Source organism: Caballeronia sp. GAFFF2 (assembly GCF_023631485.1).
GTDB lineage: Bacteria > Pseudomonadota > Gammaproteobacteria > Burkholderiales > Burkholderiaceae > Caballeronia.
Window position 1 is genome coordinate 227,024 of the sequence record NZ_JALQDA010000009.1, and the last position, 115,343, is coordinate 342,366.

At 62.6% G+C, this 115,343-nt stretch carries 105 protein-coding genes (1 of these 105 cut by a window edge); 66 read left to right on the forward strand and 39 right to left on the reverse strand.

Annotated features, from left to right (window positions below):
• Positions 1–143: 143 nt before the first annotated feature.
• Both bamC and NCT04_RS06470 read left to right on the forward strand, forming a co-directional pair.
• Positions 144–1,337 (forward strand): NlpB/DapX family lipoprotein, encoded by a 1,194-nt coding sequence (gene bamC, locus NCT04_RS06465; RefSeq protein ID WP_250464449.1) that lies wholly within the window; start codon positions 144–146, stop codon positions 1,335–1,337.
• Positions 1,338–1,794: 457 nt separating this feature from the next.
• Positions 1,795–2,085 carry a putative quinol monooxygenase gene (locus NCT04_RS06470; protein WP_244827725.1) on the forward strand — a complete coding sequence of 97 codons (291 nt, stop codon included), beginning with the start codon at positions 1,795–1,797 and terminating at the stop codon, positions 2,083–2,085.
• 39 nt (positions 2,086–2,124) lie between these two features.
• Here NCT04_RS06470 and NCT04_RS06475 read toward each other — a convergent pair whose 3' ends face one another.
• From NCT04_RS06475 to NCT04_RS06485, 3 genes are all read right to left on the reverse strand, one after another.
• Entirely contained in the window at positions 2,125–2,385 is a 261-nt protein-coding gene (locus NCT04_RS06475) for a DNA-binding protein (RefSeq protein WP_244828011.1), read from the reverse strand.
• Positions 2,386–2,553: 168 nt separating this feature from the next.
• On the reverse strand, positions 2,554–4,170 hold the full coding sequence (gene aceB / locus NCT04_RS06480) for a malate synthase A (RefSeq protein WP_250464451.1): 1,617 nt from the start codon (positions 4,168–4,170) through the stop codon (positions 2,554–2,556).
• 55 nt (positions 4,171–4,225) lie between these two features.
• Positions 4,226–4,993: a haloacid dehalogenase type II gene (locus NCT04_RS06485; RefSeq protein ID WP_250464453.1), complete on the reverse strand. Its 768-nt coding sequence runs from the start codon at positions 4,991–4,993 to the stop codon at positions 4,226–4,228.
• Positions 4,994–5,131: 138 nt separating this feature from the next.
• Between NCT04_RS06485 and NCT04_RS06490 the strand changes: the two genes are divergently transcribed.
• Positions 5,132–6,034, forward strand: a complete 903-nt coding sequence (locus tag NCT04_RS06490; RefSeq protein ID WP_250464455.1) for a LysR family transcriptional regulator — start codon at positions 5,132–5,134, stop codon at positions 6,032–6,034.
• Positions 6,035–6,101: 67 nt separating this feature from the next.
• A complete protein-coding gene (locus NCT04_RS06495; RefSeq protein WP_244827729.1) occupies positions 6,102–6,536 on the forward strand; it encodes a universal stress protein in 435 nt (144 codons plus the stop codon).
• 85 nt (positions 6,537–6,621) lie between these two features.
• Here the strand turns inward: NCT04_RS06495 and aceA are convergent, their stop codons facing one another.
• From aceA to NCT04_RS06510, 3 genes are all read right to left on the reverse strand, one after another.
• Complete coding sequence (gene aceA / locus NCT04_RS06500; protein WP_244827730.1) at positions 6,622–7,929, reverse strand: isocitrate lyase; 1,308 nt, start codon at positions 7,927–7,929, stop codon at positions 6,622–6,624.
• Between the two features lie 385 nt (positions 7,930–8,314).
• Positions 8,315–9,961, reverse strand: a complete 1,647-nt coding sequence (locus NCT04_RS06505) for a DEAD/DEAH box helicase (RefSeq protein ID WP_250464456.1) — start codon at positions 9,959–9,961, stop codon at positions 8,315–8,317.
• A 467-nt stretch (positions 9,962–10,428) separates the two neighbouring features.
• A complete protein-coding gene (locus NCT04_RS06510) occupies positions 10,429–10,698 on the reverse strand; it encodes an acyl-CoA-binding protein (protein ID WP_244827732.1) in 270 nt (89 codons plus the stop codon).
• A gap of 175 nt (positions 10,699–10,873) precedes the next feature.
• Here NCT04_RS06510 and tsaB point away from each other — a divergent pair, with 175 nt between their 5' ends.
• From tsaB to NCT04_RS06530, 4 genes are read left to right on the forward strand one after another with little or no spacing between them, the layout of a single operon-like run.
• A complete protein-coding gene (gene tsaB, locus NCT04_RS06515) occupies positions 10,874–11,659 on the forward strand; it encodes a tRNA (adenosine(37)-N6)-threonylcarbamoyltransferase complex dimerization subunit type 1 TsaB (RefSeq protein ID WP_250464457.1) in 786 nt (261 codons plus the stop codon).
• A complete protein-coding gene (rimI, locus tag NCT04_RS06520) occupies positions 11,656–12,150 on the forward strand; it encodes a ribosomal protein S18-alanine N-acetyltransferase (RefSeq protein ID WP_244827734.1) in 495 nt (164 codons plus the stop codon). The genes tsaB and rimI overlap by 4 nt, the downstream gene beginning before the upstream one ends.
• The gene (locus NCT04_RS06525) at positions 12,137–13,312 is read left to right on the forward strand and encodes a uracil-DNA glycosylase (RefSeq protein ID WP_250464460.1); all 1,176 of its coding nucleotides are present in this window, start codon (positions 12,137–12,139) and stop codon (positions 13,310–13,312) included. The genes rimI and NCT04_RS06525 overlap by 14 nt, the downstream gene beginning before the upstream one ends.
• Positions 13,312–14,460, forward strand: coding sequence for a DUF1853 family protein (locus NCT04_RS06530; RefSeq protein WP_250464461.1), 1,149 nt, complete (start codon positions 13,312–13,314; stop codon positions 14,458–14,460). The genes NCT04_RS06525 and NCT04_RS06530 overlap by 1 nt, the downstream gene beginning before the upstream one ends.
• A gap of 23 nt (positions 14,461–14,483) precedes the next feature.
• Here NCT04_RS06530 and thiD read toward each other — a convergent pair whose 3' ends face one another.
• From thiD to lplT, 4 genes are read right to left on the reverse strand one after another with little or no spacing between them, the layout of a single operon-like run.
• The gene (gene thiD, locus NCT04_RS06535) at positions 14,484–15,296 is read right to left on the reverse strand and encodes a bifunctional hydroxymethylpyrimidine kinase/phosphomethylpyrimidine kinase (RefSeq protein ID WP_250464463.1); all 813 of its coding nucleotides are present in this window, start codon (positions 15,294–15,296) and stop codon (positions 14,484–14,486) included.
• 16 nt (positions 15,297–15,312) lie between these two features.
• Positions 15,313–15,957 (reverse strand): thiamine phosphate synthase, encoded by a 645-nt coding sequence (gene thiE / locus NCT04_RS06540; protein WP_250464465.1) that lies wholly within the window; start codon positions 15,955–15,957, stop codon positions 15,313–15,315.
• An 11-nt stretch (positions 15,958–15,968) separates the two neighbouring features.
• Entirely contained in the window at positions 15,969–16,784 is an 816-nt protein-coding gene (gene thiM, locus NCT04_RS06545) for a hydroxyethylthiazole kinase (protein ID WP_250464468.1), read from the reverse strand.
• 48 nt (positions 16,785–16,832) lie between these two features.
• Positions 16,833–18,140 (reverse strand): lysophospholipid transporter LplT, encoded by a 1,308-nt coding sequence (lplT, locus tag NCT04_RS06550; RefSeq protein WP_244827740.1) that lies wholly within the window; start codon positions 18,138–18,140, stop codon positions 16,833–16,835.
• Between the two features lie 294 nt (positions 18,141–18,434).
• On the opposite strand from lplT, the gene alr reads away from it, so the two are divergent.
• The 3 genes from alr (at position 18,435) to NCT04_RS06565 (ending at position 21,370) form a co-directional block, all read left to right on the forward strand.
• A complete protein-coding gene (gene alr / locus NCT04_RS06555; protein ID WP_244827741.1) occupies positions 18,435–19,505 on the forward strand; it encodes an alanine racemase in 1,071 nt (356 codons plus the stop codon).
• Positions 19,506–19,547: 42 nt separating this feature from the next.
• Entirely contained in the window at positions 19,548–20,936 is a 1,389-nt protein-coding gene (gene radA / locus NCT04_RS06560; protein ID WP_244827742.1) for a DNA repair protein RadA, read from the forward strand.
• 170 nt (positions 20,937–21,106) lie between these two features.
• Positions 21,107–21,370, forward strand: a complete 264-nt coding sequence (locus NCT04_RS06565; RefSeq protein ID WP_244827743.1) for a DUF2866 domain-containing protein — start codon at positions 21,107–21,109, stop codon at positions 21,368–21,370.
• Between the two features lie 153 nt (positions 21,371–21,523).
• On the opposite strand, the gene NCT04_RS06570 is transcribed toward NCT04_RS06565, so the two are convergent.
• The gene (locus NCT04_RS06570) at positions 21,524–23,464 is read right to left on the reverse strand and encodes an ATP-binding cassette domain-containing protein (protein WP_250464470.1); all 1,941 of its coding nucleotides are present in this window, start codon (positions 23,462–23,464) and stop codon (positions 21,524–21,526) included.
• A 144-nt stretch (positions 23,465–23,608) separates the two neighbouring features.
• Here NCT04_RS06570 and NCT04_RS06575 point away from each other — a divergent pair, with 144 nt between their 5' ends.
• Positions 23,609–24,100: a glutathione peroxidase gene (locus NCT04_RS06575; RefSeq protein WP_250464472.1), complete on the forward strand. Its 492-nt coding sequence runs from the start codon at positions 23,609–23,611 to the stop codon at positions 24,098–24,100.
• Positions 24,101–24,104: 4 nt separating this feature from the next.
• On the opposite strand, the gene cls is transcribed toward NCT04_RS06575, so the two are convergent.
• The 6 genes from cls to dapC form a co-directional block, all read right to left on the reverse strand.
• Positions 24,105–25,619 carry a cardiolipin synthase gene (gene cls / locus NCT04_RS06580; protein ID WP_250464474.1) on the reverse strand — a complete coding sequence of 505 codons (1,515 nt, stop codon included), beginning with the start codon at positions 25,617–25,619 and terminating at the stop codon, positions 24,105–24,107.
• A 150-nt stretch (positions 25,620–25,769) separates the two neighbouring features.
• Positions 25,770–26,657, reverse strand: coding sequence for a 50S ribosomal protein L3 N(5)-glutamine methyltransferase (prmB, locus tag NCT04_RS06585; protein WP_250464476.1), 888 nt, complete (start codon positions 26,655–26,657; stop codon positions 25,770–25,772).
• 31 nt (positions 26,658–26,688) lie between these two features.
• A complete protein-coding gene (gene dapE / locus NCT04_RS06590; protein WP_250464478.1) occupies positions 26,689–27,828 on the reverse strand; it encodes a succinyl-diaminopimelate desuccinylase in 1,140 nt (379 codons plus the stop codon).
• Between the two features lie 95 nt (positions 27,829–27,923).
• Positions 27,924–28,283: an ArsC family reductase gene (locus tag NCT04_RS06595; protein WP_404989191.1), complete on the reverse strand. Its 360-nt coding sequence runs from the start codon at positions 28,281–28,283 to the stop codon at positions 27,924–27,926.
• Between the two features lie 2 nt (positions 28,284–28,285).
• Entirely contained in the window at positions 28,286–29,113 is an 828-nt protein-coding gene (gene dapD / locus NCT04_RS06600) for a 2,3,4,5-tetrahydropyridine-2,6-dicarboxylate N-succinyltransferase (RefSeq protein ID WP_250464480.1), read from the reverse strand.
• A 43-nt stretch (positions 29,114–29,156) separates the two neighbouring features.
• On the reverse strand, positions 29,157–30,407 hold the full coding sequence (dapC, locus tag NCT04_RS06605) for a succinyldiaminopimelate transaminase (protein WP_250464482.1): 1,251 nt from the start codon (positions 30,405–30,407) through the stop codon (positions 29,157–29,159).
• A 280-nt stretch (positions 30,408–30,687) separates the two neighbouring features.
• On the opposite strand from dapC, the gene NCT04_RS06610 reads away from it, so the two are divergent.
• From NCT04_RS06610 to def, 5 genes are all read left to right on the forward strand, one after another.
• Positions 30,688–31,647 carry a DMT family transporter gene (locus NCT04_RS06610; RefSeq protein WP_250464484.1) on the forward strand — a complete coding sequence of 320 codons (960 nt, stop codon included), beginning with the start codon at positions 30,688–30,690 and terminating at the stop codon, positions 31,645–31,647.
• Between the two features lie 135 nt (positions 31,648–31,782).
• Positions 31,783–35,298, forward strand: a complete 3,516-nt coding sequence (gene smc / locus NCT04_RS06615; protein ID WP_250464486.1) for a chromosome segregation protein SMC — start codon at positions 31,783–31,785, stop codon at positions 35,296–35,298.
• Between the two features lie 173 nt (positions 35,299–35,471).
• Positions 35,472–36,716, forward strand: a complete 1,245-nt coding sequence (locus tag NCT04_RS06620) for a cell division protein ZipA C-terminal FtsZ-binding domain-containing protein (RefSeq protein WP_244827753.1) — start codon at positions 35,472–35,474, stop codon at positions 36,714–36,716.
• A 204-nt stretch (positions 36,717–36,920) separates the two neighbouring features.
• Positions 36,921–38,999: an NAD-dependent DNA ligase LigA gene (ligA, locus tag NCT04_RS06625; protein ID WP_250464488.1), complete on the forward strand. Its 2,079-nt coding sequence runs from the start codon at positions 36,921–36,923 to the stop codon at positions 38,997–38,999.
• Positions 38,996–39,529 carry a peptide deformylase gene (def, locus tag NCT04_RS06630; protein ID WP_250464490.1) on the forward strand — a complete coding sequence of 178 codons (534 nt, stop codon included), beginning with the start codon at positions 38,996–38,998 and terminating at the stop codon, positions 39,527–39,529. The genes ligA and def overlap by 4 nt, the downstream gene beginning before the upstream one ends.
• A gap of 74 nt (positions 39,530–39,603) precedes the next feature.
• On the opposite strand, the gene NCT04_RS06635 is transcribed toward def, so the two are convergent.
• From NCT04_RS06635 to map, 4 genes are all read right to left on the reverse strand, one after another.
• Positions 39,604–39,840: a hypothetical protein gene (locus tag NCT04_RS06635; RefSeq protein ID WP_244827756.1), complete on the reverse strand. Its 237-nt coding sequence runs from the start codon at positions 39,838–39,840 to the stop codon at positions 39,604–39,606.
• 274 nt (positions 39,841–40,114) lie between these two features.
• Positions 40,115–42,178, reverse strand: coding sequence for a pseudouridine synthase (locus tag NCT04_RS06640; RefSeq protein ID WP_250464492.1), 2,064 nt, complete (start codon positions 42,176–42,178; stop codon positions 40,115–40,117).
• Between the two features lie 6 nt (positions 42,179–42,184).
• A complete protein-coding gene (locus tag NCT04_RS06645; protein ID WP_244827758.1) occupies positions 42,185–44,773 on the reverse strand; it encodes a [protein-PII] uridylyltransferase in 2,589 nt (862 codons plus the stop codon).
• A 10-nt stretch (positions 44,774–44,783) separates the two neighbouring features.
• Complete coding sequence (gene map, locus NCT04_RS06650; protein ID WP_250464495.1) at positions 44,784–45,647, reverse strand: type I methionyl aminopeptidase; 864 nt, start codon at positions 45,645–45,647, stop codon at positions 44,784–44,786.
• A 386-nt stretch (positions 45,648–46,033) separates the two neighbouring features.
• On the opposite strand from map, the gene rpsB reads away from it, so the two are divergent.
• The 16 genes from rpsB (at position 46,034) to NCT04_RS06730 (ending at position 62,218) form a co-directional block, all read left to right on the forward strand.
• Positions 46,034–46,786, forward strand: a complete 753-nt coding sequence (gene rpsB / locus NCT04_RS06655) for a 30S ribosomal protein S2 (RefSeq protein ID WP_244827760.1) — start codon at positions 46,034–46,036, stop codon at positions 46,784–46,786.
• Positions 46,787–46,946: 160 nt separating this feature from the next.
• A complete protein-coding gene (tsf, locus tag NCT04_RS06660; protein WP_244828013.1) occupies positions 46,947–47,828 on the forward strand; it encodes a translation elongation factor Ts in 882 nt (293 codons plus the stop codon).
• Positions 47,829–48,031: 203 nt separating this feature from the next.
• A complete protein-coding gene (pyrH, locus tag NCT04_RS06665) occupies positions 48,032–48,745 on the forward strand; it encodes a UMP kinase (protein ID WP_244827761.1) in 714 nt (237 codons plus the stop codon).
• Between the two features lie 135 nt (positions 48,746–48,880).
• The gene (gene frr / locus NCT04_RS06670; RefSeq protein WP_244827762.1) at positions 48,881–49,441 is read left to right on the forward strand and encodes a ribosome recycling factor; all 561 of its coding nucleotides are present in this window, start codon (positions 48,881–48,883) and stop codon (positions 49,439–49,441) included.
• A gap of 82 nt (positions 49,442–49,523) precedes the next feature.
• Positions 49,524–50,306, forward strand: coding sequence for a polyprenyl diphosphate synthase (gene uppS, locus NCT04_RS06675; protein WP_244827763.1), 783 nt, complete (start codon positions 49,524–49,526; stop codon positions 50,304–50,306).
• Complete coding sequence (locus NCT04_RS06680; RefSeq protein ID WP_250464497.1) at positions 50,300–51,112, forward strand: phosphatidate cytidylyltransferase; 813 nt, start codon at positions 50,300–50,302, stop codon at positions 51,110–51,112. The genes uppS and NCT04_RS06680 overlap by 7 nt, the downstream gene beginning before the upstream one ends.
• Before the next feature lie 10 nt (positions 51,113–51,122).
• The gene (locus NCT04_RS06685; RefSeq protein WP_250464499.1) at positions 51,123–52,340 is read left to right on the forward strand and encodes a 1-deoxy-D-xylulose-5-phosphate reductoisomerase; all 1,218 of its coding nucleotides are present in this window, start codon (positions 51,123–51,125) and stop codon (positions 52,338–52,340) included.
• A 7-nt stretch (positions 52,341–52,347) separates the two neighbouring features.
• A complete protein-coding gene (gene rseP / locus NCT04_RS06690; RefSeq protein WP_250464501.1) occupies positions 52,348–53,721 on the forward strand; it encodes an RIP metalloprotease RseP in 1,374 nt (457 codons plus the stop codon).
• Positions 53,722–53,798: 77 nt separating this feature from the next.
• Positions 53,799–56,111 carry an outer membrane protein assembly factor BamA gene (bamA, locus tag NCT04_RS06695; RefSeq protein WP_244827767.1) on the forward strand — a complete coding sequence of 771 codons (2,313 nt, stop codon included), beginning with the start codon at positions 53,799–53,801 and terminating at the stop codon, positions 56,109–56,111.
• Between the two features lie 84 nt (positions 56,112–56,195).
• Positions 56,196–56,735, forward strand: coding sequence for an OmpH/Skp family outer membrane protein (locus tag NCT04_RS06700; RefSeq protein ID WP_244827768.1), 540 nt, complete (start codon positions 56,196–56,198; stop codon positions 56,733–56,735).
• A gap of 30 nt (positions 56,736–56,765) precedes the next feature.
• Positions 56,766–57,857 (forward strand): UDP-3-O-(3-hydroxymyristoyl)glucosamine N-acyltransferase, encoded by a 1,092-nt coding sequence (lpxD, locus tag NCT04_RS06705; RefSeq protein ID WP_244828014.1) that lies wholly within the window; start codon positions 56,766–56,768, stop codon positions 57,855–57,857.
• Positions 57,858–58,240: 383 nt separating this feature from the next.
• Positions 58,241–58,699 (forward strand): 3-hydroxyacyl-ACP dehydratase FabZ, encoded by a 459-nt coding sequence (fabZ, locus tag NCT04_RS06710; protein WP_244827769.1) that lies wholly within the window; start codon positions 58,241–58,243, stop codon positions 58,697–58,699.
• Between the two features lie 55 nt (positions 58,700–58,754).
• Positions 58,755–59,543 carry an acyl-ACP--UDP-N-acetylglucosamine O-acyltransferase gene (gene lpxA / locus NCT04_RS06715; RefSeq protein WP_244827770.1) on the forward strand — a complete coding sequence of 263 codons (789 nt, stop codon included), beginning with the start codon at positions 58,755–58,757 and terminating at the stop codon, positions 59,541–59,543.
• A gap of 9 nt (positions 59,544–59,552) precedes the next feature.
• Positions 59,553–60,719: a lipid-A-disaccharide synthase gene (gene lpxB, locus NCT04_RS06720; protein ID WP_250464503.1), complete on the forward strand. Its 1,167-nt coding sequence runs from the start codon at positions 59,553–59,555 to the stop codon at positions 60,717–60,719.
• A complete protein-coding gene (gene rnhB / locus NCT04_RS06725) occupies positions 60,719–61,435 on the forward strand; it encodes a ribonuclease HII (protein WP_244827772.1) in 717 nt (238 codons plus the stop codon). Before lpxB ends, rnhB begins: the two co-directional genes overlap by 1 nt.
• Before the next feature lie 3 nt (positions 61,436–61,438).
• A complete protein-coding gene (locus tag NCT04_RS06730) occupies positions 61,439–62,218 on the forward strand; it encodes a TrmH family RNA methyltransferase (RefSeq protein WP_250464505.1) in 780 nt (259 codons plus the stop codon).
• On the opposite strand, the gene ppsR is transcribed toward NCT04_RS06730, so the two are convergent.
• A complete protein-coding gene (ppsR, locus tag NCT04_RS06735) occupies positions 62,219–63,037 on the reverse strand; it encodes a posphoenolpyruvate synthetase regulatory kinase/phosphorylase PpsR (protein WP_244827774.1) in 819 nt (272 codons plus the stop codon).
• A 431-nt stretch (positions 63,038–63,468) separates the two neighbouring features.
• On the opposite strand from ppsR, the gene ppsA reads away from it, so the two are divergent.
• The 3 genes from ppsA to NCT04_RS06750 all read left to right on the forward strand — a co-directional run bounded on the left by ppsA (position 63,469) and on the right by NCT04_RS06750 (position 67,389).
• Positions 63,469–65,886, forward strand: coding sequence for a phosphoenolpyruvate synthase (gene ppsA, locus NCT04_RS06740; RefSeq protein WP_244827775.1), 2,418 nt, complete (start codon positions 63,469–63,471; stop codon positions 65,884–65,886).
• Positions 65,887–65,980: 94 nt separating this feature from the next.
• Positions 65,981–66,412: an NfeD family protein gene (locus NCT04_RS06745; RefSeq protein WP_250464507.1), complete on the forward strand. Its 432-nt coding sequence runs from the start codon at positions 65,981–65,983 to the stop codon at positions 66,410–66,412.
• A gap of 47 nt (positions 66,413–66,459) precedes the next feature.
• Positions 66,460–67,389 carry an SPFH domain-containing protein gene (locus NCT04_RS06750; RefSeq protein WP_244827777.1) on the forward strand — a complete coding sequence of 310 codons (930 nt, stop codon included), beginning with the start codon at positions 66,460–66,462 and terminating at the stop codon, positions 67,387–67,389.
• A 42-nt stretch (positions 67,390–67,431) separates the two neighbouring features.
• On the opposite strand, the gene smpB is transcribed toward NCT04_RS06750, so the two are convergent.
• Positions 67,432–67,881 (reverse strand): SsrA-binding protein SmpB, encoded by a 450-nt coding sequence (smpB, locus tag NCT04_RS06755; protein WP_250464509.1) that lies wholly within the window; start codon positions 67,879–67,881, stop codon positions 67,432–67,434.
• Positions 67,882–67,996: 115 nt separating this feature from the next.
• On the opposite strand from smpB, the gene NCT04_RS06760 reads away from it, so the two are divergent.
• Together NCT04_RS06760 and NCT04_RS06765 are read left to right on the forward strand one after the other, a co-directional pair.
• Entirely contained in the window at positions 67,997–68,434 is a 438-nt protein-coding gene (locus NCT04_RS06760; RefSeq protein ID WP_244827779.1) for a type II toxin-antitoxin system RatA family toxin, read from the forward strand.
• Positions 68,431–68,760, forward strand: a complete 330-nt coding sequence (locus NCT04_RS06765) for an RnfH family protein (protein ID WP_244827780.1) — start codon at positions 68,431–68,433, stop codon at positions 68,758–68,760. The genes NCT04_RS06760 and NCT04_RS06765 overlap by 4 nt, the downstream gene beginning before the upstream one ends.
• Positions 68,761–68,770: 10 nt before the next feature.
• Here NCT04_RS06765 and NCT04_RS06770 read toward each other — a convergent pair whose 3' ends face one another.
• A complete protein-coding gene (locus tag NCT04_RS06770; RefSeq protein WP_250464511.1) occupies positions 68,771–69,745 on the reverse strand; it encodes a DMT family transporter in 975 nt (324 codons plus the stop codon).
• A 210-nt stretch (positions 69,746–69,955) separates the two neighbouring features.
• Here NCT04_RS06770 and guaB point away from each other — a divergent pair, with 210 nt between their 5' ends.
• The 3 genes from guaB to guaA all read left to right on the forward strand — a co-directional run bounded on the left by guaB (position 69,956) and on the right by guaA (position 73,975).
• On the forward strand, positions 69,956–71,416 hold the full coding sequence (guaB, locus tag NCT04_RS06775) for an IMP dehydrogenase (protein ID WP_250464513.1): 1,461 nt from the start codon (positions 69,956–69,958) through the stop codon (positions 71,414–71,416).
• A gap of 27 nt (positions 71,417–71,443) precedes the next feature.
• Complete coding sequence (locus NCT04_RS06780; protein ID WP_250464516.1) at positions 71,444–72,232, forward strand: hypothetical protein; 789 nt, start codon at positions 71,444–71,446, stop codon at positions 72,230–72,232.
• A gap of 159 nt (positions 72,233–72,391) precedes the next feature.
• Positions 72,392–73,975: a glutamine-hydrolyzing GMP synthase gene (guaA, locus tag NCT04_RS06785; protein ID WP_250464518.1), complete on the forward strand. Its 1,584-nt coding sequence runs from the start codon at positions 72,392–72,394 to the stop codon at positions 73,973–73,975.
• 165 nt (positions 73,976–74,140) lie between these two features.
• Here the strand turns inward: guaA and NCT04_RS06790 are convergent, their stop codons facing one another.
• From NCT04_RS06790 to NCT04_RS06805, 4 genes are all read right to left on the reverse strand, one after another.
• A complete protein-coding gene (locus tag NCT04_RS06790) occupies positions 74,141–74,536 on the reverse strand; it encodes a type II toxin-antitoxin system VapC family toxin (protein ID WP_250464520.1) in 396 nt (131 codons plus the stop codon).
• Positions 74,533–74,799, reverse strand: coding sequence for an AbrB/MazE/SpoVT family DNA-binding domain-containing protein (locus tag NCT04_RS06795; protein ID WP_244827786.1), 267 nt, complete (start codon positions 74,797–74,799; stop codon positions 74,533–74,535). The genes NCT04_RS06790 and NCT04_RS06795 overlap by 4 nt, the downstream gene beginning before the upstream one ends.
• A gap of 144 nt (positions 74,800–74,943) precedes the next feature.
• Positions 74,944–75,783, reverse strand: a complete 840-nt coding sequence (gene serB, locus NCT04_RS06800) for a phosphoserine phosphatase SerB (protein ID WP_250464522.1) — start codon at positions 75,781–75,783, stop codon at positions 74,944–74,946.
• Between the two features lie 249 nt (positions 75,784–76,032).
• A complete protein-coding gene (locus NCT04_RS06805; RefSeq protein WP_250464524.1) occupies positions 76,033–76,998 on the reverse strand; it encodes a LysR family transcriptional regulator in 966 nt (321 codons plus the stop codon).
• A 105-nt stretch (positions 76,999–77,103) separates the two neighbouring features.
• Here NCT04_RS06805 and NCT04_RS06810 point away from each other — a divergent pair, with 105 nt between their 5' ends.
• From NCT04_RS06810 to NCT04_RS06860, 11 genes are all read left to right on the forward strand, one after another.
• On the forward strand, positions 77,104–78,120 hold the full coding sequence (locus NCT04_RS06810; protein WP_244827789.1) for a zinc-binding alcohol dehydrogenase family protein: 1,017 nt from the start codon (positions 77,104–77,106) through the stop codon (positions 78,118–78,120).
• Positions 78,121–78,276: 156 nt separating this feature from the next.
• Positions 78,277–78,831 carry a DUF6013 family protein gene (locus NCT04_RS06815; RefSeq protein ID WP_250464526.1) on the forward strand — a complete coding sequence of 185 codons (555 nt, stop codon included), beginning with the start codon at positions 78,277–78,279 and terminating at the stop codon, positions 78,829–78,831.
• Positions 78,832–79,388: 557 nt separating this feature from the next.
• On the forward strand, positions 79,389–80,297 hold the full coding sequence (gene ku, locus NCT04_RS06820; RefSeq protein WP_244827791.1) for a non-homologous end joining protein Ku: 909 nt from the start codon (positions 79,389–79,391) through the stop codon (positions 80,295–80,297).
• A 166-nt stretch (positions 80,298–80,463) separates the two neighbouring features.
• The gene (gene ligD, locus NCT04_RS06825; protein ID WP_250464529.1) at positions 80,464–83,223 is read left to right on the forward strand and encodes a DNA ligase D; all 2,760 of its coding nucleotides are present in this window, start codon (positions 80,464–80,466) and stop codon (positions 83,221–83,223) included.
• 20 nt (positions 83,224–83,243) lie between these two features.
• Positions 83,244–83,552, forward strand: coding sequence for a hypothetical protein (locus NCT04_RS06830; protein WP_370652107.1), 309 nt, complete (start codon positions 83,244–83,246; stop codon positions 83,550–83,552).
• A gap of 207 nt (positions 83,553–83,759) precedes the next feature.
• Positions 83,760–84,389, forward strand: coding sequence for a biliverdin-producing heme oxygenase (locus NCT04_RS06835; RefSeq protein ID WP_250464531.1), 630 nt, complete (start codon positions 83,760–83,762; stop codon positions 84,387–84,389).
• Positions 84,386–86,752, forward strand: coding sequence for an ATP-binding protein (locus NCT04_RS06840; RefSeq protein ID WP_250464533.1), 2,367 nt, complete (start codon positions 84,386–84,388; stop codon positions 86,750–86,752). Before NCT04_RS06835 ends, NCT04_RS06840 begins: the two co-directional genes overlap by 4 nt.
• Positions 86,753–86,774: 22 nt before the next feature.
• Entirely contained in the window at positions 86,775–87,239 is a 465-nt protein-coding gene (locus tag NCT04_RS06845) for a response regulator (protein ID WP_244827795.1), read from the forward strand.
• Positions 87,240–87,325: 86 nt separating this feature from the next.
• A complete protein-coding gene (locus NCT04_RS06850; protein ID WP_244827796.1) occupies positions 87,326–89,263 on the forward strand; it encodes a hybrid sensor histidine kinase/response regulator in 1,938 nt (645 codons plus the stop codon).
• Positions 89,264–89,382: 119 nt separating this feature from the next.
• A complete protein-coding gene (locus NCT04_RS06855) occupies positions 89,383–89,850 on the forward strand; it encodes a VOC family protein (RefSeq protein ID WP_250464535.1) in 468 nt (155 codons plus the stop codon).
• A gap of 22 nt (positions 89,851–89,872) precedes the next feature.
• Positions 89,873–90,346, forward strand: a complete 474-nt coding sequence (locus NCT04_RS06860; RefSeq protein WP_250464537.1) for a VOC family protein — start codon at positions 89,873–89,875, stop codon at positions 90,344–90,346.
• 17 nt (positions 90,347–90,363) lie between these two features.
• Here the strand turns inward: NCT04_RS06860 and NCT04_RS06865 are convergent, their stop codons facing one another.
• A complete protein-coding gene (locus NCT04_RS06865; protein ID WP_250464539.1) occupies positions 90,364–91,179 on the reverse strand; it encodes an ABC transporter permease in 816 nt (271 codons plus the stop codon).
• Positions 91,176–91,883 carry an ABC transporter ATP-binding protein gene (locus tag NCT04_RS06870; RefSeq protein ID WP_250464541.1) on the reverse strand — a complete coding sequence of 236 codons (708 nt, stop codon included), beginning with the start codon at positions 91,881–91,883 and terminating at the stop codon, positions 91,176–91,178. Before NCT04_RS06870 ends, NCT04_RS06865 begins: the two co-directional genes overlap by 4 nt.
• Positions 91,884–92,033: 150 nt before the next feature.
• On the opposite strand from NCT04_RS06870, the gene NCT04_RS06875 reads away from it, so the two are divergent.
• On the forward strand, positions 92,034–94,406 hold the full coding sequence (locus tag NCT04_RS06875; protein WP_250464543.1) for an AsmA family protein: 2,373 nt from the start codon (positions 92,034–92,036) through the stop codon (positions 94,404–94,406).
• A 333-nt stretch (positions 94,407–94,739) separates the two neighbouring features.
• Here the strand turns inward: NCT04_RS06875 and NCT04_RS06880 are convergent, their stop codons facing one another.
• The 5 genes from NCT04_RS06880 to NCT04_RS06900 form a co-directional block, all read right to left on the reverse strand.
• Positions 94,740–94,982: a DUF2795 domain-containing protein gene (locus NCT04_RS06880; RefSeq protein WP_250464545.1), complete on the reverse strand. Its 243-nt coding sequence runs from the start codon at positions 94,980–94,982 to the stop codon at positions 94,740–94,742.
• Positions 94,983–95,012: 30 nt separating this feature from the next.
• Positions 95,013–95,276, reverse strand: a complete 264-nt coding sequence (locus NCT04_RS06885; protein WP_244827803.1) for a hypothetical protein — start codon at positions 95,274–95,276, stop codon at positions 95,013–95,015.
• 227 nt (positions 95,277–95,503) lie between these two features.
• Entirely contained in the window at positions 95,504–97,240 is a 1,737-nt protein-coding gene (locus NCT04_RS06890) for a ClcB-like voltage-gated chloride channel protein (protein ID WP_250464548.1), read from the reverse strand.
• A 156-nt stretch (positions 97,241–97,396) separates the two neighbouring features.
• Positions 97,397–98,200: an aldo/keto reductase gene (locus tag NCT04_RS06895; RefSeq protein WP_250464550.1), complete on the reverse strand. Its 804-nt coding sequence runs from the start codon at positions 98,198–98,200 to the stop codon at positions 97,397–97,399.
• Positions 98,201–98,248: 48 nt separating this feature from the next.
• Positions 98,249–98,974, reverse strand: coding sequence for a glutathione S-transferase (locus tag NCT04_RS06900; RefSeq protein ID WP_250464552.1), 726 nt, complete (start codon positions 98,972–98,974; stop codon positions 98,249–98,251).
• Positions 98,975–99,215: 241 nt separating this feature from the next.
• Here NCT04_RS06900 and NCT04_RS06905 point away from each other — a divergent pair, with 241 nt between their 5' ends.
• Positions 99,216–100,454, forward strand: coding sequence for a cystathionine gamma-synthase family protein (locus tag NCT04_RS06905; RefSeq protein WP_250464554.1), 1,239 nt, complete (start codon positions 99,216–99,218; stop codon positions 100,452–100,454).
• 76 nt (positions 100,455–100,530) lie between these two features.
• Here NCT04_RS06905 and NCT04_RS06910 read toward each other — a convergent pair whose 3' ends face one another.
• Complete coding sequence (locus NCT04_RS06910; RefSeq protein WP_250464556.1) at positions 100,531–101,595, reverse strand: YeiH family protein; 1,065 nt, start codon at positions 101,593–101,595, stop codon at positions 100,531–100,533.
• A gap of 113 nt (positions 101,596–101,708) precedes the next feature.
• On the opposite strand from NCT04_RS06910, the gene NCT04_RS06915 reads away from it, so the two are divergent.
• The 8 genes from NCT04_RS06915 to NCT04_RS06950 all read left to right on the forward strand — a co-directional run bounded on the left by NCT04_RS06915 (position 101,709) and on the right by NCT04_RS06950 (position 109,306).
• Positions 101,709–102,596: a LysR family transcriptional regulator gene (locus tag NCT04_RS06915; RefSeq protein ID WP_250464558.1), complete on the forward strand. Its 888-nt coding sequence runs from the start codon at positions 101,709–101,711 to the stop codon at positions 102,594–102,596.
• A 168-nt stretch (positions 102,597–102,764) separates the two neighbouring features.
• The gene (locus NCT04_RS06920; RefSeq protein WP_250464698.1) at positions 102,765–103,535 is read left to right on the forward strand and encodes a sugar phosphate isomerase/epimerase family protein; all 771 of its coding nucleotides are present in this window, start codon (positions 102,765–102,767) and stop codon (positions 103,533–103,535) included.
• Positions 103,536–103,549: 14 nt separating this feature from the next.
• Complete coding sequence (locus NCT04_RS06925; RefSeq protein ID WP_244827810.1) at positions 103,550–104,536, forward strand: sugar kinase; 987 nt, start codon at positions 103,550–103,552, stop codon at positions 104,534–104,536.
• A gap of 38 nt (positions 104,537–104,574) precedes the next feature.
• Entirely contained in the window at positions 104,575–105,858 is a 1,284-nt protein-coding gene (locus tag NCT04_RS06930) for an MFS transporter (RefSeq protein WP_250464560.1), read from the forward strand.
• A gap of 106 nt (positions 105,859–105,964) precedes the next feature.
• Positions 105,965–106,936: a 2-hydroxyacid dehydrogenase gene (locus NCT04_RS06935; protein ID WP_250464562.1), complete on the forward strand. Its 972-nt coding sequence runs from the start codon at positions 105,965–105,967 to the stop codon at positions 106,934–106,936.
• Positions 106,937–107,054: 118 nt separating this feature from the next.
• Entirely contained in the window at positions 107,055–108,134 is a 1,080-nt protein-coding gene (locus tag NCT04_RS06940) for a LacI family DNA-binding transcriptional regulator (protein WP_250464700.1), read from the forward strand.
• Positions 108,135–108,926, forward strand: a complete 792-nt coding sequence (locus NCT04_RS06945) for a YhfC family intramembrane metalloprotease (protein ID WP_250464564.1) — start codon at positions 108,135–108,137, stop codon at positions 108,924–108,926.
• A gap of 14 nt (positions 108,927–108,940) precedes the next feature.
• A complete protein-coding gene (locus NCT04_RS06950) occupies positions 108,941–109,306 on the forward strand; it encodes a DUF3022 domain-containing protein (RefSeq protein WP_250464566.1) in 366 nt (121 codons plus the stop codon).
• 385 nt (positions 109,307–109,691) lie between these two features.
• Here the strand turns inward: NCT04_RS06950 and NCT04_RS06955 are convergent, their stop codons facing one another.
• The gene (locus NCT04_RS06955; protein ID WP_250464569.1) at positions 109,692–110,120 is read right to left on the reverse strand and encodes a PGDYG domain-containing protein; all 429 of its coding nucleotides are present in this window, start codon (positions 110,118–110,120) and stop codon (positions 109,692–109,694) included.
• Here NCT04_RS06955 and NCT04_RS06960 point away from each other — a divergent pair.
• Positions 110,112–110,285 carry a hypothetical protein gene (locus NCT04_RS06960; protein ID WP_250464571.1) on the forward strand — a complete coding sequence of 58 codons (174 nt, stop codon included), beginning with the start codon at positions 110,112–110,114 and terminating at the stop codon, positions 110,283–110,285. The genes NCT04_RS06955 and NCT04_RS06960 overlap by 9 nt on opposite strands.
• On the opposite strand, the gene NCT04_RS06965 is transcribed toward NCT04_RS06960, so the two are convergent.
• Positions 110,282–110,800 (reverse strand): Spy/CpxP family protein refolding chaperone, encoded by a 519-nt coding sequence (locus tag NCT04_RS06965; RefSeq protein ID WP_250464573.1) that lies wholly within the window; start codon positions 110,798–110,800, stop codon positions 110,282–110,284. The genes NCT04_RS06960 and NCT04_RS06965 overlap by 4 nt on opposite strands.
• A 285-nt stretch (positions 110,801–111,085) precedes the next feature.
• Between NCT04_RS06965 and NCT04_RS06970 the strand changes: the two genes are divergently transcribed.
• Both NCT04_RS06970 and NCT04_RS06975 read left to right on the forward strand, forming a co-directional pair.
• Positions 111,086–111,541 carry an Lrp/AsnC family transcriptional regulator gene (locus NCT04_RS06970; protein ID WP_250464575.1) on the forward strand — a complete coding sequence of 152 codons (456 nt, stop codon included), beginning with the start codon at positions 111,086–111,088 and terminating at the stop codon, positions 111,539–111,541.
• A gap of 156 nt (positions 111,542–111,697) precedes the next feature.
• Entirely contained in the window at positions 111,698–112,816 is a 1,119-nt protein-coding gene (locus NCT04_RS06975) for a saccharopine dehydrogenase family protein (protein WP_250464577.1), read from the forward strand.
• Between the two features lie 106 nt (positions 112,817–112,922).
• Here the strand turns inward: NCT04_RS06975 and NCT04_RS06980 are convergent, their stop codons facing one another.
• Complete coding sequence (locus NCT04_RS06980; protein WP_244827819.1) at positions 112,923–114,236, reverse strand: cation:proton antiporter; 1,314 nt, start codon at positions 114,234–114,236, stop codon at positions 112,923–112,925.
• A gap of 245 nt (positions 114,237–114,481) precedes the next feature.
• Here NCT04_RS06980 and NCT04_RS06985 point away from each other — a divergent pair, with 245 nt between their 5' ends.
• Positions 114,482–115,343, forward strand: the 5' portion of a protein-coding gene (locus NCT04_RS06985; protein ID WP_250464578.1) for an FAD-containing oxidoreductase. The gene runs 521 nt beyond the window's last position; only the first 862 of its 1,383 coding nucleotides appear in the window; it begins with the start codon at positions 114,482–114,484; its stop codon lies off the right edge, out of view.

Sequence of the window (115,343 nt, forward strand, 5' to 3'; positions counted from 1 at the left end):
CATCCAGTTTCCGTGGATCAATATCGCGACGAGCGTCGCGGAAAACGAAACCGGCCTCTTTTTGCCAGAGACACCGCCAGACCGGTAAAATGCTGGGTTGATCCACGGAAGAACCCGTGGCGTTGCGGAAGGACTTTCCAGACATGACAGATTTTCGTGTAACCAGGCGGGTTGCTGCGGTCGTCGCAGTGGCAGGAATCGTGGCGGGTTGCGGCACGTCTTCACCTAACGCGATCAACTACAAGAGCGATCAGCGCTCCAAGCAGGAAACCCTCGCGAATCCGCCGAACCTGCTCGACGAAGCCGTCGATCAGCGTTCGCTGCCGCCACAGGGCGGGCAGACATCCCTTTCCGATCTGCAGCAAGTCCAGAAGGTCGCACCCACCGCGCCCACGGTGGTGCCGCCAATCACGGGCATGCGCATTCAGCGCGATGGCGCCGAGCGCTGGCTCGTCGTCGACGACCGCGCGCCCGATCAGGTCTGGCCGCAGATCCGCCGGTTTTGGCAAGAGCAGGGCTTCTTGCTCGTCGTCGATCAACGCGATAAAGGCGTGATGGAAACCGACTGGAACGAAACGCATCCGCAAATTTCAGATGGCCTGATTCGCGACACGCTCTCCAAGGCCACGGGCAATTCCTATGTCACGGCCGAGCGCAACAAATACCGCACGCGTCTCGAAGCGGCGCCCAACGGCGGCACGTACGTGTTCATCAGCCAGAAGGGCATGCGTGAAGCGTTGACCGGCGTGAACAACGACACGAGCCAGTGGCAGGCGCGTCCGAACGACCCCGCGCTCGAAAACGAATACCTGCGCCGTTTGATGACTTCGCTTACCAACGCGGACACGCGTCAAGCGGGCGGCACGTCTTTGCCGGGCGCGACCGCCGCGGCGGCGAGCGCCAAGGCTGGCGACAAGAAGGCTGCATCGGTTGCCGCGCACAACGCGGCCAACGCAGGCAACAGCCCCATTCGCAACGAAGCCGTACCCGAAGCCACGACATCGGAGCTGACCCTGCCCGAAGCCTACGACCGCGCGTGGCTGCGCGTGGGCATCGCGCTGGATCGGGCGAACTTCACCGTGGACGATCGCGACCGTGGCCGTGGCGTCTACTATGTGCGTTACGTCGATCCGAACGACAAGACATCGGCCGAGCAGGGCTTTTGGAGCCAAGTGTTCCACGGCCGCAAGGAAATGGTCGCGAAGCAATATCAGGTCAACGTGCGCGCGGTCACCGAACAGCAAACACGCGTCGCAATCGTCGACGACAAAGGTCAGCTCGATTCGTCGCCGCAAGCGCGTCAGATCATGGCCTTGTTGGCCGGTCAGATCGGCTGATCATCGCGTTCGCAGCCTTCGGGCTCTCATCGTGTGCAAACCGCCTCGTCATCGAGGCGGTTTTTTTTCGTCAACCTTTCTCGGCGCGACAAGTTAAGCCGATAGCGAAAAAATCGGTCGTGCGAGTGAACGCATATGCGAGCGTTCCGCGCTTATTGCGCAGAGGATTCTTTCTATCGCGCTATGTGCGCAAAAGCTTATAGAAAACGACCGAGTGGACAGTACATTACGTCATCGGCGAACACGGTACAGCGAAGCGCCGGTACAGGACAAACGAATAATGGTTCGCGTTCTCGCGAACCCCGATGGCCCCGTCGCCTATCCTCGTAGGGCGACGGTTTTTACCCGCGTTTCATTCGGAACGCGGGTTTTTTCTTTGTGGATCGAAAACGGCAAAGTGCGCCGCGCGCGGTTATGCTTCGCGTTCCATCCCAACATTGAAACGAGGAGAACACTTATGTCGGAAGTCGCTGTCGTCGCTATTTTTGTCGCGAAGCCAGGCAAGGAAGAGGAACTCAGGAAAGTGCTCGAAGCGAATGTCGAGCCGACTCGCAAGGAACGCGGTGCGTTGCAATACGACTTGCATCGCGATGTGAAGGAACCGCGCCGCTTCATCTTCGTCGAGCGTTGGGAAAGCGAAGAGGCACTCGCCGAGCACGGCAAGTCCGCGCATATCCAGGCGTTTCGCGCCAAGTCGCCGGAACTGGCCGAGCACGGCGAGGTTCACGTCGCAGGCAAGATTCTCTGAACTGCGGCGTGAATGAACGGCGCGGATGCCGTTGGGTCGTTAGTGTGTTTCGTGCGGGACGTCGAGGATCAGAATGATGGTCCAGTCCGCATCGCCGTCGTGATGATATTGACGCTCGGCCACGATAAACGGTTGCTGCTTGCCTGACGGCCCAAGGAAAAGCACATCGCCTTCCATCGGCAGACATTCGACCGGCGGCAGTGCCAGATAGGCGTCCTTGCTGGCGTTGCGCGGCATCAGTTTCTCGATTTTGCGCGATGCCGCCTCGGTCCATTCGATATCGAGCTGGATATTGCTCATGCTGTCGTTCGCACGGTCAGTGCGCTCCACGGTTGAATCGTTAAAAAGACGATGCGCAATGTAGCACACGCCATGCGCGATTCGTTCGCCACGTCTCAATGAACAAACGGCCCGCAGGCCGTTTGTTCGCAATGCACGTTTTGCGATGAACGACTCAACCTTCGCGGGTCAGATCGCCTCGTAAAGCGGCAGGGTCAAAAATTCGGTGAACTGCGCCGAAGTCGACATCTCTTCGAAGATCTTGGCCGCGCGTTCGTAAGGCTTGGTATCGCTGCCCGCGCCGCCGACCAACTGCTTCACCTTCTCGAGTTCGTCGATGGTGATCTCCCGCACCATCGCTGCCGTGACCTTGCGGCCATCGTCGAGCTTGCCCTTCGGCGAACGAATCCACTGCCACACTTGCGAACGCGAAATCTCGGCGGTCGCGGCATCTTCCATCAGATTATGGATCGGCACGCAGCCATTGCCCGCGAGCCACGAACCGAGATAGTGAATGCCCACGTTCACGTTATTGCGCAAACCGGCTTCGGTGATTGGCTCTTCCGGACGGAAATCGAGCAGATCGTGTGAGCTCACCTGTACGTCGTCACGTTGCTTCGCGATCTGATTCGGCTTGTCGCCGAGCACTTTCACAAATTCTTCCATCGCAATGGGCACGAGTCCCGGATGCGCGACCCAGCCGCCGTCGTAACCGTCGGTGGCATCGCGCGCCTTGTCGGAACGTACGCCGCCCATCGCTTTTTCGTTCGCGGCGGGATCGTTCTTGATCGGAATCAGCGCCGCCATGCCGCCGATAGCCGGCGCATTGCGCTTGTGGCACGTCTTCAGCAATTCGAGCGCATATGCGCGCATGAAGGGCACAGTCATCGTGATCTTGGCGCGATCGGCGAGGCAGAAGTTTGGATCGTTCTTGAACTTCTTGATCGCGGAAAAGATGTAATCCCAGCGGCCTGCGTTCAGGCCGGAGCTATGTTCGCGCAGTTCGTACAGAATCTCGTCCATTTCAAAGGCGGCGAGAATGGTTTCGACCAGCACGGTCGCGCGAATCGTCCCGCGCGCAATGCCCACGCTTTCCTGCGCCGCGATGAAGATGTCGTTCCACAGACGCGCTTCGAGATGGCTCTCCATCTTCGGCAGATAGAAGTAGGGGCCGCTGCCGCGCGCGATCAGTTCCTTCGCGTTGTGATACAGGAACAGCGCGAAGTCGAAGATGCCGCCCGAGACGCGCTCGCCATCGACCGTCACGTGTTTCTCATCCAGATGCCAGCCGCGCGGACGCACGATCAACGTGGCGACCTGGTCGTTGAGCTTGTATGACTTGCCGTTCTGTTCGAGCGAGATGGTGCGGCGCACGGCCTCCATCAGATTGAGCTGGCCGGTGATCTGGTTGTCCCAACTCGGCGCGTTCGAATCCTCGAAGTCGGTCATGTACGAATCCGCGCCGGAGTTGAGCGCGTTGATGATCATCTTGCGCTCGACCGGACCGGTGATCTCCACACGACGGCATTGCAGGTCCTTCGGCAACGGCGCCACTTTCCAGTCGCCTGCGCGAATCGATTCGGTCGATGCGAGGAAGTCGGGACGCTCGCCTGCGTCGAGCCGCCGGGTACGGTCGATACGCGCGGCGAGCAGTTCGCGGCGACGCGGCTCGAAACGGCGATGCAGCGATGCAACGAGCGCGAGCGCCTCGGGCGTGAGGACGGTTTCGAAGCCCGGCTTGATCTCGGCCGCGATGCGCATGCCCTCGGGCAACGACAGCGGATGCGATTGCGATGTCTGCGTCATGTTCAAATCTCCTTGGTCGGTCAGACGGTTTTGCTTGTAGCGGTGAAGCGGTAAATCAGTTGCGCGGCGCCCGGCGCGCACCACGTAAGGGAATGTCCTGTGGCTTGCATCCACCTTCGATGAATTCGATCAGTTCGGCCATGCCGCGTCCCGTTGCACGGGGCGCGAGCCCGAGTTCTTCAACCGGCAAGCCGGCGCGATTGATCCAGAACGTCGTGTAGCCGAACCAGGTCGCGCCCGCGATATCCCAGCCGTTCGACGACACGAACACGATCTCGCGCGCCGCCGCGCCGAAAGCGCGCGTGCCGAGTTCGTACGCGGCGGCGGCGGGCTTGTAGGCGCGCACCGCATCGACGGAAAGCACGTGGTCGAAGAGGCCCGTCATGCCCGCGCTTTTGATGGCGATATCGAGCATCGGCGGATTGCCGTTGGACAGGATCGCGAGGGGAATGCTTGCGCGCTCGCGCCATTGTTTGAGCGCGGTCACGGTATCGGGGAACGCGGACAGGCAGGCGTATTCGTCCATCAGACGCTTCTCGGCGGCGCTGGTGAGGGCATCGGCAAGACCGAGGCGGGCGGCGGCGTGGCGCAGGGCATCGATCGTGATGTCCCAGAACGGCGCGTAATGGCTACCCGACGGATCGGCGAGCGTGCGCAACTGCGTGTATTCGATCTGCTTTTGCCGCCAGAGCTGCGAGAGCGGCTCGCCCTTGCCGGGAAACAGTTGCTCGGCCACCGAGACGACCGAGTGAACGTCGAAGAGCGTGCCGTAGGCATCGAAAATCACTGCGCGGGGAGATGGGTGTGTCGTTATGGCCGACATAGCCGTGCGCTCCATGTAGAGGTCGGGTTGGATTGTATTGGTGATCGTAGTGAAGGAAAAAGCATCGCCGGATCACTTGATCTTTTACTTTTTAATACCTAATCTGAGCGCGAGTCCCGCATTTGACGAAAAAAACGCATGGATCGATTCAAGCAGATTGAGACGTTCGCGGCCGTGGCGGCAAAAGGCAGCTTGTCGGCGGCGGCGCAGGCGGAAGGCATCGCGCCCGCGGTGATCGGCAGGCGGCTCGACGCGCTGGAAGAACGGCTCGGCGTCAAGCTGCTCGTGCGCACGACGCGCAAGATCACGCTGACGTTCGAAGGCTCGGCGTTTCTCGAAGACTGCCAGCGCATCATCAACGACATGCAGAACGCGGAATCGAGCGTGTCGGCGGGCGGCGTGAAGGCGAGCGGGCATCTGCGCGTGTCGGCGCCGGCGGGCTTCGGGCGGCGTCACGTCGCGCCGCTCGTGCCGAAATTCACGACGCTGCATCCGGACGTTTCCGTGAGCCTCGATCTCACCGACCGCATGGTCGATCTCGTCAACGAAGGCTTCGATTGCGCCGTGCGTCTCGGCGAGTTGCCGGATTCGTCGCTCGTGTCGCTCAAACTCGGCGAGAACCGGCGCGTGTGCGTGGCGTCGCCCGACTATCTCGCGAAATTCGGTGAACCCGCGGACCTCGCGGCGCTTGCGCATCACAACTGTCTCGCGCTTGGGGCATCGGCGAATCAGCAGCGCGGCTGGGTGTTTCAGCAAGATGGCAAGGTAGTGACGATCAAAGTCTCCGGCACGATGGAGTGCTCGGACGGCGCCGTGCTGCACGAGTGGTGCATGGAAGGGCGCGGGCTCGCGTGGCGGTCGTGGTGGGAGGTGGGCGAGGATATCGGCGCGGGACGCCTCGAGAGCGTGCTCGATGCGTTCGCCGCGCCGCCTATCGGCATCCACGCCGTTTTTCCGCAACGCCGGCACTTGCCGTTGCGTGTGCGTCTTTTTCTCGATCTGCTCAAGCATACGTATAACGCTTCGGGATACTGGGGATGAACCGCCCTTGATCGCGCGTTTGCGGCACTAGAATGAAAGCACGCACCGACGCCCGAAGGAGGACGCCATGTTCAAACACATCCTTGTGCCGACGGACGGTTCCGAACTGTCGCAAAAGGCCATCGACGGCGCGATCGACCTCGCGCAATCCGTTGGCGCACGCATCACGGCTTACGCGTGCCTGCCGCAATACCCTTATTCGCCTTTCGCCGATGTCGCCGTCGAACCACCCGACGACTTCCACACGCGCGCCGAACGCGAAGCCCGCGATCATCTGCGCGCCGTCGAACGCGCGGCGATCGCGGCAGGCGTGGCGTGCGACAGCGTGACGAGCATCGACGCGGCGCCGTATATCGGCATCATCGAGGCGGCGGAGGGCAACGGCTGCGACGTGATCCTGATGGCCTCGCACGGCAGACGCGGGCTTGGCAGTCTCCTGATCGGCAGCGAGACACAGCGCGTGCTTACGCATACCAAGATTCCGGTCATCGTCTATCGGTGACAGGTCACGGTGAAATGAAAAACGGCGGCCATGTCGCCACGGCCGCCGTCGGTTTTACTGCGCTCCCTGATTCAGCCTGCCGCTTTTACGCGACCTTTTTGTCGAAGAACTGCTCGTCTTCCGTCGATCCATGCAGCGCGGTCGTCGATGCGTCGCGTTCGACCGTTTGCGTGACGGCATCGAAATAGCCGGTGCCCACTTCGCGTTGATGCTTGACCGCCGTGAAACCCTTGTCGGCGGCAGCGAATTCGGCTTGCTGCAGTTCGACGAAGGCGCTCATCTGCGAGCGGGCGTAGCCGTGCGCGAGGTTGAACATCGAGTAGTTCAGCGCGTGGAAACCCGCGAGCGTGATGAACTGGAACTTGTAGCCCATTGCGCCGAGTTCGCGCTGGAACTTGGCGATGGTCGCGTCGTCCAGATTCTTCTTCCAGTTGAACGACGGCGAGCAGTTGTACGAGAGCATCTTGCCCGGGAACTGCTTGTGGATGGCTTCGGCGAATTTCTTCGCGTATTCCAGGTCCGGCTTGCCGGTTTCGCACCATACGAGGTCCGCATACGGCGCGTAGGCGAGGCCGCGCGACACTGCCTGATCCAGCCCCGGACGCGTGCGATAGAAGCCCTCCACGGTGCGCTCGCCGGTCAGGAACGGCTTGTCGTTGTCGTCGATGTCGGACGTGACGAGATCGGCGGCTTCGGCATCCGTGCGCGCAATGACGAGCGTCGGCGTGCCGCAGACGTCGGCGGCGAGACGCGCGGCCGTCAGCTTCGCGACGTTCTCACGCGTGGGCACCAGCACCTTGCCTCCCATGTGGCCGCACTTTTTCACCGACGCCAACTGGTCCTCGAAGTGCACGCCCGCTGCGCCGGCTTCGATCATCGCCTTCATCAGTTCGAAGGCGTTGAGCACGCCGCCGAAACCGGCTTCGGCATCCGCGACGATCGGCGCGAAGTAATCGACGTAGCCGGCATCGCCCGGATTCTTGCCTTCGGACCATTGAATCTGATCGGCGCGCGTAAGCGTGTTGTTGATGCGCTTCACGACGAGGGGCACCGAGTTCGCCGGATACAACGACTGATCCGGATACATCTCGCCCGCGACATTGGCATCGCCCGCGACTTGCCAGCCGGACAGGTAGATGGCCTTGAGGCCGGCTTTCACCTGCTGCATCGCCTGATTGCCAGTCAATGCGCCAAGCGCGTTGACGAACGGCTCTTCATGAATCGACGCCCACAGCTTTTCAGCGCCACGCCGCGCGAGCGTGTGCTCGACCGGCACGGAGCCGCGCAGACGCACCACGTCCTCCGCCGAATAGCTGCGCTTGACACCTTTCCAGCGCGAATCCGTTTCCCATTCCTGATGGAGTTGTTGGGCTTGCTGTTGACGTGAGGTCATGGCGTTTCTCCTTGAGATTGAACTGAGTTCCTTGGCGATTTGAGCTTCGTGCGCCGACGTCGGCGGTTTCGTTTGCTCAACTCTTATATAAGAGTCTAGGCAAATTGCCGCGCGCAACACAGTCCTTGCAGAGAGATTTTCGTATAAATATTTTCGTTAAAATACAGGGAGATGGAATAATATTTCCACGATGCGAAATACGGTTTTCCATCTTGCAATGCCCGACGTTGTGCCGCGCAGCACGTCTTTTGCGACGCAAAAGATCATTGCACATCGTGAAATATGGCGAGCGGACGAAAAAAAACCGACGCGCGAGGCATCGGTTTTTTTTGTGCTATCGGGCAAACGGCTTTTATAGCCGCTCTGCCCTTTAAGCGATCAAGGCTTAGCTGCCGCGGCGCGGGGCGCGCGGACCATCGCTGCGGCGGGCGAAACCGTCGCGCTGGCCACCGAAACCGCCATCGCGCGAACCGCCACGATAACCGCCTTCGCTGCCGCCGGCGTTGGTGCCGCGATAGCCGCCGCCTTCACCGCGATACCCGCCTTCGCGCGAACCGGTGCTCGGCTTGTTACCGTATCCGCTGGCGTTGGATGCGCCGTAGCCACGGCCACCGCCGTTACCGCTGCCGCCATTGCCACCGCCGCTGCCGAAGCGACGACCGCCGCCATTGCCGCCGCCCGGACGACCACGGCCGCCAGCGCCGCCACCGAAACCACCCTTAGGCGGCGACTTGCGCGGCTCGAAGCCGACCACGACGTTCACCGGCAGCGGCGAACGCACGAAGCGCTCGATACGCTTCAGCGCGCCGATTTCAGCGTAATGCACGAGGCTCACCGCGATGCCGCTGCGGCCCGCGCGACCCGTGCGGCCGATACGGTGCACGTAGTCTTCCGCGAACTTCGGCAGATCGTAGTTGAACACGTGCGTGATGCCGGGAATGTCGATACCGCGTGCAGCCACGTCGGTCGCGACCAGCACGCGAACGCGCTTTTCGCGCAGCGCGCGGATCGTGCGATTGCGTGCACCTTGCGGCAGGTCGCCGTGCAATGCGGCGGAATCGAAGCCAGCGTCCGACAGACGGTTGGCGATCAGGTCCGCGTCGCTCTTGGTCGCCGTGAAGACGATTGCCTGATCGAGGCCTTCGTCGCGCAGGAGATGGTCGAGCAGACGATCCTTGTGATCGCGGTCATCGACGTAATGCACGTGTTGCGCGATGTTGTCGCGCGCTTCGAGCTTCTGAACGATCTCGATGCGCTCAGGGTCCTTCAACAGACGGCCGGTAAGTGAAGCGATCTTGCCGTCGATGGTGGCCGAGAACAGCAGCGTCTGACGCGAAGCTGGCGTGGCGGCAACGATCGTTTCGATGTCGTCGATGAAGCCCATGTCCAGCATGCGGTCGGCTTCGTCGAGCACGAGCATGTCGAGAGTCGACAGGTCGATACGGCCACGTTCGAGGTGATCGATCAAGCGACCCGGCGTGGCGACGAGAATCTCAGGGTTCTTCGCAAGCAGCATCAATTGCTGGCCGTAAGCCACGCCGCCGAGAATGCTGACCGTGCGCAGACGCTTCAGATGACGGCCATAGGTCGTCGCGGCAGCGGAAACCTGCATGGCGAGTTCGCGGGTCGGCGTGAGCACGAGCAGACGCGGGCGCGCGACGGGTTGCTGACGGCGCACCGGCTTGGCATTCGGGTCACGCGGGGCGCGCGGTTGCTGCGCCTGGAGCTTCTCCATTTGCGCGAATTTTTCGATGGCGGGCAGCATGAACGCGGCCGTCTTGCCCGAACCGGTCGGGCTGGAGACGAGCAGATCGCGGCCGGCGAGCGCTGCGGGAATCGCGCGCTGCTGAACCGGCGTCGGCGACTGATAGCCTGCGGCGGTCAGCGCGGAGACGATGTCGGCGGACAGGCCAAGCGACTCGAACGTCGGGCCTTCGGGTTGTGCCACGGCTTGTACTGCGGGTGCTGCGGGGAGGTCTAGTGCTTGTGCTGCGATGTTGTCCAACGGGCTGGGGGTAATGCTCGAAGTCATGTCGATCCTTGAAACGGGAAATGAGGCGTCGGCGCCAATCGGCATACCCAGGTCGTTGGATTCAGCGAGCGAAGAAACAGCGAGCAAATCGAAAAACGGGGGCCACTCGCACGCATAAGCGGCGAGAATCTTTTTAGAAGCTGTATAGGATACGGCAGACCCGAGGGGCGCTGACGTCAGCCTGATGCATGACGGGCCGATAGATGCGAACAACACAACGCGCTAATACAACACGCAGACGGCCTGGCAGGGAGGGGACAGTTTCTAAACTGGATTGGGGCAAAACGCTACGAAACGCTTTGTTGCTCGGAGGATCACCGATCTTGCTTGGGTCTTTCTCGGGTGATGCAACTTACAGTCAAGCGCTGACCGCTAGTATATCGTAGTTTGTTGCACCGCGCCACATGATGAAGCACCTGCGCGCCAATTTCGGGCATCGAAGCGCGCCGGCATGCTCAGCTCGTGAATTAGTCAGCGTCGCCGCGTCTGAGCGAATCGACCAATTCCACGTAACGCCGCTTGGCGTCGTCGGCGGGTGTGCCTTTGAGCGCGGCCCAGGCTTCGTACTTGTACTTGCCGGCGATATCGGTGAAGCCTGGCTTGTCGCCTTGAACGTCGCCGAGACTGCCTTGCTTGAATAGCGCATACAGGCGCAGCAGCGTGAGATTGCCGGGGCGCTCGGTCAACTGCGTGACATCATTCTGCGCCTGGGCGAATTGCTGATCGATCTCGGTCATGCGCGTTTCTCCTGCGAGTCTTTGGGCTGCCGATCTTAGCAAGCGCATTCTCCCGAATGGGTCGAGGTTTTCTTCGAACCGAGCGAAGCCTCCAGAGCCCACGCATCGCCGAAAACGCGTCGCGCCGATTCAGATGGCGCGAAAGCGTCGCGGGTCCCGCATTACAATACCGGCTATGACACGCACCGTTCTGCTCGCCCTCGATACCTCGACGGAGTTCTGCTCCGTTGCGCTCTTGCTCGCCAATTCTTCTTCTCCTTCCGATACCGTCGCCCCGCAATACGCACACGACGATCTACGCGTCTGGTATCGCCACGAGGCGACGGGCGCGGTATCCAGCACGCGGTTGCTGCCCGCGGTGCGCGAGTTGTGCGAGGACGCTGGCGTCACGCTTGCCGAATGTTCGGCGATCGCGTTCGGCGCGGGTCCGGGCTCCTTCACGGGATTGCGCACCGCGACAGGCGTCGCGCAGGGTTTGGCGTTCGGCTTGAACGTGCCGGTCGTGCCCGTGAGCACGCTCTTCGCATGCGTACAAGCGGCGCGCCTGCACGACGCAGCGCTGCCAGCGCGCGTGCTCGTCGCACTCGATGCACGCATGGACGAAGTCTACTGGGCCGACTTCGAGTTCGACGATGCAACGGGCGCATGGCGCACGCTGCATCCCGCATCGCTCGATGCACCGGCGGCCGTACCGCTTCCCGATGTCCCCTTTGCGCTCGCGGGCAACGCTGCAACGGCTTTTGGCGAGCGTTTTCCCGCGCTTGCAGCCGCGACGGTCGTCGATCGTCATGCCTTGCCGCACGCGCTTCCCGTCGCGCTGATCGCGCTTCGCGAATGGCGCGCGGGACGGGCGATTGCACCTGAACTCGCCGCACCCGACTATATCCGCGACAAGGTGGCGCAAACGACGGCGGAGCGCATGCAGGCGCGCGCCGCATCGGGCGAGGGGGCGCTGCGGTGAGCGGCGTGCTGCTGGCGGACCGGTATCTGACGCCGATGACCGAGGCCGATCTCGACGAAGTCGCCGCCGTCGAAAAGATGGCGTACGAGTTTCCGTGGAGCCGCGGCAATTTTCAGGACTCGTTGCGCAATGGTTATTACGGCGTGTGCTTGCGGCATGTGACGGGCACGCTCATCGGCTATTGCGTGCTGATGCCGGTCGTCGATGAAATGCATCTGCTCAACCTGTGCGTCGCGCCGAGTGCGCAGCGCGCTGGAGCGGGGCTCACGCTGTTGCGCGAGGCGGTGCGCATCACGCGCACGGAAAAGCTCGAAGGCGTGTTGCTCGAAGTGCGGCCGTCGAACCCGCGTGCCATTCAGCTTTACGAGCGCTTTGGCTTCGTGGCCATCGGGCGCCGGAAGAATTATTATCCCGCGCGGCACCGTTCGCGCGAGGACGCAATCGTCATGCGTCTGTCGTTTCCGAAGGAGAGTGCGCATGGCGCTCGATGATCTGCTTGTGGAAGAACTCGGCTTTGGGCCGGTGTGGGTGCGGCGGCGGGTGAGCGAGGCGGGTGGCGCGTCTTCGGCTTCCTTGACGTTGCCATCGGATGTTGCAGTCGAGGCGCGGCTTTCGCGTTCGTCGCGTGGCGAAGTGGCAAGTCCGGGTGCGGATAAGGCGGCATCGTTGGCTTCGAAAACATCGGAGGCGCGGTTGACGCCTCTTCCGGCAGCCAATCCACACGACGCATCGGCGACGCGTCGGGGAGATGTGGCGAGCCCAACCTCGCGCGATTCGCTGCCGAACCAAGCGCCTGAAGGTCTTGCGCAACACGCATCGCCTGATGCCTTGGCCCACCAACCGCGCTTACGCGAAGCCGGAGCCGAAGCCGAAGCCGAAGCCGTCACTCGCGCCGATCGCGAACCGGCACGCGCCGCACGCGAACCAAGCCCGCCTCAAGACCACGAAGCCCCTTTCGAAGCCTACGACGATCTCCCGTGGACCGACGATGCGCCGTTTTACGCACCGTCGCCCGCCGCAGCCGACGCCCCGAGCGACATCCATACGCTCGATTGGGACACGCTCGCCGCGCGCGTTGCCGGTTGCGAACGCTGCCGCCTGTGCGAGCGCCGCACCAACACGGTGTTCGGCGTCGGCGACCGCGAAGCGGATTGGCTGCTCATCGGCGAGGCGCCCGGCGAGAACGAGGACAAGGAAGGCGAACCGTTCGTCGGCCAGGCCGGCAAGCTGCTCGACAACATGCTGCGCGCGCTCGAACTGTCGCGCGAGTCGAACGTCTTCATCACCAACGTGTTGAAGTGCCGTCCGCCCGGCAATCGCAATCCGGAACCCGAGGAAGTCGCGCGCTGCGAGCCTTATCTGCAACGTCAGGTCGAGCTCGTCAAGCCGAAGATCATCGTCGCGCTCGGGCGCTTCGCGGCGCAGAGTCTTCTCAAGACAGACGGCAGCATCGCGTCGATGCGCGGCCGCGTGCATGAATATCGCGGCGTGCCGGTGGTGGTCACGTATCACCCCGCGTATCTGCTGCGCAGCCTGCCCGACAAGGCCAAGGCCTGGGCGGATCTGTGCCTCGCGCGCGGCACGTACCGGGATGCGCTCGCCGCGCTCGGCGTCGAGGCGGGCGCGCAGGAAGGACGAAAGGGCGGCCGCTGATGTCGGCGCCATCGCCGGATTTCGCGCGCATCGTCGATGGTTTCGGCGACACGACGGTGCGGGATCTGGCGTGGCTGCTACTCTCGCCGGACTTGCTCGACGAGCATCATGCGGGCGCGCGGCTCGCTCATCCCTTCGACTCGGAAGCAATGCGGCGAACGACGCTCGCGTGGCTCGCCGAACTCGATGCCGCGCCCGACGCGCTCCACGCCCACACGCGCAACCCAAAGAGCACTCGGCTCGGCATCTATGCGGAAAGCCTGCTGGAATTCTTCCTGACGCACGGGCCGGCGGCGCGCCTGATCGCCGCGAACGTGCAGATACGGCGTCAGCGTCGCACCATCGGCGAATGCGATTTTCTGCTCGAAACGGCGGACGGCGCGCGGCTGCATTGGGAACTCGCGGTGAAGTTTTATCTGCATATCGGCAAACCTGTCGCGCAAAGCGGTGGCGAGATCGACGCGCCGTCCGGTGCGCGTCTGCCGGATCGCTTCGCCGGTGAACACGCCGCGCAAGGCGGTGTCGATATCGACGCGTCGTCAGGCGCGCGTCTGCCAGGCCGCATTGTCGGTGAACGCGCCGCGCAAAACGTCGGCGCTGACGCCGCGTCGCCAAGTTCACGACTCTCCGACTACGTGGGACCGAACTTGCAGGATCGCTTCGATCTGAAACATGCGCGCTTGCTGACGCATCAGTCCACGCTGACGGCGCGCCCTGAGTTCATCGCGCTGGGTTACGAAGGACCGTGGGAGCCGCGCTTGTTCATCAAGGGGCGGCTCTTCTATCGCGATGAAGGCGTCGCGAGCGCGCCTGAAATCGGCGAGCAGCATTTGCGCGGCTGGTGGATGACGGCTTCCGACTGGCGCGAGAAGCGTGGCACGGCAAGCAATGCCCACGATGAGCGCGCGTGGATCGTGCAGCCACGACTCGCGTGGCTGGCTTCGCGGCGGCTCCGCGCAGACGATGCTGACGCGTTGTTGGCCGAGGCATCGGTGATTCATGCGCGTCTGCAAGAGATTGCCATGCCGACGATGATCGCGGCTTATCGACGCGATGATGCGGGCAACTGGAGCGAGGAATCGCGCGGCTTTATCGTGCCGGACGACTGGCCGGAGCGCGCGCGGATCTTTGCGGCGGCGCGGTTATAGAGCGTTCAGGCGCGCGCCGACCGCTACCACCAGCGATAAAAATGATGCACCGGCCCGACGCCGTGCCCGACATCGAGCCGCGCGCTCGCTTCGATCGCGCCCGTGAGATAGCGCTTCGCTTCAGCCGCCGCGCTCGCGAGATCGTCCGTTTGCGGAATCAGCGCCGCAATCGCCGACGACAACGTGCATCCCGTCCCGTGTGTATTCTTGAGCGGCACGCGCGCACCGTTAAGCCGCATCGAACCGCTTGCCTCGACGAGCCAGTCGGGACTATCGGCCGAAACAAGATGGCCGCCTTTCATCAGCACCGCGCGCGCGCCGAGCGAGCGCAACGCTTCGCCCTGACGGACCATTTCGTCTTCGTCGACGGCTGGCGTCGAGCCGAGCAGCGCCGCCGCCTCCGGCAGATTCGGCGTCACCAGCGTGGCAAGCGGAAGCAGTTCGTCGCGCAACGCCGCCACCGCTTCCGGCGCGAGGAGCGCGTGATTGCTCTTGGAAATCATCACGGTATCCAGCACGACATGCGTCGGCTTATGCCGCCTGAGCGCATCGGCGACGGCGCGCACGATATCCGCGTTCGCCAGCATGCCGATCTTCACCGCGTCGATGCGAATGTCGTCGAACACGGCATCGAGTTGCGCGGTGATGAACGCCGCTTCCGGCGCATGCACGGCCGTGACGCCGCACGTGTTCTGCGCCGTGAGCGCCGTGATGACGCTTGCGCCGTACGCGCCGAGCGCGGAGAACGCTTTCAGATCGGCCTGGATACCCGCGCCGCCGCCCGAGTCGGAACCGGCGATGGTGAGCACGTTGGGGATGGTTTTCGTATCGGCCATAAGGTGACGGTGAGGTTCAGGCGCGTTCGATGATCTCGCGCAAGACGCGCGACGCGTCGCGGGGATCGGCCGCCTTGCAGATTGCGGAGACGACGGCAAGACCCGCGGGTTTCGCGCGCATGACATCCGCGGCATTGTGCGTCTGAATGCCGCCGATCGCCACCGTGGGCAAACACGCATCGGCGACGAGCGCAGCCAGGCCATCGATACCGCATGGCGCCGATGCATCGGTCTTCGTCGGCGTGGCGTACACCGGTCCCGCGCCGAGGTAATCGACGGTTCCTCGTAGCGCGTTCGCCGCGTCGAGTTCGGCGCGATCGGCCACCGACAAACCGATGATCGCATCCGCGCCCAGCAAGCGCCGCACGGCGTCGGCCGGCAGATCGCGCTGCCCGACATGCACGCCATCGGCGCCGACTGCGAGCGCGACATCCACCTGATCGTTGATGATGAGCGGCACGCCATGCGCACGCGTGAGCGGCAGCAGATCGCGCGCGAGCTCGTACCACGCGCGCTTGTGCCACTCAGGCGCGCGTAATTGCAAGATGGTCGTCGCGCCGCCTTCGAGCGCCGCGCGCGCCACGGCAAGCGCCGCAGCGTGTCCGCCGCACTGCACGGGATCGAGCACGAGATAAAGCGAAAGATCGAAGGAAGGCCGCATTTGCCGAGCGATCAGGAAAGCGCGACGTCACGCATGACGAGCGTCTGCCCGAACGCGTTCTCGTCGAGTGAGGCCAGCCGGTCGAGATACGCGACCGCGAAACTGCCGGGCAGGGCGGCATCGCGCGCGGCGAGTTCGCCCGCAATCGTCGTATGGGCGATGGCCGCGACCGTCGCCGCGAAGTGTTCATCGCGCGATGTCGCGGTGGCGATGAACGCCGCGACCGTCGCCGAGAGCGCGCAGCCCACGCCGGTTACGCGCGTCATCAGCGGCGAGCCGTTCGACAGCGCGACGACCTGCCGGCCATCGGTGATGTAGTCGGTGGCGCCCGTCACCGCGACGACTGCCTGTGTCCTGAGCGCGAGGATCTGGGCGGCGTCGAGCGCGGCGTCGGTGGCGGCGGTGCTGTCCACGCCGCGTCCGCTTGCAGCGCCGCCCGAGAGACTGATGATCTCGGATGCGTTGCCGCGTATGACCGCTGGCGTGAGATCGAGCAGTTCGAGCGCGAATTCCGTGCGGAACGTAAGCGGGCCGACCGCGACCGGGTCTAGCACCCACGGCGTGCCGGCGCCGTTGGCGGCATCGACGGCGGCACGAATCGCGCGGGACTGCGGGACATCGAGCGTGCCGAGATTGACGGAGAGCGCGCCCGCGATCGGCGCGAATTCACCGACTTCCTCGCGCGCGACGACCATGGCCGGCGCGGCGCCGATGGCAAGCAGCACGTTGGCCGTGAAGTTGGTGACGACGAGATTCGTCAGGCAATGCACGAGCGGCGCATGACCGCGCACGCGCGTGACGAAGGAATAGAGATCGGCGGAAAGCATGATGGAAGAAGATTAGCCGATGCTACGAGCAAAGCGTGCCGCGCGCCTTCAATGCCGCGCTTCGCCGATCAGCGCGACGGAATCGAACGCGCGCTGATTCGCCTGATGCCGCCGCATGACGAAGTACATCATTAGGCACACGAAGGTGCCGAACAGCACGATCACGAACTGGATCGGCACGTCGAGCCACACCAGCACGGCGTAGAGGCACAGCATGACGAGCACGGAGAGATTCTCGTTGAAGTTCTGCACGGCGATCGAATGGCCCGCCGACAAGAGCACGTGCCCGCGATGCTGGAGCAGCGCGTTCATCGGCACGACGAAGAAGCCCGACAAGCCGCCGACGATCATCAGGAACAAATAGGCGACGAGCAGATACCCCGGAAAGTGCATCTTGCCGAAGTAGATGCCCCAGTGCGCGGGAAAGAGGTGGCGCGTGTAGAACGCCATCAGCATGACGGCGATGCCCATCATGATGCCCACCGGCAACACCGACAGCGAGCGCTTGAGCGGCACGCGCGCCGCCGCGAGCACCGCGCCGACCGCGACGCCCACCGCGATCACCGCCTGCAAGATGGCGGCCTGCGAGAGCGTCATGCCGAGCGACACTTCGGCCCATTTCAGTACGATGAACTGCAAGGTCGCGCCCGCGCCCCAGAAGAGCGTGGTGACCGCGAGCGAGATTTGTCCGAGCTTGTCGTGCCAGAGCGTCACGAAGCAACCGGCGAAATCGGTGATGAGCTTGATCGGCCGCGTTTCCTGCTTCGGATAACGCGCGCCGGTGTCGGGAATGCGCAGGTTGAAGATCGCGGCGATTACATACATCAGCACGATCACGAGCATGGCGGCTTCGGCGGGCGTATTGACTTTCGGAATGTGCAGACTGAGCAGATGCCCGGCGATATGCGGACTGATGAGCGCGCCGCCCATGACCGTGCCCAGGATGATCGACCCGACCGTGGTGCCTTCTATCCAGCCATTGGCGGCAACGAGCCGGTCGGCGGGCAGCAGTTCGGTGAGAATTCCGTACTTCGCGGGCGAGTAGGCCGCCGCGCCGAAGCCCACGATGCCGTAGGCCAGTAGCGGATGTGCGCCCACCAGCATGGTGATGCAGCCGACGACCTTGATGGAATTGGTGACGAACATCACCCGGCCCTTGGGCCGCGAGTCCGCGAAAGCGCCGACGAAAGCCGCGAGTACCACGTAGGAGAGCACGAAGAACAGCTTCAGGAGCGGCGTCATCCAGTTCGGGGCGTGAAGGTCTTTCAGCAGTGCAATGGCAGCAATCAGGAGAGCGTTGTCAGCCAGCGATGAGAAAAACTGCGCGGCCATGATGGTGTAAAAACCTTTTTTCATCTGATCCGAAGCTTTCCTCACTGCGGGTGATCCGCCCCGCCCGCCGGACATGCCGCTTGTCTTGCGATCGGGCTTATGCCTTTCGAAATGGGTTGTGCGCACGGCTTTATAACACGAAAATAGGCGCATTCTGACTAGCAGTAATCTCGATGACGCTCGAAAAACAGACGATCGTCCGCGAGTTTGTTCTTAAGATACTGATTCGCAAGGCGTCTTTGAGACCCGCAGCACGCAATGCCACGCTGGCGTATGCTCGCCCTTCCGACTGCCCGAACCGCAATTCCACACACGCTCATGCCGCGCCCCCTTTCCGCCACCATTCACACCGCCGCACTCGCCAACAATCTCTCCGTCGCACGAAAGCACGCGCCGAAATCCAAAATCTGGGCTGTCGTCAAGGCCAATGCTTATGGCCACGGACTTGCGCGAGCGTTCCCCGGACTTCGGGCAACGGACGGCTTCGGGCTTCTGGACCTCGAAGAAGCCGTAAAGTTGCGTGAATTGGGTTGGGCCGGGCCGATTCTTCTGCTCGAAGGCTTCTTCCGGCCGACCGATATCGACGTGATCGACCGCTACAGCCTGACCACGGCCGTGCATTGCGACGAGCAATTGCGCATGCTGGAAATGGCGCGGCTGTCCAAGCCGATCAATATCCAGTTGAAGATGAATAGCGGCATGAACCGGCTCGGCTACGTGCCCGAGCGGTTCCGCGCCGCGTGGGAGCGGGCGCGGGCGGTGCAGGGCATCGGACAGATCACGCTCATGACCCATTTTTCCGATGCCGACAGCGAACGCGGCGTCGCGCATCAGCTGGCGGCGTTCGAACGCGGCGCGGAAGGCATTGCGGGGGCGCGCAGCCTGTCGAACTCGGCGGCGGTCCTGTGGCATCCGGCCGCGCACTTCGACTGGGTGCGGCCCGGCATCATTTTGTATGGCGCGTCGCCGTCGGGCGTGACGGCCGATGTCGCGAATCTCGGGCTGCGTCCGGCCATGACGCTTTCGTCGGAGCTGATCGCCGTACAGACGGTCGAGGCGGGCAGCAGCATCGGTTACGGTTCCACTTACACGGCGGGACAGGCCATTCGCATCGGCGTGGTGGCGTGCGGTTATGCGGACGGATATCCGCGCGTGGCGCCGGAAGGCACGCCCGTTATCGTCGATGGCGTGAGGACGAAACTCGTCGGCCGCGTGTCCATGGACATGCTCACGGTCGATCTCACGCCGGTTCCGCATGCGGGCATCGGCTCGCGCGTCGAACTGTGGGGCCCGAATCTGCCTATCGACGATGTCGCCTCTTCGTGCGGCACCATCGGCTATGAGTTGATGTGCGCGATCGCGCAACGCGTGCCGGTGCGCGCGGAATAATCCAGGCATCGAACTTCAACCGGACTTATAGCAAGGCAGCGCGTGGCAAAAGCAGCGAAAGCAAAGACGCTCTATATCTGTAGCGAATGCGGCGGACAAGCGCCGAAATGGACCGGCCAGTGTGCCGCGTGCGGGGCGTGGAATACGCTCGTGGAGTCGGTGGAGCAGGGCGCTTCGGCGCATCGCTTCCAGGCGCTCGCGAAGAGTTCGCCGGTGCAGCGGCTCGCCGACATCGAGGCCTCCGACGTGCCGCGTTTCACCACGGGCGTCGGCGAATTCGACCGGGTGCTCGGAGGCGGTCTCGTGCCCGGCGGCGTGGTGTTGATCGGCGGCGATCCGGGCATCGGCAAATCGACGTTGCTCTTGCAATCGCTTGCGGAAATCGCCCGCGAGCGGCGCGCGCTCTACGTGAGCGGCGAAGAATCCGGCGCGCAGATCGCGTTGCGCGCGGCGCGGCTCGGCCTGACGGGCGCGCGGGACAGCGCCGTCGGCGACCTCGGCTTGCTCGCGGAAATCCAGCTCGAAAAAATCCAGGCGACCATCGACGAGCAACGGCCGGAAGTCGCGGTCATCGATTCGATTCAGACCATTTATTCCGAAGCGCTCACCTCCGCGCCCGGCTCGGTCGCGCAGGTTCGCGAGTGCGCGGCGCAGTTGACGCGCATCGCCAAGCAGACCGGCACCGCGATCATCATGGTCGGCCACGTGACCAAGGAAGGCAGCCTCGCGGGGCCGCGCGTGCTGGAACATATCGTCGATACGGTGCTGTACTTCGAAGGCGATACGCACTCGTCGTTCAGGCTCGTGCGCGCCTTCAAGAACCGCTTCGGCGCGGTCAACGAACTCGGCGTGTTCGCCATGACCGAGCGCGGCTTGCGCGGCGTGGCGAATCCCTCGGCGCTCTTTTTGTCGCAGCACGAGCAGAGCGTGCCGGGGTCGTGCGTCCTGGTGACGCAGGAAGGCTCGCGGCCCTTGCTCGTCGAGGTACAGGCGCTCGTCGACACCGCGCACGTGCCCAATCCGCGACGCCTCGCGGTCGGGCTCGAACAGAACCGGCTCGCGCTCTTGCTCGCGGTGCTGCATCGGCATGCGGGCATCGCGTGTTTCGATCAGGACGTGTTCCTGAACGCCGTCGGCGGCGTGAAGATCACCGAACCCGCGGCCGATCTCGCCGTGCTGCTCGCCATCCATTCGTCGATGCGCAACAAGCCGCTGCCGAAGGGCCTCATCACGTTCGGCGAAGTGGGACTCGCCGGCGAGATCCGGCCTTCGCCGCGCGGACAAGACCGGCTCAAGGAAGCGGCCAAGCTGGGCTTTTCGGCCGCGCTGATTCCGAAGGCCAACGCGCCGAAGCAGCCTATCGACGGGCTGAACGTGATCGCGGTGGATCGGATCGAGGAAGCGATCGACCGCGTGCGCGACCTGGAGTGAGCTCCTGGCGCGCTTGGTCAGAGCTTCGTAATGCGGCGTAAAAATGTCGCGTCGATATGTAACCTGATTCGCGCGCGATCTTCTTATCCTTACAAGGCTACGGAACCGGCCGGCTTCGTCTGCTGTCTCGACACAGGCGAAGTGATTGCAAGGATCGAGAGGACCACGCTTTGAACCACATCAAATCAACGCGGCCCAAGCCCGCGTTTCATCTGCGCGGGTGCCGTGTCTCCGCGCCGCTGCAGCAGCCTTTCGGTGGCGGATGCCGGATCGTCGAATGGATCGACGGTGAAGGGCAGATTTCACGTCGTGTCGTCGCGGCCGATGCCACCGAGGACGAAGTCGTCGCGACTATCCGCCGCCATGTGACGGGGCGCAAGCACGTGCTCGTCGATGACGAACGGCAACCAAGGCAGACCTTGCCGCGAAGGTGAAATTCGTGGCGGCGGCGTGGGTGAACGTGTTGCGTGTCGATCAGTGAAGGGTTCGCGCTTCCTACGAAGCACGGTGGCGTTCGAAGGCTTGCGGCGCGCCAGGCACGCGAAGCTACGTGAGTCCGGCCGCTGGATCAGCGCGCCGCAAAGTCATCACCCGATCTGCTCAAGCTCTTCATGCGCTTCCAGCCACTCCATTTCGAGCGCCTCCAGCCGCGCGCCGACTTCGCCTTGCCGGCGAATGGTGTCGGTTAGCTTCGTTTTCATCGCGGCCTCGTAACTCGCGGGATCGGCGACGAACGTATCGAGCGTGGCTTTTTCCGCATTCAGCGCATCCATTTCCTTTTCTATCTTCGCAATGCGCGACTGCAGCGGCTTCTTCAGATGCGCGAGCTTCTGCCGCTCCTGCGCCTCCAGACGGCGCTGTTCCTTGCGGTTCTGCGCGCTGTCCTGCGTGTCTGCGTTCGTGGACGACGCGCCATTCGCGTCCTTTGCCGCCGCGCGCGTTTCGGCGGCGTGTTGCAGCAGCCAGTCGCGATAATCGTCGAGATCGCCGTCGAACGGACTCAGACGATGCTTCGCCACCAGCATGAAGGTGTCGGTCGTCGCGCGCAGCAAGTGCCGGTCGTGCGACACGAGGATCAGCGTGCCTTCGAACTGCGCGAGCGCCATGGTGAGCGCGTGGCGGGTTTCGAGGTCGAGGTGATTGGTCGGCTCGTCCAGCAGCAGCAGATTCGGCTTCTGCCAAATGATGAGCGCCAGCGCGAGCCGCGCCTTTTCGCCACCGGAAAACGGCGCGATTTTCGCGGTCGCCATTTCGCCCGAAAAGTTGAAGCTGCCGAGAAAGTCGCGCAGTTCCTGCTCGCGCGTGTCGGGCGCAAGCCGCGCGAGATGCTGAATGGCGGAGTCGTCGGGACGCAGCGTTTCGAGCTGATGCTGCGCGAAGTAGCCAATCTGCAAGCCCTTGCCTTGCCGCACGCTGCCGGACAGCGCGGCAAGCGTGCCGGCGAGCGTCTTGATGAGCGTCGATTTACCCTGCCCGTTCGCGCCGAGCAAGCCGATGCGCTGACCGTTTTGAATCGACAGCGTCACGCCTTCGACAATCGGAATCTCGATGCCCTCGGTGCGATAACCGCAGCGCACGTCTTCCATGACCATCATCGGATTGGGCGCGGCGTCGGGCGCGCGGAACTCGAACGTGAACGGCGAGCTCGCATGCGCGGGCGCGATCAGCTCCATCTTCTCCAGCGCCTTGACGCGGCTTTGCGCCTGCTTGGCCTTGGTCGCCTTGGCCTTGAAGCGGTCGATGAAACTCTGCAGATGCGCCACCGTTCTCTGCTGCTTTTCGTAGGCGTTCTGCTGCAAGGCGAGCTGTTGCGCGCGCAGCACTTCGAACTGGCTGTAGTTGCCGCCGTAGCGCTTGATCTGACGATTCTCAAGATGCAGCGTGACATTGCAGACCGCGTCGAGAAATTCGCGGTCGTGCGAAATCACGACGAGCGTGCCGGGATAACGGCCGAGCCAGTCTTCGAGCCAGATGATTGCATCGAGGTCCAGGTGATTCGTGGGTTCGTCGAGCAGCAAGAGGTCGGACGGACACATCAGCGCCTGCGCCAGATTCAGGCGCATGCGCCACCCGCCCGAGAAGCTCGTCACCGGTTCGCGTGTCTGCGCGAGCGTGAAGCCCAGGCCGAGCAACAGCGTTTCGGCGCGCGCGGGCGCGGTGTAGCCGTCGGCATCGGCGAAAGCGGCGTGGGCTTCGGCTTCGGCCGCGCCGTCATGCGCCGCCGAAGCCGCCGCGATGCGTGCCTCGATAGCCCGCAGTCGCGTGTCGCCGTCGAGCGTGTAGTCGAGCGCCGTGCGGTCCACGGCGGGCGTTTCTTGCGCGACATGCGCAATGCGCCACGAAGGCGGCAGCGCGAAATCGCCGCCGTCGGCGTGCAACTCGCCGCGCAACACGGAAAAGAGCGTGGATTTGCCCGCGCCGTTCGCGCCGACGAGACCGGCTTTCTCGCCCGGATTGAGCGTGAAACTGGTCTCTTCGAAAAGCGGCTTGGTGCCGCGGGAGAGGCTGAACTGGTTGAAGCGAATCACGGAAGATGGCGGCGCGGCATGAGGGAAACCGCTATTTTAGACTGCGGCCACGAAGCGCCGGGGGTCGTCCGTTCGGCCAATGGCGGTAAGTGGCGCGCGGTAGTAGCATCGCCTTTCTTTGAATCTTTCCAGCGGGAGCAACTCATGAGTGCAGCAAGCGACGACATTTACGCGTTCAAGGCCGAGACGCTGGGCGGCGAGACGGTGAACATCGACCAGTATCGCGGCAAGGTGCTTTTGATCGTGAACACCGCGAGCGAATGCGGCTTCACGCCGCAATACAAGGGTTTGCAGGAAGTCTATGAGCGCTTCGCGGCGCGCGGTTTCGAAGTGCTCGGTTTTCCCTGCAACCAGTTCGGCGCGCAGGAACCGGGCGATGCCACGCAGATCGGCAGCTTCTGCGAAAAGAACTACGGCGTCACGTTCCCGATGTTCGCGAAGATCGACGTCAAGGGGCCGCATGCGCATCCGCTCTTCAAATATCTGACATCGAAGGAACCGGGCGTGCTCGGCACCGAGGTCGTCAAGTGGAACTTCACGAAGTTTCTCGTGAACCGCAACGGCGACATCCTGAAGCGCTACGCGTCGCTGACGAAACCGGAGTCGATTGCCGAGGACATCGAAAAACTGCTGTAGCGCCTTAGAGGATAGGCGAGAAGAGGCGCGCGACATGCATGGCCATGCGTCGCCAGGACGCCGCGCCGCGATAGTCCTCGCGGTCGATCTCATACGAGAGCGCGAAGTCGGCGAGCAGCATGCTTTCGACTTCACGCGCGAAAGCGTTGTCGACGGTCAGCACCATGACCTCGAAGTTGAGGCGAAAGGAGCGGTTGTCGAGATTGGCGCTGCCTATGGCCGCGCCGACATCGTCGACGAGCACGACCTTTTGATGCAGAAAACCCGGCTTGTAGCGGAAGATGCGCACGCCCGCCTGCAACAGATCGTAGGCATACAGCTTCGATGCCGCGAACACCACGCGATGATCGCGCCGGCTCGGAATCAGGATGCGTACATCGACGCCACGCATCACGGCAAGGCGCAGCGCGGAGAACACGGCTTCGTCGGGAATCAGATAGGGCGAGGTGATCCATACACGTTGGCGCGCCGCGTTGATCGCCTCGACGAAGAAGAGCGAACAGGTCTCCTGTTTGTCGGCCGGGCCGCTCGACAACACCATGCAGTGCATGTTTTCGTCCGAATGCGGCGCGGGGCCGAGCTCCGGCAGGCGTTGCGTGGCCCAGTACCAATCTTCCGTGAAAACGAACTGGATGCTCGCCACGGCGGGGCCGCGCACCTCGACGTGGGTATCGCGCCAGGGCGTGAGGCGTGGATTGCCGCCGAGATACTCGACGCCCACGTTATGTCCGCCGACGAATGCGCGCTTGCCGTCGACCACCACGATCTTCCGGTGATTGCGGAAGTTGATCTGGAAGCGGTGCACGAACTTGCGCTTGGCCGCGAACGGATGCGCCTGTACGCCGCTCGCACGCAGCGCATTCACGTAGCGATGCGGCAAGTCGAAGCTGCCGATGCTGTCGTAGAGAAAATAGACGCGCACGCCCGCTTTCGCCCGCGCGATGAGCATTTCCTTGAGCAACTCGCCGAGCGCATCGGCGCGCACGATGAAGAACTGCACGACGACATAGTGCTCGGCCGCTTCGATGGCGGAGAGAATCGCGGAGAACGTGGCGTCGCCGTTGACGAGCACGCGCACCGAGTTGCCGCGCAGGAACGGCATGCCCGAGAGGCGCTGCAAAGTGCGAATGGTCGGATTGCCGAGATAGCTCGCCGGTCCCGGCGCAATCTCGCCGCGCACGCCCGACGCGTCGAGCAGCGCGCCGGCTTCGTCGCGATGAATCGGGAGCGGCTGAGGCGCGTCGCTGCGATCCGTCGAGTCCCATTCGGCGGGTTTCGAGCGGCTGCGCAGAATCTCGACTTCGAGCCGACGCGCGTCGATATAACCCGCGAACTTGCTACGGCCGAGAAACAGATAAGGAATGAGCGTGAAGTAAGGCATGGCGACGAGCGACACCGCCCACGCCACCGCGCCCTGCGACGTGCGCGTATTGATGATGGCGTGAATCGCCGCGATCACGCCGAGCACATGCGCGGCTATCACGAGCGTGCCGAGGTGTAGCCAGTCTGCTGCTTGCATGGAATGCCGTTGGTCCGATGACGACGCGTGCAGCCTGCACGGCGCGACAGCAAATGCGCTGCCGCGAGGATGCGTCATATTACCGAACCTTGGGCGCAAGTCGCGGCCCGAAAAGGACCGCGCTTGCGTTGAAACAACGCCGCTGAAGGCTCAGGCCGGCAGGTCGGCGGCCTGGATCAGGAACACGTTGTCGTCGCCAGCGCTGGTCGAGAGCCAGATTAGATCGAGACCGCCGAGCGCCGCTTCGACATTGGCGCGTTCGTTGCCGATCTCGACGACGAGCACGCCGTCTTCGGTCAGCCACTTGCTCGCCTCGTGCACGATACGCCGCACCACGTCCATGCCGTCCGCGCCGCCCGCGAGCGCGAGTGCCGGCTCGTGGCGATATTCCTCGGGCAGCGACTGCATGGCGGTGGCGTTGACGTATGGCGGGTTCGTGATGATCACTTCGTAGCGCGCGTCTTGCGGCAGCGGCGCATACAGGTCGCCTTCGTAAAGCGAGATGCGTTCGTCGAGTTCGTAGTCGTCGACGTTGCGGCGCGCGACCGCGAGCGCATCGGCGGAGATGTCGACGGCATCGATATCGGCGTTTTCGAACGCCTGCGCCGCGAGCACCGCGAGGCAGCCCGAACCGGTGCAGAGTTCGAGCACGCGCGTGACCTGGTCGGGGTCGGCCACGTAAGGTTGCAAGCCGTCCTGCAGCAATTCGCCGATGAACGAACGCGGCACGATCACGCGCTCATCGACGTAGAAACGGTGTCCGTGCATCCACGCTTCCTGCGTGATGTAGGCGGCGGGCACGTGTTCCTTCGCGCGGCGCTCGATTACTTTCATGACGGCGTCGATTTCGGTGTCGAGCAGGCGCGCGTCGAGAAACGGGTCGAGCGTGTCGAGCGGCAGATGCAGCGTATGCAGAATCAGATACGCGGCTTCGTCATAGGCGTTGGTCGAACCGTGGCCGAACGAGAGTCCGGCCTCTGTGAAGCGCGTAACGCCAAAGCGCAGCAAGTCGCGCAGGGTGGTGAAGGGCAGCGCCATCGAATGGCTCCTTGTGTGACGGGTAGAGGCTTTAAGCGACGAGTTGTTCGAGCACGCGGCGGTAGATGTTCTTCAGCGGCTCGATGAATCGCACTTCGACATGTTCGTCGATCTTATGGATGGTGCCGTTCGGCGGACCGAATTCGATCACCTGTTTGCAGATGCGCGCGATGAAGCGCCCGTCCGACGTGCCGCCCGTGGTCGACAGTTCCGTCGCCACGCCGGTTTCGTCGCGGATCGCTTTTTCGAGCGCCTCGGAGAGTTCGCCGCGCGGCGTCAAGAAGGGCAGGCCGCTCACGGTCCAGGTCAGGTCGTAATCGAGGCCGTGCTTGTCGAGAATGGCTTGCACGCGGCTTTGCAGACCGTCGACCGTGCTCGCGGTCGAGAAGCGGAAGTTGAACATCAGGTCCGCGTGGCCGGGAATGATGTTGGTCGCGCCCGTGCCGGAATGCAGGTTCGAGACTTGCCACGTGGTCGGCGGAAAGTATTCGTTGCCGTCGTCCCAGCGCTCCGCCACGAGTTCGGCAAGCGCCGGTGCGAGCGCATGCACCGGATTTTTCGCGAGATGCGGATACGCGATATGCCCTTGCACGCCCTTGACGACGAGCTTGCCTGTCATCGAGCCGCGCCGGCCGTTCTTGACCATGTCGCCGAGCGTGGCGTTCGAAGTCGGCTCGCCGACGATGCAGTAATCGAGTCGCTCGCCGCGCGCCTTCAAGGCTTCGACGACCTTCACGGTGCCGTCGGTGGCGGGGCCTTCTTCATCGCTCGTGATGAGAAAGGCGAGCGAGCCGCGATGCAACGGATGGTTCGCGACGAACTCTTCGCTCGATACGACGAACGCCGCAAGCGAGGCCTTCATGTCCGCCGCGCCGCGCCCGTAGAGCTTGCCGTCGCGCTGCGTCGGGGCGAACGGCGGCGAGGTCCATTGTTCGAGCGGGCCGGTGGGCACGACATCGGTGTGGCCGGCGAAGGCAAGCAGCTTGCCTTGCGATCCGTCCGTGCCGCGCTTGACCGCCCACAGGTTCGTGACGCCGCCCGAGGCGATGGTTTCGCAGTGAAAGCCGATCGCGGCGAGGCGTTCGATCATCAGCGCCTGACAATGCTGGTCGTCGGGCGTGACGGACGCGCGTTCGATCAATGCTTCGGTGAGGGATAAGGTGCCGGACATGGTGTCTTGACGTTGATGCGATAAAAAATGCCGGCGCAGGGGGCCGGCACTCGTGGCGCGTCAGTGACTCGGAAGAGCGAAGTCACCGCACGGGATCATGCGAAGATCGTCTCGTACTGCTCGGCCGAAAAGCCGAGCGTCTTCACGCGCCCGTTCACGACGACGACCGGCCGCTTGATGATCGACGGCTTGTGGATCATGAGTGCAATGGCGCCCGCGGTGGTATCCGCTTCGGCCTTGTGCACGTCCGACAGCCCGCGCCAGGTCGTGCCGCGCTTGTTGATGAGCTGGTCGAGCGGCACGTCCTTCAGCCAGTCCTGCACCAGCGCGTTCGACACGCCGGCTTTCTTGAAGTCGTGAAACTCGAACGGCACGCCATGTTCCTCCAGCCACACGCGTGCTTTCTTCACCGTGTCGCAATTGGGAATGCCATACACGACCGTTGTCTTCGCCACGATCAGTCGCCTCGCAGCAGTTCGTTCAGGCCAACCTTGGCGCGCGTCTTGGCGTCGACCTTCTTGACGATGACCGCGCAATACAGGCTGTGCGAACCGTCCTTCGAAGGCAGGTTGCCCGCGACCACCACCGAGCCCGCCGGAATGCGGCCGTAGCTCACCTGACCGGTTTCGCGGTCAAAGATCTTAGTGCTCTGGCCGAGATACACGCCCATGGAAATGACCGAATTTTCCTCGACGATCACGCCTTCCACCACTTCCGAGCGCGCGCCGATAAAGCAGTTGTCCTCGATGATGACCGGATTCGCCTGTAACGGTTCCAGCACGCCGCCAATGCCCACGCCGCCCGACAGATGCACGTTCTTGCCGATCTGCGCGCACGAACCGACGGTGGCCCAGGTATCGACCATGGTGCCTTCATCGACATAAGCGCCAATGTTGGTGTACGAGGGCATCAGCACCACGTTCTTCGCGATGAACGAGCCGCGCCGCGCGATGGCCGGCGGCACCACGCGGAAACCGCCTGCCGCGAAGTCTTCGGGCGTGTAGTTCGCGAACTTCGAGGGCACTTTGTCGTAGAACTGCGAGTAGCCGCCGGCGGGCATCGGCGCGTTGTCTTCCAGACGGAACGACAGCAGCACCGCCTTCTTCAGCCATTGATTCACGACCCAGTCGCCGTCGCGCTTTTCGGCGACACGCAACGCGCCCTTGTCCAGTTGTTCGATGGCATGGGCAACGGCTTCGCGGACTTCCGCGGGCGCGGCCTTGGGCGACAGTTCAGCGCGGTTTTCCCAGGCTTGATCGATGATGCTCTGAAGTTGTTGCGACATAGTTGGTATCGAGGATGATGGAGAGATGGACTGGCCGCGCCCGTCACGGCGAGACGGATGCCGTGACCGGCGACAGCGTGCGGCAGAATTCGACGATGCGGCGGGCGCCTTCGACACATTCCTCGACGCCGGCGACGAGCGCGATGCGCACGAAGCCTTCGCCCGGATTCGTGCCGTGCGCCATGCGGGCGAGAAAGGACCCCGGCAGGACCGTCACATTATAGTCGGCGTACAGACGCGCGGCGAACTCGGTATCCGTGAGACCGGTCTTGGCGACGTTGGCCCACAAATAGAACGCGGCGTCGGGCAAACGTACGTCGAGCACCTCGGCGAGCATGGGCGTGACGGTTTCGAACTTCCGCAGATACTTCGCGCGATTGTCGCGAACGTGCGTTTCATCCTGCCACGCGACCACGCTCGCTTTCTGAAACACCGTCGAAAGCGCCGCGCCATGATAGGTGCGATACAGCAGGAAACTTTTGAGGATAGCGGCGTCGCCAGCGACGAAGCCCGAGCGCATGCCGGGCACGTTCGAGCGCTTCGACAAGCTCGACAGCATGACGAGACGCTCGAAACCGCGATTCAGCTTGTGCGCGGCTTCGAGGCCGCCGAGCGGCGGATTGGCTTCGTCGAAATAGATTTCCGAATAGCACTCGTCGGAGGCAATCACGAAGCCGTGCTTGTCCGACAGCGCGAAGAGTTCGCGCCAGTTGTCGAGCGTGAGCACGGCGCCTGTCGGATTGCCCGGCGAACACACGTAGAGCAGTTGCGTGCGCGCCCAAATTGCTTCGGGCACCGTCGAGTAATCGCACGCGAAGTTGCGCGACGGGTCGCTATTGACGAAGTAAGGCTCGGCGCCCGCGAGCAGCGCCGCGCCTTCGTAGATTTGATAGAACGGGTTCGGACAGAGTACGATGGGCGGCTCGCCCGACGCCGCCGCGTGACTCGCGCCGCGGCTGTCGACAACGGTCTGCGCCAGCGCGAACAAGGCTTCGCGCGAACCGGAAACGGGCAGCACTTCGGTGGCGGGATTGATCGAAGGCAGACCGTAGCGCGTCATCACCCACTTGGCGATGGCTTCGCGCAAGGGCGCGCTGCCGAGCGTTGCCGGATAGCTCGCCATGCCGTCGAGCGAATCGATGACGGCGTCGCGTATCAGCGCGGGCGTGGGATGCTTCGGCTCGCCAATACCGAAGCTGATCGGCGTGAATCCGGCGCGCGGCTCGATGCCCTGAAAAAGCAGACGCAGCTTTTCGAACGGATACGACTGAAGTTTCTGGAGTAGTGGATTCACGGCGTGACCGGTTTTGCGGTTATGCGGTTATGCGTCTGTACGTATGTATGAGCGAACGGCATCCGACGCATGCGTGCAGCGGGCTTGAAGAAGAGCTTCGTCGTGACACGACGAACACGCGAAATGCACACGCAAGAGCATGAGATTATAGCGCGCGGCCTTATGCCGGACGCGTTGCAGCAAAGGACAAACGAATAATGAGCCTCATGAAAGGCGCACTGGTACAGCCGGTTGATCACGATGAGATGCGCGCAATCGCGCAGCCGGCCGGAGTAACACGATGAGCAGCCGCTTCCACGACGCCGGCCCGACGCTCGCCATCATGATCGGCGCATCGGTCTGGGGCCTCGTGTGGTATCCCATGCGCATGCTCGCCGCCATGGGCCTTTCCGGCACCGCCGCCAGCGCAAGCACGAGCGCGGTCGCCTGTCTCTTCGTGCTGCTGTTCCGGCATCGCTCGATCAAGAGCCTTTCGTGGCATTGGCTGCTCGTCGCGCTTGGACTCGCGGCGGGCGTGACGAGCATCGGCTTCGTCTGGGGCGCTATTCACGGCCAGGTGATGCGCGTGCTGCTGCTGTTCTATCTCACGCCCGCCTGGACCGCGATCTTCGCGCACTTCATCCTGAAGGAACGCCTGACTCGCGTGGATGCCGCGCTGTCCTTGCTGTCGCTCGCGGGCGCGGTCACCATGCTGTGGTCGCCCGAACTCGGCCTGCCGTTGCCCGCCAATCTCGCGGAATGGGCGGGGCTCATGGGCGGCATGGGCTTTTCCATCAGCAACGTGCTGGTGGTGCGCATCACGCGCACGCTTCCGGCAATGAAGCCGGAGATGCGCACGGCGGTGATCTTCGGCGGCGCGGCTATCGTCGCTTCGCTCGTCACCGTGTTCGAGCCGATGCCCGCGCCGCCTTCAGCCGCGCAATTGGGCACGGTCGCGTCGATCGTGCTGGGCCTCGGCGTCGTGCTCGCGGTGAACAACATGATCGTGCAGATCGGCCTGGCGCGCGTGCCCGCCAATCGCGCGTCGATCATCATGCTGTTCGAACTCGTCGTCACCGCGCTCTCGTCGTGGCTCTTCGCGCATGAAGTGCCGGGCCCGCGCGAATGGGCCGGCGGCGCGTGCATCGTGGCGGCTTGCGTGCTGTCGGCATGGGTGCATCGGCAGCGAAAAGAAGCCGCTGAAAATACATCGCGCAATGAAGGCGCAGGCAAAAAGAAATCGAGACGGGCGATGGTATGATGGTGACCGCTCGCCGGGTAGGGCTTTAAGCTCATGCCCGGGCCTCGACTGCCTTCAAGGCGAGCATGATCGACGGGCCGCTGTGCGGCCTGTCTGCTATTTACCTCCGTATTCATCTCAAACAGCGAAATCGCCGTGCGTCTGACCTCGATCAAACTCGCTGGCTTCAAGTCCTTCGTCGATCCCACGCATTTCCAGGTCCCCGGCCAGTTAGTCGGCGTGGTCGGTCCGAATGGCTGCGGCAAGTCAAACATCATCGATGCCGTGCGCTGGGTGCTCGGCGAATCGCGCGCGTCCGAACTGCGCGGCGAATCGATGCAGGACGTCATCTTCAACGGCTCCACGGCGCGCAAGCCGGGCAGCCGGGCAAGCGTCGAACTGATCTTCGATAACGGCGACGGCCGCGCCGCCGGGCAATGGAGCGCTTACGGCGAGATCGCGGTCAAGCGCGTGCTCACGCGCGACGGCACCTCCAGCTACTACATCAACAACCTGCCCGCGCGACGCCGCGACATCCAGGACATCTTCCTCGGCACGGGCTTAGGTCCGCGTGCTTACGCGATCATCGGCCAGGGCATGATCGCGCGCATCATCGAGGCCAAGCCCGAAGAACTGCGCGTGTTTCTGGAAGAAGCCGCGGGCGTGTCGAAGTACAAGGAGCGCCGCCGCGAGACGGAGAATCGTCTGCACGATACACGTGAGAATCTGACGCGCGTGGAAGACATCGTCCGCGAGCTCGGCGCGAATCTCGAGAAGCTCGAAGCGCAGGCGGTCGTCGCGACGAAGTACAAGGATCTGCAGGCCGAAGGCGAGGAAAAGCAGCGCCTGTTGTGGCTTTTGCGCAAGAACGAAGCGGGCAACGAAGCCGAGCGGCAGCAACGCGCTATCCGCGACGCGCAGATCGAACTCGAAGCGCAGACCGCGCGTCTGCGCGAAGTGGAAGCGCAACTCGAGACGCTGCGTGTCGCGCACTACAGCGCGAGCGACGCCATGCAAGGCGCGCAAGGCGCGCTCTACGAAGCCAACGGCGAAGTGAGCCGGCTGGAAGCGGAGATTCGCTTCATCGTCGAATCGCGCAATCGCGTGCAGGCTCAGATCGCCGCGCTCAACGCGCAGCGCGAGCAATGGCAAATGCAGGCGCAAAAGGCGCGCGACGAAATCGAGACGGCATCGGAAGCGCTCGCGGAAGGCGAAGAGAAAGCAGTCATCGCGCGGGAAAACGCTGCCGCAAAGCATGACGAACTGCCGGCGCTCGAAGCCCGCTGGCGCGACGCGCAGACGCATCTGAACGAAGAACGCGCAGGCATCGCGCGCGCGGAGCAGGCGTTGAAGCTCGAAGCGGCGCATCAGCGCAACGCGGATCAGCAGCTTCAGCAGTTGCAGCAGCGCGAGGAGCGGCTCAGGACCGAATCGAAAGGACTCGACGCACCCGACGAAGCGCAACTCGAAGAACTGCGCATGCTGCTCGCCGAGCATGAGGAAGTACAGAGCGAAGCGCAGGCGCGTCTCGCCGATGCGCAGGAAACCGTGCCGCGTCTGGATGCCGAGCGCCGCGCGGCGCAGGAGCGTGTACAGGCCGAAAGCGCGCAGAACCACCAGCTCGAAGCGCGGCTTGCTGCCTTGCGGCAGCTTCAGGAAAGCGTTCAGACCGAAGGCAAGATCCAGCCGTGGCTCGACAAGCACGAGCTCGGCGCGCTGCCGCGCCTCTGGAAGAAGCTGCATGTCGAAGCGGGCTGGGAAGCGGCGCTCGAATCGGTGCTGCGTGAGCGGCTGGCGGCGCTCGAAGTATCGAATCTCGACTGGATCAAGGCTTTCGCCGCCGACGCGCCGCCCGCCAAGCTCGCGTTCTATTCGCCGCCCGTCGCCGGCAAGCCGCTCGACACGCCGCAAGGCTTGCGGCCGTTGCTGTCGCTCGTGCGCATCGACGACCCGGGCTTGCGCGCGGTGCTGAACGAGTGGCTCGCCACGACCTTCATCGCCGACGACATCGGCCAGGCGCTCGCGGCGCGCACGCAATTGCCGGAAGGCGGCGCGTTCATCGTGAAGGCAGGGCATGTGGTGACGCGTGTCGGCGTGCAGCTGTACGCCGCCGATTCCGAGCAGTCGGGCATGCTCGCGCGTTCGCAGGATATCGAAAATCTCACGCGGCAAGTGCGCGCGCAGGCATTGCTCGCCGACGAAGCAAAGGCCAACGCGGTACGCGCAGAAGCCGCGCATACCCACGGCTCGCAAACTCTTGCCGATGCCCGCGCCGCCGCCGAACGCGCGACGCAACGCGTCCACGCGCTGCAACTCGATGTGCTGAAGCTCGCGCAGGCGCATGAGCGCTACACGCAGCGCAGCACGCAGATTGGCGAGGAACTCGAGGAAATCGTCGCGCAGATCGAGGAACAACGCGCGCTGCGGGCCGAATCCGAGGCGGCGTTCGAACATCACGATACGGAGCTCGCGCAATTGCAGGCGCGCTTCGAAGACAACCAGATGGCGTTCGAAGCGCTCGACGAAACGCTCACGGCCGCCCGTCAGGAACTGCGCGAACTGGAACGCGCCGCGAGCGACGCGGGTTTCGCCGCGCGCGGCCTTGCCGCGAAGATCGAGGAATACAAGCGCAACATCGACACGGCGCACGACCAAAGCGAACGCGTGGCGGCATCGCTCGAAGATGCGCGCGCCGAACTCGAAACCATCAACGAACAGACGGCGCAGACGGGCTTGCAGGACGCGCTCGAAGTCCGCGCGGCACGCGAGGAAGCGCTGCACGCCGCGCGCGTCGAACTGGACGATCTGACGGCGCGTCTGCGTGCCTCCGACGAACAGCGGCTACTCGCCGAACGCTCGCTGCAGCCGCTGCGCGACCGCATCAACGAATTGCAGTTGAAGGAGCAGGCCGCGCGCATCAGTGGCGAACAGTTCGTCGAACAGTTGCAAGCAGCGGGCGTCGACGAAGCCGAACTGCAGGCGAAGCTCACGCCGGACATGAAGCCTTCGTATCTGCAAGGCGAAGTCACGCGTCTGAACAACGCGATCACGGCGCTTGGGCCGGTCAACATGGCGGCGCTCGAAGAGCTCGTCGCGGCCACCGAGCGCAAGCAGTTCCTCGACGCGCAATCGGCGGATCTGAACGACGCCATTGGTACGCTGGAAGATGCAATCCAGCGAATCGACCAGGAAACGCGCGCGCTGTTGCAAGGCACGTTCGACGAAGTGAACCGACACTTCGGCGAACTGTTCCCGCGGCTGTTCGGCGGTGGCCAGGCCAAGCTCATCATGACGGGCGACGAAATCCTGGACGCTGGCGTACAGGTGATGGCGCAGCCGCCCGGCAAGAAGAATTCGACCATTCACTTGCTGTCAGGCGGCGAGAAAGCGCTCACCGCGACAGCGCTCGTGTTTGCGATGTTCCAGTTGAACCCGGCGCCGTTCTGTCTGCTCGACGAAGTGGACGCGCCGCTCGACGACGCCAACACGGAACGCTTCGCGAATCTCGTGCGCGCGATGTCGGTCAAGACGCAGTTCCTGTTCATCTCGCACAACAAGATCGCGATGGAAATGGCGCAGCAACTGATCGGCGTGACGATGCAGGAGCAGGGCGTATCGCGCATCGTCGCGGTGGACATGGAGTCGGCGGCGGGCTTCGCCCAAAACGGCTGAAGCGCGCGACGCAGCACCAGGATTTGAATGAGTGGCAGGCCGGACGCTGATCCGGCCAGGCGCGCAGGCGCGGAGTGGTGCGCAAAAGACCCGAGGCGTGATGCCGGAACGCGGTCCGATGCGTGCGACAGATCGCGCGGCGCTTCGTAACCCAAAAGAACGATGGAGCGTGCATGGACGAGTTGACACTCGGTTTGATCGGAGCAGGAGCCGTGGTGGTGGGCGGCGTGGTGGTGTACAACGCGTGGCAGAGCGCCAAGGTGCGCCGCAAGATGCCGCGTCCGATGCCCGACGAGGCAGCCGACGCGCTCGCGCGTCAAGAGACGGACGACGAGCAACCGTTTATCGAACCGGTGCGCCAGCCGCGTCGCGAGCCGGTTTCGAGCGAGAGCGAAGCGCGCGTCGAGCCGAGCTTCGGCGGCGTGAGCCTTGCGGCCGAGCCGGCGCCCGTCGCGCCCGCGCCTATCGCTCCGGCTGATACCGCCGTCGATCTGCAGGCTGAAGCCACCGCCGCCGATGAAGCGGAACTCGCGAGCATCGACGAAGACGGACGCAACGAGCCGACCTTGCCCGCCACGAACACCATTTCGTCGGCGCCGCCGGCGCTGGTCGATCGCCGCATCGATTGCGTCGTGCCCATTCGCCTTGGTGGACCCGTTGCGGGAGACCGCGTGTTGCCGCTGGCGCAGCGTCTGCGTCGCGCGGGCACCAAGCCCGTGACGATCGAAGGCAAGCCCGAGGGCGATTCGACCTGGGAATTGCTGCGCAACGGCGCGCGTTATGAAGAGTTGCGTGCCGCCGCGCAACTGGCAAACCGCAGTGGCCCGCTCAACGAACTCGAGTTTTCCGAATTCGTGACCGGCGTGCAGCGTCTGGCCGATGCCATCGACGGTTCGCCCGAGTTTCCGGACATGATGGAAACCGTGGGCATGGCGCGCGAGCTGGACGCCTTCGCCGCCCAGTGCGACGCGCAGCTCTCCATCAATATCCTGTCCGACGGCGCGCCGTGGTCGGCCAACTACGTGCAGGCGGTGGCCTCGCAAGACGGCCTTTTGCTCTCGCGCGACGGCACGCGTTTCGTGAAACTGGATGCGAAGCAGAACCCGGTTTTCATGCTCCTTTTCGGCGATACCAACTTCCTGCGTGACGACCTCACGTACAAGGGCGGCCAGATGATCACGCTGGTGCTCGACGTGCCGGTGGCGGACGAAGACATCCTGCCGTTCAGGCTCATGTGCGATTACGCCAAGTCGCTGTCCGAGCGTATCGGCGCGCGGGTCGTGGACGATCAGCGCCGGCCGTTGCCGGAATCCGCGTTGCTCAACATCGAAAAGCAATTGATGACGCTGTACGCCAAGCTTGAGCAGGCGGGCATGCCAGCAGGCTCGCCCGCCACGCGGCGGCTCTTCAGCCAATAAGCGCGAGGTCTCACGGCGCGCTCATCTTTTAGCGTGCAGCGGGCTTCGAAATTGCGCCCCCGACCGGGGCGCTTTCTTTTGCGCGCGCGGCATCGCACGTTTCGTCACATCCTGGCCGTTTGGCCGATGCCACGATTTACCGATCTTCTGAGACAATCGAACGGTCGTTGGCAGACTTAATTCACTTTCCCAAGTATTTGTCGCATGTCCGCTAAAACGAAAGCCGAATCCGCCGCTGCCAGAAAGTCGGGCGCAGCCGTCCCCAGTGCCGATCGTCCGGCCGAGCGCGCGGCGTGGTTGCGCTCGGAACTCGAACGCGCGAATTACGCCTACTACGTGCTCGACCAGCCGGATCTGCCCGACGCCGAATACGACACGCTCTTCAAGGAATTGCAGGGAATCGAGACGGACCGTCCCGATCTCGTCACGCCCGATTCGCCGACGCAACGCGTGGGCGGCAAGGCCGCGGAAGGTTTCGAGCCCGTGGTGCACGACGTGCCGATGCTTTCGCTCAACAACGGTTTCGCCGACGAAGACATCGCCGCGTTCGACAAGCGCGTGTCGGACGCGCTCGCGCACGCGCCGGTGCAATATGCGTGCGAACTGAAATTCGACGGCCTGGCCATTTCCCTGCGTTACGACGACGGCCGCTTCGTGCAGGCGTCCACGCGCGGCGACGGCGCGACCGGCGAAGATGTGACGGCCAACGTGCGCACCATCCGCTCCATTCCGCTGACACTCAAGGGCAAGCACGTGCCGAAGCGGCTCGACGTGCGCGGCGAAGCACTGATGTTCAAGCGCGACTTCGAACGGCTCAACGCACGTCAGCGCGATGCCGAGCAGCGCGAGTTCGCCAATCCGCGTAACGCCGCGGCGGGCAGTCTGCGTCAACTCGATCCGAAGATGACCGCGCAACGGCCGCTATCCTTTTTCGCGTATGGCATCGGCGTGCTCGAAGGCGCGGAGATGCCGGATACGCACGCCGGTCTGCTCGACTGGTACAAGGAAATGGGCTTGCCGGTGAACGCGGAACGCGGCGTGGTCGATGGCGCGGAGGGCCTGCTCGACTTTTTCCGCAAGACGGGCGAAAAGCGCGAGCAGCTGCCGTACGACATCGACGGCGTGGTCTACAAGGTCAACCGGCGCGACGAACAGGACAAGCTCGGCTTCGTTTCACGTGCGCCGCGCTTTGCGCTCGCGCACAAGTTTCCGGCGCAGGAAGCGCTCACGCAGCTGCTAGCCATCGACGTGCAGGTGGGTCGTACGGGCGCCATCACGCCGGTCGCGCGCCTGGCGCCGGTCTTCGTCGGCGGCGCGACCGTCACGAATGCGACGCTGCATAACGAAGACGAAGTGCGCCGGAAGGACATCCGTATCGGCGACACGGTGACCGTGCGCCGTGCGGGCGACGTCATTCCCGAAGTGGTGGGCGCGATTCTCGACCGCCGTCCGGACGACGCGCGCGAGTTCGTCATGCCGACCGAGTGTCCGGTGTGCGGCTCGAAGATCGAACGTCTGCCCGACGAAGCCATTGCGCGTTGCACGGGCGGCCTTTTTTGTCCGGCGCAGCGCAAGCAGGCGCTGTGGCATTTCGCCCAGCGGCGGGCGCTCGATATCGACGGCCTCGGCGAGAAGATCATCGATCAACTGGTCGAAGAGAATCTCGTGCGCACACCCGCCGATCTCTTCAGCCTCGGTTTCTCGACGCTCGCCGCGCTCGACCGGTTCGCCGACAAATCCGCGCAGAACCTGCTCGATTCGCTCGACAAGGCGCGCCACACGACGCTCGCGCGTTTCATTTACGCGCTCGGCATCCGCCACGTGGGCGAGTCGACGGCAAAAGATCTCGCGAAGCATTTCGGCTCGCTCGACCCAATCATCGCCGCTTCGGTCGAGGAATTGCTGGAAGTGAACGATGTCGGACCGGTCGTCGCCGAAGCCATCCATAATTTCTTCAGCGAAGAGCACAACCAGCACGTCATCGAACAATTGCGCGTCAAGGTGTCGTGGCCGGAAGGTCCGCCCGCACCGAAAGCGCCGCTGGGCGTGCTGGCGGGCAAGACCGTGGTGCTGACGGGCACCTTGCCCACGCTCACGCGCGAAGATGCAAAGGAGATGCTGGAGGCGGCCGGAGCGAAAGTGGCCGGTTCGGTATCGAAAAAGACCGACTACGTGGTGGCGGGCGCGGAAGCAGGCAGCAAGCTTGCGAAAGCGGAGGAACTCGGGGTTCCCGTTCTCGACGAAGACGGCATGAAGAAGCTTTTGGAAGGAGTTACCCCATGATCCGAGAAATCCTGAAGATGGGCGATACGCGGCTGTTGCGTATCGCCGAGCCGGTGGAGCATTTCGACACGCCGGAACTGCACACGCTGGTGCAGGACATGTTCGATACGATGCGCGACGCCAATGGCGCGGGCCTCGCCGCTCCGCAGATCGGCGTCGATCTGCAGGTGGTGATCTTCGGCTTCGGACAGAATCCGCGCTATCCCGACGCGCCGTCGGTGCCGGAGACGGTGCTCATCAACCCGATCATCACGCCGAACGGTCACGACATGGAGGAGGGCTGGGAAGGCTGCCTGTCCGTCCCCGGCCTGCGCGGCGCGGTACAGCGCTTTTCGATGATCCGCTACCAGGGCTTCGATCAGTACGGCAACGCCATCGAGCGGCTGGCGGAAGGTTTTCACGCGCGCGTCGTGCAGCACGAGTGCGACCATCTGATCGGCAAGCTTTATCCGATGCGTATTACCGACTTCTCGAAGTTCGGCTTCACGGACGTGCTGTTTCCTGGGCTCGATCCGGTTGGCGACGACTGAGAACGTGCGGACGCGCGAGGGCGCGTTCCGCATTTGCACACACTAAAAAGCCGCTCCTTGCGAGCGGCTTTTGTTCAGGCGAAGGACTTGGGCGTTCCGCTAACGGCCGGCTGGCGGAACAGCGCGACATGTTCAGGGTTCGCGGACGCTTGCAGACGTCCGTCCGGCAGGCGCGCAACCACGATTTCGCCGATGCCGGGGCTCATGACGACCACTTCATCTCGCAGGGCGAGCAAGGCGTCGAGCCGTCGACGGCCGCTGACGATTTCGAGGCCGCTTTTCGTTTCTCGGACAATGATCTCGACTGACATGGCGATTCTCCTTCGATCAGTTAAATGCTGAATCCTTGGTGCGCTGCAGGACGGTAAAAAAGTCTCTGCGTCACACTTGCCTAACGGAATAATGACTTATTTTCTTTAGGCGGTAATCAGCAAAAAAATAAAACTGGCGATCGATGTGGCGCCATCAGGGGTTGCAAGTCGAGACGTCGCTTTTTTGCGACGCAGCCGCGAAGCGGAGAGGATTGCGAGAACGGTCGTTCGTGGTTCGCTCCGAACGATGATCGTCGGGAGCGAAAACGCGCAATCAGAAGCTCTCGTCGGCGCCGAGATAGCGCCAGTGACCCGGCGGCAGCGCGCCCAGCGTGACGCGGCCCATGCGGATGCGTTTCAGACCGACGACTTCCAGTCCGACCAGTTCGCACATCCGGCGAATCTGGCGTTTTTTGCCTTCGTGCAGCACGAAGCGCAACTGCTCGCCGTTCTGCCAACTGACTTGTGCGGTCTTGAGCGGGACGTCGTCGAGCGACAGGCCGTGACGCAGCAGCGCGAGTTGTTCTTCCGGGAAGTGCTGATCCACATCGACTTCGTGTTCGCCGTAGCGCACGCGCACGAGGTACTCCTTGTCGACTTCGGAATGGTTGCCGATCAATTGCTTCGCGATGCGGCCATCCTGCGTGAGTACGAGCAGCCCGGTCGAATCGATATCGAGTCGGCCGGCCGGCGCGAGCGTGCGCAGATGACCCGGTGCGAAACGAATGCCGCTGCGGTCGTCTTGCCAGTGATTGGTCGGATTGATGAGCGTGACGGCGGGCTCGTAGCCGTCTTCTGCCTGACCCGATACGTAGCCGACCGGCTTGTGCAGCAAGATCGTGACGAGCAGCGACTGTGCGGAACGCGCGGCGGGCAGGACATCGATTTCCTGATCCGGGCGGATACGCGTGCCGAGCGTATCGGTGACTTCGCCATCGACGAGCACCCAGCCTTTTTCGATCCACTCGTCCGCTTCGCGGCGCGAGCAGAGGCCGAGTTCGGACATCACCTTCGACAGGCGGACGAGGCCGTCGTCGTGGGCGCGGGGCTTGTGGGCGGGTTCGGTGGATGCCGGGATGACTTCGGCGTGCGGTGGGCGGTCGTCGCGTGATGCGGGACGACGGTCGCCCGCGCCGCGCTTGTCGACGCTTGGGCGTGAATCGTCGCCACGCGGTTTGAACGTGCGTCGTTCATCGCTGCCGGGCGTGCGGTCGTCGCGCGTAAACGGACGGCGTTCGGAACGGTCGCTCGGGCCGCGCTTATCGAAGCTCGGACGCGAATCGTCGCGCGGCTTGAAAGGGCGTCGTTCATCGCCACCGGGCGTGCGGTCGTCGCGGGCAAACGGCCGACGCTCCGACCGATCGCTCGGGCCGCGCTTATCGAAGCTCGGACGCGAATCATCGCGTGGTTTGAACGTGCGTCGTTCATCGCCACCGGGCGTGCGGTCGTCGCGCGCAAACGGACGGCGTTCGGAGCGATCGCCCGCGCCGCGCTTATCGAAGCTCGGACGCGAATCATCGCGCGGTTTGAAAGGGCGTCGTTCATCGCTGCCGGGCGTGCGGTCGTCGCGCGCAAACGGACGGCGTTCGGAGCGATCGCTCGCGCCGCGCTTATCGAAGCTCGGACGCGAATCGTCGCGCGGCTTGAAAGGGCGTCGTTCATCGCCACCGGGCGTGCGGTCGTCGCGCGCAAACGGACGGCGTTCCGACCGATCGCCCGCGCCACGCTTATCGAAGCTCGGACGCGAATCATCTCGCGGTTTGAACGAACGTCGTTCATCGCCACCGGTCGGGCGCTCATCGCGCGCAAACGGCCGACGCTCCAACCGATCGCCCGCGCCACGCTTATCAAAGCTCGGACGCGAATCATCGCGCGGTTTGAAAGGGCGTCGTTCATCGCTGCCGGGCGTGCGCTCATCGCGCGCAAACGGCCGGCGCTCCGACCGATCGCTCGGGCCGCGCTTATCGAAGCTCGGACGCGAATCATCACCACGCGGTTTAAACGCGCGTCGCTCGTCGCCGCCCGAAGAACCGGGCCGACGCTCCGACCGATCCCCCGCGCCACGCTTATCAAAGCTCGGCCGCGAATCATCACCACGCGGTTTAAACGCGCGTCGCTCGTCGCCGCCCGAAGAACCGGGCCGACGTTCCGACCGATCCCCCGCGCCACGCTTGTCGAACCCCGCGCGCGAATCGCCCCCCGCACCGCGTGGTGTCGACGGCCGCTCGTGCGGCGTTTCAGGCCGCGTGGTCTTGCGGGCGGTGGAACTACCGGTGCGAACCGGCGACCGCGTCGACGATGTCGGACGCGGATGTTTGGCTGTCAGTTTGACGCGCATAAAATTTCAGGCTGCGATCGCGCGCAGCAGTTCGGTCTCGATCTGGATCTGGGTGCGATTGTTCGACAAGCTCTTGCCGTCGAGCAAAAACACGTCCTCGACGCGTTCGCCAAGCGTGTTGATTCGCGCTGCCTGCACGCCGATCCGGTGTTGCGCCAGAACGCGCGCGATCGAATAAAGAAGGCCCTGCCGGTCGTTGGCCGACACGGAAAGGATGTAGTACTGGCCACGCTCGTCCGGGCGCAAATCCACACGCGGCGTGACAGGAAAGGTGCGCACGAGCCGCGATACGCGGCCCTTCGACGGCTCGGGCAAAATGCGCTCGTCCGCCAAAAGCGTGCTCAATTGTTGTTCGACTAGATTCGCGATGTCGCGATAACTCCCATCGTGATCGGGATGCGCCACGAGAAAGTTATCGAGCGCGTAGCCATGTCGCGTCGTCGTCACGCGGGCATCCAGCACGGAAAGGCCATTGCGGTCGAAGTACGCGCAGATGCCGGCGAACAGATCCGGCCGGTCCTTCACGTACACCAGTACCTGCAGCGCCGCGCCGATGGGCGACGGGCGCGCGCGCACGATCGGCGCGTCGCTTTCGACATGCCGGTACAGCACACGCGTTTGCCACGCAATATCCGCGGCATCGTGACGCAAGAAGTAGCCGACATCCAGTTTGTCCCACAGCTCGCGCTGCGCATTCTCCGGCACGGTTTCCAGACGCAGGAGCGCGAGCGCCGCCTCCTGACGCGACTTGAGTTCCGAGTGCGCATCCGGCTGTGCGCCGCCGAGCACGGCGAGCGTCGCGCGAAACAGGTCTTCGAGCAGCTTGCCCTTCCAGTTGTTCCAGACCTTGGGCGACGTGCCGCGAATGTCCGCCACGGTCAGAAGATAAAGCGCGGTCAGCCGCCGCTCGGTCTTTACCACGGAGGCGAACTGCTTGATGACTTCAGGGTCGCTCGTGTCCTGCTTCTGCGCGACATGGCTCATCGTCAGATGCTGCTGCACGAGCCATACGACGAGGTCGGTGTCTTCCTGACACATGTCGTGTTCGCGGCAGAAGCGACGGGCATCGGCCATGCCGAGGGTCGAATGATCGCCGCCGCGACCTTTCGCGATGTCGTGGAAGAGCGCCGCGACGTAGAGCACCCACGGGCGCTCGAAATTTCCCATCAACTGACTGCAAAACGGATACTCGTGCGCATGCTCCGCTATCGCAAAGCGGCGCAGGTTGCGCAGCACCATCAGGATGTGCTGATCGACCGTATAGACATGGTAAAGATCATGCTGCATCTGTCCGACGATGCGCCGGAAGTTCAGCAGATAACGCCCGAGCACGCTCGTCTGGTTCATGAGACGCAGCGCGTGCGTGATGCCCTCGGGCTGCTTGAGAATCTCCATGAAGAGACGCCGGTTCTCCGGATCGCGCCGCCAGTCGCGGTCCATGAGTTCGCGCGCGTTGTAGATTGCGCGCAGCGTGCGCGCCGAGAGTCCCTTGATGCCGCGGGTCTGCTCGTAGAGCAGGAACGCTTCGAGAATGGCGTGCGGTTCGCGCTCGAAGACGTCGTCGCGGGCAATTTCCAGCATGCCCTGCTTCTCGACGAAGCGCCCCGAAATGACGCGCGTGATGCCGCTCGTCGACGGGAACAACTGCGCCTCGACGTTCTGAATCAGAATGGTCGCGAGCTGCGTGACGGCCTTTGCCGCCCAGTAGTAGCGGCGCATCAACTGCTCGCTCGCGCGCTTGGCGGTCGTCGGTTTGAAGCCGAAACTCTCGGCGAGCGGCGTCTGCAAATCGAAGACGAGAATGTCCTGGCGACGTTTCGCAATCACGTGCAACCGCGCACGCAAGGTCTTGAGAAACGCTTCGTTGCGGCGCAGTTCGCGCGCTTCGCGGTCGGTAATGAGACCGCGCAGGTCGAGTTCGCGCCAGCTGCTGCCGAAACCGGCCGCGCGCGAAATCCAGAGAATGAGCTGAAGATCGCGCAGACCGCCCGGACTTTCCTTGATGTTCGGCTCGAGGCTGTACGGCGTGTCCTGAAACTTCGCGTGGCGCTGACGCATTTCCAGCACCTTCGCCTGGAAGAAGCCGCGTGGATCGAGCGTCTCCTTGTAGCGCGCGGAAAAGCGTTCGAACAGTTCCGCGCTGCCGAAGATGCGCCGCGCCTCCAGCAGCGACGTGAGGACGGTGACATCGCCGCTCGCTTCCGCGATGCATTGCTCGACCGAACGCACGCTGCTGCCGATATCGAGCCCGAGATCCCACGCCATGCCGATAAACCGCTCGACGCGCGCGTTGAGCGGGCCCACGTCTTCCTGATCGCCGCCGGCATCGGGCAGAAGCACGAGGATATCGACGTCCGAATACGGCGCGAGCTCGCCGCGCCCATAGCCGCCGACCGCGACCAGCGCCGCGTCCGCCGGCATCTCGCAGGCGGCCCAGGCGCCCTTGAGCGCGTCGTCGGTGGCGCGCCCGAGCGCGTGCATCAACGGTTCGACGTTCGAAGCCGTCTGAAAGCGTTCGATGAGCGCCGACTTCGCCGCCTTGTAGGCAGCGCGCAGCGTTTCACACGGCGTGGCGACAGGGACTGTGACGCTCATGGGCTCGGATTCAGGAAGGAAGAAGGCCGCGCACGCAAGCGCGGCCGGGGAGCGGCGGAGCTCGGGAAGCCGTGGCCGCGATCAAATGCGAGGGCGCCTGCGTGCCCGCGGACACGGTCAGGACTTCGTAACCGGTCGGCGTGACGAGAACGGTATGTTCCCACTGCGCGGAAAGGCTGCGATCACGCGTCTTGACGGTCCATTGATCCGGCATCGTGCGGATTTCGCGGCGACCGGCGTTGATCATCGGCTCGACGGTGAAGATCATGCCCGCTTCCAGTTCGATGCCCGTGCCGGCGCGCCCGTAATGCAGCACCTGCGGCTCTTCATGGAAGACCTGGCCGATGCCGTGACCGCAATATTCGCGCACCACGCTGTAACCTTGCGCCTCGGCATGCTTCTGGATAGCCGCGCCGATGTCGCCGAGGTGTGCGCCCGGACGAACCTGATCGATGCCGAGCCACATGCAATCGAAGGTGGTTTGCACCAGACGCTTCGCCAGAATGGACCCTTCGCCGACGATGAACATGCGGCTCGTGTCGCCGAAATAGCCGTTCTTGATGACGGTGACGTCGATATTGAGCGCGTCGCCGTTCTTGAGCACTTTTTCGCCGGGAATGCCGTGGCAGATTACGTCGTTGACGGAAATGCAGGTGGCTTTCGGGTAAGGCGGATAACCCGGCGGCTGATAGTTGAGCGGTGCGGGCACCGTGCCCTGTTCCTTCACCATGAGTTCGTGGCAAAGGCGGTCGAGTTCTTCGGTGGTCACGCCAGCAACGATATGCGGCGTGATGAAATCGAGCACTTCGCTGGCGAGCCGGCAGGCGACGCGCATTTGCGCGATATCGTGATCGTTTTTCAGCGTAATGGACATGACTAGGCTCAGAAATGCGAGTATGCGGCCGTGAGCCGCGAAATCGGCATTATCGCACCTTAGAGAGGGCGCCGCAGCCCGAATCAAAGGCATGCGGGGCATGGATCGGGCTTCCCCAAGCGCTTTCGGGCACCTGCAAGCGGCTTGAGCTAGTCAATCCTCACATGCTATAGTTACGGGCTAAGTCCTATCCACACTTTTATCTAGGTGTAGTAGGGCTTGGAAAGTAGGTTGAAAGTTAGGGTGGCGGGACGTCTCGCTTCTCTTACAGACAATCGTTCGATTCGCAAGCCGGCGCACCCAGGGTGTCCGGCGTCCGGTTAGCTAGAAGCACCGGGCGCGGGATGCGGCAGCCGGCTTAAGACCCAACCCTCGCGGAGAATTTCATGGCAGTCACGATGCGTCAAATGCTGGAAGCAGGTGTCCACTTCGGTCACCAAACGCGCTTCTGGAACCCCAAGATGGCCCCGTTCATCTTCGGTCATCGCAACAAGATTCACATCATCAACCTCGAAAAGACGCTGCCGCTCTACAACGACGCGCTGAAGTACGTGCGCCAGTTGGCAGCGAACCGCGGCACGATCCTGTTCGTGGGCACGAAGCGTCAATCTCGCGACACCATCGCTCAGGAAGCCGCCCGCTCGGGTATGCCTTTCGTCAACGCCCGCTGGCTCGGCGGCATGCTGACCAACTTCAAGACCTTGAAGGTTTCGATCAAGCGCCTGAAGGACATGGAAGCATCCGTCGAATCGGGTGAAACCGAGCGCATGAGCAAGAAGGAAGCGCTTCTGTTCGAACGCGAAATGCAGAAGTTGCAGAAGTCGATCGGCGGCGTGAAGGACATGGGCGGCATTCCGGACGCGATCTTCGTGATCGACGTCGGCTACCACAAGATTGCCGTGACCGAAGCCAAGAAGCTTGGTATTCCGGTCATCGCCGTGGTCGACACGAACCACTCGCCGGAAGGCATCGACTACGTCATTCCGGGTAACGACGACGCCAGCAAGGCCGTCGCGCTGTACGCCGAAGGCGTGGCCGACGCGATCCTCGAAGGCCGTGCGAACGCGGTGAACGACGTGGTCCAGGCTGTCCGCGAAGGCGACGGCGACGAGTTCGTCGAGGTCAACGCAGAGGCGTAATCGAGCCCTGCGGCCGACATAAAAGGGGGCTTTGCGAAAGGCCCCTTTTTTTTAAGCCGCGGCACTCGGGAGCGCGGCATTGCGTTCCCGCACGTCCAGTACCCTTTCCCGTGGCGGATTCAAGCGGCGGGACGTATCAAACAGACTCAAGGAGCGAATGATGGCGGCAATTACCGCAAGCATGGTGGCAGAACTGCGCGCGAAGACCGACGCGCCGATGATGGAATGCAAGAAGGCGCTGACGGAAGCCGACGGCGACATGGCGCGCGCCGAAGAGCTGCTGCGCGTGAAGCTCGGCAACAAGGCGAGCAAGGCGGCATCGCGCGTGACGGCTGAAGGCATCGTCACGTCGTATATCGACGGCGGCGTGGGCGCGCTCGTCGAACTGAACTGCGAAACCGACTTCGTTGCCAAGAACGACGACTTCCTGGCCTTCGCCAAGACGATCGCCGAACTCGTGGCCAAGAACAATCCGGCTGACGTGGCCGCGCTCTCCGCGCTGCCGCTCGAAAGCTCGACGGTCGACGCCGTGCGCCTCGCGCTCGTCGGCAAGATCGGTGAAAACCTGTCGATTCGCCGTTTCGTGCGCTTTGAATCCGCGAACAAGCTGGCCTCGTATCTGCACGGAGCGCGTATCGGCGTTCTGGTCGAGTTCACCGGCGCGGACGAGCAAGTCGGCAAGGACGTCGCCATGCACGTCGCGGCCATGAAGCCGGTCTCGCTGTCGTCGGACGAAGTGCCGGCCGACCTGATCGCGAAGGAACGCAGCATCGCCGAGCAAAAGGCCGCTGAATCGGGCAAGCCGGCTGAAATCGTCGCCAAGATGGTCGAAGGCAGCGTCCAGAAGTACCTGAAGGAAGTGTCGCTCCTGAACCAGCCGTTCGTGAAGAACGACAAGCAGACGATCGAACAGATGTTGAAGGCCGCAAACGCGTCGGTGCAGAAGTTCGCGCTGTTCGTGGTGGGCGAGGGCATCGAGAAGCGTCAGGACGACTTCGCGGCGGAAGTGGCTGCGCAGGTTGCGGCCGCCAAGCAAGGCTGAGTTTTGAAGTGAAGGCGCTCGGCGGTATGGCGGCGCCGGGCATCGAAAGGCAGTAAGGCGGCAAGCATCGCGCGGGCGCGGCGAATTCGGGAAAACCCGTATGCGTCGCGCCCGTCGCCCGATCCGGCCGCTTGCGGTAAATATTGTTTCACCCCTACAGTTCTACGTTGTTGCAACCCTCCTCGGCGCGATCGGAAACTCATATGCCCACAGCCTACAAACGCGTACTCCTCAAACTCTCCGGCGAAGCCCTCATGGGCGACGATGCCTTCGGCATCAATCGCGCAACAATCGAAAGGATGGTGGCGGATGTCGCTGAAGTAGTGCGGATGGGCACGCAAATGGCCGTCGTGATCGGCGGCGGCAACATCTTCCGTGGCGTGGCGGGCGGCGCGGCCGGCATGGACCGGGCGACGGCCGACTACATGGGCATGCTCGCGACCATGATGAACGCGCTGGCGCTGCAAGACGCCATGCGTCACGCCGGCATCGAAGCGCGCGTTCAGTCCGCGCTGCGCATGGACCAGGTGGTCGAGCCGTACATCCGCCCCCGCGCGATTCGCCAGCTCGAAGAAGGCAAGGTCGTGATCTTCGCGGCCGGCACGGGCAACCCGTTCTTCACGACCGACACCGCTGCCGCCTTGCGTGGCGCGGAAGTGGGCGCCGAAGTGGTGTTGAAAGCAACCAAGGTCGATGGCGTATACTCCGCCGACCCGAAGAAAGATCCGAGCGCCACGCGCTACAGCACGATCAGCTTCGACGAAGCGATCGGCCGCAATCTGCAAGTCATGGACGCCACGGCTTTCGCGCTGTGCCGCGACCAGAAGCTGCCGATCCGCGTGTTCTCGATCACGAAGCCGGGCGCGCTCAAGCGCATCGTGCAAGGCGACGACGAAGGTACGCTCGTCCACGTGTAAACTCTCGCGTTGAGAGTGGTCAACGAGAAGTTCAGCGACGTTGAAAGGGCGCCGCGCCGCGGCCGGTGTGGAGCACGCCGGAAGATCGCGCGAAGGCGCCTAGATTGCCAGTAACCCAAGGTTTCGGAGGTTCAAATGAGTGTGGCTGACATTAAAAAAGGCGTCGACCAGAAGATGACGCGGTCGATCGAAGCGTTCAAGGCCGATCTCGCGAAGATCCGCACGGGCCGCGCCCACACGGGTCTGCTCGATCACATCCAGGTCGACTACTACGGCTCGAATGTGCCCATCTCCCAAGTGGCGAACATGACGCTCGTCGACGCCCGCACGATCGGCGTGCAGCCGTGGGAAAAGAAGATGGTCGGCGTCGTCGAAAAGGCGATCCGCGAGTCGGACCTCGGTCTGAACCCGGCAACGCAGGGCGATTTGATCCGCGTGCCAATGCCAGCGCTAACCGAAGAGCGCCGCCGCGAGCTGACCAAGGTCGTGAAGAGCGAAGGCGAATCGGCGAAGATCGCTGTGCGTAACCTGCGCCGCGACGCGAACGAGCAACTGAAGAAGCTCGTGAAGGACAAAGAGATTTCGGAAGACGACGAGCGCCGCGCAAGCGACGACGTGCAGAAATTCACCGACAAGTTCGTCGCCGAAATCGACAAGCTCGTCCAGACCAAAGAAGCCGAAATCATGACGGTGTGAGGCCGTAGATACGGTCTTGCCAGCCTCGACCATTTAGATTGAGGCTGGCTCTCACTTCTGTCGATTTCAAGATTCAACGGCCATGACCTATACCAGCTCTACCGTTCGCGTGCCCGATGTCGCGGCTGTCCCGCGCCACGTCGCGATCATCATGGACGGCAACGGCCGTTGGGCGACCGAGCGGCGCCTGCCGCGCGTCGCCGGTCACACCCGCGGCGTCGATGCGGTGCGCGCCACCGTCGAAAGTTGCGCGCGGCGCGGCGTCGAATTCGTCACGCTGTTCGCGTTCAGTTCCGAAAACTGGCGCCGTCCGACCGAGGAAGTGTCGTTTCTCATGCGCCTGTTCGTGACCGCGCTCGAGCGCGAAATCGGCAAGCTGCACGCCAACGGCATCCGTCTGCGCGTGGTCGGCGACACCGCCATGTTCGACGACCGCATCCGCGCGCTCATTCAGCGTGCCGAGACCAAGACGGCGCGCAATACGCGTTTGACGCTCACCATCGCCGCCAATTACGGCGGGCGCTGGGACATCATGCAGGCGACGAAGAAGCTCATCGCGCAATCGCTCGAACAGGGCGTGCCGGCGCGCGTGGACGACGAATCCTTCGCCGAGCATCTCGCCATGGCTTACGCGCCCGAGCCGGATCTCTTCATCCGTACGGGCGGCGAGCAGCGCATCAGCAATTTTCTGCTGTGGCAACTCGCCTACACCGAGTTCTATTTCACCGATACCTACTGGCCCGATTTCGACGCCGAAGCGCTGGATCGCGCCATCGCGTCTTATGGCGAGCGTGAACGCCGCTTCGGGCGCACCAGCGCACAAGTCGAAAACCAATCGCAGAAGGCCGACACCCTTTCATGCTAAGAACCCGTGTCATCACGGCAATCGTCCTGCTTGCGGTCCTCGTGCCGGTCACGTTGTTCGCGCCGATCGGCGTATTCGGGGCGTTGATCGGTTTTGTCGTCGTCTTCGCCGCATGGGAATGGGGACGGCTCCTCAAGCTCAACGGCGCGGGTCCGGTGGCCTACGCGCTCATTGCGGGACTTGCGCTCATTTTCAGCACGTTTCTCGGCGTCGCGTCCAAGGCGCTCTTCGAAATGGCCGCTATTTTCTGGGTGTTGGCCGGGCCGTATGCGCTTTTGCGCAAGCCCGTGCTTTCGGCGGGTGCGTGGCGCGGCTTCCTGCTTTTTGCCGGAATCGTCGTGTTCGTGGCCTGCTGGCACGCGGTGGTCGCGGCCCGCACCGTGGGCGTGGCTTTCGTGCTATCGCTTCTTCTAGTAGTCTGGCTGGCCGATGTGGGCGCATACTTCGCCGGCAAAGCCCTCGGCCGCCACAAGCTGGCCCCGTCCATCAGTCCGGGCAAGACCTGGGAAGGCGCGATCGGCGGCTGGGTCGCGGTGATGGTCATCGGCACGATTGCCGCCGCCACCGCGTTCGAGGCGCCGACCGTATTCAGCGCGTTCGTCGAACATCTAGGCTGGGCGCGCGCGCTCCTCGCGCTAAGCGTGCTGGTTGCGTTCAGCGTGGTCGGCGACTTGTTCGAATCGCTCCTTAAGCGCCAGGCGGGCGTCAAGGATTCGAGCAGTTTGCTGCCGGGTCACGGCGGCGTACTCGACCGGATCGACGCGTTGCTGCCCGTACTGCCGATTGCATTGCTGATGCTCGGCTAGAGAAGAATTCATGCAAAAACGTCTTACATTGCTCGGCTCCACGGGCTCGATCGGCGATAGCACGCTCGACGTCGTGGCGCGGCACCCGGACCGTTTCTCGGTCTACGCGCTCACCGCGCATCGCAACGGCGACAAGCTCGTCGAACAGTGTCTGCGCTTCACGCCCGAAGTAGCCGTGGTCGGCGACGCGGAAACGGCTGCGCACGTGGCGGGCGCCTTGAACGCCGCGGGCTGCAAAACCGAGGTGACGCACGGCGAAGCCGCGCTGGTCGAGGTGGCGCGGGCGTCGCAATGCGACACCGTGGTCGCGGCCATCGTCGGCGCGGCGGGCCTTGCGCCTACGCTCGCGGCGGCGCGCGCGGGCAAGCGCATCCTGCTTGCCAACAAGGAAGCGCTCGTCATGTCCGGCCAGATTTTCATGGATGCGGTGCGTGACAACGGCGCCATCCTGCTGCCGGTGGACAGCGAACATAACGCCGTGTTTCAGTGCCTGCCCCCCTGCGCGGACAGCGAGGCAAAGCTGCACGGCGGCGTATCGAAGATCATCCTGACCGCATCGGGCGGCCCGTTTCGCACGCGCGAGCCGGCAACGCTCATCGACGTCACGCCGGACGAAGCCTGCAAGCACCCGAACTGGGCAATGGGCCGCAAGATTTCCGTCGATTCCGCGACCATGATGAACAAGGGCCTCGAAGTCATCGAGGCTCACTGGCTCTTCAATTTGCCCGGTTCGCGCATCGAGGTGCTGATTCATCCGCAAAGCGTGATCCATTCCATGGTCTCGTATGCGGATGGCTCCGTGCTCGCGCAACTCGGCAACCCGGACATGCGCACGCCGATCGCACATGCGCTGGCGTTTCCGGATCGCGTCGATTCGGGCGTCGCGCCGCTCGATCTCGCACAGATCGCCACGCTCAGTTTCGAGAAGCCGGACTTCACGCGCTTTCCGTGTCTCGCGCTCGCAATCGGCGCGCTGGAAGCGGGCGGTCTGGCAAGCGCGGCGCTGAATGCCGCAAACGAGATCGCGGTGGAAGCGTTCCTCGCGCGCCGCATCGGTTTCATGGCGATCGGCGATGTCGTCGATCGCGTGCTGAACTCCTTGCCAAACGGCAGCGCTGCATCGCTCGACGACGTCCTCGCCGCCGATGCGAACGCGCGCCGTCTGGCGCATCGGTTTGTCGCGGAACTCACCGCCAGCGCGCCAGGCGCCGAGTCCATCGCCCATTGAGGCCGTCATGAACTTTCTGACCGAAATCGTCGCCTTCGTCGTTGCGATTGGCGTACTTGTCGTCGTCCACGAATTCGGTCACTACAGCGTCGCGCGCATGTGCGGCGTCAAGGTGCTGCGTTTTTCCGTGGGCTTCGGCAAGCCGCTCGTGAGCTGGGTCAGCAAGAAGACCGGCGTCGAGTGGACCATTGCCGCGTTGCCGCTCGGCGGTTACGTGAAGATGCTCGACGAGCGCGAAAGCGAAGAGAGCATCGCGCCCGAGGACCTGCCACGCGCCTTCAACCGGCAGCCGGTCGTGAAGCGCATTGCGATCGTCGCGGCGGGGCCTGTCGCGAACTTCATTCTTGCCATCGTGCTGTTCGCGGCGGTATTCGCGGGCGGCGTGTCGGAGCCCGAAGCAATCGTCGCGACGCCCGTGGCGAACACGGCAGCCGCGCGCGCGGGTTTCGAAGGCGGCGAAAAGATCGTTTCGATGCGCGACGCGGACAACGGCGGGGAAACGCACGCTATTCGCTCGTGGTCGGATCTGCGCTGGAAGATTCTCGATGCATCGTTCGATCATCGCCGCATCGTGCTTTCGGCGAAGACGCACGAAGGCACGTACGACTTTCCGCTGAGTGTCGGCACCATTTCGGATGCGGACGCCGAGCAGGACTTCATGGACAAGCTCGGCTTCACGCCGGGCGGTGGCACGCTCACGGTCGCGGGTGTGGAGGCGGGCAGCGCCGCGCAAAAGAGCGGTCTGCAGGCGGGCGACAAGCTGCGCGCAATAGACGGCCATAACGTCGATAACGCGACGAGCTTCATCGACTACGTGAAGGCGCACGGCGCGAAAGCGGTCACGCTCACGATCGAGCGTGCGGGCAAGCAGCAGACGGTGCAGGTGACGCCCGACGTCAAGCACGATGCGGCGAGCGGCAAGGATATCGGCCGTATAGGTGCTGCGCTCGCCAATCAGTTGCCTAGCGTCGACGTGCGTTACGGACCGGTGGAAAGTCTGCGTCTCGGCGTGAATCGCACGTGGGACATCAGCATGTATTCGCTGCGCATGTTCGGGCGGATGATCACAGGCGAGGCATCGCTCAAGAACCTTTCAGGACCGGTCACCATTGCGGACTATGCAGGAAAGAGCGCGCGTTTGGGTCTGGCGGCTTTCGTTTCCTTTCTCGCGCTCGTGAGTATCAGCCTCGGTGTGTTGAACTTGTTACCGATTCCGGTTTTGGACGGTGGGCATCTGTTATATTATTTGGTTGAAGCCGTTACCGGCAAGGCGGTGTCCGATCGCTGGCAGCTGGTTCTGCAACGGGCGGGGCTGGTGTGCATCGTCGCTTTGTCGATGATCGCGCTGTTCAATGACCTGGCTCGCCTGATCCGTTTCTGATCCACTTTGACAATCTCTGGCGGCGTTGTTCGAGCGACCGCCGGAATGAATGCAGCTTTAAATACTGGGGAAGCACGTTGTTCAAACCTCATCGCTTTGTTCCTAAGACGGCTGTAGCCGCGGCGCTTGCCGCAACGGGTATCACGGCACACGCCGTTACGCCGTTCGTCGTGCAGGATATTCGGATCGAAGGTCTTCAGCGCATCGAACCGGGTTCCGTGTTCGCCTATCTGCCGATCAAGCAAGGCGACACGTTCACCGACGACAAGGCCTCCGAAGCGATTCGCGCCCTCTATGCAACGGGCTTCTTCAACGACGTTCAAATCGCAACCGAAGGCAATGTCGTGGTCGTGCAGGTGCAAGAACGGCCGGCCATTTCGAGCATCGATTTCGCGGGTCTGCACGAGTTCGACAAGGACACCATCACCAAGGCGCTGCGCTCGGTCGGCTTGTCGCAAGGCCGCTCCTACGACAAGGCGCTGCTCGACAAGGCCGAACAGGAACTGAAACGTCAGTACCTGACGCGCGGCTACTACGCGGCCGAAGTCACCACCACCGTCACGCCGGTCGACCGTAATCGCGTCACCATTCTGTTCTCGGTGGCCGAAGGTCCGAGCGCGAAGATTCGCCAGATCAACTTCGTCGGCAACAAGGCCGTGAGTTCGAGCACGCTGCTCGGCGAAATGCAGCTCTCCACGCCGAACTGGTTCTCCTGGTACACGAAGAGCGATCTCTACGCGAAAGAAAAGCTCACGGGCGACCTCGAAAATGTCCGCTCGTACTATCTGAATCACGGTTACCTCGAGTTCAGCATCGACTCCACGCAGGTGTCGATCTCGCCGGACAAGAAGGACATGTACCTGACCGTCGCCTTGCATGAAGGCGAGCCGTACAAGGTCAGCAGCGTCAAGCTGTCGGGCAATCTGCTGAGTCGCGACGCCGAGTTGAGCAAGCTCATCAAGATCAAACCGGGCGAACTCTTTTCGGCCGAGAAGCTGCAGTCCTCGACCAAGGCCGTCGTCGACAAGCTCGGTGAATACGGCTACGCGTTCGCACAGGTCAACGCGCAGCCGGAAATCGATCAGGCGCATCACACGGTGGCGCTCACGCTGCAAGTGGATCCGAGCCGCCGCGTGTATGTGCGCCGCGTGAATATCGACGGCAACACCCGTACGCGGGACGAAGTCGTGCGTCGCGAAATGCGTCAGCTGGAAAGCTCGTGGTTCGATTCGAGCCGCCTTGCGCTCTCGAAAGACCGCATCAACCGTCTCGGTTACTTCACGGATGTCGATGTCACCACCACGCCGGTGGAAGGCACCAACGACCAGGTGGACGTGGACGTAAAGGTCGCGGAAAAGCCGACCGGCGCCATCACGCTGGGTGCGGGTTTCTCGTCGACGGACAAGGTGGTGCTCTCGGCAGGCGTCTCGCAGGACAACGTGTTCGGCTCCGGCACGAGTCTCTCGGTGAACGTGAACACCGCGAAGACCTACCGTACCTTGACGGTCACGCAGGTCGATCCGTACTTCACCATCGACGGTATCAAGCGGATCACGGACGCCTACTACCGCACGTATCAGCCGCTCTACTACTCGACTGATTCGAGCTTCAAGATCGTGACGATGGGCGCGGACACCAAGTTCGGCATTCCGTTCTCCGAGCAGGACACGGTCTTCTTCGGCGTCGGCGCCGAGCAGAACACCATGGACGTCGACTCGGCCACGCCGCAGTCGTACATCAACTACGTGAACGAATTCGGTCGCGTGGTGAACAACTATCCGCTGACGGTTGGCTGGTCGCGCGACAATCGCGACAGCGCGCTCGTGCCGAGCCGCGGTTACTACCTGCAATCGAACGCGGAGTACGGCACGCCTATCGGCAACACGACCTACGCTAAATTCGACGCGCAGTTCCAGTATTACTACTCGTTCGCGCGCGGCTTCGTGCTCGGCTTCAACCTGCAAGGCGGTTACGGCAAGGGCCTCGACGGCCAGACGTACCCGATCTTCAAGAACTACTACGCGGGCGGTATCGGCTCGGTGCGCGGTTACTCGCCGAGTTCGCTGGGTCCGCGTGACGCGAAAACGGGCGACCCGATCGGCGGTTCGCGCATGGCGGTGGGTAATATCGAACTCACGTTCCCGCTGCCGGGAACGGGTTATGACCGCACGCTGCGCGTCTTCACCTTCCTCGACGCCGGCAACGTCTGGGGCGACCCGAATCAGGGCGGCACGAGCGCCGGCGCGAACGGCTTGCGGTATGGCTATGGTGTCGGTCTTGCATGGATCTCGCCAATCGGCCCGCTCAAGCTGAGCCTGGGCTTCCCGCTGCAGAAACATGAAGGCGACCAGTATCAGAAGTTCCAGTTCCAGATCGGCACGGCGTTCTAAGCTGCGTCGCGACGAGAACAGAGGCTTCATTCATTTCGACGTAACGTGAGGAACACTTTGCGAACCGGTAAGCTTTCGAAACATATGGCGCTGGCGCTTGCGTTGTCGATGGTTCTCGGCCTGGGTGCGGCTGCGAGCGCGAGCGCTCAGGAAGCGCGCATCGCCGCGGTCAACTCCGACCGCATCCTGCGCGAGTCGGCGGCGGCGAAGGCTGCGCAGTCGAAACTCGAGCAGGAGTTCTCCAAGCGCGACAAGGCGCTGCAGGACATGGCGCAGCGCATGAAGGCCATGTCCGACAACATGGACAAGAATGGCGCCTCGCTCGCGCCAACCGACCGTGCCGCGCGCCAACGCGATCTGGCGCAGCTCGACGCCGACTTCCAGCGCAAGCAGCGCGAGTTTCGCGAAGACCTGAATCAGCGTCGTAACGAAGAACTCGCGGCGGTGCTGGATCGCGCGAACAAGGTCATCAAGCAGATCGCGGAACAGCAGCATTACGATCTGATCGTGCAGGAAGCGGTGTATGTGAGCCCGCGCATCGATATCACGGATCAAGTGCTGAAGGCGCTGGCTGCGAGCACGCAAAATGGTGCGAGCGGCGCGAGTGGCGCAAGCTCGAACTGACACGGAGTAATTGAACGCATGGCATCAGGCATGGCGATCACGCTCGACGAATTGGTCAGCCGCTTTGGCGGCGAGATAGTCGGCGCGGGCACGCAAAAGGTCGAGGCGCTTGCGCCGCTCGACAAAGCCGGCCCCGCGCAACTCGCGTTTCTCGCCAACCAGAAGTATCTGGCGCAAGTCGAGACGACGCGCGCCGGCGCGGTGTTGATCTCGCCCGCCGATCTGGAGAAGGTGGGCAATCGCGCGGGCACGAATTTCATCGTCACGGCGAACCCTTACGCTTATTTCGCTCGCGTCGCACAGGCGTTTATCGATCTTGCAACGCCCGTCTCGAAGCCCGGCGTGCATCCGAGCGCGTATGTCGATCCGGCTGCGCACGTCGCGGCGAGCGCGGTGATCGGGCCTCATGTGACGGTGGAAGCGGGCGCGGTCGTCGGTGAGCGCGTGAAACTGGATGCAGGCGTGGTCATCGGACGTGGCGTGAAGTTGGGCGACGACGTGCATCTGTATCCGAACGTCACCGTGTATCACGGCTGCAAACTGGGCGCGCGCGTGATCGTGCACGCCGGCGCGGTCATTGGCGCGGATGGCTTCGGCTTCGCGCCGGATTTCGTGGGCGAAGGCGATGCTCGCACCGGTACCTGGGTGAAGATTCCGCAGGTGGGCGCGGTGGACATCGGCGAGGACGTGGAAATTGGCGCGAACACCACGATCGATCGCGGCGCCATGGCGGATACCGTCATCGAAGAAAGCGTGAAGATCGACAATCTCGTGCAGATCGGGCACAACTGCCGCATCGGCGCGTACACGGTTATCGCCGGTTGCGCGGGTATCGCGGGCAGCACGAATATCGGGCGGCATTGCATGATCGGCGGCGCGGTGGGCATCGCAGGGCACGTCACATTGGCGGATTACGTGATCGTCACGGCGCAGTCGGGCGTCTCCAAGTCGCTAACGAAGCCTGGCATGTACACGAGCGCTTTCCCGGCGGTGAATCATGCCGACTGGAACAAGAGCGCGGCGCTGGTGCGCAATCTGGACAAGCTGCGTGATCGCATCAAGGCGCTCGAAACGGCGTTGGGCGAGAAGGCAGGTAAGGGCGACGCGGGCGGCGCGGAGTGAGCAAGGCAAGATCGCTGGTTCAAAGCACTGGCCGGCAACCTTGATACGGGCAGTAAGCCGGCGACGTCAGCAATTTCAGCAGCGCAAGGGGTTGGTATTCTCACCGAGGCAGCGTCGAAACGTGCCGTGAGCAGGCCGAGTCAAGCAGTGTAAAAGCGTCGAGGGTTCGTATCATCGCCGGCGCATAAACGAAACGCGCAGTAAGCGGGCCGGGTTCAACGGTTTCAGAAGCGTCGACGGTCCATCCCATCATCGAGGCAGCAACAAAACACGCAGCAAGCCGCATCGAAGATAAACACAAAGGCATTTCCGGCGGGCGCAAGATTCGTTCAACGCGTCCGCAGTCAATTTCCGCGCACAACACGCGCGCGAGCAGAACGACCATGAGCACAGAAAAAATCAACCTCGATATTCACAAGATCCTCACGCTGCTGCCGCATCGGTATCCGATCCTGCTCGTGGATCGCGTACTCGAACTCGAGCCGCACAAGAGCATCAAAGCGCTGAAGAACGTGACGATCAATGAGCCGTATTTTCAGGGTCACTTCCCGACACGGCCCGTCATGCCCGGCGTGCTGATTCTCGAAGCGCTCGCGCAGACCGCGGCGCTCCTGACTTTCGCCGAGGAACCGCACGATCCGTCGACCACGCTGTATTACTTCGTGGGTATCGACGGCGCGCGCTTCAAGCGCGTGGTGGAACCGGGCGATCAACTGATCCTCAACGTCAACTTCGAGCGGTACATGCGAGGCATCTGGAAGTTCAAGGCGCGCGCCGAAGTGGACGGCGTGACCGCTGCCGAGGCCGAGCTCATGTGTACCGTGAAGAACACGGCCGCCTGAGGCCGCGTTCACCGTCAAGACACAGGCAGCACGAACAGCTTGAGGCGATAAGCGCATGAGCAAGATTCACCCTACCGCGATCATCGAGCCGGGCGCTCGACTCGACGATACCGTCGAAATCGGACCGTACGCGATCGTCGGCCCCCACGTCGTGATTGGCGCGGGCACGACGGTCGGTTCGCACAGCGTGCTCGAAGGGCACACGAGCATCGGACGCGACAACCGCATCGGCCACTATGCGTCGATCGGCGGGCGCCCGCAGGACATGAAATACCGCGACGAGCCCACGCGTCTCGTGATCGGCGACCGCAATACCATCCGCGAATTCACCACGCTGCATACCGGCACCGCGCAGGATCAGGGCGAGACGTCCATCGGCGACGATTGCTGGATCATGGCTTACGTGCACGTCGGCCATGATTGCCGGCTCGGCAACAACATCATCATGTCGAGCAACGCGCAACTGGCGGGCCATGTGACGGTCGGCGATCACGCTATCGTCGGAGGCATGTCGGGCGTGCATCAGTTCGTGCGTATCGGCGCGCATTCCATGCTGGGCGGGGCTTCCGCGCTCGTGCAGGACGTGCCGCCGTTCGTCATCGCGGCGGGCAACAAGGCCGAGCCGCACGGTATCAATGTCGAAGGGTTGCGCCGGCGCGGCTTCACGCCCGACGCCATTTCGGCGTTGCGCCAGGCGTATCGCATCGTCTACAAGAGCGGTTTGTCACTCGAAGAAGCGAAATTGCAACTGAAGGATCTGGGCAAGGCAGGCGGCGAGGGCGATGCTCCGGTCAAGGCGTTCTCCGATTTCATCGCGACGTCGCAGCGCGGCATCATCCGCTAAGCGCGCCCGATGACGCCAATCACCCACTCGCCACGCATTGCGATGGTCGCGGGCGAGCCTTCCGGCGACCTGCTCGCGGCGTCGCTGCTTCAAGGTTTGCAAGAAAGGTTGCCTGCCGATACGCGTTACAGCGGCATCGGCGGTCCGCGCATGACCGCGGCGGGCTTCGAAGCCCACTGGCCCATGGACAAGCTGTCCGTGCGCGGCTATGTCGAAGCGCTGCGCCATATTCCCGAAATTCTCGGCATTCGCAACGAACTAAAGCGGCAACTGCTCGCGGAGCCGCCGTCGGTGTTCATCGGCGTCGACGCGCCCGATTTCAATTTCGGTCTCGAAGAGCCATTGCGTGCAGCGGGCATTCCGACGGTGCACTTCGTCTGCCCGTCGATCTGGGCGTGGCGCGGTGGCCGCATCAAGAAGATCGTGAAAGCGGTCGATCACATGCTGTGCGTGTTTCCGTTCGAAATCGCGTTGATGGAAAAGGCGGGCGTGGCGGCGAGTTATGTCGGCCATCCGCTTGCCGATGAAATCCCGCTCGAACCGGATGTCGCCGGCGCGCGACGCGAACTCGGTATCGCACAAGGCGGTCCGGTGATTGCCGTGCTGCCGGGCAGCCGCCGCTCGGAGATCGCGCTGATCGGCCCGACCTTTTTCGACGCCATGGAACTCATGCAGTTGCGCGAGCCTGGCGTGCGCTTTCTGATGCCGGCCGCGAATCCCGCGTTGCGCGAGCTTCTGCAGCCGCTCGTCGATGCGCATCCGAGTCTCTCGCTGACGATTACCGACGGCCGTGCGCAAACCGCCATGACCGCCGCGGACGCCATCCTCGTGAAAAGCGGCACGGTCACGCTCGAAGCCGCGCTGCTCAAGAAGCCGATGGTCATTTCCTACAAGGTGCCCTGGCTCACGGGTCAGATCATGAAGCGTCAGGGCTATCTGCCCTATGTCGGCTTGCCGAACATTCTCGCGGGGCGCTTCGTGGTGCCGGAGATCCTGCAGCACTTCGCCACGCCCGAAGCGCTCGCCGACGCCACGCTCAAACAGTTGAACGACGAAGCGAACCGCCGTACCCTGACGGAGATTTTCACGGACATGCATATCGCGCTGCGTCAGAACACGTCGCAGAAGGCGGCCGACGCGGTCGCGCGAGTGCTGCAAACGCGGAGAGCCGGATAATGGCGCGTGAGACAAAGGCGGTGCGGGCGACACTCCAAAGCGGGCTGGACTTCAGTTCGCCTTTCGACATCGTCTGTGGCGTGGATGAAGCGGGGCGCGGTCCGCTGGCGGGGCCGGTCGTGGCCGCCGCGGTGATCTTCGATCCCGCGAAGCCACGCATCAACGGTCTCGACGATTCGAAGGCCTTGAGCGCGAAACGCCGCGAGGAGCTTTACGAGAAGATCGTCGATCGCGCGCTTGCTTTTTGCATCGCGTCGGCAAGCGTCGAGGAAATCGACACCATCAACATCCTGCATGCTTCCATGCTCGCCATGAAGCGCGCGGTCGAAGGGCTTGCGGTTGCGCCGACGCTCGTGAAAGTGGACGGCAACCGCTGCCCGACGCTGTCGATCCGCTCGGAAGCCGTGATTGGCGGCGACGCGCTCATCAAGCAGATTTCGGCGGCATCGATTCTGGCCAAGGTCACGCGCGACCGCATGCTGCTGGAATTGCACGACGTTCATCCTGTCTACGGATTCAACGCGCACGCGGGCTACGGCACGCCGCAACATCTGAAAGCGCTTCATGAGCATGGGCCGTGCGAGCATCATCGGCGTTCGTTCGCGCCGGTGCGCGAGGCGCATATCCGTTTCGGCTCGATGCTGCCGGCCATCGCGCCCGAGGTGCTGCAAGCCGCCGCGACCATCAACGACGACCCCGATGCACGCGCGTTCTGAATCTTGAAATCGATCACCTCGCGGGACAACCCGCTCTACAAGCGTCTCAAGGCGCTCGCCGGTTCGACCGCGCAGCAGCGCCGCAGCGCTCACGCGCTCCTCGAAGGGCTCCACCTCGCTTCAGCCTATCTCGACGCCGCTGACCAGCCGGAAACCTGTGTCGTGACCGAAGGCGCGCTCTCCCATGCCGAAGCGCGGGAGATCGTCGCGCGCATGGAGGAAAAACGTGTGATCGTGCTGCCGGATGCGCTCTTCGGCCAATTGTCGAGCGTCGTGCACGGCGTTGGCATGTTGTTGCTCGTTGAGAAGATCGATGCCGCGCTGCCCGACCGCGTCGAGGCAACCTGCGTGATTCTCGACGGCATTCAGGACGCGGGCAACGTCGGTTCCATTTTGCGCAGCGCGGCGGCGGCGGGTATCACGCGCGTTTTCTGCGCGCCGGGAACGGCTTACGCGTGGTCGTCGAAGGTCTTGCGCTCGGGCATGGGCGCACACTTTCTGCTCGATATCTTCGAGGATGTCGAACCGGCAAACCTGATTGCGCGCCTGGATGCGCCCGTGACCATCACCGACTCACATGGCGCGGTCGCGCTTTACGATTGCGATCTCGTGGGTCCGCTCGCATGGGTCTTCGGCAACGAAGGCGCGGGCGTGTCGCAGGTCTGGCGCGATGCAGTCACGCATCGCGTGACGATTCCACAGCCGGGCGGCATGGAATCGCTGAACGTGGCGGCTGCGGCGGCAATTTGTCTTTTCGAACAATGCCGCCAGCAGCGGCGCTGATCAGTAGTACGACGGCCGCTCCGGCTTGATCTCCTGCAGAATCGTGGTGGCGATTTCCTCGATCGACTTGTGTGTCGATGAAAGCCATTTCACGCCTTCGCGCTTCATCATTGATTCGGCTTCGTTGATCTCGTAACGGCAGTTTTCGAGCGCCGCGTACTTGCTGCCCGGCCGGCGCTCGTTGCGAATCTCCGAGAGCCGCTGCGGGTCGATGGAAAGACCGAACATCTTCTCGCGATGTTCCAGCAAGGGCGTCGGCAGTTTGCCGCGCTCGAAATCTTCCGGAATCAGCGGGTAGTTCGCCGCCTTCACCCCGTATTGCATTGCCAGATAGAGGCTCGTCGGCGTCTTGCCACTGCGCGAGACGCCCACGAGAATCACGTCCGCTTCCGTGAGATTGCGGTTGGATTGACCGTCGTCGTGCGCGAGCGAGAAGTTGATGGCCTCGATGCGGTTCTTGTATTCCTCGGTATCCGCGTTCTGGTGGACGCGGCCCATGGCGTGCGTCGACTTGATTTCCAGTTCGTGTTCGAGCGGCTCGATGAAGGTCTGGAACATGTCGAGCACGAGCGCATTGCAGCCCTTGACGATCTCGTTCGACGCGCTGTCGACGAGCGTCGTGAAGACAATGGGCCGCCGTCCGTCCAGTGACACCACTTCGTTGATCTTCTCGACGGTCGCATGCGCCTTGTCGATCGAGTCGACGAAAGGCACGCGCACCAGCCGGAATTTCTGGTCGAACTGGGCGAGGATCGAATGCGCGAACGTCTCGGCGGTGATTCCTGTACCGTCGGAAACGATGAATACGGATGGCGGCATCGGCGATATGGGGAACGAGTTGGAAGGCACGTGCGCGAAGGTAACGCGCGAGCACGGGAGCGGAAAAGGCCTGTGTTAAGGTAACTGGGTTCGGGGTGTGCGCCGCCGAACCATCGGGCGTCAAAGACCTCGATTTTGCCGTCTATTTGCTGATTATGCCGGGACAAAATTGAGAAATGGCACGGTAGAATAGCGGCAACCTGTTCGATAAGCAATTGCGTATGGATTGATTGGGATTTTCGTCAAAAAGAGGTTGCTTCGCTTATTTTTGCTTCAAAGAAGCATGAATCCGAGCAGTTTCAGACGTCCCTATCCATACCGCGATGGCTTATCAAACAGTTTGTACGAGATGCGTCTCGCGCTTCCAATGAGCGCCGCCGCATATGAGCCCACTCGTGCGATCGTGAATTTCATCCACCTTAGGGGCTTGTATGACTAACGCAGTTAATGTTGCGAACGATGTCGCAAAGGATCAGGCGTATGTAGTTCCATTCGAGCAGTTGCGAATGACCGACGTGGAAATCGTCGGTGGCAAGAATGCGTCGCTCGGCGAGATGATCAGCCAGCTTTCCGAAGCTGGCGTTCGCGTGCCCACGGGCTTTGCCACAACTGCACTCGCGTTTCGCGATTTCCTGCATCACAACAATCTGACCGAACGCATTGCGAAGCGTTTGGAGACGCTCGACGTCGACGACGTGAAGTCGCTCGCCGAAGCCGGTAAGGAAATCCGCCAATGGATCGTCGACGCGCCCATGCAGCCGCGTCTCGAAGACGAAATCCGTCGTGGGTTCGACGTCCTCCAAAACAGCTCGCCCGAAGAGCTTTCGTTCGCCGTGCGTTCCTCGGCGACCGCTGAGGATTTGCCCGACGCATCGTTCGCGGGTCAGCAGGAGAGCTATCTGAACGTCGTCGGCATCGAAGACGTGCTCGACCGCATGAAGCACGTGTTCGCGTCGCTGTACAACGACCGCGCCATTTCTTATCGCGTCCACAAGGGCTTCACCCACGCTGAAGTCGCGTTGTCGGCGGGCGTGCAACGCATGGTCCGTTCGGACGTGGGCGCAGCGGGCGTCATGTTCACCATCGACACGGAATCGGGCTTCAAGGAAACCGTGTTCATCACGTCGAGCTACGGTCTCGGCGAAACGGTGGTGCAGGGCGCGGTGAATCCGGACGAGTTCCACGTCTTCAAGACCACGCTCGCGCAGAACAAGTATCCGATCATCCGCCGTTCCATCGGCTCGAAGCTCATCAAGATGGAGTTCACGAAGGCCGGCGAAGCGGGCCGCGTGAAGACGGTGGACGTGCCGCACGAGCAGCGCAACCGCTTCTCCATTTCCGATGAAGACGTGATCGAGCTCGCGAAGTACGCGGTGATCATCGAGAAGCACTATCAGCGTCCGATGGACATCGAGTGGGGCCGCGACGGTCGCGACGGCAAGATTTTCATTCTCCAGGCGCGTCCGGAAACGGTGAAGAGCCAGGCCGCGGGCAAGGCCGAGATGCGTTTCAAGCTGAAGGGCCAGTCGAACGTGCTGACCACGGGCCGCGCAATCGGCCAGAAGATCGGCGCGGGTCCGGTGCGCGTGATTCACGACCCGTCGGAAATGGAACGTGTGCAACCGGGCGACGTGCTCGTCGCCGACATGACCGACCCGAACTGGGAACCGGTGATGAAGCGCGCATCGGCCATCGTGACGAATCGCGGCGGGCGCACGTGCCACGCGGCGATCATCGCGCGTGAATTGGGCGTGCCGGCAGTGGTTGGCTGCGGCGACGCAACGGACTTGCTGAAGGACGGCGCGCTCGTCACGGTATCGTGCGCGGAAGGCGACGAAGGCAAGATCTACGACGGCCTGCTCGAAACCGAAGTGACCGAAGTGCAGCGCGGTGAACTGCCGAAGATTCCGGTCAAGATCATGATGAACGTCGGCAATCCGCAACTTGCGTTCGACTTCTCACAGTTGCCGAACGCGGGTGTGGGCCTGGCGCGGCTCGAATTCATCATCAACAACAATATCGGCGTGCATCCGCGGGCTATTCTCGAGTACCCGAATATCGACGCCGATTTGAAGAAGGCCGTCGAAAGCGTTGCGCGCGGTCATGCGTCGCCGCGTGCGTTCTACGTCGACAAGCTGACCGAAGGCATCGCCACGATCGCGGCGGCGTTCTATCCGAAGCCCGTCATCGTGCGTCTGTCCGACTTCAAGTCGAACGAGTACAAGAAGCTGATCGGCGGTTCGCGCTACGAGCCGGACGAAGAAAATCCGATGCTCGGTTTCCGCGGCGCATCGCGCTATATCTCGGACGACTTCGCCGAAGCGTTCCATATGGAATGCATCGCGCTGAAGAAGGTGCGTGAAGACATGGGACTCGACAACGTCGAGATCATGGTGCCGTTCGTGCGCACGCTGAAGCAGGCGGAGCGCGTGGTCGGTCTGCTCGACAAGTTCGGGCTCAAGCGCGGCGTGAACGGCCTCAAGCTCGTGATGATGTGCGAAGTGCCGTCCAACGCGATTCTCGCCGAAGAATTCCTGCAGTTCTTCGACGGCTTCTCCATCGGTTCGAACGACTTGACGCAGCTTACGCTCGGCCTCGACCGCGACTCCGGCATGGAACTGCTCGCCGCCGACTTCGACGAACGCGACGAAGCCGTGAAGTTCATGCTGAAGCGCGCAATCGAGACGTGTCTGCGGCTCAACAAGTACGTCGGCATTTGCGGTCAGGGCCCGTCGGATCACCCGGACCTCGCCGAATGGCTGGCAAAGCAGGGCATCGAATCCATGTCGCTGAACCCGGACACCATCATTGACACCTGGCAGCAATTGGCGACTACTTTGTCAAAATAAGTAAGCCGTGCCTTTCCATGTGCTGACGGAGAGGCGCATCATGCTATAAAAAACACCCCGGACCTTTCCGGGGTGTTTTCGTTTGGAGACGAGCATGGCGACGAATGGACTGATCTGGTGGATCGCAGCCGGTGCGTTGATCGTAACGGAGTTGTTTACCGGCACGTTCTATCTGCTGATGATCGCGCTCGGGTTGATCGCGGGCGGTCTTGCGCATGCAATGGGCGCGTTGCCGCACGTGCAGTTCGGCGTGGCGGCGGTCGTCGCGCTGGTCGCGGTCGCTGTGTTGCGGCGTTCGCGCTTCGGCAACTGGAAGCGGCGCGACGCCACGCGCGATGCGGCGGTGAATCTCGACATCGGCGCGACGCTCGAGGTCGACGAATGGCGCGATGGCCGCGCGCGGGCGATGTATCGCGGCGCGCAGTGGGACATCGTGCTGGCGCCGGGCGAGTCGGAAACGGCGCGCTGGTATCGCATCACCGCGCTCGACGGCAGCCGGCTCGTCGTTGCCGCAAAAGGCTCCTGAGCGCAAACCGGTCGAAACTCGATCAACAAGAACCCAAGGAGTAGAAAATGATTTTCGCGCTAGTCTTGCTCGTCATCGCAATCGTGATTGTGGTGAACACGGTCAAGATCGTTCCGCAGCAGCACGCATGGGTGCTGGAACGTCTCGGCCGCTATCACGCGACGTTGACGCCGGGCCTGAACATCGTGCTGCCGTTCATCGACCGCATTGCGTACAAGCACGTGCTCAAGGAGATTCCGCTCGAAGTGCCGAGCCAGGTCTGCATTACGCGCGACAACACGCAGTTGCAGGTGGATGGCGTGCTGTACTTTCAGGTCACGGATGCCATGAAGGCGTCGTATGGATCGAGCAACTTCGTTTTTGCCATCACGCAGCTATCGCAGACGACGTTGCGTTCGGTCATCGGCAAGCTGGAACTGGACAAGACTTTCGAGGAGCGCGATTACATCAACCAGAACATCGTCGCTTCGCTGGACGAAGCCGCGTCGAACTGGGGCGTGAAGGTGCTTCGCTACGAAATCAAGGATCTGACGCCGCCGAAGGACATCCTTCACGCGATGCAGGCGCAGATTACCGCCGAGCGCGAGAAGCGGGCGTTGATCGCGGCATCCGAAGGGCGCAAGCAGGAGCAGATCAACATTGCTTCCGGCGCGCGCGAGGCGGCGATTCAGAAGTCCGAGGGCGAGCGTCAGGCGGCGATCAACCAGGCGCAGGGCGAGGCAGCGGCCATTCTCGCGGTGGCCGAGGCGAACGCGCAAGCCATCGAGAAGATCGGCGCGGCGATTCAGACGGCGGGCGGCATGGAAGCAGTGAACCTCAAGGTCGCCGAGCAGTATGTCGGCGCGTTCGGCAATATCGCGAAGGCGGGCAACACGCTCATCGTGCCGGGCAACATGTCCGACATGGGCTCGATGATCGCATCGGCGCTCGCTATCGTGAAAGGCGAGGGCGGGGGCGGCATCATCAGGAAGAGCTAAAGCAGAAGGGGCGCTTTCGGGCGCCCCTTTTTGCATGCGGAATCAACGCGCGGCCGTTCGCATGAGACGCGCGCGTTCGCGGTCCCAATCGCGCTTCTTCTCCGTCTCGCGCTTGTCATGCAGCTTCTTGCCCTTGGCAAGCCCGATCTCGCACTTCACGCGGCCTTCCTTGTAGTGGAAGTTGAGCGGCACGAGCGTATGCCCACGCTGCTCGACCTTGCCGATGAGCTTGTCGATCTGATCGCGATGCAAAAGCAGCTTGCGCGTGCGCACCGGGTCCGGGTTGATATGCGTCGAGGCTTCGGGCAGCGGGCTGATATGCGTGCCAATCAGGTACAGCTCGCCTTGCTTGATGACGACGTAGCCTTCCTTGATCTGCCCGCGGCCCGCGCGCAGCGCCTTGACTTCCCAGCCTTCGAGCACGAGACCCGCCTCGAAGCGTTCCTCGATGAAGTAATCGAAGAAGGCTTTTCTGTTGTCGATGATGCTCATGAATGGAAAGTGCCCAACTCGTTTAAAATCACAATTTTAGCAGCGCGCCGTCTGTGGGACGATCCCATGCGTCCAGCGCAGTTGCCGCCCAATCAAGCCACCCGCCGCGCCCTTTATGGCAGACGTCCAAAAAACAGTATTGATCCGCCATTCAGCGGAAGAAATGTTCGACCTCGTCACCGATGTCGCCGACTACCCCAATTTTCTGCCGTGGTGCGGCGGCGTGGAGATCGGGCGGCAGGACGAGAACGGCATGGAAGCGAAGATCGACATCAGCTTCAAGGGCATCAAGCAGCACTTTGCCACGCGCAACGTGCAAAAACGTCCGACCAGCATCGATATGGTGTTCTTAAGCGGCCCTTTCAAGAAGTTCACGGGCTATTGGCGCTTCACGCCCCTGCGCGCGGACGCCTGCAAGATCGAGTTCGCGCTCCACTACGAGTTCTCGAACCTCATTCTGGAGAAGCTGATCGGGCCGGTGTTCAGCCATATTGCCAACACCTTCGTCGATTCCTTCGTGAAGCGCGCGGATCAACGGTACGGCAAGAAATGAGCCTTCGTATCGACGTTTGTTACGGTCTTGCCGATGGCGCGAGCTTTCTCGCGCACCTCGATCTGCGCGAAGGTGCGACGGTGCGAGAGGCCATTGAAGTGAGCGGGGTCTTGAAGCAGCATCCGGAAATCGATTTGTCGACACAAAAGGTCGGCGTGTTCGGCAAGGCCCAGCCGCTCGATACGGCGTTGTCGGACTTCGATCGCGTGGAGATTTATCGGCCGCTCAAGGTCGACCCAAAAACCGCGCGTTTGCGACGGGTGGCGAAGACACGCAAGGCCGGTTCGATCGAAGGCCGCAAGTGGCAGTCGAAAGATTCGCGTTAGCCGGCGCCTTTCAATGCGCAGGCGCTTCCTTGCTAACGCGAGGCGTCACGACGCTGTGCTGACGCACCGACCAACTCACGCCCGCAGTCAGCAAAGCGATGGCGCAGATTTCCGGCACGCGCGGCCAGCGGCCGTCGTAGACAAAGGCATAGAGCAGCGCGAAGAGCGTTTCGAACGCAATCAGCTGACCGGACAGCGTTAGGGGCAAGCGCTTGGCCGCCGCGTTCCACAAGATGTTGCCGACCCACGAACCGCCCGCCGCCAGGGCAAAACTCACGAGCCAGAACAACTGCCAGCGTTCGGGCGACACGGCGGCCTGCACGCTGCCTGCGGGCAACATCCACATGATCGCGCCGAGGATTGCGCCCAGCACGCCCGTCACGATTCCCCACAGCACCGACCATTCGTTGCCGTCGAAACGATGGTTCGCCTGCACGTAGCGCGCGTTGACGACCGCATACCAGGTCCACGCGGCGAGCGCCCCGAGCGCGCATGCGAGGCCGGCAAGACGTGTCGGCACGCTGCTCGTCTCGACGCTGCCATGCTGCAAAAACACGTCGCGAAACACATCCAGATTGATGCACGCGATGCCCGCCAGGATCATCGACAACGGCCCGGCGAGGCGCCGCAATTCCACCGCGCCATCATCGCGCCGCCCCGCGAGCGTGACGGTGGCGGGCAGGATGCCGACGATCAGCGATGTCGGCGCGACGCCGACCAGTTGCACCGCGCTTGCAAGCAGCATGTAGTAAAGAAGGTTGCCGACGAGCGCCAGTTTTACGAGCGCGAGGAGATCGGCGCGCGTGAGCTTGGTCATCAACCGCCGCGCGATAGGCAGCGCCACCGCGAGCGACACGGCGCCATACATCAGATACCGTCCGACGCTCAAAGCAAGCGGCGAGAAATCGGGCAACAGCCGCGGCGCCAGAAAAATGAAACCCCAGATTGCTCCGGCCGACATTCCGTACATCACACCGCGCTGCATCCCGACTCCCTGACCCGCGTCCATTCGATGTAGGCGAGGGTAAAGGCGCGCGCCAGCCACGTCTTGTCTAATTCTGCATATGCCAGGAGCGGTCAGAACGCCCGCACGCCCGGCCCGTAACTTGCATGCGTTTGAGCTAAGCCGCTGTTCGGGCAGTGAAAACCCGAGGAACTATCGGTATAATCTGCTTTTGCGCCCATAGGATTTGCCATGCGTCTGATCCAGAAAGCACTCACGTTCGATGACGTGCTCCTCGTGCCTGCGTTCTCCAGCGTACTTCCGCGCGATACCAGTCTGAAATCCCAGCTGACTCGCAACATCTCCCTGAATGTGCCCCTCGTGTCCGCCGCCATGGACACGGTCACCGAAGGCCGGCTCGCCATCGCCATGGCGCAGATGGGCGGCATCGGCATCGTTCACAAGAATCTCACTGCCAAAGAGCAAGCGCGCGAAGTCGCCAAGGTCAAGCGCTTCGAGTCGGGTGTGGTGCGCGACCCGATCACCGTGCCGCCGGAAATGCGCGTACGCGACGTCATCGCGCTTACGCAGCAGCATGGCATTTCGGGCTTTCCTGTCGTGGAAGGCGCGAAGCTCATCGGCATCGTCACCAACCGCGACCTGCGCTTCGAAGAGCGCATGGAAGAGCCCGTGCGCAACATCATGACGCCGCGCGAGCGCCTCGTGACGGTCAAGGAAGGCACGCCGCTCGCACAAGCCAAGGCGCTGATGCATAGCCATCGCCTGGAACGCGTGCTCGTGGTCAATGACGCGTTCGAACTGCGCGGCCTGATGACCGTGAAAGACATCACGAAGCAGACCGAGAATCCGGACGCTTGTAAAGACGAAGACGGCAAGCTGCGGGTGGGCGCGGCAGTGGGCGTGGGCGCGGACAACGAGGAGCGCGTCGAGCTGCTCGCGGCGGCGGGCGTGGACGTGATCGTCGTCGATACCGCGCACGGCCACAGCCAGGGCGTGCTCGAACGCGTGCGCTGGGTGAAGCAGAACTACCCGAAGGTGCAGGTGATCGGCGGCAACATCGCTACGGCGGCTGCCGCCAAGGCGCTCGTCGAATACGGCGCGGACGCGGTGAAGGTCGGTATCGGTCCGGGCTCCATCTGCACGACGCGGATCGTCGCGGGCGTGGGCGTGCCGCAGATCACGGCAATCGCGAACGTCTCTGAAGGATTGCGCGGCAGCGGCGTGCCGGTGATCGCGGACGGCGGCGCGCGCTTCTCGGGCGATGTCGCCAAGGCGCTTGCGGCTGGCGCGAACGTCGTCATGATGGGCAGCATGCTCGCGGGCACGGAAGAGTCGCCCGGCGACGTGTTCCTGTTCCAGGGCCGCCAGTACAAGGCGTATCGCGGCATGGGTTCAGTCGGCGCGATGAAGGACGGCGCGGCGGACCGCTACTTCCAGGACAACTCGGCGAACATCGACAAGCTCGTGCCGGAAGGCATCGAAGGCCGCGTGGCCTACAAGGGCTCGGTCAACGCCATCCTGTTCCAGGTCATCGGCGGTGTGCGCGCGAGCATGGGTTATTGCGGCTGCAGCACCATTGCCGAGTTGCACGACAAGGCTGAGTTCGTTCAGATCACGGCGGCCGGCATGCGCGAGTCGCACGTGCACGACGTGCAGATCACGAAGGAAGCGCCGAATTACCACGTCGACTGAACATATTGACTAACCCGGGGATCGATCATGAAACCGTTGCTGCGGGCCGTGCTGATCGTCAATGCGCTGATCTTTCTGGCGTTCGGCGTATTGTTCCTGCTGACGCCGTGGACCGGCCTGTACGCCGCGCTGCAACTCGACCCCATCCTCGTTCAGCCCGCCTTCGCCGGGCAATTGCTCGGCGTGGCGTTGCTCGGACTGGCGTGGCTTTCACTGCACGCGGCTATCGACGGCGCGTTGACGGCGCGGGCTGCAAGAGTTTCGGGCCATGTGGAGTGGCTTTCCGGCGTGATCGTGCTGGTCTGGCTGCTTGGGTTGCGCACGCCGGAAGTGGCCGGCTTCGGGCAGGTGAGCGCAACGCTCGTTGGCATCGTGCTCATGGTGCTAGGTCTTGGCAGCGTGCGTTTGTCGTCGGCCGTGCGGCGGCGTGAGCGTCTGGCGGCGGCAGGCAAGGCTTCGGCCACGCGGGCAGAACAGAAGGCGGCGGACAAGCGCGAGCAAGGCATACCGTTGGACACCGCGACACGTCCGTTGGCGCGCGCGCCGGAAGCTACGGCCATCGATCCAGTTTCAGGCCGCACGGTCGATTCGTCCGGGCGTCCGCTTGATACCGCGACGCCGCTGTCTCGCACGCGTATGGACGGCGGCGCGGTCGATCCGGTCACGGGCCGCACGTTCGACCCCGTCGGTGGCCGCGAAATCGATCCGGTGACGGACAAGCGCATCGAGCCTGTAATCAGCGGCGATATCGATCCGGTCACGGGCAGACGCGTCGATCCGCTGACCGGTGCCGATGTTCGCCAGACGCCGCTCTGATGGCGTGCAAACGGCAGATCATCGTCGGGCAGTACCGCAGTAAGACAAGCACGGTCGGCCTTTGCGCCGACCGTCGATTTATTGGCAGCCGGACTTCGCGCGAGATTCGCGCGCAGCCGGCACAAGACCCATTCGTTCACTTAGCCTTTGGCCGCAGCCATGCACGACAAAATCCTGATCCTCGATTTCGGCTCCCAAGTCACGCAACTGATCGCGCGGCGCATCCGCGAATCGCACGTCTACTCGGAAATCCATCCGTACGACGTCGATGAAACCTTCATCCGCGAGTTCGCGCCGAAGGGCATCATCCTGTCGGGCGGCCCGAACTCGGTCACCGAGGCGGGCTCGCCGCGCGCGCCGCAGGTTGTGTTCGATCTCGGCGTGCCGGTGCTCGGCATCTGCTACGGCATGCAGACGATGGCCGATCAGCTTGGCGGCAAGGTCGAACTCGGCAGCGTGCGCGAATTCGGCTATGCGGAAGTGGCTGCGCTCAACCACACGAGCTTTCTTGAAGGCATCGAAGACTTCAAGAGCGCCGAGGGCGAGGCGATGCTGAAGGTGTGGATGAGTCACGGCGACAAGGTCGCCGACTTGCCGGCCGGCTTCAAACTCATGGCCTCGACGCCTGCGTGTCCGATCGCCGCGATGGCCGACGACGACCGCCGCTTCTACGGCGTGCAATGGCATCCCGAAGTCACGCACACCGTGCAAGGCCGCGCGATGCTCGATCGCTTCGTGCTTGGACTGTGCGGCGCGAAAGCGGACTGGGAGATGGGTCATTACATCGACGAAGCGGTCGCGAAGATTCGCGAGCAGGTTGGCGGCGAGCATGTCATTCTGGGCTTGTCGGGCGGCGTGGATTCGTCTGTGGCGGCGGCGCTGTTGCATCGCGCGATCGGCGATCAGCTGACTTGCGTGTTTGTCGATCACGGCCTCTTGCGTCAGAACGAAGCCGAGCAGGTGATGTCCACGTTCGCCGATCACCTTGGCGTGAAGGTCATCCACGTCGATGCGAGCGCGGAGTTTCTCGCGAAGCTCGCGGGCGTGACGGACCCGGAGGCGAAGCGCAAGATCATCGGCGCCGAGTTCGTCGAAGTGTTCGATGCGGAATCCCAGAAGCTCACGGATGCCAAGTGGCTCGCGCAGGGCACCATTTATCCGGACGTGATCGAATCGGCGGGCAAGGGCAAGAAGGGCGCGCATACGATCAAGAGCCATCACAACGTCGGCGGCTTGCCGGAGACGCTGAACCTGAAGCTGCTCGAACCGTTGCGCGAGCTGTTCAAGGACGAAGTGCGCGAGTTGGGCGTGAAGCTTGGTTTGCCGCACGCGATGGTGTACCGCCATCCGTTCCCGGGACCGGGACTTGGCGTGCGTATTCTCGGCGAAGTAAAGCGCGAGTTCGCTGACCTTTTGCGTCAGGCGGACGCGATCTTTATCGAAACGTTGCGCAATACCATCGACAAGGAAACGGGCAAGTCGTGGTATGACCTCACGAGCCAGGCGTTCGCGGTGTTCTTGCCGGTGAAGAGCGTTGGTGTCATGGGCGACGGGCGGACTTATGAGTATGTCGTTGCCCTGCGCGCCGTGCAAACGCTGGACTTCATGACTGCGCATTGGGCGCATCTGCCGCATGAGTTGCTTGGGCATGTGTCCAATCGGATCATTAACGAAGTGCGGGGGATTAACCGGGTGGTTTATGACATCTCGGGGAAGCCGCCAGCGACGATCGAGTGGGAGTGAATCGACGTGTCTTTATGGGCCATCGCCGGGTAATTAACCCTTTACGAACCGGCGGACGATGCCCTGACAGCTGAACAATCTTGGGTGGCGCGGGATCAAAGCTTTTGGGAGGGGACGGGTTGACAAGCCCGTCGCTGCCTTGAGCTCTATGCTGGAGTGCCACCGCTAGAGCAGGCGTGCAGCTTGCCCTTGCTTCGTCAGCAGTGATACCGCTTTTTTGTCGAAAGAAACGAAGGTCTCCGCCCCAAGCCAGCTACCATCGTAGGCGATGACCCCATCAGCAAAATCTCCGCCCGCATCCAGTAACGCAAGTCCTGCCTCGGCGCCCGGACGATTAACCACGACATTGCTTGTGCTCAACAGCGTGCGAATTGCAAAAGCGATATCCGCACGAGTAACGTCGTATTGGCCGCGCAGCACCCAAACAACCTCGCATAGCGTTTGCAGGCTAACCGCCACCATGTCGGCCGTATCCAAAAGTGCGACAGCGCGCGTTGTTTGAATTGCGTCATCGTCCACAATGGTGCGAAGCAGGACGTTCGTGTCAGCTGTCACCTTCATGCCTTGCCAGCCCCTCGGGTCGCGCCACAAGCGGCAATCGCGTCGTTAATTTCCTCGATAGTTAATCGAGCGCCGTTCGTCTTGCCCTTAAGAATGCCCCGCAGTTCCCGAAATGAACCCTTTGTTTGAGCGGCCGTCAATTCGGCCCGGCCGTCCGGCAGCAGGTTCAACTCGATTCTCTCGCCGGGCTTGATACCCAAGTGCTGCAGTACCTCTTTCCGAAACGTGACCTGGCCCCGCGCGGTGACCGTCAGTGTGCTCATGAGATACCTCCATAGTTGATGATCGATTGTAATGCAAAACTGCATTACAATCGAGTTCGAGACAGCGTCAGCGCTGCCACTTCCACTGGCACAAACAAAACCGGCACCCTGAGGTGCCGTTTCTCGGCTTTACGGACTTTGCTTTCAAAACAACCTCAACAACCCATCCAGCCCAACGAAATTAAACGCGAGACTAGCCGCCTCCCTCACCACCGGCTTTGCGCGAAACGCCACCGACAGACCCGCTTCCGCCATCATCTTCAAATCGTTGGACCCATCGCCCATGGCGATCGCGCGTTTCGGATCGATGCCGATCTCCAAGCACGTCTCGCGCAGCGTGCGCGCCTTGACATCCGCGTTGACGATCTCGCCTAGCACCTTGCCCGTCAATTTGCCATCGACGATTTCGAGCGTATTCGCGCGCGTGTAGTCGAGGCCGAGTCGCGCTTTCAGCCGCTCGGTGAAGAACGTGAATCCGCCCGACACCAGCAGCGTTTTCAAGCCCGCTGCCCGCGCGCCGGCGAGCATGCGTTCCGCGCCCGGCGACAACTGCAGACGCTCGTCGAACACGCGTTGCAATGCGGTCGCCTCCAGTCCCTTCAACAGTGCGACGCGGCGCGTGAGACTCTCGTTGAAGTCCTTGATCTCGCCGCGCATCGAGGCTTCCGTGATCGCCGCGACTTCCGCCTTCAGCCCGCAGAAATCCGCGATCTCATCGATACATTCGATCGTGATGAGCGTCGAATCCATATCCATCGCGACGAGGCCGAAGTCGGTCAACTTCGCGTTTGCGTCGATGAACGCGTAGTCGAGCGCGTGCGTGCCGCAATAAGCGTCGATGTCGGCGCGTTGCAGCGGATCGGCATCGGTCAGGCGCAAGAGCGTGTCGTCGATACGCTGCGTTTCGCGCGAACGGGCGAGGGCGGCGAGCGGCTTCAGATGCGCATCGGAGATAAGACTGGGGCTTTGAATGACGAGGTTCATCGCAGGCGGATTGTGATAAGCGCGAAAACCGACATTGTACGGGCCACCCGCGAGTGGAGACCGGCTAGCCTGTTCCAAAGCCAAAGCCAAAGCCAAAGCCAAAGCCAAAGCCAAAGCCAAAGCCAAAGCCAAAGCCAAAGCCCAAGCCAAAGCCAAAGCCAAAGCCCAAGCCCAAGCCCAAGCCAAAGCCCAAGCCCAAGCCCAAGCCCAAGCCCAAGCCCAAGCCCAAGCCCAAGCCCAAGCCCAAGCCTACCGCTGCACGCTTCCCGGATCGACGTCCCAATACGGCGGTTCGCCGAAGCGCTCGGCCAGAAAATCGATGAAAGCCAGCGTCTTCGGCGGCACGAACGCGCGACTCGGATACACCGCCCAAATCGCGACCGTCTGCGCGCACGGATAATCATCGAGCAGCGTCACGAGTTCGCCGCTCGCGAGCAGCGGCGCCACGCTCCACGTCGACTTCAACGCGATACCGACGCCCGCCGCGATCGCGTCCCGGATCACTTCGCCGTTGTCGGTCACGATGCGCCCCGACACGCGTACATCGATCACGCCCGTCGGCGTATGAAAGCTCCAGTCGCGCTGGTCGGATAGGATCACGCACTCGTGCTCCGCAAGCTCGGCCGGGTGCCGCGGCCGGCCATGCGCCTCGATATACGCAGGCGACGCGCACAGCAGGCGCCGGTTGCTCGCCAGCTTGCGCGCGACGAGCGTCGAGTCCTTCAGCGCGCCGATACGAATGGCGAGATCGATGCCCTCATCGACGAGATCGATGATCTGATCCGTCATGCGCAGCTCGATGCTCACACCCGGATACAACCGCAAAAACGCCGGAATCAGCGGCGAAACATGCTGACGCCCAAGCGACGACGGCATGGTCACCCGCAGCCGTCCGTGAGGCCGTTCGCGTGCGCGGCCCACCGATGCACGCGCGGCCTCGGCGGCATCGAGCAGTTCACGTGCGTGGGCCGCGAAAATCTCGCCTTCCTGCGTGACGCTCACGCGCCGCGTCGTCCGATGCAAAAGCCGCGCGCCGAGCATGCGCTCCAGCCCCGCGATGCGCGCGCTCGCCACCGCCGGGGAGAGGCCGAATTCACGCGCCGCCGCCGACAAACTGGCAAGCGCCGCCGCGCGCACGAACAAGCCGACGTCGAGCAGATCGAGACGTTCGCGCGCGTCGGAATCGGCATGGCTGGCAAGCGGTTCGCTACTCATTCGATGGATTTCCCAAAAAATGTTTCAACGATTATGACGGTTTTGCGGAACGCCGACGGCGGCTAAGATGACTACACCTCATGCAATCAAACACGGAGCTCAAACATGAAAGCCATTGGACTGACTCGCTATCTGCCGATTTCGAATCCCGAATCGCTCGTCGATATCGAGCTCGACAAACCCGCGCCGTCCGGGCGCGACTTGCTCGTGAAAATCGAGGCGATCGCCGTCAACCCCGTCGACACGAAAGTGCGCGCGCCAAAGGACAAGACCGAGGCCACGCCGCGCGTGCTCGGCTGGGACGCGGCGGGCGTCGTCGAAGCGGTCGGCCCCGAGGTCACGCTCTTCAAGCCAGGCGATGCCGTCTATTACGCAGGCGACATCACGCGGCAAGGCGCGAACAGCGAATTTCATCTGATCGATGAACGCATCGTCGGCGCGAAGCCGAAGTCGCTTGATTTCACGTGCGCGGCGGCGTTGCCGCTCACGACCATCACCGCATGGGAAGCGCTCTTCGACCGCCTGAACGTGTCCGCCGAAGGCAAGGACGCGGGCAAGACGGTGCTGATCATTGGCGGGGCGGGCGGAGTGGGGTCCATCGGCATTCAGTTGGCCAAGCAGGTTGCGAAGCTGAACGTGATTGCCACCGCATCGCGGCCGGAATCCGCGCAATGGGCGAAGGAGCTGGGCGCGGATCACATCGTCAATCACTTCGAGGACATCCCTAAGCAGCTGAAGGACGCGGGCTTCCCGCAAGTCGATTTCGTGCTGATCTTCAACGACACCGACAAGCATTTTCCGGCAGCGGCGGAAGTGATCAAGCCGCAAGGCGGCATCTGTACGATTGTCGAGAATGCGAAGCCGATCGCGGTCGAACTGCTGAAGGCGAAAAGCGCGGCGTTCCACTGGGAGTTCATGTTCACGCGCGCGATGTTCCATACGCCCGACATGATCGAACAACACAAGCTGCTCACGGAAGTGGCGCGGCTGATCGACGCAGGCGCGATCCGCACGACGCTCGGCCGCGACCTCGGCAAGATCAATGCGACGAATCTGCGTGAGGCGCATCGCCTGCTGGAAGAAGGGCGCGCGATCGGCAAGCTCGTGCTGACCGGTTTTTGACGAACTTCAACGAAGCGGGCCATCGTTCAAGTGCACACGGGTTTTCCATTAGGAGACCCGGGCATGCTCGGCGCTAGACTGAATTCGCCTTCAGTCATCCGGCGCGTCGTTCGCGGCGCGCCGGAATTCCCCAAGCGTTTAAACGGAGGTGCCGGCATGAATCGTCGCCCGAATTTCAGTCGCATCGTTTCAGCGTTTGCGCTCGCGTTGGGCGTGATGGCGAGCGCGCATGCGACGCCAGGCATCAAGGTTCTCTCCGAAGCGCCCAATGACGGGCCGATCAAATACAGCGTGAAGATGGTGTCGAAGAGCTTCGGCAACGAACAGGAAACGCGCACCATCCGCTCGGGGCAGAGCGACGACTTTACCTGGCAGGGCGCGGCGCCCGCTGGCGCGCAGCCAGTGCCGGATGGCTGTCCGCAGGCGGCATCGGTGCCGCATAGCGCGGACGGCGCGGCCGTGCGCCAGGTGCAGATTCGCTTTGCGCCGGTCATCGCGGATAACGGCGCGGCCAATGTGCAGATCAGCTTTCGAGCTTATGCGCCGAAGGGTGTGAATAAGGTCACGGTCGGCGGCAAGAGCTTGCAGTGTCCCGTCGATAATCGCTTCAGCCAGGTCGTGCGCTTTTCCATGTCGACTTCGACCGGCTCCAAGAAGACCGTCACGCTCGATGATGGAACGCAACTGACGATTACGGCGAGTCGGAAGTAGGGCGCTGATGACGCGGGCTTGTTTCGCGCTGATCGTGACTTGCTGCTTTGATCGGCATGCAGACGGCGGGGCGGTGGCTTATGCATCGGCCCCGACGATGATCTCAGTGCAATCGGTCCGCGTGCGTCTCAGGCGAGGTCAACGAGGCTCTTGTCAGAGGCGACGTCGCGACCGCAATGCACAAGCGCACTCAAGCGCACTCAAGCGCACTCAAGCGCACTCAAGCGCACTCAAGCGCACTCAAGCGCACTCAAGCGCACTCAAGCGCACTCAAGCGCACTCAAGCGCACTCAAGCGCACTCAAGCGAAGCAACTAACCGTCCATTTCCTCGCCATCTAACTACTTCGACGTACACCGCTGTCACCGATACATCTCCGTAAAGCTTACAGCAGCAGCGCCATCCGCGGATCAGAACCAACAACGCAATCAAAGCCCGCCGCCAACCTCCCTGATTTGGCACGCTTCCTGCGGTACACCCCGATGCCCGCTTCAAACGCAGCTTTGAACCGCGCGTGAAGCGCACCCCATCGACCGTTCCGCCAGCGAGGTTTTCGCGATGCCGCACATGATCTGGAAGGGTGCGATCAGCTTCGGGCTGGTCCACGTGCCCGTGCAGTTGTATCCCGCCACGCAGTCGGACAAGGTCGGCTTCAATCTGCTCGACAAACGCTCGATGGACCCCATCGGCTACAAGCAGATCAACAAGAACACCGGCAAGGACGTGACACGCGACAACATCGTGCGCGGCTTCGAATACGAGAAGGGCAAGTACGTCGTGATGACCGATGCCGAAATCCGCGCGGCCAATCCCGAGTCGACTCAAACGGTCGATATCCTCGCTTTCGTCGATGCCCCCGAAATCTCGTTCCTCTCGCTCGACACGCCGTACTATCTCGCGCCCGATCGGAAAGGCGAAAAGGTCTATGCGCTCCTGCGCGACGCCTTGAAAGACACAGGCAAGGTCGGCATCGCAAGCGTCGTGCTGCACAACAAGCAGCATCTGGCCGCATTGATCCCCGTCGGTCCCGCGCTTGCGCTCAACACCTTGCGCTGGGGCGACGAAGTACGCGATTTCACCGACTTCAAGTTCCCCGATGAAGACACGAAGAAAGCGGGCGTATCGCCGAAAGAACTCGACATGGCCAAGCGCCTGATCGACGACATGAGCGACTCGTGGGACCCGACGAAGTATCACGACACCTTCAAGGACGACATCATGGCGCTCGTCGACCGCAAGGTGAAGGAAGGCAAGGTCGCGGAAGTCATGAAGATCGACGAGGGTAGCGGCGGCGAAGGCAAGGCATCCGCCGATATCCTCGACCTTTCCGAACTGCTCAAGCGCAGCCTGAAGAAGGGCGGCGCGGCGCCGGCCAAGCGCGGCGCCGCGGCATCGAAAGACGACGATTCGGGTGAAGAACCCGCCGCGAAGCCCGCGCGCAAGACTACGCGGCGCAAACGTGCCTGAAGCGTGAGGCGTGCCGGCCGCACCCATGAGCTGCGCGACGGCACGTTACGCGGTCTGATGAAGCAGACAGAGCGTGGCGACCAATCCCGCAACATCGGCGACGTTTGACGCAATCACACACCGCACCACGACTACCAAGCCTCCCATAAACGGAGCCACGAAAACGATGGCCGGCAAACTCGAAACCTATCAGCGCATGCGGCGTTTCAACGAGACGCCGGAGCCGTCCGGGACGCAGAAGGCTGCCGCGAAGAAACGCGCAGCCAAAAAAGCCGCCGCGGTCGAGACGCTCTCATTCGTGATCCAGGAACACGATGCGCGCCGCCTGCACTACGACTTTCGCCTGGAGCTCGACGGCACGCTCAAGTCGTGGGCCGTGCCGAAAGGCCCGAGTCTCGATCCCACGGTCAAGCGCCTTGCGGTTCATGTCGAAGATCATCCGATCGATTACGGTTCGTTCGAAGGCGATATCCCCGAAGGAAATTACGGCGCGGGCAGCGTGATCGTCTGGGATCGCGGTCGCTGGGCGCCGCAAGCCGGCAGCTTCGACGAAGCCCTGGCCGAATATGAAAAAGGCAAGCTCAAGTTCGTGCTCGATGGCGAAAAGCTGCAAGGCGGCTTCACGCTCGTGCGCAGCCACATGCGCGGTAGCGGCGACAAGGAACAGTGGCTACTCATCAAGGAACGCGACGACGAAGCGCGTCCCGAAAGCGAATACGACATCCTTCTGAAGCGGCCCGGCAGCGTGTTGTCGGAATCGCTCGGCGCGCGGGGGAAGAATGGCGCGGTCGTCGAGCGCACCGAGCGCAAGACCAAACCTGCGGCCAAAAAAGCGGCCACCAGAAAAACCGTCAGCAAGACAGCGAATGGGCGCGAGCATCCGGATATCGTCGCGAACCGAAACGCGGAGTCGTTGCGCACGCTCTCGCATGACCCGGCGATAGAAGGCGCGGTCAAGGCCAAGCTGCCCGCGACCTTCAAGCCGCAACTGGCCACACTCGTCGATACCGCGCCGCCCGGCGAAGACTGGGCCTATGAGATCAAGTTCGATGGCTATCGCGTGCTCGTGCGGATCGAGACGATCAAGGGCAAACGCGATATCCGCATTTTCACGCGCAACGGCAACGACTGGACGGCGAAGTTCAGCAAGCAGGTGAAGGCGCTCGAAGCACTCGACATAGAAGACGGCTGGCTCGATGGCGAAGCCGTCGTGCTCGACGATCGCGGCCTGCCGGACTTTCAGGGGCTGCAAAACGCGTTCGATGTCGGACGTCCGCAAGATATCGTCGTGTACTTCTTCGATCTGCCTTATCTGAACGGGTACGACTTGCGCGAGGTGCCTGTCGTGCAGCGCCGCGCCATTCTGAAGGCGATCGTCGAACCGCTCGCCGATCCCGTGCTGCGCTACTCGGAAGACTTCGCTTTTCACGCCGACGATCTCCTCAAAAGCGCCTGCGACATGGCGCTGGAAGGGATCATCGGCAAGCGGATCGACTCGACTTATGTCTCCGGACGCAGCGCGTCGTGGATCAAGCTCAAGTGCCGGCGCCGGCAGGAGTTCGTGATCGGCGGCTATTCGGAACCGGCGGGCACGCGCGGCGAGTTCGGCGCGTTGCTGCTCGGCGTGTACGACGCCAAGGGCAAGCTGCAATACGCGGGTCGCGTCGGCAGCGGCTTCGATCACGCCACGCTCACCGCCGTGAAGAAGGAACTCGACAAGCGCGAAACCAAAAGCATGCCGTTTGCGAGCGAGCCGCAGGAGCGCAGCCGCACGCCGGTGCATTGGGTGAAGCCCGAACTCGTGGCGGAATGCAATTTCGCGGAATGGACCAAGGAGCGCATCGTGCGACAAGCATCGTTCGTCAGTCTGCGCGACGACAAGCCGGCCAGGCAGATCGTCAAGGAAGAAGCGGTATCGGCGCGAAAGGTGGAAGACGAGGGCGCGCCGAAGAAGACGGCTGCCAGGAAAACCGCCGCGAAGAAAGCGCCCACGAAAACCGCGGCCAAAAGCAAATCGACCGCCGAGGTCGAAGGCGTCAAGATCAGCCATCCGGATCGCGTCATCGACAAGTCCACGGGGCTTCGGAAAATCGATGTCGTCGAGTATTACGCGTCGGTCGCTCAATGGATGCTGCCGCATCTGCACGACCGGCCCGTGTCCCTCGTGCGCGCCCCGGAAGATATCGGCGGCGAATTGTTCTTTCAAAAGCACAGCGCAAGGCTCGCGATTCCGCACATCACGCAGCATGCGGATATCGATCCGGGACATCCGCCGCTGCTCACCATCGAATCGGCGCAAGCGCTCGTCGGCACGGCGCAGATGGGGACGATCGAACTGCATACGTGGAACGCGCTGGCGTCGAACATCGAGAAACCGGATCGCATGGTGTTCGACCTCGACCCCGGCGAAGGCGTCGGCTGGAAGCGCATGGTCGAAGCCGCGAAGCTCACAAAGGAACTGCTGGCCGAACTCGGACTGACTTCGTTTTGCAAGACGAGCGGCGGCAAGGGCTTTCATGTGGTCGTGCCGCTCGCCAAACAGTCGGGCTGGGACGAAATGAAGGGCTTCTCGCAAGCCGTCGCGCAGCATATGGCGAGTACCTTGCCCAAGTTCTTTTCCGCGAAGATGGGCATGCAGAATCGCAAGGACAAGATATTCATCGACTATCTGCGCAACAACCGCGGATCGAGCACGGTGGCGGCGTTTTCGTTGCGCTCGCGGCCGGGACTGGGCGCTTCGATGCCTATTGCCTGGGACGAAATCGACGAGGTCACGAGCGGCGATCAATGGAACATCGGCAACGTGGCCGAGCGCATGAATTCATTGCGCGCCGACCCGTGGGCCGACTACGCGAAGGGCCGCCAGCGTCTTACGGCGGCAATGAAAAAACAGCTTGGCATCGACGCTAAAAGCAAGACCAAGTGAACGCATCAAGGAGAGGGACCATGAAGCCAGTCAAGACAGCACCCGAAAGCGCGCCCGAACGCGGCCGCGAAATGTCGAGCAAGGACGAACAGACGCAAGTGGACGACGATTCATCGAACGCGGCGCTGCCGCACGAGGCGGATCAAAGTGTCGACTCGCAGGATGAGCACGAGCCGCGCGAAGTCGGCAAGCAGGCGCATGACGATGTAAAGCGCGGTCTCGTCGATACCGACCGGCGCGGCGGCGGCGCGTATCAGGAAGCCACGCAGCGCGACGATCACGCGAACGAGAATAGCGGCGGCGGCAGCGGCGGCCGAGGCGCGAATTGAACCAGATGGTGAAACCACGAGCGTTGCACTGACATTGCGTGAGACGGTTGCGTAAAATGATTTTTGTTTCGAAAGCAGAACACGTCGATCATGCGTTTTCTACCGGATCATTCAGTGCCGCGCGCGTTTCATCCGGTAAGCGCTTCCGATGCAAGCCTCGTTTGCTTGCTTGAACATCCATAGCGTCCTCAGCCAACCCGACGGAACATGTCCCAAGATCTATTGTCCCGGCTCAAGAACGAAACCGCCGTATGCCATACGCGGCTCGAGAACGCGCTCGACCTCATGCAGGACAGCCTGCAACGCGCCGAATACATTGCGCTGCTCGAACGCTTCTACGGCTACATCGCGCCGTGGGAAGACGTCGCGGGCGCGCAGATGCCCGAGTCGCTGCAAGTATTTTTCGATGAGCGCCGCAAGGCGCCGCTCATCGCCGCCGATCTGGCCGTGCTCACGGGCGAGCGCGTGCCCGTGGGTTCGGTCCCGCGCGCTCACGCGCTTTACGATCTGCCGCAGATCAAGAGCGTCGCGAGCGCGGTCGGCTCCATGTACGTGATGGAAGGTTCGACCCTGGGCGGGCGTTTCATCGCGCCGCATATTGCCAAGCTGCTCGATCTCGAACCCGGTTTCGGCAACGCCTATTTCGAAGGTTACGGTTCGCACACCGGCAGCATGTGGAACGCCTTCCGCACGACCGCCGCGGCGACGGTGCCCGAGGCCCAATACGACGAAGCCGTGCATGCGGCCATCGCGACCTTCGAGAGCATGCAGGCGTGGCTGTGCCCGGAATCCGCGGAGGTCGAAGACCTGCAGGCCGTGAGCGGAGTGGCCACATGAGCGAGGCGGCAAGCGGACCAGCCGGTTCTGCGTCCTTTCACGGCGACTCGCAAGGTCCGCCGGATGCCGTCGCGCGCCGCCTGACGCTCGACTCCGGCGTTGCGAGCAAGGACTGCGACGCCGAGCCCATCCATGCACCCGGTGGCATCCAGCCGCATGGCTATCTGCTGGTGCTGGACGACGCTCTGCGCATTCTGCAGGCAAGCGAGAATCTGGCTGCGCTCACGGGCCGCGACATCGAGACGCTGCCTGGCGAATCGCTCGAAACAGTGTTGGGCGATGTGGGCGCCAAGCGCATCGCGAAAGCCGCCGCGACGGCGGAGATCGACGACGCGCCGCTTTACGTCGGCCCGGTGGATGCCGCCAAAGCGGACCACGCTTCCGTGCGCCTGGATGTGACGGTGCATCGCCATGAAGGCGCGCTCATCGTCGAGATGGAAACGGCTGCAATCGGCGACGCCGCTTTCGCGTCCATGTATCCGCTCGTGCGCACGTTCGCACGCGGTTTGCAGGATGCCGGCACCGTGCAGGAACTCGCGGAACTCGCCGTGCAGGAAGTCCGCGCGATCACCGGCTTCGGTCGCGTCATGCTTTACAGCTTCGATGAGGAAGGCCGCAGTCATGTGCTCGCGGAAAATCGCGACGAAAGCTACGCGTCCTTTCTGCATCAGTTCTTTCCGGCTTCCGACATTCCGCGTCAGGCGCGCGCGCTGTATATGCGGCACCGGATTCGCCTCGTCGCCGATGTGAACTATCGCCCCGCGCGCCTCGTGCCGGCGCTCAATCCGCTGACCGGCCGCCCGACTGACCTCACTTACGCCACGCTGCGCAGCTTCTCGCCCGTGCATCTGGAATACATGCGCAACATGAACACGCATGCGTCGATGTCGGTGTCGATCGTCGTGCGCGGGCGCTTGTGGGGCCTCGTTTCCTGTCACGATCACGATCCGCGCATCGTGTCGTTCAATACGCGGCTGGCGGTCGAACATCTGGGGCACATGCTGTCGCTGCAGATCGAGGCAAAGGAAGAGCGCGCCGAGGGCGAATATCTCGCCGGGCTGCGTCGCACGATGGGCCGTCTCGTCAGCGCGATGGGCGAGCACACCAATTTCGTGGCCGGCTTGCAGGCGGCGCCGAAGGACGTGCTGGGCTTCGCGCGTTCGGCGGGCGCGGCTATCGTCTTCGATGAAAACGTCACGCTCATGGGCGCGACGCCCGATGAAGACACGGTGCGCGCGCTCACGCACTGGCTCGCGGAAAACACCACGGGCGTGTGGGCAAGCGACTCGCTCGCGCGCGAATGGCCGCCCGCCAAGGCGCACGAGGACAAGGCGTGCGGCGTGCTCGCCGTGCCGGTATCGCAGATCTTCCGCAACTATTTGCTGTGGTTTCGCCCCGAGGTTATGCAGACCATCAAGTGGGCGGGCGAGCCGGTCAAGATTCGCGACGCGGAAGGCGCCAGCGCCCCACGCACGAGCTTCAGTCCCTGGCTCGAAACGGTGCGCGGGCATTCCGCCATGTGGCGTCAGGGCGAGATCGAAATCGCCAACGAATTGCGCGGCGCGCTTCTGAATATCGTGCTGCGCCGTGCCGAGGAACGCGCGGAACTCGCGACCGAACTCGCACGCGCGAACAAGGAACTCGAAGCGTTTTCGTATTCGGTATCGCACGACTTGCGCGCGCCGCTGCGCCATATCGCGGGTTACGGCGACCTGCTGCGCGAACTGGAAGGCGAGCGCATGTCGGAAAAGAGCCGGCGGTTTTTGAACAACATGCTGGATTCGGCGCGCTTCGCGGGCACGCTCGTCGACGATCTTCTGACCTTCTCGCAGATGGGCCGCGCGGCGCTCAGACCCGCTCCGGTCGACCTGAACCAGCTCGTCGGCGTGATCGTGCGGGAGTTCGAAATGGATGCCTCCGAGCGCCGGATCGAGTGGGTCATCGGCGATCTGCCGCGCATCACGGGCGACGCCGCCTTCCTGCAACTGGCGCTGCGCAACCTCATTTCGAACGCGGTGAAATATACGAGAACGCGAGAATCGGCGAAAATCGAGATATTCGCCCAGAAAAGCGGCGACGAGTACATCGTCGGCGTACGGGACAATGGCGTCGGCTTCGACATGAAATATGGAGCCAAGCTGTTCGGCGTGTTCCAGCGGCTGCACCGCGCGGAGGAGTTCGAGGGCACCGGTATCGGCCTCGCCAACGTGCGGCGGATCATCGAACGGCACGAGGGACGCACATGGGCGGAAGGGCGGCTCGGAGAAGGCGCGGTATTCTATTTCTCCCTGCCGGTCGTGTTTCGACATGTCACGGGCCGCGAAGGCGTCCGCCTGGGTTCCGGCGCGCCGTCGGGAACCTGAATATCAGCGTCAATACCAGACCATGCTTAAACCGATTTTGCTTGTCGAAGACAATCCGAACGACCTCGAACTCACGCTCGTGGCGCTGGACAAAAGCCAGCTTGCGAACGAAGTGATCATCGCGCGCGACGGTCAGGAAGCTATCGACTATCTCACTTGCGAAGGCGACTGGAAGGAGCGCACGCCGGGCAATCCCGCCGTCATTTTGCTCGACTTGAAACTGCCGAAGATCGACGGGCTCGAAGTGCTCGACACGATCCGCTCGACCCCGGTTCTGAAAAGCGTGCCGGTCGTCATGCTCACGTCCTCGCGCGAAGAGCAGGACCTCGTGCGCAGCTATGAACTCGGCGTCAATGCTTATGTAGTCAAGCCCGTGGAGTTCGCGGAATTCGTCGAGGCGATCAGCGATCTCGGCGTGTTCTGGGCCGTGCTCAACGAGCCGCCGCCGGGTTCCACGCGCTTTCGCCGACCGCCGTCCGCGCAATGACCGACGTGAACCTCGTGAACTTCGTGACTGCCAATATCGACCGCATCGTGCGCCGCCGCGCGTTTTCTCGCGAGGCCGCCTAGACCATGCAGCCCCTGCATCTGCTTCTCGTGGAAGACAACGCACTCGATGCGGAGCTGACCATCGCTCAGCTCGAGCGCGCCGATTACGCGGTGGATGCGTCCATCGTCTACGACTCGGCGAACTTCATCGCGGAGCTCGCCGCCAAGCGCTTCGACGTGATCCTCGCGGACTTCGTCATGCCCACGTTCTCCGGCATCGAGGCGCTGAGCATCGCGAGCGAGCGCGCGCCGGATACCCCGTTCATCTTCGTGTCCGGGCTGCTCGGCGAAGAACACGCCGTCGACATGCTCAAACGCGGCGCGACCGACTATGTGCTGAAGCAGCGTCTGCAACGGCTGCCCGCGGTGGTGCGCCGCGCCATGCGCGAGAGCGACGAGCGTGCGCAACGCATTGCGGTGGAGCGCGCGCTGCGCGAGACGGAGACGCACTTTCGCATGCTGATCGACGCGCTGAAGGACTACGCCGTCATCACGCTCGACCCGGAAGGGCGCATTCGCACGTGGAACGCGGCGTCGGAGCGCATTCTCGGCTTTCCGGCGCAAGACGTGCTCGGCCAGAGCGCGAGCATCTTCTATAACCAGGAAGACCGCGAAACCGGCGTATTCGAGGACGAACTCGACATCGCGCGGCGCGAGGGCAGCGCCAGCGACGACCGCTGGCTGTGGCGCAAGGACGGCCACTCGTTCTTCGCCTCGGGCGTGACCACGGCCATCCGCACGGAAAACGACGAACTGATCGGCTTCTCGAAGATCGTGCGCGACGCCACCGATGCTCACATGGCCGCCGATGCCTTGCGGCTCGCCAAGGATCAGGCGGAATCCGCGAATCGCGCGAAAGACCATTTCCTGGCGGTGCTGTCGCATGAATTGCGCACGCCGCTCACGCCGATTCTCGCCGCCGTGCGTCTGCTCGAAATGAAGCATTCGCTGTCGCACGAGGCGCATCCCACGCTCGAACTGATTCGCCGCAATGTGGAACTGGAGGCGCGTCTGATCGACGATCTGCTCGATCTGACGAGCATCGCGCGCGGCAAGCTGAGTCTGAATTTCGCGAGCGTCGCGCTCGATACCTTGCTCACGAGCGCACTCGACATGTCGGAAGCCGACATGCGCGCGAAGAATCTCACGCTCGACACGCGCTTCGACGCGCACCAGTTCGTCGTTTTCGGCGATGCCGCGCGGCTTCAGCAGATCGTCTGGAACCTGATGAAGAACGCGGTGAAGTTCACCCCGGCGGGCGGGCGGCTCGAAGTACGGACGTGGAATCCGGATCGCGCGACCATCGCTGTATCGGTGACGGATAGCGGCATCGGCATCAGCGCCGAAGCATTGCCGCGCATTTTTTCCGCGTTCGAACAGGCCGACGATTCCATCACGCGTTCCTTCGGCGGGCTGGGCTTGGGCCTGGCTATCGCCAGCACGCTCGCGCAGAAGCATGGCGGCACGCTCTCGGCCTACAGCGAAGGCCGCGATGCGGGCGCGCGTTTCACGCTCACGTTGCCGCTCGCGAAAATGGAGCCGCAGCACGAGGCCGAGCCGCTCGTCGAGGCAAAGCGGCACGAACACGGCCGTTCGCTGCGCGTATTGCTCGTGGAGGACAACGAGCAGACTTCATCGGCGATGGCGGAAGTGCTGGAGATGCTCGGTCACGTCGTTACTGTCGCCAGCACGGTGGCAGTTGCGCTCGAACGCGCGAAGGAGGCGTCGTTCGATCTTCTCGTGAGCGACATCGGCTTGCCGGATGGCACGGGTCTCGACATCGCGCGCGCGTGGCGCGAGCTACAGCCCGACAAGCCCGCCGTGGCCATCACGGGCTACGGCATGGACGAAGACATTCGACGTTGCCGGGAAGCAGGTTTTCGGGATCATCTGACGAAGCCCGTCAACTTTTCGCGGCTCGAAGGGCTCATTCAGACGCTGGCCGAAACGCCGGACGCCTGAGCTGCAAAAAAATCCGGCCGAACTCCGGATCGATGTCGATTGACGCCTGGCTTGCACGTTGTAGGGTAGGAGAGCGGCGCCGATTCCCGGCGCGTCTCGTCACTTCTACGGAGCCAGCCATGTCCACACCCGCCGTCAACCCCATTCCGCCCGGCATGCGTTCGCTGACCCCGCACCTCACGTGCGCGGGCGCGGCGGAGGCGATCGACTTCTACATGCGCGCCTTCAACGCCGTCGAACTGGGCCGTCTGCCCGGACCGGACGGCAAGCTCATGCATGCCATGGTCAAGATCGGCGATTCGGTGCTGATGCTCGTCGACGAGAACCCGACCTTCGGCATGCTCGGCCCGAAGGCGATCAAAGGGTCGCCGGTGACCATCCACCTTTATGTCGAAGATGTCGATGCCACGTTCACGCAGGCCATCGATGCCGGCGCCGAAGTCACCATGCCGGTTGCCGAGATGTTCTGGGGCGACCGTTACGGCCGGCTCGTCGACCCGTTCGGGCATCAGTGGTCGTTGGCATCGCACGTACGCGACGTGAGCCCCGAGGACATGCAAAAGGCGATGACCGCGCCGCGCGAATAACGCGCCTTTCAAGGAGAGACTCATGAACAAGATATCGCCATGCCTATGGTTCGACGGCAACGCGCAGGAGGCCGTCGACTTCTATCTGAGCGTGTTCAAGGACGCGCGCATCGTTGAAACCATGCTGCATAACGAGGCCAGTCCGGGCACGCCGGGCAGCGTGCTCGCCGTTCTGTTCCAGTTGGAAGGCGAAGACATCATGGCGCTCAACGGCGGCCCAGAATTCAAGTTCACGCCCGCCATGTCGTTGTTCGTCAAATGCGACAGTCAGGCCGAGATCGACCGCTACTGGGACAAGCTTCTCGAAGGCGGCCAGGCGATGGCCTGCGGCTGGCTCACGGACCGTTTCGGCGTGACGTGGCAGATCGCGCCGAGAAAGCTGCTCAAGATGCTGCAGGACCCCGACCCGGACAAGGCCAATCGCACGATGACCTCGATGAGAACGATGGTGAAGCTCGACCTCGACGAACTGGAGCGGGCATACCGCGGAGCGTGACGCGAAAAGGAAGCGCTTCAGGCAGAGCGCTTCTTCGCCTTCCTCTGCACGAGCTTCGCGGCCATGAAGCGGTGATCCGGCGAGAACAGCCGCCGATACGTCAGCACGACTGCGCCGACCACGCCGAGCGCCGAAGCCGCCGCGATCAGAAACATGATGACGATCTGATAGCGCACCGCCTGCAATGGCGATTGTCCCGCCAGCACCTGACCGGTCATCATCCCCGGCAGACTGACGAGGCCCACGACGGTCATCTGGTTGAGCGTCGGAATCATGCCCGCGCGCACGGCCTGCCGCGCGGGCCCTTGCGCGGCTTCCCAGCGCGTCGCGCCTAATGCGAGCGACATCTCCACGGCCGCGCGTCCGGCGGTCAGTTCCTCCGTCATGCGTTCGATGCCGAGCGACACGCCTGTGAGCGTATTGCCGAGAATCATGCCGAGAATGGGTATGGCGTATTGCGGCTCGTACCACGGATGAATGCGGATCACGACGAACAGCCCGAATGCGCCGATCAGCCACGAACTCGCCCAGATCGACACGATGCTGTCGGCGCGTTGTCCGGCGTAGGTGCGCCGTCCGCGATTCGAAGCGGACAGTCCCGCGATGATGGTCATCAACGCCATGAGCGGCAGCACGACATACCACCGGCTGAAGGCAAACACCCAGCCGAGCACATAGCCTATCAGCAGCAATTGAACGACGGTGCGTATGGCCGCGATCGCGAGCTTGCGTTCGAGCCCGAGATTGAGCGCGATCGACAACGCGCCGTTCACCACGATCAGCGCCGCCGCAAGCGCGATATCGAGGAGACTGAGGTTTTGATAACCGTTCATGGCGCGTTCGCTTCGGTGAGGACGCCCGCGTTCATCGACAAATGACGCGTGGCCACGCGCGCAGCCTGTTCGGGGTCGTGCGATACCCAGATGCTCCCGCGCTTGTTGCCCGGTTTGTCATCCGCTTTGTCCGCCGATTCGAACCACGCGCTGACCAGCGCTTCGATCGAGCGCGCCGAAGCCGGATCGAGCGATGCCGTGGGCTCGTCGAGCAGCAGCACGTCGGGCGCGAGTTGCAGTACACGCACGAGCGCGGCGATCTGCGCCTCACCGCCGGACAACTCGCTTGCGGCCTTGTCGAGAAAGTCCGCGCCGCGTCCCGCCGCTTCCGCGAGTTGCGTGGCCATCGCGCGATCGAAACGGGCATCGCGATAAGCCTTGAGTGTGTACGGATAACGCAGGTTGTCCTCGACACTTCCGTCCAGCATCGCGGGCCGTTGAGCGATGTAGGCCACGCGTCGTCGATAAGCCGGAATGCCCGCGCGCGCGATACGCTCGCCGCGCCACGTCACGTAACCCTCGTCGCAGGCATCGAGCAGCGCGAGGGTACGCAAAAAGACGCTCTTGCCCGATCCCGACGGTCCCGTGATCGCGGCGCGCTCGCCTTCGCTCAGCACGAAATCCGTGGGATGCAAAAGGACGGTGCCGCGCGCGGTATCGCGCCGTGCGACGCCAACGGTTGCGACGAGTGAAGAAGAAGGCATCGGGCCTCGTGGGGCATTTATCGAGCCGTCATCTTACGGAAAAGGCCGGACGTTGCCCATGAAATGCGGCGCTCATGACACACGTCGACCGTCACGCGGGCACACTCTGTGCTGCGCCACACACAATCAGAAAAAATGGATGGAGAGGTCATGGCGCAGGCCCGCACGAGCAGAAAAATCGGAAAGATCGTCGCATGGTTTTTTGCCGTTCTGGCGGTACTGATAGCGGTGATCGTGGTTATTTTCCTGACGTTCGACTGGAATCGCCTGAGGCCGTGGGTCGATGACAAAGTCTCGCAAGCTATTGGGCGGCAGTTTCATATTACCGGCGACCTGAAGGTGGGCTGGCGCCGTCCGCCTAACGAAACGGGCTGGAAACGCTGGGTGCCGTGGCCGCGCTTCTCGGCTGAAAAGATCACCATCGCGAACCCGGACTGGGCGCGCAACCAGTATTTCGCCACGCTCGACGAAATCGACTTTCAGGTGGCCGTGCTGCCGCTGCTCGCGCACGACATCGTCATTCCCGCGATCAATCTGGTGAATCCTTCCATCGATGTCGAGCGGCTCAAGGACAACCGCAACAACTGGACGTTCAAGTTCAAGCAGTCCACCGAACCTTCGACGTGGAATCTCAAGCTCGGCGATATCTCGCTTGCAAAAGGCACCGTCGGCGTGCACGACGAAGTGACCAAGGCCGAGATGCAAGTCGATATCGATACGCTCGGCCAGGCCGTGCCGATCGGCGAAGTGATGAAGCAGCAACAGGAGGCGTCGAGCAAATCGTCGGCGGAGATGGTCGGCAAGAGCGGCGCGGCCAAGCTGGAAAAGCAGACGGATGCAGCGGCGGCCTCGGAGGCGTCCGCCGCTTCGGCTGCATCCGCGGCTGCGGCGGCGAATGCGTCGGCGCCGAATCCGGCGAGTACGTCGGCCAATCAGAGCATCACGACGAAAGAAGGCGTGAAGCCGCCGATTCCGCCGTATGCCTTCGGCTGGACGGTCAAGGGCACCTACAACGGCGGCAAAGTTTCCGGCGACGGCAAGCTCGGCGGCGTGCTCGCGGTGCAGGACGCGGCGCGCCCGTTCCCCGTTCAGGCCGATGTGCGCCTGGGTGACACGCATATCGCGTTCGTCGGCACCGTGACCGATCCCGCTCATCTCGCGGCGCTCGATCTGCGGCTGTGGATTCAGGCGGTCAGCATGGCGCATCTGTATCCGTTCACGGGCGTGACCCTGCCGGAAACGCCTCCTTTTGCCACGGAAGGGCGTCTCACCGGTCAGTTCAAGGAAGACGGCAACGTATTCCACTACGAGAACTTCACGGGCCGCGTGGGTGGCAGCGACATCAACGGCTCGCTCGTCTATGCGGGCAGGAAGCCGCGACCGCTGCTTCAGGGCGAACTCGTGTCGCATCTGCTGCGTTTCGCGGACCTCGCGCCGATCATCGGTGCGGATTCGAACGCGAGCAAAGCCAAGCGCGGCGAGACGGAAAAGCAGCCGTCGGCGAAGGCGTTGCCGACCGAGGAGTTTAAAACCGATCGCTGGAAGGCCATCGATGCCGACGTGAAGTTCACCGGTCAGCGCATCATCAAGGACCCCGACCTGCCGATCACGGATCTCTATACGCACGTCGTGATGAAGGATGGCGTGCTGTCATTCGAACCGCTCAAGTTCGGCGTGGCGGGCGGCGCGTTCTCGTCGAACATTCATCTGGATGGCAGTGCGGCGCCTCTTAAGGGACGCGTGTCGGCGGAGGCGCGGCATCTGAAGCTCAAGCAGCTGTTCCCGACCGTGAAGACCATGCAATCCGCGCTCGGTGAAGTGAACGGCGACGCAGCTTTGTCCGCCACCGGCAATTCGCCCGCCGCGCTTGCTGCAACGTCTAACGGCGAGATAAAGGCGCTCGTGACGCAGGGCACCGTGAGCCGGCTGTACATGGAAGCGGCGGGCCTGAACGTGGCGAACGTCGTCTACGAGAAGCTCTTCGGCAAGCGCGATGTGAACATCAACTGCGCCGCGACCGATTTCGTCGTCACGGATGGCGTGCTCGACTCGCGCGTCTTCGCACTCGATACCGACGACGCGGTCATCAACGTCGACGGCAACATCAATCTGAAGAGCGAACAGATGGATCTGGGGATTCATCCGCATACGAAGGGCTTCCGCATCTTTTCGTTGCGTTCGCCGCTGTATGTGAAGGGCACGTTCAAGGACCCGAAGGTTGGCGTGAATGTCGGCGCGTTGGCGGTGCGCGGCGGTGCGATGGTCGGTCTTGGACTCATCAACCCGTTTGCCGCGTTGATCCCGCTGATCCAGCCGAGCAACAACAAGCCGTTGCCGTGCGCGCAGATGCTGGCCGATATGCGCAATGCGCCGACAGCGCCGCCTGCCGGACAGAAGCAGACGACCAAGGCGGCGCCGGCTTATATGTCGTCGGGTGCGGCCGCGGGCTCGGCTTCCAAGCCGCCGGCGAAGAAGGCCGTGCCGGCCGCGCCGGCCAGTGCGGCGCAGTATCGCGGAAGCTAAGAGCAACGTACTGCACAGGCTTGTCCACAGAATCTGTGGACAAGTCGGGCAAGGATCAAGCTATTCGTTTGACACGTAGAGCATGACCTGATCCGCGACGCACGGCGTTTTGCGAACAGAATCAAGAAAATAGCTGAGTCGCCAAGCGCTTTTCCACAGGCATTTCCCCGTTTGCGGGGGATAAGTTATGCAGAGGGCGCGGGCAGGTTGGCGCGACTTGAAGCGCAGGGTGTTTTTCGTTGCGCTTCAAATGCTTAGACGAGTTCACAGCGGGTTTTCAACAGGGTGGTCCCCAATTGCTGGGGACAACTTCGGCTCTTCGAGACGCCCTTCCTAGACCGAGATTCCCGGACCGCCATTGCTTCCGAGCAACTGCTCGACGGAATTCGCATCCTTATAGTCTTGCTCGGGCAGACCATCGAAGACAGCAATCACATCGTTGCTGACACCGGCTTCGCGCGCGGCATTCACTAGTGCGTCCTTGTTGGCTGGGAACGTGGCATAACGCAGGACTTCGGCGATTTCATCGTCGATGGGTTCGTCGTTCAGGCTCTGAGTTCCGGGTGTATCCGACATGGAATTCCTATAGATGAAGAAGTGAGCGCTTCAGGTCTGTACCTGAATGGTCTGGCTTGCCATGCCGTGACTCGGCGTACGCGATTTCGGCAGCGGCACATGACGCCAGTGCGCGTGGTCGAGACTATCTGCCGCGATTTCGGGCGCGGGCGGCGCGACCGGCCCGGCGTTCACACGCAAGGCAGCGCGCGTTGCGGCCACTACGGCCGAATCGTCAGTCGAACTCGTGTGCAGAGGCGCGGCGTAACACGACGCCGAAACCAATGCCATCGTCAACAACGTTGAGGTCTTCATCGGGCAACCCCTCCTCACGTAGGCAGCGAGAAGCATCAAGCAAAGCCTATGCCGATACGTCCCTCGCGCACCGTTCATGCGTGGATGCCAATGAAGCAGACCTCGCACGGGCGCAACGAGCGGTGCTCGCGCGCAAACACTTCGCGTGATTTCTAACTTATGAATAATCCGCTTCCACCCAGCGTTGCGGATGGGCATGCGCCGCGAAATTGCACAGCCGCGCACTTTCAGCGCTGCGTCGGATTCAGACGGAAGTATGCGTCGAGAAGAGAGGTTTTGTACACGACACCGAGCAGCAGCGGTTCGCTCTTTTTTTCGATGACAGGAAGCCGCTCGCCCTGGAAAGCGAGGAAGTGCTGCAGTGCTTCGCCGAGCGACATGTCGGGTGTGAGCACGTCGAATTGCGGCTGGAGGTAATCGGCGGCGGTACGCGCGGATGTGTCTTGCTTGTCGAGAAGATCGGACGTGATGTCCTTGAGTGCGACCACACCGCGAAAGCGCCCCGCGTCATCCACGACATACAGATACTTCACGGGATATTCGAGGAACACGCGCGTCATGTCGTTCACGTTTGCATCGAGCGGGACGACGGTATCGGGCGGCTTGACGAGTTCGCGCATCTGCGTGGCCGCGAGGCGCAGACGCTCCTTCTCTGCGCGCGTGCGACGCAGGGTGACTTCGTACATCGACGTCTGCTCGGAGGTTCGGGCAATGAAATACGCCACCACGCACGAAAGCATGAGCGGCAACACCACCGAGTACGACAGCGTCATCTCGAAGATCATGAGGATCGCCATGAGCGGCGCGTGCGTGGCCGCGGCGAGAAACGCGCCCATGCCCACCATGGCGTAGGCGAATGGCTGTGAAGTCGAATGCGGCCAGATGGCGTGAACGCCGAGACCGAAGAGACAGCCAAGCACGGCGCCGACGAAAAGCGTGGGCGTGAAGATACCGCCTACCGCGCCCGAGCCCGCCGTCGCGGCGGTGGCGAGGAGCTTGAAGACGAGCACCAGCAAGAGCGCGGACCACGTCCACGGCTGATGCAGAAGCGAGTTCACCACTTCATAACCGTTGCCCCAGACTTCGGGCCACCAGATCGAAATGACGCCGACGATCAGTCCGCCGAGCGCGAGACGAATCGGCAAGGGCAGCGGCAACTTCGCAAAGCGCTTGCGCGACTCTGCGAGCAGCCGCAGGAAGTGTGGCGCGAGCGCGCCGCACAGCAAACCGAGCACGACGAAGAGCAACACTTCGAGGCCCGCGATGGGTGGAAACACTGGCATCTGGTAAGGCGGCCGATACCCGGCGAACTCGCGCATCGTAATGTTGGCGACGACCGACGACACGACGATCGGCCCGAAGCTCTCCATGACCATGGAGCCCAGCACGATTTCGGTGACGAAGAACGCGCCCGCGATCGGCGCGTTGTATGCGGAGGTGATCCCGGCCGCCGCGCCGCACGCCACGAGCAGTCGCAGGCGCGGCGGATCGAAGTGGACCCAGCGTCCGATAAGCGATGAAGCGAGCGCGGCGAGCTGCACCATCGACCCTTCGCGGCCGATGGAGCCGCCGCTCGTGATCGTGAAAAGCGACGACAGGCTGCGCCAGATGCTTTGCCACACGGGCACGACGCCATCGCCGATGGTCACCGCTTCCATGTAGTCCGTGTTCGCGTGCTTGTCTTGACGAACCCGTGCGACGATCAGACAGAAGCCCGCGATGAGCCCGCCCGCCGCTGGCAACACGATACGCAGCGGCCACGGCAGGCTTTCGGCCATCTTGACGAAGTTGCCGGGTTCGCCGCCGAACGCCCGTTGCAGCGAATCGATGCCTTCACGAAACGCCGATGTCGCGAACGCGCCCGCAACGCCGACGACGACTGCCCAGATGAGCATGGTGTGCGCATCCGACAAACGGAAGAGTTGTTGAGCGCGCGTGCGCAGCCGAAGCAGGAACGAAAGCACGGATTATCGTGGAAAGCTTAGAAGCAAATGGAATAAGGCCGACGCAAGGATAGCATTGCGCATCATCCGTCCACTTTCGAGCGCGCGAAAAAAAGCCCGGCTATCGAAGACAGCCAGGCTTTTCAAGTGATGCATCCAGCGCTTCGGTCTACGCGCTCACCACTTCGGCGCGAACGAAGGATTCGCGTTGCGCTTGCCTTCGTCGAGCTTGTCGATCTTCGCGATGTCGTCGGCGTCGAGCTCGAGCTTTTGCGCATCCCAGTTGATCTGTTGATGCTCCGGATTCGTCGATGCCGACAGCACCACGATATCGCGCGCCAGAAGCCATGCGAAGGTCACTTGCGCGGGCGTCGCGCCGTGCTTCTTCGCGATGGCCTTGATGGTCATGTCGTTATGCGCGCGGCCTTCGCCGAGCGGCATATACGCGGTCACTTTCACGCCGAGCCGTTGAGTGGCTTCGACCAACGCGCGGTTCGCGAGGAACGGGCTCACTTCGATCTGGTTCGTCACGATCTCCTTGCCGCCCGGCGCCTCGAGCGCTTGTTCGAGCAGCGGCGCGGTGAAGTTCGACACGCCGTAATGACGGATGAGGCCGAGCTTCTGCGCTTCCTGAAACGCGCCAAGCGTTTCGGCGATAGGCACCGCGCCCTCGGGCGACGGCCAATGCACGAGCGCGAGATCGATCGTGCCGATATCGAGCTTTTCGTGACTGTCCTTGAGACTCGCGATCAGCTTGTCGTGCTGCAGCCGGTCCCACCAGACTTTCGTCGTCACCCAGACGTCTTCGCGCGGAATGCCTGACTCGCGCACGCCCGCGCCGACGGCGGCTTCGTTGTTGTAGAACTGCGCGGTGTCGATATGACGAAAGCCGATCTGCAATGCGCTTCTGACGGCTTCGGTGGTCTTCGCGGCATCGACACGGAATGTGCCGAGGCCGAAGGAGGGAATCGTTTCGATCATGCTGGCTCCTTGTTTCGTTGAGGCGATCAGTGAACTCAGTGACGCGTCTTACTTCGCTTCCTGATCGAGTTCGGGATAGTGCCTGAAAATGCCGGATTCGTTGAACGGGATGCGCCGTTCCGAATCGACATAAGCGGCGATATTGGGCCGTTGCAGCACGGCGTCATGCAGCGCCGCGACACGCGGATAGTGCTTGCCGAAGGTCTTCATCGCGCGCGGGAAGGCGTAGTGCAGGCCATCGACGAGCTGAAAGACGGAGAGATCGACGTAGGTCGTCGTGTCGCCGACCATTTGCGTGTCGCCGTGCGGATTCTGCTTCAGCACGCGCTCGAAATAACCCATGAATTTGGGCACGCGCTGGTCCAGGAAATTTTTCGAGCGCGTTTTCGCGGCTTCTTTCTGGTCTTCGTAATAGAGATCGGTCGCGAGCGGATGATGCGTGTCATGCACTTCCGCGACGATATCCGCGATGGTCAACTGCAAGCCATGGGCTACGTAGCGCAAGCCTTCGTCCTTCGGCGCGAGCTTTAGCTTCGGGCCGAGATACAGCAGGATATTCGCGACATGCGGCACGATCAGATTGCCGTCCTTCAGAAACGGCGGCGCGAACGGAATGTGCGGCTCGGTCTTGCTGCCGAGGAGCTTCATCATCGCGTCCATGCCTTTCTTCGAACGCGCGACATCGATGTATTCGGCGCCCGCGTCTTCGAGCGCGAGGCGCACATATTCGCCCCGGCCTTGCAATCCGTCCCAGTAATAGAGTTCGTAAGCCATGCGTGGGCTCCTTGTCAAACGTGCCGTGCTTTTGACGCCATGCGCGGCGGATGCTTGGGTTGGCAAGTTAATCGCGTGCTGCTTGCCGCGCGGTCGAGCACGCGAACGAGTGTTCAGGCGAGCAACACGCGTACCCGCCTGGGGCCGTGGCGGCGCGGGCCGCGATGTAAAATGAAGCCTTTGCTCGAGGGCTGACTCGCGATGCCCGTCAGAGAGCGAACGACTTCGAAGCGGAGAGAAGATGGACAAGCAAGGCTTCACCACTGGCATCGTACACGGCGATCGTGACGCGGGCGTCGAGCATGGCGGCGTGCGTCAACCCATCCATACGTCGGTTCAGTATGGCTTCGAACGCGTGGAAGATCTCATCGGCGTGTTTCAAGGCACGAAGAAGGGCGGGTTCAACTATGCTCGTCAGGGCACGCCGACCACTGCGGCGCTCGAGCGCAAGATCACGAAGCTCGAAGGCGGCGCGGGTTCCATCTGCTTCAGCACCGGCATGGGCGCAATCTGCGCGGTGTTTCTCACGCTTCTGCGCGCGGGCGATCATCTCGTGTCGAGCCAGTTCGTCTTCGGCAATACCAATAGCGTGTTCGGCACGCTGCGCACGCTCGGCATCGAAGTGACGGTGGTCGATGCAGGCGATGTCGCGAACGTCGCCAACGCGCTCAAGGCCAACACGCGCATGGTGTTCGTCGAGACCATCGCGAATCCGGGCACGCAGATCCCGGATTTGAAAGGTATCGGCGAACTGTGTCGCGAACGCGGGCTCGCTTATGTCGTCGATAACACCATCACGTCCGCGGCGCTTTTCAGGCCGAAGGATGTCGGCGCGAGCCTCGTCGTCAACTCGCTGACGAAGACGATTGCAGGACACGGCGCGGCGCTCGGCGGTGCGGTCACGGACACGGGCGTCTTCGACTGGAGCACGTACCCGAATATCGCGGATGACTACCGGCGCTCGCCCGCGAAGGAGCAAGGGCTTCTGCAAATTCGCAAGAAGGGTCTGCGCGACATGGGCGCGGCGTTGTCGTCCGAGCAGGCGCATCAGATTGCGCTGGGCGCGGAGACGTTGGCGTTGCGAGTCGGCAAGAGCAGCGATAACGCGCTCGCACTGGCGCAGTTCCTGCAGAAACACGAAGCGGTGGGTCGCGTGCTTTATCCGGGTTTGCCGAGTCATCCGCAATATGAAGTCGCGAAGAGTCTGTTCAAAAACGGCTCGTGGCTCTTGTCATTCGAGTTGCGCCATCCCGAACGCATGATCGACTTCGTCAACGCGCTGCAGATCCCGATCAAGGCGACCGGTCTCGGCGATACACGCACGCTCATCATCCCCGTTGCACCGACCATCTTCCACGAAGCCGGTCCGGACGTGCGCCGCGCAATGGGCATTTCGGACGGCATGCTGCGCTTGTCGCTGGGTATCGAGGATATCGACGATCTCATCGCCGATTTCGAACAAGCGTTGAAGCACGCGTAAGCCGAGAAAGCAGGCTTCGAATGCAAAAAAGCCGTCGGTTCAGTCGACGGCTTTTTTGTGTCCAGCATCGATACGATCAGCCGAAAAGACGCTCCACACCATACGTGATCGCAAGTCCACCGCCGATCAACCATGCATACAGAATCGCGCCGGTTGCAATCGCACGCGGACCCGCTTCGCGAATCTGCGCGATGCGCGTTTCCATGCCGAGTGCGGTCATCGCCATGGTGAGCGCGAAGGTATCGAGCGTGTTGAGCGTGCTGGTCGCGCTGGCGGGCAACACGTGCAGCGAATTCACCACCACGAGCGCGAGGAAGCCGAAGGCGAACCAGGGCACCGCGAGCTTGCCCGTGCCGCTTTGTGCGCTTTGATCATGACGCTTGCGATTGATCCAGAAGCCGACCACGAGCAGGACCGGCACGAGCAACATGACGCGCGTCATCTTCACGATTGTCGCGATATGCGCCGCTTCCGGGCTCACGTTGCTTGCCGCGCCAACGACCTGCGCGACTTCGTGAATCGTGCCGCCGAAGAAAAGGCCCGTGCCGAGCGTGTCGAGATGCAACCAGCCTGCGTGAATCGCGAGCGGATAGAGGAACATGGAGAGCGTGCCGAACAGGACCACGCTGCCAACGGCCATCGCGCTCTTGTGGGGCTTCGATTGCAAGGTCGATTCGAACGCGAGCACGGCCGCGGCGCCGCAAATGGCGCTGCCGGCGGCCGTGAGCAAGGCGGTATCGCGGTCGAGCTTCATGACCTTCATGCCGAACCATGTGCCGATGGCAAGCGTACTCACGACCACCAGCACAGATACCGCGAAACCCGACAGCCCGACGTGCGCGATTTCCTGCAGACTCACGCGCAGCCCGAAGAACGCCACCGCGATGCGCAGCAATTTGCGCGCGGAGAAGTTCACGCCCGCCGCCCAGCTTTCGGGCATGCCGTGGCGCAGCGCGTTGCCGTAGATCGTCCCCGCAGCAATGCCGACGATCAACGGGCTGATGCCCAATCCAGCGATGAACGGCAGCGCGGACAGATGCGTCACGGCTGCCGCGAACAGCGCGACGAACAGAATTCCGTTGAGCTGCCCACGCGTGGACGATGCTTCGGCGATTGACGGTGCGGCGGGTACGGCGGACATGGAGACGTCCTTTTGACATTGCGTTGCGATTTGCTAATCCTAAATCACTCATAAGCATATGAAAAATCGTGATTTAGGATGCAATGTATCGGTTTATCTGATAGATTGGCAGAATGACCCCGGATCAGCTGATAACTTTCGCTATCGTCGCCGAGCACGGCAACATCAGCCGCGCGGCTGTTGCGTTGCATTTGTCGCAGCCTGCCGTGTCGGGGCAGCTTCGGCTTTTGCAGGACGAATTCGGCGAATCGCTTTATCTGCGCGACGGCCGGGGCGTTCGCCTGACCGCAGCCGGCGAACAGCTGCTCGTCCACGCGGAGCGTGTGCGCGAGAGCTTCCGGCAAGCACACGCGCTGCGGGACGCGTTGCGCGGGCTCGAGCGCGGCACATTGCGTATCGGTGCGAGCACGACGCCCGCGAGCTACCTGCTGCCTTATCTGATCGCCGCATTCCACAAGCGCTATCCCGACGTGACGCTGACGACCATCGACGGGAACACGGCGGAAATCGTCGCTGCGCTCGGTTCGCTCGATATCGCGCTCATCGAAGGCCAACCAAGTGGCGAGTTGCCGTCGGGCACTACGGTGACCCCCTGGCGGGAAGACGAGATCGTGGCTATCGTTCCGCGCGGTCATCCACTTACTGAAAGACAAAACGCCACGTTGGATGAAATCGGCGGCTATCCGCTCGTGCTGCGCGAAAGCGGCTCGGGCGTGCGGCAGATCGTCGAGCGCGCGTTCGCCCAGGGCAAGGTGGCCGTGCGCGTCGCGCTCGAAATCGCGGGCGTCGAGGGCGTCAAGGAAGCGGTGCGGGCGGGCATGGGTATCGGCTTCGTCTCGGCAATGTCGATCCGGCATGAGGACGGCATGCTGCAACGCGTACACGTCGGCCCGGCGCCGCTCACGCGCCGCTTTTCGATTCTGTTTCCTCATGCCGACACGCCTTCGCGTGTCGCCGCGCGCTTTCTCGAACTCTGCCAGGACGCCTCGATTCTCGGCTAGGGAATTCCACTATGGCGCAACGCGCACCGCCAAGAGCACTATTCGTCTTCATTGGGGCGCTGCGGCGTCCTTTTCAAACAGCAGTAATGGAACCGGTTCCAACCACTAGTTTTTGTCAGTTTTCAATGGAAAAGAGGCGTGATTTCATCTGATGTTTCAAAAATCGGCATGCGCCCGGATGTCGTCGTAGTCGCCAGCGCCTTCGGCTCTGACACCGTTCGCACCGATGGTCACGCGGTGTGCGCCGAAGCCGCCGCGCGCGCTGGCGCCCAGGGTTTCGAAGTGCGCCGCGAACTTTTCGCCGACGAATCCGATGCCAGTTTCGACGCGCTCTCGCGTCTCGGCGCGCGCATCCGCGCACTCGGTTTGTGGGCCGTCCACTCGACGCCCGCAACCTTGTTTCGCGACGATGGCGCTCTCGATGACAGTGCGCTCGCCCAGGCCATCGGCGAGGCGCATGCGCTGGGCGCGCGCATCGTGAAGCTGCAATTGGGCGGCACGGAACGCGGCGTGGCGACCGATGCGGCAACGCTCGATCGGTTGCTGAACGCGGTGGCGTCGTCGCCAGCGCGGGTGGTCGCCGAAAACGGCCAGTTGAAGGCGGGCGGCACGATCGGCGCGTTCGAGGCGTTGTTCGCGGCTTTGCCCGCGCAGGCGCAAAACGGGCTTGCGATGACCTTCGACACTGGCAACTGGCGCTGGCCGGATCAAGACCCGCTCGATGCCGCCGTGCGTCTCGCGCCGCACGTGGCCTATATCCATTGCAAGGCAGTGACAGGCGAGGGCGCGCGACGTTTCGCCATAGCCCCGTCGCAAGACGATGCGCACTTCGCCGCGCTCCTCGCGCAATTGCCGCGTGACGTGCCGCGCGGAATCGAATATCCCTTTCTCGACGCCGATGACGCCGCCGTTCAGGTCGCGCGTATCGCGGCATTTTGAATACAAGGTACCGCATGCAATCACAACGAAACGCCCTCGACATCGTTACGTACGGCGAGGCGATGACCATGTTCGTCGCCGCCGAAACGGGCGATCTGGCAAAGGTCGGCCAGTTCACTAAACGCGTCGCGGGCGCGGATCTGAACGTGGCTATCGGGTTGTCGCGGCTCGGCTTCAAGGTGGGCTGGATGAGCCGTGTCGGGCGAGATTCCTTCGGTCAATACGTGCTCGATGTGCTCGCGGCCGAAGGCATCGATGCGCGCCGCGTGAGTATCGACGAGCGCTATCCGACCGGCTTCCAGTTGAAGGGCAAGTGCGACGACGGCAGCGATCCGGCAGTCGAATACTTCCGCAAGGGCTCGGCCGCAAGCCATCTTTCGCTTGACGATTACGCCGCTGATTACGTGCTCAACGCGCGGCATCTGCACCTGACAGGCGTGGCGCCAGCCATTTCCGCGAGTTCGCGTGAACTGGCTTTCCACATGGCCCGCGAAATGCGTGCAGCAGGCAAGACTATTTCCTTCGATCCGAATTTGCGCCCGACACTCTGGCCGTCGCGCGACGCGATGGCGCAATCGCTCAACGCGCTCGCGGCGCTTGCCGACTGGGTGCTGCCGGGTGTGAGCGAAGGGTTGACGCTGACGGGCTACGAGAAACCCGAGGACATCGCGAAGTTTTATCTCGATCAGGGCGCGAAGGGCGTGGTCGTGAAACTGGGCGCATACGGCGCGTATTTCCGCACCGTCGATGGCGATGCCGGCATCGTGCCCGCGGTGCCCGTCGCGAAGGTCGTGGACACCGTCGGCGCGGGCGATGGCTTCGCGGTCGGCGTTGTGAGCGCGCTGCTCGAAGGCCGCGACGTGCGGCATGCAATCGCGCGCGGCAACCGCATCGGCGCACTGGCGATTCAGGTGATCGGCGACAGCGAGGGCCTGCCGACGCGCGCCGCGCTCGACGTGCTCGAAGCTCAGGATGTGGGCGCTGCCCTCGACGCGGCGTGATCCTCAGAGACTCAATCGAACTGTGTTCGGAGACAACCATGCAAGCATCTTCAACCCCGACTCTCGCCGTGCGCCGCTGGTGGATGATCATGCCGATCGTCTTCATCACGTATAGCCTTGCGTATCTGGATCGCGCGAACTATGGCTTTGCGTCGGCGGCGGGCATCAATCAGGATCTGGGCATCAGCAAGGGACTGTCGTCGCTGATCGGCGCGTTGTTCTTTCTCGGCTACTTCTTCTTTCAGATTCCGGGCGCGATCTACGCCGAACGCCGCAGCGTGAAGAAGCTCGTCTTCTGGAGCCTGATTTTATGGGGCGGTTGCGCCGCGCTGACGGGCATGGTGAGCAACATACCGTCGCTGATGGCGATCCGCTTCGTGCTCGGTGTCGTCGAAGCGGCGGTGATGCCCGCGATGCTCGTCTTCATCGCGAACTGGTTCACCAAGTCGGAGCGTTCACGCGCGAATACGTTTCTGATTCTCGGCAATCCGGTGACAGTGCTGTGGATGTCGGTCGTCTCGGGCTATCTCGTGAATTCGTTCGGCTGGCGGCACATGTTTATCGCCGAAGGTTTGCCTGCGGTGGTGTGGGCGGTGATCTGGTGGTTCATCGTGAAGGACAAACCCGCGCAGGTGACGTGGCTCACGGACGCGGAAAAGCGCGATCTCGATGCCACCTTGCGCGCCGAGCAAGCGGCGATCAAGCCGGTGAAGAACTATGGCGAGGCATTCAAGTCTCCCGCTGTCATCAAGCTGTGCGCGCAATACTTCTGCTGGAGTATCGGCGTGTACGGCTTCGTGCTCTGGCTGCCGTCCATCCTCAAGAGCGGCTCCACGCTCGGCATGGTCGAGACGGGATGGCTCTCCGCAGTGCCTTATCTCGCCGCGACCATCGCCATGCTGCTCGCTTCCTGGGCCTCCGACAAACTGCAGGCGCGCAAGGCCTTCGTATGGCCGTTCCTGCTGATCGGCGCGGTGGCGTTCGCGGGTTCGTATCTGCTTGGATCCAACCACTTCTGGGCTTCGTACGTCTTGCTCGTGATTGCGGGCGCAGCGATGTACGCGCCTTATGGGCCCTTCTTCGCGATCGTGCCTGAACTTCTGCCGAAGAACGTCGCGGGCGGTGCCATGGCGCTCATCAACAGCATGGGCGCGCTCGGTTCGTTCGTGGGTTCCTATGTCGTCGGATACCTGAACGGGGCCACTGGATCGCCGGCTGCGTCATACGTCTTCATGAGCGCGGCCTTGCTCGTGGCCGTGGCGTTGACGCTGGCCGTGAAGCCGCCAGCGGTGGTGAGTCCGCGCGTCGCCGTGGGGTCGTGATGTCCAGAGCTCCAGAGCGCTGCCGCTGTCTATGCTTTAATGGAAAGCACGAACGCAGCGGCCGTCATCCACTCTTACCATGAGCCTGCAAAGGCCTGAAAACTCCATGAGCCGAAAGAAAATCGTAGCCTACAAGTCTCTGCCATCCGATGTCGAAGCGTACCTTCGCGAGCATGCGGATGTCGTACACGTCGATCCGGCCGATCACGATGCATTCGTGGCGGCGCTCAAGGATGCCGACGGCGCCATCGGTGCGAGCGCGAAGATCACGCCCGCGATGATCGAAAGCGCGACGCGTCTGAAGGCGCTTTCGACGGTCTCGGTAGGCTTCGATGCATTCGATGTCGACGACCTGACCAAACGCGGCATCGTGCTCACGCATACGCCTGACGTGCTCACCGAATCGACCGCGGATACGGTCTTCGCATTGATCCTCGCCAGCGCGCGCCGCGTGGTGGAACTCGCGGAATGGGTCAAGGAAGGGAACTGGAAAGCGAGCCTGGGCGAAGAAGGTTTTGGCGTGGATGTGCAGGGCAAGACGCTTGGTATCGTGGGGCTCGGTCGCATTGGTGGCGCGGTGGCAAGACGCGCGTCGCTGGGCTTTCGCATGAACGTGCTTTACACGAATCGCAGTTCCAACGAGCAAGCAGAGAAGGACTACGGCGCGAAGCGTGTCGAACTCGACGACCTCCTTGCGCAATCCGACTTCGTGCTTCTGCAAGTGCCGCTCACGGCTCAGACGCGTCATATCATCGGCGCGGCGCAGCTCAAAAAAATGAAGAAGAGCGCAATTCTCATCAACGCATCACGCGGACCGACCGTCGATGAAGCGGCGCTCATCGAAGCTCTTAAAGACGGCACGATTCGCGCGGCAGGCCTCGACGTGTTCGACAAGGAACCGCTGCCCGTCGATTCGCCCTTGCTCAAGCTGAAGAACGTCGTCGCGTTGCCGCACATCGGCTCGGCCACGCATGAAACGCGTCACGCGATGAACCTCAACGCCGCCGAGAACCTCATCGGCGCGCTCGATGGCACGCTCACGCAGAACATCGTGAATCGCGAAGTCCTCAAGCGCTGAACGCGGATCGGATCGACGGGCAGCCATGATGCGCTAACATGCGCATGCCGAGGCCAACGACAACGATGTCAATACCGCTCGCCCGATGTCGGGCGTTCGTCAAGCCATCACGACCACCATGTCCGACGATCCCACTTCAAGCAACCGGCCGCGCGTTTTCGGGGCGCGCCGCGCGACCATCACCGATGTCGCGCGCGAAGCCGGCACCGGCAAGACCAGCATCTCGCGTTATCTAAACGGCGAGACGGGCGTATTGTCGCCCGATTTGCGCGAGCGTATCGAGGCGGCCATCGCGCGGCTGGACTATCGACCGAATCAGATGGCGCGCGGCCTGAAGCGCGGGCGCAATCGACTGATCGGCATGCTGCTTGCCGACCTGACCAATCCGTACTCCGTCGAAGTGCTGCAAGGCGTGGAAGCCGCGTGCCATGCGCTCAACTACATGCCGCTCATCTGCCACGCGGCCAATGAAGTCGACATGGAGCGGCGTTATCTGCAACTGCTTACGACGTATCGCGTCGAAGGCGTGATCGTGAATGCGCTCGGCGTGAAGGAAGCGTTGTTGCAAGGCTTCACGCAAGGCGGTATTCCGGTCGTGCTGGTCGATCGTTCGGTGGAAGGCATCGTCACCGATATGGTCGGGCTCGACAATCCGGCGGCCGTTGCACTGGCAACCGGACATCTCATCGATGAAGGCTTCGACGAATTGCTCTTCATCGTGCAGCCCGTCACGCATGTCAGTTCGCGTCGTTTGCGCGAGGCCGCGTTTCGCGAAAGCGTGAGCGCGCGTGCTGCAAACGGCGCGACGCTCGTGATCGATCTCGCCGATGCGGCATCCACGCTCGAAGAAATCGATCGGCGCATCGAAGGTGCGCGCGCGGCGAACCGGCGCGTCGCGTTGTTCGCGGCGAACGGTCCGGTGGCTCTGCGCGTCGCGGTGCATCTCAAGGAACGATACGGCGCGGACTGGCAAGCGGGCGTGGCGCTGATGTCCATCGACGATTCCGAATGGGCGCAACTCGCCGGCATGACGACGGTGCGGCAGCCGACTTACGATATCGGCCGACGCGCGGTGGAGTTTCTTCATGAGCGGCTCGGCGGCGCGGTCATGCCGCCACGCGAATGTCTGTTGCCGGGAGAACTCGTCGTGCGCGCATCGACGACGAGAGCGAGACACGAAGCATCACAAGGAACCTGAATGGTCAGTCTATCGACGTTGCTGTGCGTGGGATTCGCCACGCTCATCATCGCTGCATTGCCGGTCGTGTCGTACAAGCTCGCGAGGCCGCGTTTTCAGCTCGTGCCGCGCGAGGCGATACTCGGCATTGCCGTGTTTGCGCTTTTCGCCATGGTGATCGAGCGCGCGCTGCATGGCTTCATGCTGGGCAATCCGGCAACGTCCGCGTGGCTGATGAATCCCGCGGTCTTCGTGGTCTATGGCGCCATCACTGCGGGCCTGTGCGAGGAAGTGGGCCGCTTCCTGGCGATGAAGTGGCTCATCTCGCGCGAGCCCGGCGCGCTCGATCGTCCCGGTCCGGCGCTCGGTTACGGCATCGGACATGGTGGCGCGGAGGCGTGGATCGTCGGCGTGCTCGTACAGGCGCAATGGATCGTGTATGCGATCCTGGCCAACAACGGTACGCTCGATGCGCATTTCGAAAGCGCGCCGCTCGATGCAGTAGCGCGTATTCACTTGGTGCTGATGAGTCTCTCGCCTGTGTCGGCGGCTATCTTCGTGGTCGAGCGGGCGAGTGCGTTTGCGTTCCAGCTCGGCTTTTCGGCACTGATGTGGCAGATGCTGCGCGAACGGTCGCGTCATGCGCTTGGCGTGCTGATTGCGGCCCACGCGCTCGTCGGCATGCCGGCCGCGCTCTTTCAAGCGCGCCTGATTCCGCTCGCCGCCGCCGATGCCGTGTATCTCGTGCTCGGCGTGATCGTCACCGTGGCGCTCGTGCGCTACTATCGCGCCGCAGTCACGCGCCAATCCTGATTCATCGAGTATCCATGGACGACTACCAATACGACTGCCCGAGCGCGGACATCGACATGCTTGCGCATGTCATCAGCGATCTCTTCCCCGAGCAGACGCAATTCGCCGAACGCCTTGACGACGAAGGCCGTACTTCGCTGACGATTCATTACATCGCGATGCGTTTCGGTTCGACGGCGCGGCGCATTGCCATCGACGTGCGTTTCGATGCTGCCGCGCTGGCACGGTATCGAGCCATGCCGGTGAGGATGCATGCTCGAAGCTATGCAGTGTTACGTGCCTATGTGGAGGCGACGCTGGGTTCGCTGGAAGAAGCATACGCGAATGGCGAGGCGGTCCCGCGGCAGCTTGAAATCGAGATGGGAGAGGATTTCGCGTGAAGGGGCAGGTTGTATTCTGTATGCCGACAGGTTGCGTTTTGTATTCGAGATTTGAGCGAGGTGGGGCGGAACGGGTGATCGATTCAGATGCGGGTTGGCTGTTCGCTTTCGCATCTTGCACTCGGATGTGCGTGCGCTATGCGGCTGTCCGCGTCGGATGCGGCTATCTGAATTCTGTATGCCACGCCTTGGCATTTCGCATACAAAGTCTGCGTGGATTTATTGAACCTGGTTGAGGCTGTCTTCGGCATACGTGCGATTTGAATTCCGTATGCCACGCTCCCGCACTTTGCTTTCTCATCCGCGTGATCTGCACGCTCGTTGAGGCCATCCCCGTCAAACGCAGCAACTTGCATGCTGCGTGCCGCGTCCCTGCATAGCGCCTTCAAACTTCGCGATAAACCTTGGCGAAGCGTGCCGCCTTCACGACGCCATAGTCGCCCGGCGCATACTGCATGACCCAATCGCCCGCGTCGCCGGTGAGCACGTCGCCATCGTCTGACCGCGCGATGGAAAAAGGCTCATGCATCTCCCGCGCAAGAACCACGCTCCGCTTGTTGCGGTAGGTTCCAGCCTCGCCATGCGCGATGCCGCCTTCCGGCACGTACTTGGGATCGAACCGGTCACGCGACACGACCCAGCGTTCACCCGTCGCGCCAGTGACGATAGCGTCATCGGGCGCATAGCGATTCGGGCCTTCCAGGCTCATCAGCTCGCCAGGCGCAGCGGCGAATTCCACGGTCACGGCTTCGTCCTTGACGACGCGGCGCGCGGCAGCATCTGTTGTGAGATCGAGGCGGGATAGATGGAGCATGATTGGTCGGCCAACGCGGTTGCGGTGCGGGATCGTAACGGCAATCGGATGATTTTGCATCCAGAATACGAAAAACCCGCTTCGTTCGCCATGATGACGCCCGATGCGGGTTTTGGCAAAGCCGCCGAATGCCAAGCATTCAAGCGCTTACGCGCTGCGGCTTAAGGCTTCGTCGTCGATGCCGGTTGTGCTGCGCCCGCGCGCGACGGATGACGAGCGCGTGCATTCTTTGCGCGATCATGATGCTCTTGACGGAAGCTCGTATCGGCAAGCTTCTTCTGCTCCGGCGAAAGGCTTGCGTAAAGCGGCTCGAAAGCCTCGACCAGGCGTTTCGTGCCGTCTGCATTGGCCTGCGTGATCTGCTCGTATTGCTTCATGTCATCGAGCGCGGACATGGCGTCGCGTTGTGCAACGCGTTGGCGGTATAGATCGCCCACCGTGTGCGCGTTGTCGCGCATCACGTCGGCGAACTTCGACCACTGATCTTCCTGCTGCGATGTGATCTTGAGGCTTGCATGCAATTGGGCGATACGTTCTTCCACGCGAGCTTCGCGCTTCGTGGCGCCGGGCGCCGATGCCACCGTCGTGGCGGAGGCAGATGCCGCGGAGGGCGCCGCGGTCTGTGCGAACGCGGCGCTAAGCATGCAAGATGCCGCCAGTGCTAAAAATGTTTTTTTCATTCCGAAACCTTAGTCGAATTAAGAGAAAGCGCGCTTGCTGGTTGATCTCAGTCAAGGCAGAAACGTCGTCGGCGGTTATTAGTAACACGCCTGCCTGACAATTCACCTCGATTGCCACAACTGCTTACATCCGATACTTCTCTGGAAAATTCCGTAAAGGAAGCTCAAGCAAGATCGGGCGGTGACGTCGGCGATAATCCTGCTTGCGGCCGATTGCATACCGCATGCGGTACACAAAACGCATAACGCAATACAAACGCCAAACATCACAGCGAGAAGGACGACATGAGACCCCCGCGCCTCGACCAGCTCGACGACATCGACCGTAACCTCGTCGCGCTATTGCAGACGAACGCGCGTGAAAGCGTTGCCGATCTCGCGCGTCAGCTGGGCGTGGCGCGCACCACAGTCATCGCGCGCATGGCGCGGCTCGAAAAGAACAACGTGATAGCGGGCTACGGCGTACGGCTAGGCCAGGACGTGCTCGACGCCAGTATTCAGGCTTACGTCGGCATCAAGCTCGCGCCAAAGTTCGGCCGCGACGTGCAGAAACGCTTCGCGCGCATGCCGGAGATGCAACTGCTTTGCGCGGTAAGCGGCGAGTTCGATTACGTCGCTTGGTTGCGTGCGGACTCGCCCGATCGCCTGAACGACTTGCTCGATGAAATCGGCGCACTGGAAGGTGTGGAGCGCACCACCACCTCGATCATTCTGGCGCGCAAAATCGACCGTTCGAGTTAGGACGATACAAAACGCAGCGATACATCGTCAAAACGTCGAAAATTATCGTCGATACGCATCAATTTGCGTCTAGGATCAATATTCGTCGGTCCCTAAACTGTATTCAGTATGCCTTCCCAGGCGACACAAAATGCAAAATACACTAGGAGAACAACGATGAAAGTAGCGTTAGTCGGCGCCGGATTGATCGGCAAGAGCATCGCCCACTTGCTTCGTGACACGGGAGACTTCGAAGTCGTTGCATTCGATCGCGACGAACAGGCGCTCACCGCGCTCGAAGCGGAGGGAATCGCGATTCGCCGCGTCGATTCCGCCGATACGCCCGCGCTGCGTCAGGCGCTCCACGGCTTCGACGCACTCGTCAACGCGTTGCCGTATTACCTTGCCATCAGCGTTGCATCGGCGGCCAAGGCGGCGGGCGTCCATTATTTCGATCTGACCGAGGACGTGCGCGCAACGCATGCAATTCGCGCCATCGCGGAGGGTTCGGACGTGGCCTTCATGCCGCAGTGCGGGCTCGCGCCGGGTTTCATCGGCATCGTCGCGCATGATCTGGCCGAGCGGCTCGATAACGTGCGCGAAGTGAAAATGCGCGTCGGTGCGCTGCCCGAGTTTCCGACCAATGCGCTCAAATACAACCTGACATGGAGCATCGACGGACTCATTAACGAGTACTGTCAGCCATGCGAAGCGATCCGCGATGGCCGCACGCAATGGGTCCAGCCGCTCGAAGGCGTCGAACATTTTTCGCTGGATGGCATCGAGTACGAGGCCTTCAATACTTCGGGTGGGCTCGGCACGTTATGCGAGACGCTGGCGGGCAAGGTGGAATCGCTCGACTACAAGTCGGTTCGATATCCCGGCCATCGCGATCTGATGAAGTTCCTCCTCGACGATCTGCGCATGTCGACCGATCGCGACGGTCTCAAGGCAATGCTCAAGCGCGCGGTGCCATCGACTTCGCAGGACGTGGTGCTGATCTTCGTCACGGTAACGGGCATGCGCGGCGGCACATCGGGACAACTCGTGCAGAACGTCTTCACGCGCAAGGTCTTTGCCAAGGAAGTCGGCGGCATGCCGATGAGCGCAATCCAGATCACGACGGCGGGCGCCATCTGTGCCGAGCTCGATCTGTTCCGCGAAGGCGTGCTGCCGCAAAGCGGGTTCGTGCGTCAGGAGCAGGTGCCGCTCGCGGCGTTTTTGAATAACCGTTTTGGAAAGCTCTATCAAGGCGCGAATATGGTTTCGAGCGCGCCGCGGATGGCGACGCTCTGAACCAGCCACTTCAGATACGCCTCGTCGGTCTGCGAGGCAATAGCGGACATGAGAGCGGACATGAAGACAGCGCCACTTCGGCATTTTGCATGCACGCTGCCACACCTCAAGCCTGATCGATTACACGCTGATACCGCTTCATCAAGGGCGTCGCCGTGACGCCATGAATGATCACCGACGCCACGATCACCGCGATGACAAGCGGAACGAGCGGCTTGGCCACGTCCTTCGGCGCCTGCTCGATTGCATACAAGAGATAGTAGAACGAGCCGACACCGCGTATGCCGAACCAGCTCATCAGCCGCCGTTGCGCGCCATGTGCGCCCGATCCGATGAGCGATGCCTCCACCGACAGCGGCCGCGCCACGAAGAACAGGCAGCCGATGAGCAAGGCCGCTTGCCACGTGAACAGCTCGCGCCAGATAGTGGCGAGCACGGCGCCGACCATCAGCATGATCGCGACTTCGGCGATACGTTCCAGTTCGATCGTGAAGCCATGCACGCGCTCGGCCATGAAGGCGTGCGCGCGGGCCGGGTCGGATGCAGTGGCGCCGACATCGTCGGCGTCGATCGTGCCGACCGCTTCGCGCGCGGACTTGTCGCCGCTCGCTTTCTGTTCTACGCGTCGCATGGCGAGTCCCGCCGCGAACACGGCGAGAAACGCATACGTGTGCAGCAATTCGGCCACGCCATACGACAAGGCGATCAGTCCTAGCGCATAAAAACCTTCCGGACCGAGCGCCTGTCCGTGGCGCGTGCGCAGATAAGCCACGAGCCGCACAGCCAGTTCCCCGAGGAACCAGCCGCTGCCGAGCGCGCCGGCAATGCCCCACAAAGCCTGCAACGCGAAGCTCCAGTGCAGCACCGCCGCAGGCGACGCTTCGAAACGGCATACCGCGATGCCGAGCAGCGCGAAGGGCAACGCGATGCCATCGTTCAGTCCGCCTTCGCCCGTCAGCGAAAAGCGCAACAAGTCGATGTCGCCAGGCTTTTCGACCTGGACATCATGAGCGAGGACAGGGTCCGTCGGCGCGAGCATCGCGGCTAGCAGCAGCGAAGGCCCCCAGCTGAAGCCGAGCACATACACGCAAAAGACGGTGAGCAGGGCGACGGTCAAGACCATCGCGACCACGCCGAGCCGTAGCGGCAGTATCCAGATGCGGTCCGTGGGCGGCACGCGCAGACGCAAGCCGATGGCAAAGAGCGACGCGAGCATCGCGACTTCGGTGATGCGTCGCAAAACCGTGGCGTCGGTCGCGAGATCGAAATGCAGCATGTTCGCCGCGCCCGGCCCCAGCACGAAGCCAATGGCGAGGTAGCACATCGCGGTGCTGATCGGCAAATGCCGGAATGTCGAACTGGCGAGCCCCATGAAAATGAGCACGCCGCCGACGATGAGAAACCACATCGTCTCGGTCATGGAAGCCCTGTTCGATTGTTTCGAGGATGGCGGGGAGCCGTCTGGATCCTCGTTTGCATTCTGCATGCAGGATCAATGCAAGCGGCTGAGAAGACAACAGCAAGCACGTCACATGCCCATGCTTGCAGCAAACCTGCTTGGGCCCGACGATCCGCGTAATATTGGCTGGCTAATTTGCTTTTTGCATGCTGTATCCATTTGGTTCGGCGACACCGGTCCAGCGTGCGCATTCAGGAGATCAAGGCATGTCACAGCACTTCGATGCGGTCGTCATCGGTACCGGTCAGGGCGGCTCGCCGCTTGCCGTGCGGCTGGCACAGAGCGGAAAACGAACCGCCGTGATCGAGCGGCATCTTTTTGGCGGCACGTGCGTGAATGTCGGCTGCACGCCGACCAAGACCTATGTGGCGAGCGCGCGCGCCGCGCATGTGGCGCGCACGGCGGCAAAGTACGGCGTGATCGTCGGCGGCGACGTGAAAGTGGACATGGCGCGCGTCAAGGCGCGCAAGGACGAGGTCATCGCCGGATCGCGCAATGGCATCGAGGCGTGGCTGCGCGGCACGCACGACATCACCGTATTCGAGGGACACGGGCGCTTCACCGGTCCGCATGCGCTGCAAATCGAAGCCGCCGATGGCTCGAAGCAGGACATCGACGCGGACATGATCTTCATCAACACGGGCACGCGAGCGTCGGTGCCGAAGGTCGACGGGCTCGACGGCGTGCCGTATCTCACGAATTCATCGATTCTCGAACTCACCGAAGTGCCCGAGCATCTCGTCATCGTGGGCGGCAGTTATATCGCGCTCGAATTCGGGCAGATGTTCCGACGCTTCGGCAGCCGCGTCACGCTTCTGGTACGGGGCGAGCGCATCCTCGCGCGCGAAGACGAGGACGTCGCGCTTGCGATGCAAGACGTGCTCCAGCGCGAAGGCATCGAGTTTCGCTTCGGCACGGAACCGCGTCGCGTGGAAACGCAAAACGGCGGCGTGCGAATCGTCACCGAGGGCGAAACGATCGATGCCTCGCATCTGCTGTTCGCCACCGGCCGCACGCCGAATACGGACGATCTCGGTCTGGAACACGCTGGCATCGTGCCGGACAAGC

Coding starts and splice junctions, on each gene's coding strand:
- bamC (WP_250464449.1), top strand. CDS start 144: ATGACAGATTTTCGTGTAACCAGGCGGGTTGCTGCGGTCGTCGCAGTG.
- NCT04_RS06470 (WP_244827725.1), top strand. CDS start 1,795: ATGTCGGAAGTCGCTGTCGTCGCTATTTTTGTCGCGAAGCCAGGCAAG.
- NCT04_RS06475 (WP_244828011.1), bottom strand. CDS start 2,385: ATGAGCAATATCCAGCTCGATATCGAATGGACCGAGGCGGCATCGCGC.
- aceB (WP_250464451.1), bottom strand. CDS start 4,170: ATGACGCAGACATCGCAATCGCATCCGCTGTCGTTGCCCGAGGGCATG.
- NCT04_RS06485 (WP_250464453.1), bottom strand. CDS start 4,993: ATGTCGGCCATAACGACACACCCATCTCCCCGCGCAGTGATTTTCGAT.
- NCT04_RS06490 (WP_250464455.1), top strand. CDS start 5,132: ATGGATCGATTCAAGCAGATTGAGACGTTCGCGGCCGTGGCGGCAAAA.
- NCT04_RS06495 (WP_244827729.1), top strand. CDS start 6,102: ATGTTCAAACACATCCTTGTGCCGACGGACGGTTCCGAACTGTCGCAA.
- aceA (WP_244827730.1), bottom strand. CDS start 7,929: ATGACCTCACGTCAACAGCAAGCCCAACAACTCCATCAGGAATGGGAA.
- NCT04_RS06505 (WP_250464456.1), bottom strand. CDS start 9,961: ATGACTTCGAGCATTACCCCCAGCCCGTTGGACAACATCGCAGCACAA.
- NCT04_RS06510 (WP_244827732.1), bottom strand. CDS start 10,698: ATGACCGAGATCGATCAGCAATTCGCCCAGGCGCAGAATGATGTCACG.
- tsaB (WP_250464457.1), top strand. CDS start 10,874: ATGACACGCACCGTTCTGCTCGCCCTCGATACCTCGACGGAGTTCTGC.
- NCT04_RS06525 (WP_250464460.1), top strand. CDS start 12,137: ATGGCGCTCGATGATCTGCTTGTGGAAGAACTCGGCTTTGGGCCGGTG.
- NCT04_RS06530 (WP_250464461.1), top strand. CDS start 13,312: ATGTCGGCGCCATCGCCGGATTTCGCGCGCATCGTCGATGGTTTCGGC.
- thiD (WP_250464463.1), bottom strand. CDS start 15,296: ATGGCCGATACGAAAACCATCCCCAACGTGCTCACCATCGCCGGTTCC.
- thiE (WP_250464465.1), bottom strand. CDS start 15,957: ATGCGGCCTTCCTTCGATCTTTCGCTTTATCTCGTGCTCGATCCCGTG.
- thiM (WP_250464468.1), bottom strand. CDS start 16,784: ATGCTTTCCGCCGATCTCTATTCCTTCGTCACGCGCGTGCGCGGTCAT.
- lplT (WP_244827740.1), bottom strand. CDS start 18,140: ATGAAAAAAGGTTTTTACACCATCATGGCCGCGCAGTTTTTCTCATCG.
- alr (WP_244827741.1), top strand. CDS start 18,435: ATGCCGCGCCCCCTTTCCGCCACCATTCACACCGCCGCACTCGCCAAC.
- NCT04_RS06575 (WP_250464472.1), top strand. CDS start 23,609: ATGAGTGCAGCAAGCGACGACATTTACGCGTTCAAGGCCGAGACGCTG.
- cls (WP_250464474.1), bottom strand. CDS start 25,619: ATGCAAGCAGCAGACTGGCTACACCTCGGCACGCTCGTGATAGCCGCG.
- prmB (WP_250464476.1), bottom strand. CDS start 26,657: ATGGCGCTGCCCTTCACCACCCTGCGCGACTTGCTGCGCTTTGGCGTT.
- dapE (WP_250464478.1), bottom strand. CDS start 27,828: ATGTCCGGCACCTTATCCCTCACCGAAGCATTGATCGAACGCGCGTCC.
- dapD (WP_250464480.1), bottom strand. CDS start 29,113: ATGTCGCAACAACTTCAGAGCATCATCGATCAAGCCTGGGAAAACCGC.
- NCT04_RS06610 (WP_250464484.1), top strand. CDS start 30,688: ATGAGCAGCCGCTTCCACGACGCCGGCCCGACGCTCGCCATCATGATC.
- NCT04_RS06620 (WP_244827753.1), top strand. CDS start 35,472: ATGGACGAGTTGACACTCGGTTTGATCGGAGCAGGAGCCGTGGTGGTG.
- ligA (WP_250464488.1), top strand. CDS start 36,921: ATGTCCGCTAAAACGAAAGCCGAATCCGCCGCTGCCAGAAAGTCGGGC.
- def (WP_250464490.1), top strand. CDS start 38,996: ATGATCCGAGAAATCCTGAAGATGGGCGATACGCGGCTGTTGCGTATC.
- NCT04_RS06635 (WP_244827756.1), bottom strand. CDS start 39,840: ATGTCAGTCGAGATCATTGTCCGAGAAACGAAAAGCGGCCTCGAAATC.
- NCT04_RS06640 (WP_250464492.1), bottom strand. CDS start 42,178: ATGCGCGTCAAACTGACAGCCAAACATCCGCGTCCGACATCGTCGACG.
- NCT04_RS06645 (WP_244827758.1), bottom strand. CDS start 44,773: ATGAGCGTCACAGTCCCTGTCGCCACGCCGTGTGAAACGCTGCGCGCT.
- map (WP_250464495.1), bottom strand. CDS start 45,647: ATGTCCATTACGCTGAAAAACGATCACGATATCGCGCAAATGCGCGTC.
- rpsB (WP_244827760.1), top strand. CDS start 46,034: ATGGCAGTCACGATGCGTCAAATGCTGGAAGCAGGTGTCCACTTCGGT.
- tsf (WP_244828013.1), top strand. CDS start 46,947: ATGGCGGCAATTACCGCAAGCATGGTGGCAGAACTGCGCGCGAAGACC.
- pyrH (WP_244827761.1), top strand. CDS start 48,032: ATGCCCACAGCCTACAAACGCGTACTCCTCAAACTCTCCGGCGAAGCC.
- frr (WP_244827762.1), top strand. CDS start 48,881: ATGAGTGTGGCTGACATTAAAAAAGGCGTCGACCAGAAGATGACGCGG.
- uppS (WP_244827763.1), top strand. CDS start 49,524: ATGACCTATACCAGCTCTACCGTTCGCGTGCCCGATGTCGCGGCTGTC.
- NCT04_RS06680 (WP_250464497.1), top strand. CDS start 50,300: ATGCTAAGAACCCGTGTCATCACGGCAATCGTCCTGCTTGCGGTCCTC.
- NCT04_RS06685 (WP_250464499.1), top strand. CDS start 51,123: ATGCAAAAACGTCTTACATTGCTCGGCTCCACGGGCTCGATCGGCGAT.
- rseP (WP_250464501.1), top strand. CDS start 52,348: ATGAACTTTCTGACCGAAATCGTCGCCTTCGTCGTTGCGATTGGCGTA.
- NCT04_RS06700 (WP_244827768.1), top strand. CDS start 56,196: ATGGCGCTGGCGCTTGCGTTGTCGATGGTTCTCGGCCTGGGTGCGGCT.
- lpxD (WP_244828014.1), top strand. CDS start 56,766: ATGGCGATCACGCTCGACGAATTGGTCAGCCGCTTTGGCGGCGAGATA.
- fabZ (WP_244827769.1), top strand. CDS start 58,241: ATGAGCACAGAAAAAATCAACCTCGATATTCACAAGATCCTCACGCTG.
- lpxA (WP_244827770.1), top strand. CDS start 58,755: ATGAGCAAGATTCACCCTACCGCGATCATCGAGCCGGGCGCTCGACTC.
- lpxB (WP_250464503.1), top strand. CDS start 59,553: ATGACGCCAATCACCCACTCGCCACGCATTGCGATGGTCGCGGGCGAG.
- rnhB (WP_244827772.1), top strand. CDS start 60,719: ATGGCGCGTGAGACAAAGGCGGTGCGGGCGACACTCCAAAGCGGGCTG.
- ppsR (WP_244827774.1), bottom strand. CDS start 63,037: ATGCCGCCATCCGTATTCATCGTTTCCGACGGTACAGGAATCACCGCC.
- ppsA (WP_244827775.1), top strand. CDS start 63,469: ATGACTAACGCAGTTAATGTTGCGAACGATGTCGCAAAGGATCAGGCG.
- NCT04_RS06745 (WP_250464507.1), top strand. CDS start 65,981: ATGGCGACGAATGGACTGATCTGGTGGATCGCAGCCGGTGCGTTGATC.
- NCT04_RS06750 (WP_244827777.1), top strand. CDS start 66,460: ATGATTTTCGCGCTAGTCTTGCTCGTCATCGCAATCGTGATTGTGGTG.
- smpB (WP_250464509.1), bottom strand. CDS start 67,881: ATGAGCATCATCGACAACAGAAAAGCCTTCTTCGATTACTTCATCGAG.
- NCT04_RS06760 (WP_244827779.1), top strand. CDS start 67,997: ATGGCAGACGTCCAAAAAACAGTATTGATCCGCCATTCAGCGGAAGAA.
- NCT04_RS06765 (WP_244827780.1), top strand. CDS start 68,431: ATGAGCCTTCGTATCGACGTTTGTTACGGTCTTGCCGATGGCGCGAGC.
- NCT04_RS06770 (WP_250464511.1), bottom strand. CDS start 69,745: ATGCAGCGCGGTGTGATGTACGGAATGTCGGCCGGAGCAATCTGGGGT.
- guaB (WP_250464513.1), top strand. CDS start 69,956: ATGCGTCTGATCCAGAAAGCACTCACGTTCGATGACGTGCTCCTCGTG.
- NCT04_RS06780 (WP_250464516.1), top strand. CDS start 71,444: ATGAAACCGTTGCTGCGGGCCGTGCTGATCGTCAATGCGCTGATCTTT.
- guaA (WP_250464518.1), top strand. CDS start 72,392: ATGCACGACAAAATCCTGATCCTCGATTTCGGCTCCCAAGTCACGCAA.
- NCT04_RS06790 (WP_250464520.1), bottom strand. CDS start 74,536: ATGAAGGTGACAGCTGACACGAACGTCCTGCTTCGCACCATTGTGGAC.
- NCT04_RS06795 (WP_244827786.1), bottom strand. CDS start 74,799: ATGAGCACACTGACGGTCACCGCGCGGGGCCAGGTCACGTTTCGGAAA.
- serB (WP_250464522.1), bottom strand. CDS start 75,783: ATGAACCTCGTCATTCAAAGCCCCAGTCTTATCTCCGATGCGCATCTG.
- NCT04_RS06805 (WP_250464524.1), bottom strand. CDS start 76,998: ATGAGTAGCGAACCGCTTGCCAGCCATGCCGATTCCGACGCGCGCGAA.
- NCT04_RS06810 (WP_244827789.1), top strand. CDS start 77,104: ATGAAAGCCATTGGACTGACTCGCTATCTGCCGATTTCGAATCCCGAA.
- NCT04_RS06815 (WP_250464526.1), top strand. CDS start 78,277: ATGAATCGTCGCCCGAATTTCAGTCGCATCGTTTCAGCGTTTGCGCTC.
- ku (WP_244827791.1), top strand. CDS start 79,389: ATGCCGCACATGATCTGGAAGGGTGCGATCAGCTTCGGGCTGGTCCAC.
- ligD (WP_250464529.1), top strand. CDS start 80,464: ATGGCCGGCAAACTCGAAACCTATCAGCGCATGCGGCGTTTCAACGAG.
- NCT04_RS06830 (WP_370652107.1), top strand. CDS start 83,244: ATGAAGCCAGTCAAGACAGCACCCGAAAGCGCGCCCGAACGCGGCCGC.
- NCT04_RS06835 (WP_250464531.1), top strand. CDS start 83,760: ATGTCCCAAGATCTATTGTCCCGGCTCAAGAACGAAACCGCCGTATGC.
- NCT04_RS06840 (WP_250464533.1), top strand. CDS start 84,386: ATGAGCGAGGCGGCAAGCGGACCAGCCGGTTCTGCGTCCTTTCACGGC.
- NCT04_RS06845 (WP_244827795.1), top strand. CDS start 86,775: ATGCTTAAACCGATTTTGCTTGTCGAAGACAATCCGAACGACCTCGAA.
- NCT04_RS06850 (WP_244827796.1), top strand. CDS start 87,326: ATGCAGCCCCTGCATCTGCTTCTCGTGGAAGACAACGCACTCGATGCG.
- NCT04_RS06855 (WP_250464535.1), top strand. CDS start 89,383: ATGTCCACACCCGCCGTCAACCCCATTCCGCCCGGCATGCGTTCGCTG.
- NCT04_RS06860 (WP_250464537.1), top strand. CDS start 89,873: ATGAACAAGATATCGCCATGCCTATGGTTCGACGGCAACGCGCAGGAG.
- NCT04_RS06865 (WP_250464539.1), bottom strand. CDS start 91,179: ATGAACGGTTATCAAAACCTCAGTCTCCTCGATATCGCGCTTGCGGCG.
- NCT04_RS06870 (WP_250464541.1), bottom strand. CDS start 91,883: ATGCCTTCTTCTTCACTCGTCGCAACCGTTGGCGTCGCACGGCGCGAT.
- NCT04_RS06875 (WP_250464543.1), top strand. CDS start 92,034: ATGGCGCAGGCCCGCACGAGCAGAAAAATCGGAAAGATCGTCGCATGG.
- NCT04_RS06880 (WP_250464545.1), bottom strand. CDS start 94,982: ATGTCGGATACACCCGGAACTCAGAGCCTGAACGACGAACCCATCGAC.
- NCT04_RS06885 (WP_244827803.1), bottom strand. CDS start 95,276: ATGAAGACCTCAACGTTGTTGACGATGGCATTGGTTTCGGCGTCGTGT.
- NCT04_RS06895 (WP_250464550.1), bottom strand. CDS start 98,200: ATGATCGAAACGATTCCCTCCTTCGGCCTCGGCACATTCCGTGTCGAT.
- NCT04_RS06900 (WP_250464552.1), bottom strand. CDS start 98,974: ATGGCTTACGAACTCTATTACTGGGACGGATTGCAAGGCCGGGGCGAA.
- NCT04_RS06905 (WP_250464554.1), top strand. CDS start 99,216: ATGGACAAGCAAGGCTTCACCACTGGCATCGTACACGGCGATCGTGAC.
- NCT04_RS06910 (WP_250464556.1), bottom strand. CDS start 101,595: ATGTCCGCCGTACCCGCCGCACCGTCAATCGCCGAAGCATCGTCCACG.
- NCT04_RS06915 (WP_250464558.1), top strand. CDS start 101,709: ATGACCCCGGATCAGCTGATAACTTTCGCTATCGTCGCCGAGCACGGC.
- NCT04_RS06920 (WP_250464698.1), top strand. CDS start 102,765: ATGCGCCCGGATGTCGTCGTAGTCGCCAGCGCCTTCGGCTCTGACACC.
- NCT04_RS06925 (WP_244827810.1), top strand. CDS start 103,550: ATGCAATCACAACGAAACGCCCTCGACATCGTTACGTACGGCGAGGCG.
- NCT04_RS06930 (WP_250464560.1), top strand. CDS start 104,575: ATGCAAGCATCTTCAACCCCGACTCTCGCCGTGCGCCGCTGGTGGATG.
- NCT04_RS06935 (WP_250464562.1), top strand. CDS start 105,965: ATGAGCCGAAAGAAAATCGTAGCCTACAAGTCTCTGCCATCCGATGTC.
- NCT04_RS06940 (WP_250464700.1), top strand. CDS start 107,055: ATGTCCGACGATCCCACTTCAAGCAACCGGCCGCGCGTTTTCGGGGCG.
- NCT04_RS06945 (WP_250464564.1), top strand. CDS start 108,135: ATGGTCAGTCTATCGACGTTGCTGTGCGTGGGATTCGCCACGCTCATC.
- NCT04_RS06950 (WP_250464566.1), top strand. CDS start 108,941: ATGGACGACTACCAATACGACTGCCCGAGCGCGGACATCGACATGCTT.
- NCT04_RS06960 (WP_250464571.1), top strand. CDS start 110,112: ATGGAGCATGATTGGTCGGCCAACGCGGTTGCGGTGCGGGATCGTAAC.
- NCT04_RS06955 (WP_250464569.1), bottom strand. CDS start 110,120: ATGCTCCATCTATCCCGCCTCGATCTCACAACAGATGCTGCCGCGCGC.
- NCT04_RS06965 (WP_250464573.1), bottom strand. CDS start 110,800: ATGAAAAAAACATTTTTAGCACTGGCGGCATCTTGCATGCTTAGCGCC.
- NCT04_RS06970 (WP_250464575.1), top strand. CDS start 111,086: ATGAGACCCCCGCGCCTCGACCAGCTCGACGACATCGACCGTAACCTC.
- NCT04_RS06975 (WP_250464577.1), top strand. CDS start 111,698: ATGAAAGTAGCGTTAGTCGGCGCCGGATTGATCGGCAAGAGCATCGCC.
- NCT04_RS06980 (WP_244827819.1), bottom strand. CDS start 114,236: ATGACCGAGACGATGTGGTTTCTCATCGTCGGCGGCGTGCTCATTTTC.